Here is a 115,343-nt window from a genome sequence, read left to right as displayed (position 1 = left end):
CCTTAACGATTATGCGTGGTCCGTACATGTTTCCCCTCACTCCAGCCTTCTCGTATATAGTCGAAATCGGACGCCGCCTAAGCGACGCCCGAAAAATGTCTTGTTTAGAAGTCTAGCCTTCTACACGATAAACGCTTTTCACTTCGCGAATAACGTCCAGCGATTGGAACGCCTTCAGCACTTGGTTCATGGCCGCTTTATTCGCGTCATGCGTGATGACGATAATTTCAGCTTCCGGATTGTGCGGGTTCGGCTGCTGCAAGACAGATTGCAGGCTAACCTCGTGCTCCGCAAACACTTGCGTAATCCGAGCCAGAACGCCTGCGCGGTCCGCAACGTTCAGCAGCAAGAAGTACTTCGACGAAATTTGCTCGTCCGTCTTCAGCTTCTTCTCTTTGTATGAAATAACGCCTTGCTTGCCGTTCACGCCTAGCTTCAGGTTTTTGACGACGGCGACCAAGTCCGCTACGATGGACGTTGCCGTCGGAAGCTCGCCTGCGCCTGCGCCATAGAACATCGTCTCGCCAACCGCTTCGCCATGCACATAAACCGCGTTAAATACGCCGTTTACCGATGCGATTGGATGGCTCAGCTTCACCATCGTCGGCTGTACGCTGACGCTGATGAGGTCATCCTGGCGCTCTGCAATGCCGAGCAGCTTCACTTCATAGCCCAAACGTTTGGCATAAGCGATGTCTTCCTGGCTAACGGAAGAGATGCCCTGTACCGAAACGTCTTCAAGGGCCACGTTCGCGCGGAAGCCCAGCGTCGACAAAATCGTCATTTTGCGTGCAGCATCAAGTCCCTCAACATCCGAAGTCGGATCAGCTTCTGCATAGCCCAGCTCCTGCGCTTCCTTCAGCACTGCATCGTAGGATGCGCCCTCTTGGCTCATCTTCGTCAGAATGAAGTTCGTCGTGCCGTTCACGATGCCCATAATTTTGGTAATGCGATCGGACGAGAAGCCTTCAATCAGCGTACGGATGATTGGAATGCCCCCTGCAACGCTTGCTTCGTACAATACGTCACATTTGTTCTCTGTTGCCGTCGCGATGATTTCAGGGCCATGCAGCGCCATCAAATCTTTATTCGCCGTCACGACATGCTTGCCGCGCGCAAGCGCTTCAAGAATGTACGCTTTCGTATCGCCAATTCCGCCCATTACTTCGACGACAACGTCGATCTCCGGATCACGAATGACATCCCACGGATCTTCTGTCAGCTTCGAAGGATCAATGCTGATCGCACGCTGCTTCGATTTATTTTGAACGAGAATTTTCTCGATGACGATTGCCGAGCCAACCTGGCTTTGCAGATCTTCTTGATGCCCTTCTACAATCCGAACCACGCCGGTTCCGACCGTTCCTAGACCAAGCAATCCTACTTTAACTGGTTTCATCCGATAACCCCCATCAATCGTATTATTACCCCTGTCCGATGACCGAGGCTTTGCGAACGCCCTCCAAGCTGTGTATCCGTTCCATGAGCGCTGACAAATCTTCCGTCATATATGACGTATCCACGGAAATGACCACATTGGCCAGTCCCTGCAGCGGAATGCTCTGATTAATCGTCAGCACGTTGCCCTCCAAGCCTGCAACCAATCCGAGCACTCGGGATAAAATGCCCGAGCGATGATCCAGGTCCATCGATACCGTCACGATTCGCTCACGGTCCAGCTCGCTAAGCGGGTAGACGCCGTCCTTATATTTGTAAAATGCGCTTCTGCTTAATCCAACGCGCTCTACCGCTTCATGCACGGTAGCCGACTCGCCCCGCTTCAGCATGTCCTTCACCTGAATCGTCTTAACGATCGCTTCTGGCAAAATGTCTTCGCGAACGACATAATAACGTGCCGTCATTTTATCGTCCTCCTGAAAGAGACAATTGTTCACCTATAGTGGACATTGTACGTGAATTTACGTACTTTGACAATAGGCAAACTTAGGCTTGCCCCCGCTTTTGCCTAAAAGCTTATAAAAAAAGACGGCCTGCGCCGTCTTGATTAATACTGATAGTCGCTGCCCTCGAAGAATTCGAACGTGTAGTGGCCGATTCGGCACGTATCGCCGTCCTTCGCCCCGATTTTCCGCAACGCGGCATCGACGCCCAGGTTACGCAAAATGCGGGCAAATCGCATAATCGCATCGTACGAATTCAAATTCGTACGCCGCATTAGCCGTTCAATGCCCTCGCTCTCGACGACGAATATTTCATCCTCGCGGAATACGCGGAACGTAATCTCTTCATTCTTCTCGAACTTGTACACCTTGCGTTCGGCAAGATCGCTTACCTCTTCAAGCGCCGGCTGGTCAGGCACCGTTTCCAGTACGTCAGCTGCCTTATAAAGCAGATCCTGAACCCCTTGACGCGTCAACGAGGACATCGGAATAATGTCGTAATGGCGATCCCCCGCCACCTCAGCAAGCTGCTCCTTGAACAGCTCCAGCTGCTCGTCAGCGCCAGGCATGTCCATCTTGTTGGCTGCAATAATTTGCGGCCTCTCGGCAAGCTTCTCGTTGTACTGCTTCAGCTCGGCATTGATTTTGACCCAATCGTCGAATGGATCACGGCCTTCTGTTGCCGCCATGTCGATAACGTGGATAATAACGCGTGTCCGTTCGACATGCCGCAAAAACTCGTGGCCAAGCCCAACGCCTTCGCTCGCGCCTTCGATCAGGCCCGGCAAATCCGCCATAACGAAGTTGCGGTCATCGCCAACATCAACAACGCCCAGATTAGGCGTAATTGTCGTAAAGTGATACGCCCCAATCTTCGGCTTCGCTCCGGATACGACAGACAGCAGCGTCGACTTGCCGACGCTCGGGAACCCAACGAGCCCTACGTCTGCCATAACCTTCAGCTCGAGCACGACCCAACGCTCTTCGCCCTCTTCGCCGTTCTCCGATATGTCAGGCGCAGGATTGTTCGCCGTTGCAAAACGCATATTGCCGCGTCCGCCGCGCCCGCCGCGCGCAATGATCACTTCTTGCCCGTGGCGCGTCATATCGGCAATGATCGCCTGCGAATCGTCGTCCACGATAACCGTGCCTGGTGGGATGCGTACGATCATATCGTCCGCGCCTGCACCATGCATGCCTTTTACCTTGCCTCGCTCGCCCGGCTTCGCCTTGAAATGCTTCTGGTAGCGGAAATCGACCAGCGTACGCAAGCCTTCATCCACGCGGAAAATGACGTTGCCGCCGCGGCCGCCGTCGCCGCCGGCAGGTCCGCCGTCCGGCACATAGAGCTCCCTGCGATAGGACACGATGCCGTTGCCGCCGTCTCCGCCTTTTACAAATATTTTCGCTTTATCTACAAACATGCTGATTTAGCCTCCGTTCAACCTCGCAGTTCAGCCTTTAGCGGCAGCTCTGCAAGCGACTGCTCCGAACTGATCGGCTGCAGCGGCGAGTTTCTCAGCCGCTGTTTTATTTTGTGCAATGCATCGTCAATGTCATTCCATTCCCCATCATAGAAAAAGACGGCATGCAATGACTTGTCGTCCCGAGCCAGCTGAAGCGTGAGCTTGGCCGGTTCTCCCGTTCGTTGCTTCATACCGAATCGATACATATTCATGAGATCGATTAACGTTTCAGCCACGCCATTCTTATCGATCGGTAATTCTTCCAAATCCAGCTCGCCATCAATCACAACATGCAGCTGCAGCGAATGGGTCATCGTACGGAAGGACTGCAAGTACGTTACGAGCGAAGGAACACCAAGCTTTGCAATACGGCTCTCTGCGATCATTCGCTCCCGAATACCCTCAACATACTGAACAGCTTTGTCTTGCTTATTCATTCGAATATAGCCGTACAACACTTGGAGGTCATTCATCCAGTCATGCCGATGATGATTAAGCGTCCGGATTGCCGAAGTCTGGAGCGCATGCCCGAGCCGGGCTTGCCTGTCTCGCTGCTCCTTGCGTTCCGAATACATCCACAGCACAATCGTGATCGCCGACCAAACGACAAAAACGACAATTGGCCACCATGCTGTTCGCCAAATGAACAAACAGGCTGCTGGCAGCAGCAACGATACCGATACGTAAAGTTTAGCCGAACCTACCCGTTTCATTCGCGAATATCCCACTTTCTATGTAGTGCGGTACATGCCGATTCATACAGATGAGTGTTCTTCCTATTAAAAAACCCGGCCTATAACATCAGGCCGGGCACTGGATGAAGCGTTATTATTCAACTGCTGCAGCTACTGCTGCTTCAGTAACTGGATAAACGCTAACTTTTTTACGGTCGCGTCCCCAACGCTCGAACTTCACGACGCCTTCTACCAATGCGAACAACGTGTCATCTTTACCGATTCCAACGTTAGTGCCTGGGTGAATTTTCGTTCCGCGTTGACGGAAAAGAATGCTTCCTGCCGTTACCGTTTGACCGTCTGCACGTTTAGCGCCAAGACGTTTCGAGTGGCTATCGCGTCCGTTCTTCGTCGAGCCTACGCCCTTCTTGGAAGCGAACAACTGAAGATCTAATTTCAACATGGTGGTTTCCCTCCTTTATTCGACGAGTTGTTCTTGAATAGCAACGTACTTGCCGTACGATTGCTGAATCGTATCGATCATGACCGCCATGCCCTCAAGCAGCAGCTGCACCCGTTCGTCGACGGACGGATCAGCCTGCGTCGGAATATCCGACTGCACCCAACCGTCTCGCATCGACGCCGGAAGCGCTACGCCTGCAACTGCTTCAATCGCATTCACTGTTCCCACGGTAACTGCAGAAACGCCCGCACAGACGATATCTCGTCCACGTTTCGCATAATCCGCATGTCCGGAGACTGCGAACGATACGATTCGCCGATTAGCGGCGCTCCGCACGAATGTGACCGTAATCATCACGTGAACCGATTACGCTTTGATGGATTCAATCGTCACTTTCGTGTACGGTTGACGGTGGCCTTGTTTACGACGGTAGTTTTTCTTCGCTTTGTATTTGTAAACGATGATTTTTTTACCGCGGCCTTGCTTCTCAACTTTAGCAGAAACCGATGCTCCGGCTACAACCGGCGTTCCTGCGACGAGAGCGTCGCCTTTGGATACGGCAAGAACGCGATCGAAAGTAATGCTTTCTCCTGCGCCAGCCTCGAGTTTCTCGATGAAAAGAACATCGCCCTCTTGGACTTTGTATTGCTTGCCGCCCGTTTCAATAATTGCGTACATGGATGGTGCACCTCCTTATAGTCGAAGACTCGCCTGAATCTAGGTGGCATGCGCCAAGCGCATTGCGCTTCTATACCCGATCGGAGCGGTACCTTGTGCGTCCCACGGGGATACCCGCGAACATGCACCCGAGTATTGTATCACGCCCAATTCATTTGTTCAACCCTTATGCAAACTTTGAATAAAAGGAGCGGATGATTTATGCATGATTTATGGTCGAATCGGGTAAAAGGATGCTGCTGTCGCCCTTGCTTTTTTGCGAGTTATTTCCATTAACCCAAGCCTTGTCCAGCCTACAACGGTACATCTGGAACGGTCGCGGCGCACAAGCTCCTCCAGCTGCTGCGAGATGCGCTGCCGGTTCATTTCCTCTTCCATATCGATGAAATCAATAATAATGATGCCGCCGGTATCCCGAAGCCGCAGCAATCGGGCAATCGCCTCAGCGGCCTCCGAGTTCGTCCGATAAAGCGTGTCCTCCAGCTTGTCCGTCCCGATAAATTTGCCCGTGTTGACATCGATGACGGTCAATGCCTCCGTCTCGTCCCATACAATATAACCGCCGCTGGCAAGCTGAACGATTCTGCTGAACGCCGATTCCGTTTGCCGGTCGACGTCATGGTGGGCGAACAGGCTGGCCTTGCTCGCTGCCGGATACAGCTTGACCTTTCGTTCGCTGCCCGGCGCCATCTCGCGAACCAGCGCCACCGTCTGCTCGAATATCGCTTCTTCATCGACCCAGATCTCGTCCGTATCGGCGGTCAGCATATCCCTGACGATGCGATAAATGAGCCCGGCCTCCTGATGAAGCTCAGCAGGCGCCTTCCGCTGCTTGGCAAGCCCGGCAATCTTCTGCCAGCGTTCACGAAGCGAGGACAAATCGTCGCTTAGCGCAGCGTCCATAACCTCTGCTGCTGCCGTACGTAAAATAACGCCTTCCTCAGCAAGGCGCATTCGCTCGCCAAACAATCGGAGGCGCTCCCGCTTCTTCTCGTCATCGATCTTGCGCGACACGCCTACATAACCCGCGCTTGGCATATAGACAAGCCATCTTCCCGGCAGCGATACATGCATGGTGACTCTTGCGCCTTTGACGCCGCTCGCCTCCCGAATTACTTGGACGGTAAGCTCCTGGCCGATCCTCAGCACATCGCGAATGGAAGGCTTCTCTTTATTTTGGTTCTTTCCTTGGGCAACGCCGAGCACGTCGTCGATGTAGAGGAACGCATTTTTTGCCAATCCGATATCCAGAAAAGCCGCCTGCATGCCAGGCAGCACATTCACCACTTTGCCGCGATAAATATTGCCAAGAACAGCGCCCGGCTGCGTACGCCCCGGCTGCTCAGGGTCCTGCCGCTCCGATGCATAATCGGCCAGCACCCTATTCTCCAGAACCGCAGCCTGAACGCCGCCAACTCGGCATTGGACCAGTAATTGCTTCAATACGCTCACCTGCCCGTCCATGATTATTCAGGACGATTATAGCACGATCCGACAGCGGGTCAAACGATCAATTCCCCTATCGTGCGATTAGGATTGGCAGATGAAAAAAATCCATACAGCAGCTCATATTCCGGCAGCACGCCCAGCAGTTCTCCTCGTCGTGTAGTGACATAGATCAGGTGAATTTTGTCACGCAGCAAGAGCCGCAGCACGGACTGCACCGCTTCCTCAGGACGAACGATGATGGGAGATGCGTTGACGCCTTTGGCAATTCTACGCTGGGCATAACGGTCCCGATTCATGAGAAACCGAATGAAAAGAAACGGAAGGTGACGGCGCTGCGTCCAATTGGTCGCAATTAGAAACATCGCGATCGTAAGCAAATTCAGCTGAATGCGATCTCCCGGCCATAGCGGATAAGCACAAGCCGACAAACCTAGCAGCAGGCTGAGCGCAATGCTTATGCCGATTGTCCAGGACAACGCTTTATGATAGGCCAACATGCTGCCAAGCAAGCACTGCAGGAGCTTCCCGCCATCGAGCGGATGAATCGGCAGCAGGTTAAACAACGCAATCATCGCATTGGCCTGAATCAGCCCCTGCGTCCACTCCGCATCCCATACGCCGGTCTGGCCTAGCCCCCAAGCGACAAGGCCCATCCATACGTTCTGAAGCGGCCCCGCCAACGCAACTATCGCTTCCTCTCGCGATGGCATTCCTCCCGCTTCCTCAACCTCGGCAACGCCGCCGAAGGGCAGCAGCTTAACCTCACGTATCGTCCAGCCAAATGCGCGCGCCGCCACGACATGGCCCAGCTCATGCACAAAAACGAGGACGAACAGCGTCAAAAGCTCGGCAAACCGGCCTGCCGCAATAGATAACAGCATCACGATGACGAACAGCGGATGGACAGACCATATAATGCCAAACGCTTTAATCAAGCGGAATCACGTCCGTCGGATCGACGTAACGCCCTTCTTCTTTCACTGCAAAATAAAGCAGGCTCGACTCGCCCTCGGCAGCCGTGCGCAAATGTCCGATCACATCGCCCGCTTCTACCCAATCGTTCTTGCTTACCGATGAGGCGGCAAGCTTGCCATAATGCGTTTGCCTTCCGCCCGCATGCTGAATGACGACAGTTTGTCCTTCGCCGTTATCCGGCGTAAGCAAGATAACCTGCCCTGTTTCTGCAGCCGCGACCGCCTCACCCGATTCCCCTGCCAATTCTATGCCGCTTAGCGACTCCGCGAACGACCTGACCAGCGTCGATTCCGGCAGAGGAGAGACGACAGCCATCGTCGTCTGGGCGCCGCCGCCAACTGTCTGCGCCTCGTGATTATCGCCGAATAGCGGAATAAACACAGGCGAGCCTGCGAACGTTTTGGCATACCAGTCGGATACGCCTTTAAAATTAATTTCGGACGTTAGCGCAGCCGTGACGAACGTTTGTCCTTCCACAGCCGGGCCTTCATTGAGCCTGAACATTCCCCACACCGCACCGAACAAAATAGCGCTTGCCGCCAGCTGTAAGCCAAGCATCCGCCATAAGCGCGGCCCGCCGCCTGCATGCAATCGGATAGACGGGTCTGTCGGCCGCTGCGGCCCCGATTCCCAGCCAAGCCACGGCGCTCCGTTGGCTTTCCATAGCTTCTCGGGGTCCTGCTCATAAGGCGCCATTGCCTTCGTATCCTTCATGTCCGTTTTTCTCGCAAAAGATGGGGGCGATGGCGGATGAGATTGCCTTGGCTGTGGCGATGGCGGCGACAGAGCCGGCTTTGCCTGCACGGCGGCAGGCGGCGGCACGCTCGTCATTCCGCCTTGCGAATATGGCGGAAGCTCAATATAGGGCTCCTCCCAAGATGGAATTGCTCGTCCCTGCTCGATAATACGGCGAATCCGCTGCTGCTGCCTCTCGCGGATGCGATCATTCATCCTCATCGCCCTCCTTCACTTGTCCTATATGTATGACAACGCTGGGACAACTATGAAACAAAGTGAAGGCGTGCGTCCGCTTGATTACGAATGAATCAAAAAAAACGGTTGCAGCCAAAGATGCATATTGCGCATCAATCGCTATAACCGTTTTTTTGCAACCAAATGAGCTTAAGTATTTACTTTACTCGTTTACTTGATTGACCGTCTCGCCAGCCAAATATTGTGTCAAGTTCTGGACCGCAATTCCCATCAGTCGTTCTCTCGCCTCGAGGGTTGCCCAGCCGATATGCGGCGTAATGATGCAATTGCGCGCCGTCAGCAGCGGATTATCCGGCTTCGGCGGCTCTACTGCGAGCACATCCAATGCCGCTCCCGCAATCGTGCCAGCATTGAGCGCTTCCGCAAGATCCGCCTCCACCACATGGCCCCCGCGCGCCGTATTAATGAAAAACGCCGAAGGCTTCATTCGTGCAATTGCTGCCTTGTTCACAAGCCCCTCCGTGAGCGGCGTAAGCGGGCAATGCAGCGTAATGAAATCCGAGCGCTCCAGCAGCTCTTCCAGCGAAACGAATGGTATCTGCTCCAGTCCCGGCACCTGCTTCGCCGTACGGGAATGGACCAGCACCTGCATGCCGAAGGCTAGCGCTGCTCGCGCCACCTGCTGGCCGATTTGGCCGAAGCCCACGATCCCGATCGTTTTGCCTGCGAGCTCGATCAACGGATAGCTGGCGAACATAAAGTCGGCGCTAGCGCTCCATCGCCCTCCCTGCGCTTCATCGCTATGACGCTGCACGTGATGGCAATGCTCAAGCAAATAAGCAAAAACAAGCTGAACGACCGAAGCCGTACTATAATCGGGAACATTCGTCACGACAATGCCGCGCTCGGAAGCCGCTGCCGTATCGACTACGTTATAACCCGTGGCCAGTACGCCAATGTACCGCAAATTGGGCAATTCAGAAATTGCAGCCGCATCCAAGGACGTTTTGTTCGTAAACAGCACATCCGCGCCTTGCGCGCGCTCCAGCAGCTGATCGCGCCTCGTGCGGTCGTATACAGTCAAACTGCCAAGCTGCTCCAACGGCGCCCAGCTCAAATCGCCGGGGTTCAGCGTATAGCCATCCAACACCACTATGTTCATGCCTGATCTCCTTCAATTGCACACTTATGCAAGGTTTAATAAATCATACAGCGACAGGGCGACGATCCGCACAGCAGCTGAAACATCCGATAGCCGGACATGCTCATCCGCTCGATGTCCATTTGCTTCTGCCAACGTACGCGGACCCGCTCCGAACATGACCGTCGGAATGCCCGCTTCGTAAAAATGCCTCGCGTCCGCGTACAAGGGCACGCCTTCGACCGGCAAACGGCTTCCCAGCATTCGGCTGGCATTGCTCTGGATCGCGCCGATAAGCGGCGAGCTCTCCGAGACAGGACCGAACGGCAATGCCAGCAAAATGCGGCGAACCTCTATCGCAACGCCTGGATATCGCTCGGCGGCTTGCTCAAGCCGCGCTATCAGCTCCCGCTCAACCTGCTCTGGCCGCTCCTCCGGTATGATTCGACGATCCAGCCGAATCGCACAACGATCCGGCACCACATTCGTGTTGATGCCGCCGTTAATCAATCCGATATTCAGCGTCGGCGAATGGATGCCGATCACGCTCGACTGTATCGTTCGCAGCTCTGCGCGATGCGCGTACAGCACATTCAGCAGTCCATTCATCGCTTCGATGGCATCTGCTCCCGTATCCGGGATGGCGGCGTGCGCCGACTTGCCTTTAACGGTTACCTCCAGATGCAAGCACCCGTTATGCGCATTCACGATTGAATGGGTAAACCCTGCGCAAATCGCATAATCCGGCCGGATTTGACCTTGCTTCAGCAGCCGCTGCGGGCCGATTTCGCCGCCTGTTTCCTCGTCAAAGGTAAACGCAAGCACGAGCTTCCCCGCACCGGCTGCACGCGTTTCGCGAAGCGCCATCGCAGCGAACGTATACACCGCGATGTCCGACTTGGATACCGCGGCTCCGCGACCATAGAGTTTGCCTTCCACGATATCGCCAGCGTATGGATCAAATCGCCATCCTTCGCCCGGCGGCACAACGTCGCCGTGAGCATTCAAAGCGATGACCGGCCCTCGGCCATCGCCTACGACTAGCTCTGCCATGACATTATCGACAGCCTGCATGCCCGCTAATTGTACGGCCTCAGCAGGCACGGGCAGCCTCACTGGAGCAAAGCCACACTGGGCAAGCAGCTCCGCCGTTTTGGCTGCAATCGGCCTGCAATCGCCAAGCGGGTTATCCGAGGGTACGCGCACGAGCGATTGAATCATCTCATATAACCGTTCATCATGCTGATCGAGCCACGCCAATAGCTTTCCTTTATCCTCGTCCATCGGCTGCGTTCCCCCTCTCTATTCGCTGGGCCTCTGAGAAACCCGTGGGACGGATGAGGATGCCCTCCAGTTGGTTATCGGCAATCCCAGCACCGCCAGCTTCGTAGACCGTCTGGCCGCGCACTAGCGTGCGGAGAACGCGGCAGCCGAATGTTTTGCCGACATAAGGGCTCTGCCGATGCCGATCCAGCAGGTGCTCCCGCTTCAGCGTGTACGGCTGGTTCATATCCACAATCGCCAAATCAGCGTCTAACCCGATTCGAATCTCACCCTTACGATCCGATATTCCGAACCGCCGCGCCGGCGCAGTCGCAAGAACGCGAGCTGCTGTCACGAGGGAAATCCCGCGTTTTAGACAGCCCTCGTCGAGCATCAGCTCCATCGTGCTCTGTGCGCCCGAAATGCCGCCCCATATTTCAAAGTAATTATCGCCCAGCTTCAGCTCGGGCGGACAGGGCGAATGATCGGAGGAAACCAGATCAATCGTACCGTCCGCGATCAACTCCCACATCCGCTCCAGGTTGGACGTATCTCGCAGCGGCGGCGCACACTTGGCGATTGCTCCGAGCTCCACAAAGTCATCTACCGTCAGCGTTAAGTAATGGGCGCAGGTTTCAATCGACGCGTCCACGCCCGATCGTCGCGCTTCCGCAATGTCCATGACTGCCTCCGCACTGCTGATATGAACAAAATGGACCGGACAGCCTGTTAGCTCGGCAGCCAGCAATGCTCGCCGCACAGCGTCGCGCTCCGCCCATACGGGACGCGTCATCGCATAAGAACGGGCATCCACAAGCCCTTCGTTACGCATTTCGTCGGCAAGGGCGGAGACGATTGATTCGCTCTCCGCGTGGAGCGCGAGCAGCCTTCCGGTGGGCGCGATCCGCGCCATCCCTCTGAGCAGAAGAAGATCATCCACCTCGCGGAAATCCCCTTCCTCGGTCGTTCCCGGCGAAGACATAAAAGCTTTGAACCCGATGACGCCAGCCTCCGCTAACGGTTCAATCTGATCCAGAAAACCGGGCATTAATCCGCCCCACAGGCCGTAATCGATACGCGACGCCGATTCAGCTGCACGCTGCTTGCGCTTTAGAGCGGCAAGCGATACGGTCGGCGGCCTCCCATTCAACGGCATATCAAAGCAGGTCGTACAACCGCCTGCCGCAAGCGCTGACGTTCCGGTACGGAAGCCCTCCCAATGGCCAAGGCCTGGCTCATTGAGATGGACATGGACATCAATCGCTCCCGGCAGAACGGTCAAGCCCGCAGCAGGAATGATCTGGGCGTTGCCCGCGTCCAGTTGCTCGCCTAATGCCGCGATTACGCCGCCTGCAATTCCGATATCTAGCCGCTTCACCCCATCTGAAAGGACGACATCTCCGCCTTGCACGATCCATTCGAACTGTGTCATTCTCGCATCATCCTCCACCATTCACAATCGTTCAGCGAACCATAAAGCCGTCCGTGGTTTGCAAAGTTGGGCACAGAATTGCGGAGGTTAGGTATAGTGACATGATACACCTCGAATATACGCCTGTCATGAGGTCATATCGTTAATGTTTTCCCTATTTTTTTGTACACAATGACCAGTCCTATTGCACCAAAAAACTCTCCTTCATCCGAGGATGAAAGGAGAGCTGACAGCTTACGTATCTAATTCATACTTCTCTTGATGCACTTTAATGCTAAATACGAGCCCGATGCATAGCATGTTAAGCAGCAATGACGTACCGCCGTAGCTGACAAACGGAAGCGTGATCCCCGTGATCGGCATCAGCCCGATCATCATTCCGATATTTTCGAAGATCTGGAACACGAACATCGAGACAATCCCGATAATCATGAACGACCCCCGTTTGTCGTAGCACTGGAAGGCAATTAGGATCATCCTGTAGATCAGTAGGAAATACAACAGAAGGAGCACAGCAGACCCTTGGAAACCGAACTCTTCTCCGACGACGACGAAGATGGAGTCCGAGTATGGATACGAGATGAACGCTTTATTTTTCGAATCGCCCTTCAAGTATCCATCGCCCGCAAGTCCGCCTGAACCTATCGCGATCTTCGCCTTGGTTGCTTGATAAACTTCCTTCTCCGATGCGTTGCCCGGATTCATAAACCCGTTAATCCGCTGGTACCAATGCAGCTTCTCGTGCTCGGTCAGATACGTCTTGATTTGAGCATTGTACGTATTGAACAAAATGCCGAACACGAGAATGCAGCCGACAACGACCGATAGCCCTACGAGGACATGCGAATACTTGACGTTTCCGATCCAAAGCATACCCAGCACGATGATCAAATAAATAATCGCATTGCCAAGGTCAGGCTGCATCATGACGAGCATAAATGGAATGAAGGCATACAGGGCAACCGGCAAAACATCGTTCGTGAGCAGCAGCGGCTCTCCCTGTCGCCTACCCATTAGGAAAGCAATGCCGATAATGAGCACGATCTTGACCATCTCCGCCGGCTGAAACTGAAGCCCGCCGAACTCAAACCAGCTGCGCGCGCCGTTAATTTCTTTGGCTAAGAAGAAAACGAGCACGAGCGATAGGAGACCGATCGCATACCAGATATACCAGCCCTTCAAGAGCAACCGATAATCGATCAAGGAGACGAGCAGAACGACACCAAAGCCAATGCAATAGAAAATGACAGTCTTCGTATCATAGGAGGCGTATCGCGGATCGTATGATGTCGCGCTGTGAACGATCATCGTACTAATGCACATAAACAGCAGCAGCAATACGAGGATACCCCAGTCTAGCTTCTTGAATTTATTAATCACATTCAATTCATCCTATTCCAAGGAACTTGCGGAATCGTTTGAGCATCCCCGTCTTATCTTCTAAGGGCATAAGCGGAACCATATCGCCTAAAATTCGGCGCGCAATATTGCGATAAGCGATCGCGGCACGCGACGAAGGGTCCATGACCGTCGGCTCTCCGGCGTTGGCAGACTTGATGACTTTCTCGTCATCCGGCACGATACCGAGCAAATCGATTGCAAGCACCTGACACACTTCGTCGATATCGAGCATATCGCCTGTCTTCAACATGCTTGGCCGAATTCGATTGATCACGAGCTTCGATGCAACCTGCGATTGTTCAAGCAAACCGATCACGCGATCCGCATCGCGAACAGCCGCGTTTTCCGGCGTTGTAACGACAATTGCCCGATCCGCCCCAGCAATTGCATTACGGAAACCTTGTTCAATTCCTGCTGGACAATCGATAATAACAAAATCAAAATCCTTCTTTAATTCAAGAATCATGTCGCGCACTTGCTCTGGCGAAACATCATGCTTATCCTTCGTTTGAGCGGCGGGCAGCATATACAACTCTTCGAACCGCTTGTCCTTCACGAGCGCTTGCTGCAAGCGGCAGCGTCCCTCTGCAACATCGACAAGGTCATATACGATACGGTTCTCAAGACCCATCACGACATCCAGATTGCGCAATCCGATATCCGTATCGACCATGCATACTTTTTTGCCGAGTAGCGCAAGTGCCGTGCCCAAATTCGCAGACGTCGTCGTCTTGCCGACGCCTCCTTTTCCTGAAGTTACGACTATCGCATCTCCCATGAACTACACTCCCTTATACACGATCGGATCTTTACGCATCCGGAACAATTGGGTCGTCTTGTCGACTTGCATGATGCCTTCTTGCAAAAATGCATATTCCATAGCAGCATCTCCAGTCATCCATTCCTCTGGAGGCCGGCTAATCACTTCAGCAATGCGCAGCTGTGTCGGACGAAGCAAGGAGGAAGCGATAATCGCATCGGCATTCCCTTCAGCCCCAGCATGTGCCATACCAGCCAGTGTTCCCATGACGTAAATATCCCCTGTACATATAATGGACCCGCCAGGATGCAAATCACCAAGCAGAAGCAAGCTTCCGTCATGCGTGACCACCTGTCCGGATCGAATAATGCCTGACATCACTTTCATTTCTTGCTTATTGCTGTTTGCTGCAGATACCTGCTCTGCCTCGCTTTGAATGGATTGCACGAGCAGGTTGCCCCTTTGGCGCAGCACCGATTTAATCCGATCCTTCTCATCCTCTGTCGTTTCACGGCTGCCTAATTTGACATGAACGTGAATAAGCGGTCCTGACAGCAGCTGCTGATGCGTTTTTTCCAACTTATAGTGAAGCTCATCGAGCAAAGCCGAAAATTCGCAGCGATCATCGAGAAGGAACACGAGACCTTCTTTAACGCCCTTAATCGTAATATGCTGTTTCTCGGTCAACGAACGTCCCTCCTCCAATCTACTCTTTCTTTTCGACATGCCTCGAATCCTGCCGAACGCGCTTATTCTTCTTCATTTTCCGGTTTCATGGCATAGCCCGAACGGTCAACCCAACGCCGAACCGGCACGTAAACAACTAAAGCAAAGCCCAATTGAAGAAACGTACTAAGCAAAATATGATCGATCATCGCGTACTCATAGGTTTCGCGAGTAAACCGGAAGACGAGATAAACACCGTAAATAACCGTCTCATAGACGAGACAGCAAACAGTCACAACGAGCAATGCGCTCATCATGGTAACCCGCTTTTTCTCCAGCAGCAGCCCGGTTAGATAACCAAGCAGCCCCATCGAGAACGAATGAATGCCGAGCAGATGGCCATAGTAGACGATATCTTGCAGCAACCCGAAAACAAGCCCGAGCACAAGCGCTTTATGCCGTCCGCCGTACAACGCCGTATACAGCACAATGACGAATGTAAAATGCGGGATGAGCCTGCCTGTCAGCTGTTCTGGCATGAACCACGGAACAAGCGTGCCCTCGATCAGGAAAAGAACGAACATCAAGACGACCAGTCGCCCGGTCGTCATGGCGTTTCATCCCCTGTCTCCGACATCTTCACGACGAAGAGCTCCGTTGGACGGTCAAAATCGGCTAATGGCCGCACGGACGCCACTTTGGTCAGTCCAAAATCGCCTGCTTGCGGCGGCGTTTCCACTGTCCCGACAACCAGACCACTAGGGAACACGTTACCTAAGCCAGAAGTGATGACCGTATCGCCCACCATCATCGGATCCTTCTCGGGAATGCGGCTCATCATGAGCCTTCCCGATTCCTTATCGTAAGTACTAATAATACCGAATGATTCATTTTCACGACCAAGCACCGTGACGGAAATCGATTTGGAGTTTGGCGATTTCTCATCCAGAGAAGAAATCGGCTGAACGCTGGAGGAGAATGCCGACACCTTATCGACAATGCCTACCAGCCCATCTTCCGAAACTACCGCCATATCTTTCTTGATCCCGTTCTCTGACCCGAGATTAATGCGAATGGTCGGATTATAAGGATCAGGGCTTACAGCGACGACTTGCGCAATCAAATATTCATAATCATTCAACTTTTTTTGTCGCTCTGTAAAATGGAGTTTTTCCTGCAGCCGTACATTTTCTTTCTCAATGACGTTGTACTTGATCTTGTCTCGCGCGTAAGCCGCTGCCGTCGTCCGGAGCTGCTCATTCTCTTCATGCAGGGATCGGATGCTGCCAATATCCTCAAACAAGCCCGCTATATAGCCAGCGGGCTTGTAAAACCATTGCTGTACGTAGGCGACGGAATCATTGACGAACTTTTCGGGTGCCGACAGCTTCCTGTCGTTAAGCGAAAATCCGAGCACTGCGATGAACAAGATCAATCCGATCATGAGGACGAACAGTCGTTTGTTTCTCATCAGATTAAACAGTTCAATCACCGCCCATTGGTAAACTAATACGTAAGAGAAACCGCCTGTAACCTAACGCTTAGAGCGGGAAGACGACGATTTGTTCTTAAATAAATGAATGTTGTCAAGCGCGCGTCCCGTGCCAATCGCTACGCAATCGAGCGGATTCTCGGCAACGATAACAGGCATCCCTGTCTCGCGTGCCAGCAGCTTGTCCAGGCTGTGCAGCAGTGCGCCGCCGCCGGTCAAAACAATGCCACGGTCCATAATATCAGCAGACAGCTCCGGCGGGCACTTCTCCAACGTGATCTTTACCGCGTCGATGATGGAGTTAACCGTATCTGTGAGCGCCTCTCTCATTTCCTCCGAGGAAATGGACAATGTCTTCGGCAGGCCGGACACAAGATCGCGCCCGCGAATTTCGATCGATTCCGTGCGGTCGAACGGCATAGCTGAACCGATCTCCATTTTTAGCTGCTCAGCAGTCCGCTCGCCGATCATCAGATTGTATACGCGCTTGATGTACTGGATAATCGCCTCATCCATCTCATCGCCAGCGACGCGAATGGAACGGCTTGTCACGATGCCGCCAAGCGAAATGACAGCTACCTCAGTCGTACCGCCGCCGATGTCGACAACCATGCTGCCTGTCGGCTCCCATACGGGAAGATCAGCACCGATCGCTGCTGCGAACGGCTCTTCGATCGTATAAGCTTCGCGCGCGCCCGCTTGCTTGGTCGCATCCTCAACCGCGCGTTTTTCCACGGCCGTAATGCCCGATGGCACACATACCATAACGTTCGGATGACGCGGGAAAAGCGCACGCTGCTTTTGCGCTTGGCGGATAAAATATTTGATCATTGTAGCGGTTGTTTCAAAGTCAGCAATAACGCCGTCCTTCATCGGGCGAATCGCCCGAATGTTGCCGGGTGTTCGGCCGATCATTTTCTTTGCATGCTCGCCTACCGCTTCAATCGTCTTCGTATCAGTACGTAAGGCAACCACAGATGGCTCCCTAACGACAATTCCTTTTCCACGCACATAGACCAGGGTATTCGCCGTTCCCAAGTCGATCCCTAAATCTTTCGATCCTCCAAACATGTTTGTAAAGCTCCCTTCTCTTCATAACCACAATCCTAATTATTATATTACAACAAGCCTTGCTCCTTCAAACTAACAAACTTTCCATCTCCAATGATCAGATGATCCAAAACCTCGATTCCGATCAACTCTCCCGCTTCCGCTAAACGCCGGGTTAACGAGATATCTTCCGGACTGGGCGTTGGGTCACCACTGGGATGGTTATGGGCGCAAATAATGGAAGCGCTGCTGCGCTTAATCGCCTCGCGAAACACCTCTCGCGGGTGGACCAATGAAGCATTCAATGTTCCAACCGATAGCATGTCCTTCGCTACGACTTGATTTTTCGTATTTAGAAACAAGCACATGAAATGCTCTCTAGACTGATAACGCAGCTCATCCATCACGAGTTCCGCTGCATCTTGCGGCCGCTTGATGACAGGCCGGTCTCCGAAACGGGAAGCAGCAATTCTTCGCCCGAGCTCAATTCCCGCTTTCAGCTGAAGCGCCTTAGCCGGTCCTACGCCATGCAGCTCCATCAACTGCTCCAGGCTGAAATCGACCAGATTACGAAGTCCGCCGCATTCCTGAAGCAAGCGCGAGGCCAGCTCAACGACAGATTCCCGGCTCGTACCCGTTCGCAATAAAATCGCCAACAATTCCGAATGACTCAGCGCCTCAGCCCCATGTGCCATCATGCGTTCTCTAGGTCGTTCTTCACGGGGGACATCGCGCATCAATTGCGCTCTCAACTCCATGCCCCAACCTGCCTTCTCATCAATATACGTTTATGCCGTAATCGGCCAGCATGTCTGACAGCAAAGACAACGGCAATCCAACGACGTTAAAATAACAGCCCTCAATCCGTTCCACATTCGTGGCGCCAAGCCCTTGAATCGCATAGCTTCCCGCCTTGTCCATCGGCTCGCCCGTCTCTACATACCTTGTAATCCGCTCTGTCGACAACGGCTTCATCCATACCTGCGTCCGCTGGTGCTTCACGGAACGCTGTCCAGTTGCCGAATCGACGAGCGCTACGCCTGTGAACACTTCATGGGCGCGGCCTTGCAGCCGACTTAAAGCAGCAATAGCGTCTTGCTTGTCAACAGGCTTGCCAAGCACTTCTCCGTCCAATACAACAATGGTATCGGCACCGATGACTAGCGATGAGCCGCTCCCGCCACGATCAGCGAGCGCCTCATGCTGAAGTGTCGCTACGACCGCTTCCGCTTTACGCAATGCCAGATTTTCGACAACCTGCGAAGCCGACCATTCAGCAGGCACGGACTCGTCTGCATCACTGGACAAAATACGAACCGGCAAAAAAAGGTCGAGGGATGCGACCAGTTCCTGCCGGCGCGGAGACGATGAGGCCAGCACGAGCTGGCTTATATGATTGGTTTCGGAACGAATTCCGTTATGAGCCACTGAAAAAGGCACTTCCTCTCTTGACTTGCATGCAGCATCGCTGCCGCTTGAGGTTCTAAAGCTTGCGATACAACCAGATTGCCGCAACTACCCCAAGTATGCTAAGCAAGCTAAGCTCCAGCCGGATCGTCAGATCATAGCTGAACACATATAAATCCGCATCAGGCGACCATGTGATGGTCGATGTATTCGTTAAAAACGAAAGGCCTGACACCTTTTTTAACCATTTTGCTACGAGTGCTCCCGAAAGCAAGCCGAGCACGATAAATAGAAGGAGGGTCCAGCCATTCTTCTTCATCCTTCAACGCCTCTCGCCATGAATTGACACCTATGGACATTATAAGCGGTATCCAAACGGTTTACAATCCAGGGTTCGATTCCAACCATCCTTTTTCAACGAATATCGCGGTCATCAATGCGGACTGCGCATTCCACAGATGAGCCTCAGCCGGCTTCTTGTTATATTCCGCCAAGGAAACCGCAGCTGTATTAATCGCCTGCTCCAAACGAACGGCTAATTTTTTCTGCTCATCCGTTAATTTGGAACGGATGGCGGATGAGGTTGCAAGCCACTGCTCATGCTGCTTCGACCATGCCGCTGATTGCGCTCCGCTTATAGGTTGCGGCGTCGCCAGCTCTAATTGGTCCAGCGTTAACCGGTCCAATGTGGAAACGAGCGCATTCGTCTGCTCCCAATATTGCTGAAGCTGGGACGATTCGCCTGCAAAAGCCATTTTGTCGACAGCTGGCAATTCTATCGATTTTACATACACCTCGATACCGCCGAGCGATTGACTTAGCGCAAGCGCGCCATCCCGTTCTCGCGAGACGCCTACATAAACGCGATAATCTTGCTCCGTATCCCATCGATAAGCAGCCAGTCCTTTGTCCTTAAGCTCCTTCACTGCCGCATCCGCACCTTCTGCCGAGCTGAACACCCCATATTGGAGCGTCGAGTAGGTCACTGCAGGCAAATTAAGCTTGACCGAAGCGGATGAACCAGACGAGCCAGTCGGTTCCGCGGCGCCTGTACCCGGTGAATTCGGGAGCGAAATGACCGATTGCTCGCCATTGCTCGTTCGATCCGAATTTTCAGCGGAAGTCTTCAAGGTCGCAGGCGATTGCCCTTTAGCATCATCTGCCCAAGGACCTTGTCCTGCGAATAGGGAAAGCGCCAAGTACCCGAACAGCGCCCCCGTCGCTATGGCGCCTGTCACCGAAGCAAACACTTTAAGCCAAGAAGGGCCTCGCGGGTGCGTCCTTGTATAATCTACCCCGAGGGACCTCTTGTCGAAACGTTGTCCTGTTAATTCGACAAAAGACTCGTCCGTAAGCAAGTCAGATAAATCAGGCTTAACGATAGCATCTTTTTTTGGAGAATCCTCCACGCGTTCATCCGGATAGCCAGTCGGCTCAATCGACATCGTTTCGCGAGCAGCTTCAACGTCTGCGTCCTCTACCTGTATACGATTCGGAATCGAAATTAGTTTTCGTTCGGTATGATCCAGATTTCGCTTGTTTCGTTGAATCGGTTCGGGAAAATGCCACGTGCGCTCCGAAGCGGCCTCCTTCGCAGGCTCCTGCCGTTGTCCGTTCGATTCCCCATGCTCGAACGTCTCACTAATCGCGCCGTTCTCCGATCTAATAAGCAGCTCCAAAGCTTGAATATCCGATTGGAATAAAGGATCGCGAGAGCTCGACTCCATATGCTCAGGCAGCGATGAAGAAACGCCCTCTGCTGCATCCAGCCTGTCCGACACTACGCGCATTTGCGGTTTTATCCGTTTCTCATCCGCCGCTAAACGGCCCGACTGTGCTTCATTCGCATCAAAGCGGAATGTCATTCGTGACTCTCGTTTCATCGTCCTTCGCTCCTTCGAAAGCATTCGTTCTTCCCGTTCTGTACTACTAATCTATGAGCAGGCTGCGAGATTTATGACGACAAGTCCATTTTCGCGCCCAATGAAAAAACAAGCAGCAGATTTCCGTTAAGAATTCTGCCGCTTGTTTGGATCAACTCGTTATTCGGTTTAGTAAAGGTCTAATACATCGCTAATCTTCCATTGCCCTGCATCGTCCTTCGATAGATAAAGAATCGATTCATAGGAGTACTCTTCCTCTTCATCTTCAATCTCGTAAGTGATGAGGACGGCAGCCTTGCCGTTTTTCTCATCTACAGAAAGGAAGAATGGATTCTCGACCTTAAAGACGGAAGTATAATCAGCGAACAATTGTTCCCAGTATCCAAGCTGCTCCTCTTTGCTTGCCGAATCCGCCGTGAACAAGCCGCCAATTGCTTCCACATCTGCAGCGTTCAGCGAAGCCACATATTGTTGAACGAAGCTATTCACGCCTGAAGCGAATTCTGGCGTCGTTGCAGCTGGCGTTTCAGGAAGATCTAGAACAGAGTCATCTAACCTCTCGCTCTTGATTTTCCAGGCGCCAGCGCTGTCTTTTACTAGCACGAATGTCTCAGAAACAACCTCGCCCGGTATGTACAACTCGCTCGAATACTGCACTTTAAATTCCGTTTCAATCGTAACCTGCGAAGCAGAGAACGCCGTTACAACGTTGCTCGTTACCTTAATTTGCATGTCATACTGTTCAAACGCTGCAAACATGCCTTCCTTGAAATCCGCATTCCAATACTTTGGCAGCCATGCTGCCTGAATCCCTTTGGCATCCTCTTTGGCATGCAACTGAATATACTGATTCACCGCATCAAGCGCTTTCGCTTTACTCAGCTTTGTGACAGCTGCTGGGGAAGTGACGACCAGCTTGCTGCTTCCGTCCCACTTGGCAATGCCGCCCAAGCTCTGAACAACGAACTCAGCAGGAACGATGATGTAGCCTTTGAGGCTGTACGGAGCGACCGTCAATGCTTTTTTCACGCCGTTGACGACCGCCGACTTGCTGTCAACAGTCAGCTTCACCACGGAAGCGCCGCTCTTAATCGTTGCGGTTTTGGTTTTCGTGTCAAACGCATAGGTTGCGCCGATTTTGGCAACTAACGGCTTAGCCTCTACCATCGTAACGTTTGTTTTACGTACAGGCGCTTGCGTAAATTTGACAGCCGTCCCGTCAACCGTGACGCTGACAGCGACAGCTCCGAATACGGTGGCTGGCACCAGCATCACTGCCATACAGATAAGCAATAAAATCGATAATTTCTGTTTCAATTCAACCATCCTTATGTATTTTTTATTTTCCCCTCCAGTATACGGCAGTGTTTTTTTAAAATAAAGAAAAAAATAGGCAAACTCGCTATGCGCGAGCTTGCCTATTTGCCATTTTACTTCGAATGTATTGTTATAAACTTTCCGCTAATGCCGCAGCTACCTTCCAAATATCGCCGGCGCCCATCGTAATAATCAGGTCGCCCGGCTTCTTCGACGCGATCAGCCGTTCCAGCACTTCTTCCTTCGTTGGGACATAAGCGGTATTCGCATTGCTGTTCTGGACGATCATCTCGACCAGTTTACGGGAGTGCACGCCTTCAATTTGCTGTTCGCCTGCTGGCGAATAGATATCCGTAATAATAACCTCATCTGCTTCGCCGAACGCACAGCTGAATTGCTCCAGCAGGAAATACGTACGCGTATATCGCTGTGGCTGGAATACAGCAACAATCCGCTTGCCCGTCGCTTTGGCCGCGCTGATCGTCGCTTGAATTTCCGTTGGATGATGCGCGTAATCATCGATGACAAGAATATCATTCTTCTCGCCAAGAACATGGAAACGCCGCTTGGCCCCGCGGAACAAACGAATCGCTTCAGCGACGGACTCGAACGAGAGGCCTGCCTCGAGGCAAGTAATAATCGTAGCCATCGCGTTGTATACATTATGCCGACCGGGAACGGACAGTTCAACGTTGCCCAGCGTTTCGCCGTCACGATGCAAGATGAAGCTTACCTTGCGGTCGCCTAATTGAAGATCTGATGCGCGATAATTAGCCTCCTGATCAATGCCGTACGTCACGATTTGATCGTTTCGCAAAGCGCCGCCGCGGAGCGAAGGCAGCATTTCCTGCAGATTCGTATCGTCAATGCATACGATCGCTTTGCCGTCAGGCTTCACTTGATGCAGAAACTGGACGTACGCTTCTTTCAGCTTGTTGAAGTCGCCTTCGTAATTTTCAAGATGATCTGGTTCAATATTCGTCACAATTGCAATTGTAGGATGGTATTGCAGGAATGAGCCGTCGCTCTCATCCGCTTCTGCAACGACGTATTCTCCTTTGCCGGCTTTTGCGTTCGTGCCCACATTGACGATTTCGCCGCCAATAATGTACGTCGGATCGATTTTGCACGTTTCCATCACGAGCGCAATCATCGACGAAGTCGTCGTTTTGCCATGGGCGCCTGCAACTGCAACGCCCTTGCCAGCATTCATGAGTCGGGAAAGCATCTGTGCGCGATGCAGCACCGGAATGTTCAGCTCTTCCGCAGCCTTCCGTTCTACGTTGTCTTTCGAGAGCGCGGTTGAGTACACAACGAGATCGGCGCCCTTAACATGCTCCGCTTCATGGCCGATGAAGATGCCTGCCCCTTTTTGCGCAAGCTTCTCCGTCAGTTCTGCGCGGACCACATCGGACCCCGTCACCTTATAACCCATTTCCAGCATGACACGCGCAATTGCGCTCATCCCATAACCGCCGATGCCGATAAAATGCACATGTTCTGCCGTATTCAAAGACGGTTCACCAACCTTTTTCAGAATCCTTGATATGAAGCAGCTGGGCGCGCACGTCAGAAATGAGATACAAAGTTCCCGTCACGACGCCAAGATCGCCATCTGCTGTCAGTGTCTCAAGCTTATCGAGCGCCGCACGCCAATCCGGTTCGACAATGACTTCCACCGTCAAGCCTTCTTCTGACGCAACCTCTCGTACGATAGACGCAAACGAAGCCGCGTCCATTTTTTTTCGAAAATCGGGCTCGGTCACGATCAGCGTATTCGCTATTGGCAGTATATGCCGCAAAGCGTCTCTGTGATTCTTATTCTCGAGCATTCCCATCATGACATGCGCCTGATTATAGGAGTAGGTCGTACGCAGCGCGGCAGCCAAAGACTTCGCCCCTTCGGGATTATGTGCGCCGTCCACGAGTATACGCGGCTTTTGCGACACCATTTCCAACCGTCCCGGCCATGCGGTCGTACGAAGTCCCTTCACGAGATCCTCATCGTCAAGCAGCAGCGCAGCGTACTGGCGAAGCACTTCAAGTCCCATAATCGTCAATGCGGCATTGTCCACCTGATGGCCGCCATTCAACGTAATTTCAAGCGATTCGATGGAACGGAACGGCCCTGTGAAATCGAATGTTTGGCGATTTTCTTCTACAATACGCCGCTCATAGTTAAACTGTTCGCCGAGCAAATACAACGTGCTTTTCGACTGCTTCGCTTTTTCCTTCAGCACAGCGATCACTTCCGGCTGGGTAGCCGTGCTCACGACAGGAACGCCCGGCTTGATAATGCCAGCCTTCTCGCGAGCCACATCCTCGATGGTATCGCCCAGCACATCCATATGGTCGTGTCCGACGTTCGTGATCAGCGAGAGCACGGGCGACACAATGTTCGTCACATCCATCCGTCCGCCCAGTCCCGTCTCCCATACAACGTAATCAGGGAAAGTAACTTTAGCAAAATAAAGAATGGCAATCGCTGTCGACACCTCAAACATCGTCGGAGAACCCAGTTCTGTTGCTGCGATATCCTCGACATGCGGCTTCAACATATTCGCTAGATTCGTAAGCGTTTCCTCTGGAATATCCTCGCCGTTGTATTGGAACCGGTTCGTAAATTTCGTAATGTACGGGGATGTGAACGTCCCTACATCATAACCGCATGCAAGCAGAATCGATGTCAAATACGCACAGGTCGAGCCTTTGCCGTTCGTGCCTGCCACATGGATAAATTTCAATCTGCGCTCCGGATTGCCGAGCCGTTCCATGAGCAGCTGCATCCGCTCTAAGCCTGGGCGAATTCCGAAAGGAATCAAGCCGTTAATCCAATCTGCTGCTTCTGTATAGGAGTGAAGCGGAACGGCGTCTGCCGCCGTCCCTGTTTGTTTATCGTTCATCTGTATCCGCTACCTTCCTTCCGGCCGTTATCCGCGAAGCTCGGCGATGCGGGCCAGCACTTTGTCGCGTTTGTCGGCGTAATCCGCCATTTTCGCTTTTTCTTCCTCGATCACTTTAGCCGGAGCTTTGGCGACGAAGCCTTCATTGCCAAGCTTTTTCTCGATCCGCTCCACTTCGCCGTTCAGCGTCTTCAGCTCTTTCTCCAGGCGAGTTATTTCCTGGGCAATGTCGATGAGGCCCGCGAGCGGGAAGTACAGATCGGCGCCGGTCACAATCGCGGTCATCGCCTTCTCTGGCGTTTCGACAGCGAGCGCAATATCCAGCTTGGAGGTGCCGCAGAAGCGTTCCACGAATTCGCGGTTGCGCTCTACAATCGCCAGCTCGGCTTGGCCTGCCGGTTTGATGATCAGCTCGATCTTCTTGCTCATCGGCACGTTTACTTCCGCACGAATGTTACGAACGGAACGAATGAGATCCATCAGCAACTCCATCTCTTTAACCGCTTCTGGCGCTTCCAACGCAGCTTCATATACTGGCCAAGCTGCAAGCGTAATCGTTTCGCCCTCATGCGGCAAGTGTTGCCATATCTCTTCGCTAATAAACGGCATGAACGGATGGATCAACCGCTGCGTCCGGTCCAGCACATAAGCAAGGACGGATTGCGTAGCTTTCTTCGCCGCTGCGTCGCTGCCATATAAGTTGAGCTTCGCAAACTCGATATACCAGTCGCATAGATCGTCCCAAATGAAGTTGTAAAGCAGGCGGCCCGTTTCGCCGAAATCGTAGCTGTCGATCATCCGCGTCACATCACGCGACGTTTCGTTCAAGCGATGAAGAATCCAACGGTCAGCCGTCCCGAGCGGTACAGTAATGTCAATATCGGCAGCCGATACGCCTTCCAAATTCATCAATGCGAAGCGCGATGCATTCCAAATCTTATTGGCAAAGTTGCGCGCTTGCTCAACCTTCTCCCAACGGAACCGGAGATCCTGGCCAGGCGTGTTGTTCGTCGACAGCATGAAGCGCATCGCATCTGCACCATATTTCTCGATAACATCGAGCGGGTCGATGCCGTTGCCAAGCGACTTGGACATCTTCTGATTGTTCTCGTCACGGACGAGACCATGCATCAGCACGTCCTTGAACGGAATTTGGTCCGTAAATTCAAGGGCAGTGAAGATCATCCGCGCAACCCAGAAGTAGATGATGTCGTAGCCTGTTACGAGCAGATCCGTCGGATAGAAGCGTTTGAAATCCTCGTGATCTTCATCTGGCCAGCCCAGCGTCGAGAAAGGCCATAGCGCGGAGCTGAACCACGTATCAAGCACATCCTCATCCTGCTTCCAAGGCGAGCCTTCCGCATCAGCGCCCTCCGGCGCTTCCGTTCCGACATAAATCTCGCCAGTCTCAGCGTGATGCCATGCTGGGATGCGATGTCCCCACCACAGCTGGCGGGAAATACACCAATCGCGCACATTCTCGATCCATTGCAGATACGTCCGCTCAAACCGATCCGGCACGAAGTTAACGCCTTTGCCTTCGCGCTGGGCTTCAATCGCGCGATCGGCCAGCGGTTTCATCGCAACGAACCATTGCGTGGACAAGTACGGCTCTACTACCGCGCCGCTGCGCTCCGAGTGGCCGACCTGATGGACATGCTCCTCGATGCGGATGCAAACGCCGAGCTCCTGCAGATCCTTCACAATGCGCTTACGGCATTCCGCACGGTCAAGCCCCTCATAAGGTCCGGCCTGATCGTTCATCGTACCGCTTTCGTCCATGACCGTAATTTGCGGCAGGTCATGGCGAAGGCCCAGCTCGAAGTCATTCGGATCATGCGCTGGCGTAATTTTTACGGCACCGGATCCAAAATCCTTCTCGACATATTCGTCTCCGACGATCGGAATTTCGCGGCCGATAATCGGAAGAATGAGCGTGCTGCCGATCAAATGCTTGTACCGGTCATCCTCTGGATGTACGGCAACTGCCGTATCGCCCAGCATCGTTTCCGGACGCGTCGTTGCGACCGTCAGATGTCCGCTGCCGTCTGCGAGCGGGTATTGCAGGTGATACAGATTGCCATTGACTTCCTTGTACTCGACCTCAATGTCGGACAGAGCAGTGCGAGCGGCCGGATCCCAGTTAATAATTTTTTTGCCGCGGTAGATCAAGCCCTTCTCGTACAGCTTCACGAATACTTGGCGCACTGCACGGGACAAGCCTTCATCCAGCGTAAACCGTTCGCGGGAATAATCGAGCCCGAAGCCCATTTTCGCCCATTGCTCGCGGATCGTGTTATTGTAGGTTTCTTTCCATTCCCAAACCTTCTCCAGAAACTTCTCGCGGCCGAGGTCATAACGCGAAAGCCCTTGCTCGCGAAGCTTCTGCTCCACCTTCGTTTGCGTAGCAATGCCGGCATGGTCGCTGCCTGGCAGCCAGAGCGCGTCAAAGCCTTGCATCCGCTTAGTCCGCGTCATGATATCCTGCAGCGTAAAATCGAGCGCATGGCCGATATGCAGCATGCCGGTTACGTTCGGAGGCGGGATAACAATCGTATATTTGGGCGCGTCGGGACGTTTGCCCGCTTCAAAATAGCCGCCCTTCATCCAATACTCGTACCATTTGTGCTCCGCACTCTTCGGATCATAAGTTGTCGGCATCGCGGTCGTTGGTTGGTTATCTGACATCCTATACTACCTCCATCGGGTTAAAAAAAATAAAAAACCTTCCGTCGCAAAGGACGAAAGGTTCTAGCTTCCGTGGTACCACCTTCATTCCATGCGGATCTACGCGCAACGCGCGCCACATGGCACTTGAACAGATAACGGCTGTGACCGGCCGAGCCTAGCGGATGCTTCATGCTTCGTAAGCAAAATCCGTTCAGCCCGAGCAACTCCGGGGCGACACGCGGCGTCGAATGTCCTGCGGTTCCTCTCAGCGTAACGGCTCCGCTCTCTGAAGGCACGACTGCAGCGCTTCCCTTTCCATGTTGTTGCCAATATTGACTTGCCATCAATCCAATCGTCCGGATCAAAAATGATCACTTGCGGAATGATCGCGTATATGGTAATCATACTGCTCTTGACGTCGCAAGTCAACGCATAGGGGTTATTCACCGGCATCTGGCGGATTCTCGATTCGCACATCTTTTACATATTTGCGGCTCATTAGATGGCGTTTCTTCCGATCCGACTTCGAATCGAATACGATCGCCATATCGTAATCGCTCCCAGGGTACAGCTTGCTTCGATCGATATAAGGCGCCAGCCGCTTGCGATTGAACGTCAGCTTCTTCTGTTCGACCTGCACGATCACGTTCCCGCGCTCGTCAGCCTCCTGATATACGATCCCTGTCCGCTTCAGCGGGTAAATCCAGACGCAGTCCCCGCTCTGGAATGCCTTTGGCTTGGTCGGCGCTTCCTCATCGTTTCGCTTCTGTCCCGGCCTGGCCTGCTTTTTAGCCTGGTTACCCGGAATGGCTTTTCTCGCCACCCCGCTGTCGGCATCAACCATCGTTATCCGTTCATTGCTTTGAGGAGCATTCGAGACCATAGCCTCCGCTCTGGCTACGATCGCTTCCGGCAAACCAAATCGTCTAGCTACAGCGAAGGCTCTGCTCTCGCCAGCCTCTCCAATGACAAGCCGATGGAGCGGCCGCAGCGTCTGCGGATCAAAGGTCATGCTTGCGTTCATGCAGCCGGCTGTCTGTGATGCGTATCGTTTAATCTCGTTAAAATGGGTCGTCGCTGCCACCAGCGCTTCTTGCGATAGCAAATGCTCCAATACCGCGATCGACAACGCGATGCCTTCGCCGGGATCTGTACCTGCAGCCAATTCGTCAAGCAGCAGCAAAGTCCGGCTGTCCGCTGCCTTGACCATCGCGGCGACGTTCGTCATATGAGCGGAAAATGTGCTCAGTGATTGCTCGATATTTTGCCCATCGCCAAGGTCCGCCATCAAGCAATGGAACAAGCCCAGCTCGCTGGTTGCTTCCGCAGGAATAAGGAAGCCAGCCTGATGCAGAAGGACGAGCAGTCCGGCCGTTTTGAGCGCAACCGTCTTGCCGCCAGTATTCGGACCGGTAATGATGAGCTGCTTCCATTCATACCCCATCTCTACATCGAGCGGTACGCATTGCTCATTGGGCAGCAGGGGATGCCTCGCACCTTGAAGCTTAATGACAGGCTCCGCGCTCCATTTGGGCCTTTGCCCGTTGTAAGTGCGCGATAGCTTGCCTCTGGCCGTAATAAAATCAAATGTCCCCATCCCATCCACATTCCAGGTCAGCTCTGTCGTACGCGCCTCCGCCATAGCCGACAGTTGCGCTCTAATCATATAGCATTCCTGCTCCTCATCCGCTTTCCAGCTATCCCATTCTTGCTGGAGCCCCGCTACGTCAACAGGCTCTACAAATAGCGTTTGGCCGCTGGCGGATTCGTCCCACACGGTGCCCGGCACCTGCTTGCGCAGCTCGCGCTTCACGGCAATGACATAATGGCCGCGACGCTTGCTAACGATCGATTCTTGCAGCGCCGACTTGTATTTTCCCATCGCCTGCTCAATCTTTTTCTCAATCTTGGCTTCCAGCGCATACAACTGGCGACGAATACGCCCCAACTCCGCGCTGGACTCATCCGTCAGTTGATTGCCTCTCAAGCATCGAGCCAGCTCCTTGCGCAGTTCCGGGCAATCGTCCATGGAATCCGCATATGAAGCAATGCGCGGGGCTACCTCGCGTTTGCTCTCCATATATCGTTTCATTTGGGCTACCGAGGCTAACCAAACGCCAAGCTGATGCAGCTCTTGTTCCGCGTATACTTTCCCTTTTCCGAGCAGGGAGACGATAAGGTCAATCCCTTCCATCGCTGATAATGGAACGCTTGCGCCAAGCGCAAGCAGCCTTGCCGCCTCTTCCGTCTCTTCCAGCCAAGCCTGCACGCGGCTGGCATCTCTGCTCGGCCCATGCCGCTCCACCAGCCTCCGCCCTGCGGGCGACACTGTGAAATCTGCTGCCATTTCTAACAACTGGTCCAACTCAAGCATTCTTTTAGTCGCTTCGTTGATCATGTCCATACAGCTCCTTTTCAGCCTATTGAGGGTACAAAAAAAGGACGAAACGCGAGTAGGCGTTCCGTCCCCAAACAGCCGCAGCATTCCAGCATTCAATCCAATCACGCGATAAACGCAAAAAAGCCGTGCTGCTAGAGCACGGCGATTGGACCGAACGGAAATGTCACGTTCAGGCGGAAATCTCTCATGTTCTTAACTAATTGGTACGGAGCCCTCACGAGTACCATATCGCATCCAACACAAAGCAAACCATTGTAAAGACAAGGTTTTTTGCGCTAGCTTACGATATAAGATTGGGTCTTCCGCAAATATCCAATTGATTAGTTAAGAACACCAGTAATCATTAAAATTTCCCCTGACATGATAGATAGTAAAATCACATTTATCTTAACCGCCCTCGACCGTGAAAGTCAAGCGACAAGCACCATTAACTTCTCGCGATAAAAGCATTGTATTTCCTTAAAAACCTAGTATAATACTCGGTATATAAACAAAAACGATAGGTGATGCGAGATGAACATGATCGTCAACCAGCAAATCGAAGCATGGATTAACGACCACCTCGATCTGTACAATTATGCGATTCAAAAGGGAGATACGGCATGGCAGCAATCCATTCTACTCCAATTGTCACGTAAGGACGAATATGTACAGGCGCTTCAAGAAAAGCAATTGAAACGAGAGCTGTGGGGACAATTTGATCTAATTAATCAAAAGCTGCTCGGATTGTTCGATGAAATGCGCTCCCACTCGCAAAACCAGACGTATATGAAAAGCATCCAGCTGCAAATGTGGGAATTAAAACGCCAGCGGCTTGAAATTGTTAAACAAATCAAATCCGTCAATCCGTAATCGCTATGCCCAAAAAGGCGCTGCTATCGCTCACTTCCACGAGCGACTAACAGCGCCTTTCCCGCTTCTAATCAAGAAAGCAAGGTCAAGGAATATACAGCACTTGCCCTTCCGTTACGGCTTGATCCTGCAGGCGATTGTGGAGCGAAAGCTCCCGCGAGTTTTTCCCGTAACGCTCCGCGATATCCTCCAGCGTTTCCTCCCGCTGTACGATACACATCCTCACTTTACGGAAGCCTTGCTCATCAGCTAGCTTGCCTAAGAACAACGTTTTCCACTCGATCTCATCTCCGGTCGTAACGCGTGAAGGCTCCTTTGCGGCGGCATTCGCCAAATCTGATGCCTCTCGCGCCTCCTGCTCGCGGCGGGAGGATTGCAGAATAGACCGGAAACCTACGGACTCTCTCTCCGGAGGCGCTTCCTCGGCCCGTTTGCGGCCAAATGCAACCTTCAGCTCTTTGCGTTCAGCCTCTGCCTCCTGCTGCTGCTGCCTTGCATCAGCGATGCCTGCCGACGGATAAGGAGTCTCTTCCACTGCTTGCGCTTGGGAAGACAGCGCCGGCTCCTGCTCCACTGGCGCCCACTGCGGCTGTGAAAAGTTCGTTCGCTCGGTCTCCGCTTCAATAGGCGCTTCCGTTACGAACGAGGCTTCATGCTGCGCAGAAGGCAGGGCAATATCACCAAACTGCTGCTCCTCTCTCGCGTTTCCGTAGAAGCTTTGATCGATGCGTGCCTCTTCCGCCTCAACCGCAGCCGGGATCGTCCAGCTATCCGGCCGTTCGTCCAATGGTGCCGCTTCCGCTGCTGGCTCCTCCGACTGCTCGATCGGCTGCTGCGTCGCGAATGCTGACCAGTTTATGACCGACGGCGCTTGCTCTCGCTCAGCAATCGCTTCGCTTTCGACGCTATAAGCAGGGCTTGCCGAATACGGGATCGCCTCTGCTTCCGGTCGCCCTTGGGGCTGGTAATAAGACTGCGCCCAAGACGGCGGATATTGCGGAGGCGGCTGGAACAATACTTCGCTCTGCTCCGCTAACGGCGGCTGCGGCGTCTCAGCCTGTCCGTAGTCATCCCGCTGCACTTGTTGCTCGATTGGCACCTCAGGGCTATCGTATCTCGGATACCAAGGCTCCACTAAAGGAGGCGCTGCCTCACGGCGATGCACGACCGTAATTGGCTCCTCATCCCGCCATCCCTGCTGCGTTTCCTCCTGCTGCTCCACTTGAATGCCATGCAGGGATAAAATCCCCGTAATATTCAAGGTTCGCGATGACAGCAGATCAACATCGAAGTGATCGATTTCGACTGAAATGTCTGCAATGCTTTGCACACGATTCATCGGCAGCGTAATTTCGACCGGAATCCAATGCTCCAATGACTGCGGCTGCTGCAAATCATGCTGGGAACGATAAACACCCGTCAGCAGCAGCTGGCCTTTTAATAATGCTTGCTCGCCTTGTTGAATGACTTGGATGCGGGGAACAAGCTCAATCTCCTCTAATTCCTCAATCGCGGCAACTTCATCCGGCAAATGGACACGTTCATACACATCAAAGCGCAAACCGTTCGTTTGATCCGGCACGCTCCAGTCCTCCCTTCCACCTTGCAGCTTGGGCTATCTTCTCATCCAATACCTATCATATGGCAGCCGCGCATAGAGCATGACTATGAAATTCACAGCATATGCCATAAAACAAGAAGACCGCCCCGTTAAGGAGCGGCCTTCCATCTATAGCCAAGGCGAGATGGGTTGCGATAACGTCTGCTTCAATTGCGCGTACCAATCCGGAAGCGGCGAAAACACCTTAACCGGCGCTCCGCTGAGCGGATGGTGGAATACGAGCATTTCGCCATGCAGCGCTTGATGTTTCAGAAGAGCGGTATCCCCGCCATAGAGCGAATCGCCGATCAACGGATGGCCAAGATGACTCATATGGACACGAATTTGATGCGTTCGTCCCGTCTCGAGCCGTATCCTGACCAACGTCGCCTTCGAATATCGTTCCATCGTTTCATAACGAGTGACTGCATGGTCTCCGTTTGCTATGACCCGCCGACGCGCGGGCTGATGACGATCGCGACCGATGGGAGCGTCGATGACGCCTCTCGGCTTGCTTATTTTCCCTTGCACGAATGCGAGATAGACGCGTTCAATCGTCTTCTGACGCATCGCCTCATCGAGCCTAAGCTGCGCTAAATCGTTCTTGCTATACAGCACCGGTCCCGACGTTTCTTGATCCAGCCGATGGATATGCCGAACGGGAAGCGGATCCCCCTTCTTCAGCATATGCCGAGCTGCGGCCTCATCCAGCGTGCCCCGCTCGCCCGGCCTAGACGGGTGCACAGGGACGCCTGCCGGCTTGTGCATCACAAGGATGCTATCATCCTCATACAGCACACGGCATGCTGCAATGGCCTTGCCTGCTTCCCCCTCTGATGCGAGGCGATAAAGCGGGTCCTTGTCCAAATCAGCAGGAGGGAACGCATCCAGTGCAATTCGCTCCCCATCCTGCTGGATGCCGCCAACGGAAAACAGCAGGTTCACCCATTTGAGCGGAAACCATTCCTGCTGCTGCAGCCACAGCTTAAGCTGATGCGGGCTGCTGCCTGCTTTCGGCCAGTCTTCCAACAGCGCTCCGCTGCATCCGCTTTTCATCAGAAAGAGCCTTCTGCCCTCCCGAACGGCACCCTTGTTCCAATCAAACAGCGCGCTCGCCATTCTCTACAAACGACGAAGCGCTTCAGCATGCGCTTCAATCGTGAAATCGATGTCCGCTTCGGTATGCACGCCGGAGACGAACATGCCTTCGAATTGCGAAGGCGCTACGCTGACGCCGAGATCCAGCATGGCTCCAAAATATTTCTTAAACTTCTCTAGATCAGATGTTTTGGCCGTATCGAAGTTAATAACATGCGTTTCGGTGAAGAATGGGCATACCATCGAGCCTACACGGTTAATCGTACTCGCTACGCCATGCTTCACGGCATTGCGCTCGAAACCGAGCTGGAGCCTTACCGACAGCTGCTCAAGCCGCTCATACACTTCCGGCGTCATCAGCTTCAGCGTTGTATAGCCTGCAGCCATAGCTAGCGGGTTGCCCGACAGCGTGCCTGCTTGATAGATTGGGCCGGCTGGCGCCATCTGCTCCATCAAATCACGGCGGCCAGCGTACGCGCCAACTGGGAGGCCTCCGCCGATCACTTTGCCTAAGCAGGTCAGATCCGGCGTTACGCCGTACAAGCCTTGCGCACAGTGATAATGAACGCGGAAGCCCGTCATTACCTCATCGAAAATAAGCAGGCTGCCATACTGCGTCGTCACGTCGCGCAGCCCTTGCAGGAAGCCCGGCAGCGGCGGCACGACGCCCATATTGCCCGCAATCGGCTCTACGATCACGCAGGCGATTTGCTCGCCGAACTTCTCGAAAGCCAATTTGACCGATTCGATATCGTTGTACGGCACCGTAATCGTATGGGTCGCCACGCTCTCCGGTACGCCAGGGCTGTCCGGCAACCCTAGCGTAGCCACACCCGAGCCTGCTTTAATAAGCAAGCTATCCGCATGACCATGATAAGAGCCCTCGAATTTCAAAATCTTGCTCCGCTTCGTATAGCCTCTCGCCAAGCGCAGGGCGCTCATCGTTGCTTCTGTACCCGAGTTCACCATGCGCACGATATCGGCTGAAGGCACGCGCTCGCATACCAGCTGTGCCATCAGCGTCTCAAGCTCAGTCGGAGCGCCGAAGCTCGTTCCGTTCTCGGCTGTACGTTTAATCGCTTCTACAACTTCCGGATGGGCATGCCCCATAATGAGCGGTCCCCATGAGGCGACGTAGTCGAGATAGCTGTTGCCGTCGATATCATACACGCGCGAACCGCTTCCGCGCTCCATATAGACAGGAGTCAATCCGACCGATTTGAATGCTCGAACCGGACTATTAACGCCACCGGGAATATATTGTTTCGCCACCTCGAACGCCGCTTTCGAGCGCTCATCCTTCCTATGGCGATTGGGATCGATTGTTTGGCTCATCGTTATCGTCTCCTTCTATCCGAATGCCGTTATGCCGGCTTAGCCTTGCAGCCAGCGCGCCGCATCTTTGGCGTGATACGTCATAATCAAGTCGGCACCGGCACGCTTCATGCCGGTCAACGTCTCAAGGACAATCGCCCGCTCATCTAACCAGCCATTGGCTGCCGCCGCTTTCACCATCGAATACTCCGCGCTCACGTTGTACGCAACAAGCGGCAGATCGAATTGATCCTTCAACGTGCGTACGATATCCAAGTAGGCAAGCGCCGGCTTCACCATCAAGAAATCTGCGCCCTCCAGCACATCCGACTCCGCTTCGCGAAGCGCTTCCCTAGCGTTGGCGGGGTCCATTTGATACGTTTTGCGGTCGCCGAACTGCGGCGCCGAATGAGCCGCATCCCGGAACGGGCCATAAAAGGCAGAAGCATACTTGACGGAATAGGACATAATCGGCACGTTCGTATAGCCTGCTGCATCCAGTCCGTCGCGAATAGCAGATACAAAGCCGTCCATCATATTGGATGGCGCTATAATATCAGCACCAGCCTCCGCTTGTGAGACTGCCGTTTTCACGAGCAGCTCCAGCGATTGATCATTATCGACCTCGGCATTGCCCGTCTGCTCATGCACATGGACGACGCCGCAATGGCCATGATCGGTAAATTGGCACAAGCAAGTGTCCGCAATAACGACAAGCTCGGGCGCCCACTGCTTGATCGCACGCGTAGCTTCCTGAACGATGCCATTGTGATCATAAGCCGAAGATCCGATCGCATCTTTGCTAGCCGGTACGCCAAACAGCAGGATGGACGGAATGCCCAGGCTGACAACCTCGCGAATCTCTTCCTCAAGTCGATCCATCGAGAAATGGTAAACGCCCGGCATGGACGGAATTTCTTCCTTCACATTCGTGCCGTAGGTTACAAATATCGGATAAATGAAATCATTCACTGTCAAAATCGTTTCGCGCACCATGCTGCGCAGCGCTGCCGATCCGCGAAGACGGCGATGTCTAACTGTCGGAAAGCTCATTTGCCGTACCTCCTCCTGCTTCTATCTATTGTTAAACGCGACTTGCGCGATCGGCGAGCCGTTGTGCGGCAATCGCAGCGACCAACGCTTCAATCGTCGCTTCTTCCGGTTCAATCGTTACATGCAGACCCGCTTCAGCAGCTGTTGCTGTCGTCAACGGCCCAATGCTTGCAATTTGCGATTTGGCCAACAGCTTCTCCGGCTCTTCGACCCCGTTGCGGCGAAGCAGCTCTATTAAATTCGTTACCGTCGACGAGCTCGTAAACGTCACGACATGCACAGCGCCTTCCTGCAGCAGCTCCAGCGCCATCTCATCTTGATGCTCGGCGAGAACTGTTTCGTATACGTCCAACTCAACGGTTTCAACGCCGCGAGCATTCAGCTCGCGAGGCAGCACTTCACGCGCTAGATCGCCCCGAGCGATCAAAGCGCGCTGGCCAGCCTTAAGCGATGCGTCCAGCTTCTCGACAAGCCCTTCCTGCCGGAATTGCGCCGGCAGCTCCTCGACCGCCAATCCGCGCTCTTGCAGCGCTTCCGCTGTCTTGGGACCAACCGCAGCGATACGTGCTTTTGCAAATTTCCGAATATCTACGCCATAACGCTTCAGCCAGCGATAAAATGCCTCTACGCCGTTCACGCTCGTAAACATGAGCCAGTCGAACGTATCCGCTTCGCGCAGCGCCTGCTCAATCGCCTGAACCGTATTGGCATCCGAAGGCTCGCGGGTTTCAATAACCGGATATTCGCACGGCTCGCCGCCAAGCTCTTCGATCAAACGGACCAGGTCGCTCGCTTGCGTACGAGCGCGCGTCACGAGAATGCGCGTGCCGAACAACGGCTTTTTCTCGTACCAGCGCAGCGAATCGCGTTGATTGACAACCTCGCCGACGACGATAACCGCCGGTGGCTTGAAGTTAGCCTCTTCTACCTTAGCTGCGATATTTTCCAGCGTGCCTATAAGCGTTTCCTGCTCGACACGCGTTCCCCAACGCACAAGCGCTACAGGTGTCGAAGGCGATTTGCCATGCGTAATGAGCTGTTCGCTAATATAGCCAATTTTGGCTACGCCCATTAGAAAAATAAGCGTGCCTGTTGCATTTGTCACTTTATCCCAGTGAATGGAACGGTCCAGCTTCTCAGGGCTCTCGTGCCCCGTAATAATCGATAAGGATGAGGCCAAGTCACGATGCGTAACTGGAATGCCTGCGTATGCAGGAACTGCGATAGCCGAAGTAATGCCTGGCACGATCTCAAATTCGATCCCGTTCGCCTCCAGCAGCTCAGCTTCCTCGCCTACACGGCCGAATATCGTCGGGTCTCCGCCCTTAAGGCGAGTAACCGTCTTTCCTTCCAATGCAAGATCGACGAGCAACTGATTAATTTCTTCCTGCTTCATCGTATGGCGGTCTGGCAGCTTGCCTACATAGACGCGTTCCGCGCCTGGCTTTACATGCGCCAGCAAACGCGGGCTTGCCAATCGGTCATACACGACAACCTCTGCACGCTGCAAGCACTCTACGCCCCGCATCGTAATCAGCTTCGGATCGCCTGGACCGGCTCCGACCAGATATACTTTCCCCTTCATACTCGTCATCCTCTCACCTGAGACAATATTTGATCCGCGCCGTTCGCCCGAAGCGCAGCGGCAACGCTAAGCCCGAGCGCCTCCGGATCTGTGCCCTTACCGATTTCTTTGAGCAAAATTTCGCCATCCGGCGAGCCGACAATACCGACCAACTCGATCAGTGCGCCCTCTAAGTTTGAAGCACCTTCTGGTATGGCTACTGTAGCGTGCGCGCCGATCGGAATCTGGCAGCCGCCATTCAACGCGCCCAAAAAGCTGCGCTCCGCTCGGACAGCGAGCTCACTAATAGGATCATTCAAGAGCGATAGCAAATAACGCACATCCGAATCTGCCTCGCGGCATTCAATGCCAAGTGCGCCTTGACCAACAGCTGGAACGCAGATATCTACGGGCAGCGGCGAGCTAATGCGATTTTCCCAGCCCATTCGCGTCATGCCAGCCGCAGCAAGAACAATCGCATCGAATTGCTCTGTCTCCAACTTCTTCAGCCTGGAATCGATATTGCCGCGGATGGACACGATTTCGATGTCCGGCCTGCGATTTTTGAGCTGGCTGGCGCGACGCAAGCTGCTCGTACCTACTTTTGCACCGTTCGGCAAGGCATCGAAGCCTCCGCCATCTGCTGTGATTAGAACATCACGAGGATCGACCCGTTTCGGCACGGAACCGTTCATAAGGCCCTCTGGCAGCTCATACGGCATGTCCTTCATGCTGTGTACGGCCAGATCGATTTCACCATCCAGCAGCGCTTGTTCAATTTCTTTTACAAACAGCCCTTTACCGCCTACCTTAGAAAGCGTAACATCGAGAATCCGATCACCTTTGGTTACAATCTTAACGGTTTCAAACGTATAAGGCAGCCCATGGCGCTCGCTAAGTTCCTTCAACTGCTCGATCACTTGCCCAGTCTGCGTTAATGCAAGCGCACTCTGCCTCGTTCCTACCCGGATGACTCGCATACCTTCTGTTGCTTGATTCATCATTCCAACTGCCCCCTCTATAAAAGCTGCATCCGCAGCGATTCCATCCATCGTTCCAATTCCGCCGCAGCTAGATCTGGCTCCTCCCGAAGCGCCCACGCAGTCTGCTTCCAGCCTTCAGCATCTTCCGCTGCGAGCCGCAGCAATCGGCGCCGAACTGCGGGTGAAATCTCTCCTCCGCTTCCATCCCTTGCGCCAGCATGCAGCACCCTTGCGCGCAACAGCCGCAATACGGACAATCGCTCCGCGTATTCATCCCCGTATGCAAGAGCAAGCTCCTGCTTAATGCGAGAAGCGAGTGCCGGGCTTGCGCCGCTTGTCGTTAAAGCCATTACGAGATCGCCTTGGCGATGTACAGCCGGCGTTACGAATGAGCCTTGGGCACCGTCATCGGCCAAGTTCGCCCAAATCCCTAGCTTTCTCGCCTCGTCCGCAATGTTAGCATTCATTTGTGACTGGTTTGTTGCCGCAAATACTAGATTCGCACCGTTTATATCCTCAGGAATATAACCGCGCTGTACAACTTGAATCCGACCGTTACGTTCCAGCTCTTTCAGTTCATCATGAAGCGTAGGACTGATTAGAATGACATCGTCAGCTCCCGCTTCGAGCAACCCCTTCACTTTTCGGCAAGCAACCTCACCGCCCCCGACGACCAGGCAGCGTTTGCCAGACAAATCCACCATAATCGGATAATAGCGGATCTCGCTCATCATTTCCCCCCCTGCCCATCCTCTCAAATCTCTTCCTTAGTGAAAATGAGAAATCGGATTCAACAGCACGTTCAATATGAGCGTCCCAAACGATAGTAAATTCAGCCGGGCGGCAGAAAATCCAATCTGACCCTTCACTTTGCGCCGAACCAAATAAACGATATATAACACGAGCGCTGCAAGTGAAATGATCACTTTCCAATCAAACAAATACGCCCACTCATGCTCCACAGCAATGGATACGATCGCAACGGAAAGCGACATCGCGAGCAGCGGCGCACCCGCCGACACAAGGCGGAACGAATACAGGTCAATTAATTGCAGACTCGGCAGCCGCCTGACCGGGCTAGTCCAACGCTTCTTCTTAAGCTTGCGATGCAAGAACATATACATGCCTGCAAAAATGGCCGAAATCGTCAATGCCGCGAACGCGCAGGTCATCAAGCTGATGTGAACGATAAGCAAATCGCGAGCCGCCTCGAAAGGCTCTGCCGGAAGCGATGGCCCCGGGTTAACAAGAAGCAAAGCAGTAAGTACGGCAAATCCAATTAAGTTAACGATAAATACGATATACTCAATACGGAAAAACCGGCTGATGACGAGCGAAACCGTTACTAACAGCCACGAGAAGACAAACCAATATTCAAACCCTGATATGTAAGACATGTCCAAATGCGATGCTAACCGATATACCAGATACCCAGTCTGCAGCGCCCAGACAAACACGAGAAGCCCTGCGCCGATCCGTTTGGCACTCCGATTCGCATCCACAAAATCAGAGAAATAAAACAGAAGGCTCAGGGCGTACACATACAGCATGGCATCGTAAAACCAATTTGACGTAACCATAAGCGCCTCCATCCTTCACAGTCACGTAAAACAGCAAAAACCGCCGCGTGCATGCGGCGGCTCCTTACGGCGTTGCAGCCGCAACGCCAGCCGGTACATGAGCCGAGGTCGACTCTGCTGCCGTCGTTGGCGCAGATATTGTCGACTTCGCGACAGCTGATCCTTGCGCTTGTTCAAGCTGTGGCTCGAGTGCGAACAACTTAACAAACAAATCCATCGCTTCTCCAGCATGCTTCTCTCCGGCTGTTTCTTTAATGCCCAGAATAGGGTCGCTCATCATTTGATTCATCATGCTTTTTGTTAATTTGCGGATGACTTTTAATTCACGCTCACCAAGATCAGGCAGCTTATTCATCAAACTATCCATCGTTTCCGAGTGAATAACCTCCGCCTTGCTCTGCAGCGCCTTAATTAGCGGAACGACACCTAATGTCTTATACCAGCTTCTGAACGATTCCTGCTCCTCCACGATCATCGCCTCGATCTTCGCGGATTCCTTGCGTCTTTGCTCCAGATTGCTTTCGACGATGCCTTCCAAATCATCAATGTCGTACAAAAAGACGTTATCAACCGCAGCGATGGTCGGATCCAAATCGCGCGGCACTGCAATATCAATCATGAACAATGGACGCGACTTGCGGCGCTGCATCGCAATAGCCACTTGCTCCCGCTTCAGAACGAAGCCGTCGGCTCCCGTCGAGCTAATGACAATGTCGGCTTCATGCAGCCGATGGACCGCCTCCGTCATCGTACAAGGCAACCCGCCAAGCTTGTCCGCCAGCTCAATGGCACGATCAATCGAACGATTCGCTACTATGACGCGATCCGCGCCATTAGCCGCCAAATGCTTGCCGGTCAGCTCGCTCATTTTGCCAGCGCCAATGATCATGACCGTCTTCTTGCCGAAGTGGCCGAAAATCCGTTTGCCCAGCTCCACAGCCGCATAGCTTACCGATACGGCAGACTCGCCGATCGAGGTTTCCGAATGCGCGCGCTTCGCTAGCGTGACCGCTTGTTTAAACACCATATTAAATAAAGTGCCTGTCGCCTTCTCTTTTTGCGCGAGAAGGAAGGCCTCTTTCACTTGACCTAGAATTTGCGTTTCGCCAATGACCATGGAATCCAATCCGCTCGTTACGCGGAACAGATGCTCAATCGCCTGATCATCCTCATACATATAGAGATGGTTCGTAAAATGCTGCCGCGGCAGCTTGAACCACTGCTCCATGAAGCTTCGAATATAGTGGCCGCACAGATGATGCCGATCCACGACAGCATACAGCTCCGTCCGGTTGCAGGTTGCGACGATGACGCCTTCGAGTATGCTCTTCGTCTGTTTTAATTGCCGTAATGCCGCAGGTAAATCCCGTTCAGCAAACGTGAATCGTTCCCTCACCTCGACGGGCGCTGTCCGATAATTCAAGCCTACTACGATGATATGCATACGTCCCTGCCTCCTTCTTCTTGGAATGTATCCGACATGGTCTCGATAAATTATAGCATAGTTCAACAACCCGTACGCTTTCATTTATGAAAAAAGTATGAAACCATTCCTGCCCCTAGTGTGGACAGGGATTCTTCCCATTATTCCTATGTGCACAGCAATCTGTATAAAGTGAAAAGAAATGGCCATGGATTGCTCCATGGCCATTTCCTCTATGCGACGCTATAACGCGTTCTTCGTTCCCTTGCAGCAGGTTTTCGTTTAATTAAACGAGTTCTGCTTGCTTCATTACCGGTTCAACAACTTGCAGTTCACCCATGCCGCGTACAAGCTTCTTCGCATGCGAAGTCGTTGGCTTCAATACGGCAAGCATGTAATCAATTGCCAGCTGCGGATCCACAGTTTCACCGCAGGTGTAACAGTCGAGTGCCGCAAAACCTTTCTCTGGATACGTATGGATCGAGAGATGGCTTTCCGACAGGAGCACGAGTACAGTCGCGCCTTGAGGATCGAATTGTTTGGCTTGAACCGAGAGCACTGTTGCTCCGCACGCTTCTGCGGCCTCCACCATTTGTGACTGCAGAGCTTCTGCATTGTTTAGCAAGTCAAAATCTACACCCCAAGCATCGACAGCAACGTGTCTTCCGAAAGTTGAGTATTCCATCTTTCGGTTCCCCCTTCCTAGGAATAAAATGTTTGAAAAAATTTCATCCGCTAGGACCTACGTCATTCACTTCCCGAGGGAATAATCTCTCGCAACATTACTATGTCCTGAGTGAATCCTGGTTCCTATTATTTGTTCAACGAAAATAAAAATAACATCTATCGACTTGAAATGCAACTGTTTTTTTTGGGCGGTTTTACGAAGCACGTCGAGAAAAGCAACCAACTTTAATTCCGTATACAACGTATGTTCACCTCGCCGCTAATGTGCACGACTTAGACAGGAGTTGGGCTAGTTGTTTGTTCCGCCACGACATCATCCCCATAATAAAAAGAACCGCACTTATGTGCGGTTCCTGGACCATGCCTGCAATCTTCTTCAGCTTAAGCCTCCAACACGAATAACTGGTGGGTCGACTGGCGAAGACGCTCATCGATCTCTCGAATCTGGCACGGGTCCGTCGTCTGATTGCGAAGATCGAGCAGTTCATTAATGGCGCCCTGCACCATTTCAATCTCATGCTCGACAATCCTACTGCGGAATTGGCATTCCAGCTGCCCGAGCGTATCCTTATGCTCGAACACAACGCGCTCCCCGTTCTGATTACTTTCTACAATCCGACGGACTTGCCCCTTATCATAATGATAGATCATCGTATAATTGCTGTAGATTCGATTGACGATCGCATCACCGCGGAAAGCTGATACCGCTTTACGCATAGCATTCGTTAATCCAGGATGGACAAGGCGGCATGAAAGTTCACAAACGTAGTCATCATGATGACGCTCAAATACAAGGCGGATTTCTTCCCTCCCTGCTACGTCTTCGAGAACGACCTCTTGGCTTCCATTCTCAAGCACCTTCACGCCGTAGCGAATTTGCTGGTCCTCGAAAAAACGGACAAAACGAGACATTTCCTCACTCGACAACTGCAGTTTGGCTTTTACATACTGTGTGGCTAACCGCTCAGCCATAAAAATCTCCTCAATTCTTTAAGCTTGCACTTGTTTAACTCTCTGCCTATTCTTATTATACGTCATCCCGAATGTTTATTCCTGCCGAGCGTTCGCGATATTCGCGCATATTTCTGAAAAATCCGTTAGTTTCCCCGAACAGTCTGCTGTAAAACCCTTTATCCTTTGATTTTGATTGAAAGTCACGCGACTTTCTCGCTTAATCACTGGTTTCCGTAAGAATGTAATCCCACAGCTGCTCGCGTCCAAGCCCCAGCTCGGATGAAAACATAATGACCTTATCCGTCGGGTCTGCTTGAAGCGTTTCCTTTACGAGCTTGATTTGCTTATCCCATTTGCTTTTTGGAATCTTGTCAGCCTTGGTCACGACAATACAAATCGGAATCTCATAATGCTTTAGCCAATCGTACATCAAGCAATCATCCTTGGAAGGAGCGTGACGAATATCCACAATCAGAAGCACGAGCTTAAGCTCTTCTCTTACTTTGAGGAAGGTCTCGATCATTCTTCCCCATGCTTCTCGTTCCGTTTTCGACACCTTCGCATAGCCATAACCCGGAAAATCGACAAAATAGATTTGCTCATTAATTTTATAATAGTTCAATTGCTGCGTTTTACCTGGCTGCGAGCTTGTCCGCGCCAAGTTTTTGCGTAAAATCATACGGTTGATCAATGAAGATTTGCCGACATTAGAACGCCCTGCCAGAGCAATCTCTGGCAAGGCATCTTCCGGATATTGATCCGGTCTTACGGCGCTGATAATAAACTCTGCTGATGTAATTTTCATGTAACGTGCGTCCCTGCTTTCTGTTCAGGTACCGACAGCGGCAATAATGCATGCTGCAGCACTTCATCCATATGCGCGACCGGAATAAAGGTCATTTCTGCACGGATGCTTTCTGGCACATCGACCAAATCATGCTCGTTCCCTTTCGGGAGAAGCACCTTCTTAATGCCCGCACGGTGGGCAGCCAGCGACTTCTCTTTCAATCCGCCGATTGGCAGCACGCGGCCGCGGAGCGTAATCTCGCCCGTCATCGCGACATCGCGAGAAACCGGACGATTCGTCAACGCGCTGATCAGCGCTGTAGCCATCGTAATGCCTGCTGATGGTCCATCCTTCGGTATAGCTCCCTCTGGAATGTGGATATGAATGTCATTCTTCTCATGGAACTCGGGATCGATGTTCAGCTCCGCTGCTTTGGACCTCATATAGCTGAATGCAGCTTGCGCCGACTCTTTCATCACATCGCCAAGCTTACCTGTCAGCGTCAGCTTGCCGCTGCCTTGCATGACGGTCACCTCGATGACGAGCGTATCGCCGCCGACCTCAGTCCAAGCTAACCCCGTCACTGCCCCGATCTGGTCGTCCTGCTCTGCTTGCCCATAACGGAATTTGATCGGTCCGAGCCATTCTTTGATTTTGTCTGAATCGACGATGATGACCGAGCCATCGTGATCCTTGGACACGATTTGCTTCGCTGCCTTGCGGCAAAGCGCTGCGAGCTGCTGCTCCAGATTCCGAACGCCAGCCTCGCGCGTATACTCGCGAATGACCTGTTGCAGCGCCCCGTCATCTACAACCAACTGGTTTTCCTCCAGCCCGTGCTCCTTCTTCTGCTTCGGCAGCAAATAACGCTCGGCTATCTGCAGCTTCTCAAGCTCTGTGTAGCCCGGGATCGATAGGATTTCCATCCGATCAAGCAGCGGGCGTGGTACATTGTGCAGGCCGTTGGCAGTCGTTACGAACATGACGTTCGACAGATCGAACGGCACTTCAATGAAGTGATCGCTGAAGGTCGAATTCTGCTCGGGATCCAATACCTCTAGCAATGCAGCGGCAGGGTCTCCCCGGAAGTCCATTGCCATTTTGTCAATCTCATCTAACAAAAATACGGGATTCAGCGTACCCGCCGTCTTCATCCCCTGCATGATGCGACCTGGCATTGCACCGACATATGTACGCCGATGTCCGCGAATTTCAGCCTCGTCCCGAACGCCGCCAAGCGAGATGCGCACGAACTTGCGCCCCAGCGATTTGGCGATTGAACGCGCAATCGACGTCTTTCCGACGCCTGGAGGCCCTACAAGGCATAGAATCGGCCCTTTGAGCTTCTGTACCAACTTCTGTACTGCCAGGTATTCAAGCACACGCTCCTTCGGCTTATCCAGACCGTAGTGATCCTCGTTAAGAATCTCCTCGGCACGTTCCAAATCGAGATCGATGCCTTCCTCGTCCCCTTTGTTCCAAGGCAAAGACAATAACCAATCGATATAATTGCGGATGACGCCGCCCTCAGCAGAGGTCGACGGCATTTTCTCGAGACGGTCGATTTCCTTCTCAACCTTCTCCTTCACCTTCTCCGGAAGCCCCGCTTCCTCCAACTGGCTTCGCAGCTCTTCAACCTCGCCAGCCCGGCCTTCCTTATCGCCAAGCTCCTTCTGGATCGCCTTCATTTGCTCGCGCAAATAATATTCCTTCTGGGTTTTCTCCATCTGCTTCTTCACGCGCTGATTGATTTTCCGTTCCAGCTCCAGCACTTCGCGCTCATTATGAAGAATGTCCAGCAGCTTCTCCAGCCGCTGACGGACGTCCACCGTTTCTAGAATATCCTGCTTATCGCGAATTTTGAGCGACAGATGGCTCGTAATGACGTCTGCAAGACGTCCAGGCTCGTCAATGTCAGAAACGGCGGCAAGCGTTTCTGGCGTGACCTTTTTAGACAAATTAATGTAATTCTCAAATTGACTCAGAACGGTCCGCATAAGCGCATCGGTCTCGGAATCCTCAGATTCCTGCTCCGGCAATTCCTTGATCATAACCTCATAAAACTCTTCATTCGGCAAATAATCAAGCACCTCAGCGCGAACGACACCTTCGACGAGTACGCGAATCGTGCCGTTAGGCAGCTTAAGCATCTGCCTAACGCGCGCAATGGTCCCGATGCGATAGATATCCTCCTGAGTCGGCTCCTCGATGTTCACTTCAGACTGCGAGCACAACAAAATCATATGATCATCGACCATCGCGCGCTCTAGCGCCCGTACCGATTTTTCCCGTCCCACGTCGAGGTGGAGAACCATGCTGGGATATACGAGCAGCCCCCTGAGCGGAAGCAGGGGCAATCTACGACCTTTCGATTTTCCAGGCCCCATACCAGCACCTCCATTAATGATGTCTATACCATTTTATCACTCCGCGGAATCCGCCTGCAAATACGGCACCGAAGGAGAGATATACAGCTCTGTCGCCGGGACTGAATCCAACTGATGGAACTTCTCCTCCGCCTGAGGGAAAAGGAGCGCAAACACCTCATCTACACGGTCAACTGGGATAATTTGCACGCCCTCTAATCCTTCGAATATTGCTTGCCAATTTTCCCGAGGAATAATCACTCGCTCAGCGCCAGCTTGGAAAGCTGCCTCCACTTTGGCCAGCACGCCGCCGACAGGCTTCACATTGCCATGTATGCCGACCTCGCCCGTCATCGCGAGTTTATTATCGACCGGCTCCCCTTTGATCGCTGAGGCAATGGCCGTCGCCATCGCAATGCCTGCTGAAGGGCCATCAATCGGCGTTCCGCCAGGGAAGTTAATGTGCAGGTCATAATCATGCGGACGAAGGCCATAGCGGCGCAGCACGGTCAATACATTCTCGACAGACCCCTTCGCCATGCTCTTGCGACGCAGCGTGCGCGAACCGCCGCCAAGCTCTTCCTCGTCAACTACGCCTGTAATCGTAAACGTGCCTTTGCCCGTGCGAACAGGAATCGCGCTCACTTCAATTTCGAGCAGCGTCCCCATATTAGGACCGTATACCGCTAGGCCATTAACGAAACCAATCTGCGGCTCCGCTGGCACTTTCCGATCCGGGCGCGGCGGAATTTGGCTGCTGTTGACGACCCATTCAATGTCCGCCGCAGTCAGCGTATCCCTTTTCTCCGATAGCGCAAGTCCCGCTGCGAGCTGGATAACGTTGACGGCTTCCCGTCCATTCGTCGCATACCGCTTCACAACCTCAATAGCATCGGCAGATGGCTCGAAGCCGATTTTCTTCACGGCGTTCGAAGCGATTTGTGAAATCTCTTCAGCGAGCAGCGGACGGAAATAAACCTCCATGCAACGCGAACGGAGCGCAGCCGGCAGCTCCTGCGGCGAACGAGTTGTCGCGCCGACGAGGCGAAAATCAGCTGGCAAGCCATTCTGAAATACGTCATGCACATACATCGGAATGTTCGCGTCCTCAGAGTTGTAATAGGCGCTTTCCAAAAATACTTTGCGGTCCTCAAGCACTTTTAATAGCTTATTCAACTGAATCGGATGCAATTCCCCAATCTCATCGATGAACAGAATGCCGCCGTGCGCTTTGGTCACTGCCCCTGGCTTCGGCTGTGGAATGCCTGCGACGCCCATTGCGCCTGCACCTTGATAAATCGGGTCATGGACAGAGCCGATCAACGGATCTGCAATTCCCCTCTCATCGAATCGAGCAGTCGTCGCGTCAATCTCCGTAAATTTCGCCTCTGGCAAAAATGGGGAAGCTGGGTTTTTCTTCGCTTCCTCAAGCACGACGCGCGCTGCAGCCGTCTTGCCGACTCCAGGCGGGCCATAGATAATAACATGCTGCGGATTTGCGCTGCATAGCGCCGCTTTGAGCGCCTTGAGGCCGTCGATTTGGCCGACGATGTCCTGCATCGCTTGCGGCCTTGTTTTCTCGGCAAGCGGCTTCGTAAGCGAAATGGAGCGTAGCTTGCGAAGCTTATCCAGCTCCTTCCGCGATTCGCGGTCAACGGCTGTTCGATTTGTCTTCTGATTACGAAGCAAATTCCAAAAATATAAGCCGATAACGACAGCAAAAAACACTTGGATCAGCATTAACACGAAACTTAGAGACATTTCAAATCCCCTCCTTAATGTTGGCGCATGGCCAATACAAAAAACACCCGCAGGTCTAATACTTGTCAGTATTCCCTGCGGGTGTTTGAATATACAAAAAGGAGAGTCGAAACGCATCTAACGTTTACTTGATATGCGAATGCTGTTTTCGACCAGGAATTTCGCCTGTCGCCTCGTAGACACGCACGATCTCATCGATTTCTTTTTTCAACTCATCTAGCATCTCGGCTTCAGGCACTTTACGAATCATTTCCCCGTAACGGAACAGCATGCCTTCCCCACGTGCGCCAGCGATGCCGATATCCGCCTCGCGCGCTTCGCCAGGACCGTTAACTGCACAGCCGAGCACCGAAACTTTGATTGGCACTTTGATTTTGGAAATGTAGTCCTCAACCTCGTTGGCGATCGAGAATAGATCGATATCCAAACGGCCGCAGGTCGGGCAGGACACGAGCGTTGCCGCATTCGTAATCAAACCAAAGGTTTTCAGCAGCTCGCGCGCTACCTTCACCTCTTCAACCGGATCCGCGCTTAAGCTGATACGAACCGTATTGCCGATTCCCATCGCCAATAGCGCCCCAATGCCTGCGGAGCTCTTGATCGTTCCGGTATGCAGCGTTCCTGCCTCCGTGATGCCCAAGTGGAGCGGATATTTAATCTTCTCTGCTGCCATCGAGTAAGCGGCGATCGCCATCGGTACGTCTGAAGCTTTCAAGGACACGATAATATCGTGGAAATCAAGCTCCTCCAAAATGCCGATATGGAACAGCGCGCTTTCTACCATTGCTTCTGGCGTAGGGTAACCATATTTCTCAAGCAGATGGTTCTCAAGGGAACCAGCGTTAACGCCGATCCGAATCGGAATGCCCTTCTCCTTACAAGCCTTAACAACCGCTTCGACTTTCTCGCGGCGTCCGATATTGCCTGGATTAATACGAACCTTGTCCACGCCATTCTCAATCGCCGCAAGGGCCAGACGATAGTCAAAATGAATGTCGGCAACAAGCGGAATATGAATGCGCTTCTTGATTTCTTTAATTGCATCAGCAGCTTCCTTGTTGTTAACCGTTACCCGTACAATCTGGCAGCCAGCTTCTTCCAGCCGCAAAATCTCAGCAACGGTCGCTTCCACGTCCGCTGTCTTTGTCGTACACATGCTTTGAATGATCACTTCGTCGCTTCCACCAATTGTCAGCGGGCCGACCTTGACTGGTACGGTGTCCTTACGCAAATACATGAGGTATCTCTCCCATGAACGTCAAAGTCCACCCGGCGGACAGACGGCCAAATAAGGCCGCCCGCCGGGGTGGAAGCATCAACGGTAATGTATAATCGCCTAATAATTAGGCGCTCTCTTCTTTTTTCTTGCCTTTCTTCGGCGTCAACTCTGGCATAATCTTCTCGTTGACAACCTGCTCGGTAATCAGGCAGCTGCTCACATCGTCGCGCGATGGAACCTCATACATGACTTCGAGCATAATTCCCTCGATAATCGCACGCAAGCCACGAGCACCTGTATTGCGTTTGATCGCTTCGCGGGCAATCGCCTCCAACGCGCCTGCCTCGAACTCGAGCTTAACGTTATCCATCTCAAGCAGCTTTTGATACTGCTTCACCAAAGCATTCTTTGGCTCGGAGAGGATACGTACAAGCGTCTCTTCGTCAAGCGGCTCAAGCGACGAGATGACTGGCAAACGACCGACGAACTCCGGAATCAATCCGAATTTCAGCAAGTCCTCTGGCAGCACCATCGACAAGTATTCGCCCGGCTTCAATTCCTTCTGGCTGTCGCCGGCTGTGTTAAAGCCGATCACTTTCTTGCCGATCCGGCGTTTAATGAGCTGCTCCAGACCGTCGAACGCGCCGCCGCAAATAAACAGGATGTTCGTCGTATCGATCTGAATAAATTCTTGATGCGGATGCTTGCGGCCACCTTGCGGCGGTACCGAAGCAACCGTGCCCTCCAAAATTTTCAGAAGGGCTTGCTGTACGCCTTCGCCGGAAACATCGCGCGTGATCGATGGATTTTCTGATTTGCGGGCTACTTTATCGATCTCGTCGATATAAATAATGCCGCGTTCAGCCTTCTCCACATCGTAATCCGCCGCTTGAATCAGCTTCAGCAAAATGTTCTCAACGTCCTCGCCTACATAGCCAGCTTCCGTAAGGGAAGTCGCGTCTGCAATTGCGAATGGCACGTTAAGAATCTTCGCCATCGTCTGCGCCAACAGCGTCTTACCGGAGCCTGTTGGACCTACCAGAAGGATGTTACTCTTCTGCAGTTCAACGTCCTCGAGCTTGTTTTGCGAGTTAATCCGCTTGTAGTGGTTATAAACCGCTACTGCGAGCGATTTCTTCGCGCTTTCTTGGCCGATGACATAAGAATCAAGGATGCCCCGGATGTCTTTTGGTTTCGGAATGTCTTTGAGGTCCAGCTCTTCCTCATGGCCGAGCTCTTCCTCGACAATTTCCGTGCACAGTTCGATGCATTCGTCGCATATATAAACGCCGGGACCGGCTACTAGCTTACGAACCTGCTCTTGCGATTTGCCGCAGAACGAGCATTTCAACTGGCCCTTCTCGTCGTTGAATTTAAACATGGGATCACCCTTTCTATAGTGACGTAACCACCTTGTCAATCAGCCCGTAAGCAACGGCTTCTTCTGCCGAGAGGAAGTTGTCGCGATCCGTGTCGCGCTCAATTTTCTCGTACGGCTGACCCGTGCGTTCCACATAAATTTGATTCAGCTTCTGCTTCGTTTTGATGATCCAGTCAGCGTGAATCTTAATGTCGGAAGCTTGGCCTCGAACGCCGCCGAGCGGCTGGTGAATCATCACTTCGCTATTCGGAAGCGAGAAACGCTTGCCTTTGGCGCCAGCCGTCAACAGAAGCGAGCCCATGCTCGCTGCCATACCGACGCAAATGGTCGATACGTCAGGCTTAATAAACTGCATCGTATCAAATATACCCATACCAGCGGTAACTGAACCGCCAGGGGAGTTGATGTATAAGTGGATATCCTTCTCAGGATCGTCGGCCGCCAGGAACAGCAGCTGCGCGATTATGGAGTTAGCGACATCGTCATCAATGGCGCTCCCGAGGAAAATAATCCGGTCCTTCAAAAGCCGGGAGTAAATATCGTAAGAACGCTCTCCACGATTCGTCTGTTCGACTACGATCGGTACTAAATTCATGCGACCAACCTTCTTTCTTTAGGCGGAATGGATACTTCCTTATTTTATCACGTCGATGCGTTGCTGTCATTTTTCCAAATGAGGTCGCTTCTAACAGTATACGACGCGGTCTTGCCATTAAGTACGGGGATTCCTCCCCCAAGCTGGAACCGAGTGTTACATATGTATGTGTTTAGTGGAAAAATAAGGCACGTTTCAAAGAACGTGCCTTACCCCTCTATACGCTTGAAAAGCTGGCCGATAGGCCTTGCTTATGCGTTAACTGCTTCTTTGCTGTTTTCGAGAAGGAATTTGATCGTTTTGCGGAGCGAAACGTCTTCCTTCAAGTTTTCGAGATTGCCATTGCGGGAGAAAATGTCTCGAAGCTCGTCCGCAGGGCGGTTGTACGCTTTGGACAGCGTTTCGAGTTCAGCGTTCACATCTTCTTCGCTTACTTCGATGCCTTCGGCTTTAGCGATTGCTTCAAGCACGAGGTTGTTGCGAACGCGCTTCTCAGCGTCGCCACGCATTTGCTCGCGAAGAGCAGCCTCGTTTTGGCCGGAGAATTGGAAGTACAGTTCAAGGTTCATGCCTTGCATGCGCAGACGGTTCTCGAAGTCCTTCAGCATGTAATCCGTTTCCGTATTAACCATTGCTTGTGGAATTTCGATTTCCGCCGCTTCTGCAGCTTTCTCTACAACAGCTGTTTCACGCGTAGCTTCGTTTTCTTTCGCTTTGCGCTCTTTCAGGTTGTTTTCGAGATCCTGCTTGTACTCAGCAAGCGTTTCAAATTCGCTAACGTCTTTAGCAAACTCATCGTCAAGCGCTGGCAGGCTTTTGCGTTTGATCTCATGCAGTTTCACTTTGAACACTGCTGCTTTGCCAGCCAGATCAGCAACGTGGTAGCTCTCAGGGAACGATACTTCTACGTCCTTGAAGTCGCCAGTTCCCATGCCGATTACTTGATCTTCGAAGCCTGGGATGAACGAGCCGGAGCCGATTTCGAGCGAGTAACGCTCGCTTTTGCCGCCCTCGAATGCTACGCCGTCAACGGAACCGTCGAAGTCGATAACAGCCGTGTCGCCGCTCTCTACTGTGCCTTCGTCGATAACGTTCAGCTCAGCGTGGCGCTGTTGCAGACGGTTCAGTTCCTCGTTCAGTTCTTCCTCCGTTACAACCGCTTCTGCGGAAGGAACTTCGAGGCCTTTGTAATCGCCAAGCTTCACTTCTGGCTTAACCGTTACTTTTGCCGTGAACTTGAACGTTTGGCCTTTCGCGAATTGCTCAACGTCGATCTCTGGACGGTCAACCGGCAGGATGCCAGCTTCAGTCACAGCTGCCGCGTAAACGTCCGGCAGGATGATGTCGATCGCGTCTTGGTAGAGCGATTCTACGCCAAATTTGCTTTCAAAGATGCCGCGCGGCACTTTGCCTTTACGGAATCCTGGCACGTTTACTTTCTGTACAACTTTCTTGAACGCTTTATCGAGCGCTTCAGTCACTTGCTCCGCTCCAACCTCAACGTTGAGCGATACCAAGTTCGTGTCTATTTTTTCCCAAGTTGCTTTCATGGTTTGCCTTCCCCTCCAACATTACGCATTCAATGCGAAAATCTCACGTTTAATAAACCATTCTATTATAATCAACATCCCCGTAATTATCAAGACTCGGGACTGTCGTCGAACCGACCGAATCCAGCGACCTGACGCAGGGAGCGGCAGGCTTGCTCATACCGGAACCGAAGCGGCTCTGAAATGCCATATGTATCGCGAATCGCATCATCTTCCGCCGACCCGTAAACCGTAATCAGCAGCGTCAGGTGCAGCGCGGCTGCCCAGCAATCGATCGTCTCCTCTTCATCCTCAAGCATTCGATTGTAGGCCGAAGTTCCGTATAAGAATTGCAAGCATTCCTTCCAGAGCTCTCTTGCAAAATGCGGCAGCGTCGGATCTTCTGATTCCGACATCGATTCTACCCGCTCCACCGTCTGAACAACCGGAGCCGGAAAATCCTCCAGCGCAAGCGGCGTCAGTTCGATATCGAGCTCGGTTACCTCATCCAGCCGCTCCATCGTCAGCTTCCCCGTCACCTCGCGGCGCCTTAAGCATTGCAGCGCTTTGAACTGCACGACGGGATGGACAGGCGCGGTCGTCAGCCACTCGATCATCGTCGGGTCTACATCAGGATGATCCAAATGCACGGCTCGCTCAAGCGCAAGCATCTGCTGGTCGATGGAAGGATGATTTTGAATAATGTAAAGCACCTGCTTCACATAAGCCTCATCCTGCTCCGTCGGCTTCAGCGCCGCTCGCCGCAGCTCGGCTTCCTCGTCCTGATCAGCCAGGCCTGAATAATCAAGCGGCGATCCCTCGTCAGGAAACGCCATCTCCAGCCAGGACAGCAGGTTGCCCCATTCCTCATAATGCCGCGCATCTTCTCCTCGGCATTGCAGCAGAAACCGAATCAACTGCTTAGCGTCGCTATATTGCTCGGCTTCCAACATCCGCGTTAGTTGGATCTGATAGTGGTCAAGCATCTTTGGGAAAAGATACACATTATCTCGATTGTCTTCCCGGGGTTCGTTCTTCTCCGTAATGGTAGCACCGCCTTGCGCTTGGGAAACATTCGTTTCGCCAATCTTTGGTTGGTTCATTATACCATGCTACGCGATGAAACACACGAATGGAAGCGCCCCCCTTTTCTCGCAAGCATCCTGTAGCAGTTTTGTCCGAGTTTACCCCGATTTAAACGATAGCTGCCGATAAAAAATTTCGGATTGCACAAACAGGCAATCGTATGCTACAATAATTTCCGTTGTGTCCCGGTAGCTCAGCCGGATAGAGCAACGGCCTTCTAAGCCGTCGGTCGGGGGTTCGAATCCCTTCCGGGACGCCACTTTATTCGACAATGATCGATACATACGATACAAAATCCCCAAAACCCAGCAGCAGCAATGGTTTTGGGGATTTTTTCTGACTTACAATAAAAGGAGCCGTTATCCATGAACATCTCGCCTAAACTGATCATCGGCCTCGCGATCGGCACGGTTATCGTCGTAATTGCATTAATGGGACTAGTGCTATCCCAGCTTAGCTAATTTCACGCTTGCCGTTGACCGCCAACGTAAGCAAGCTGGTACAGCGTATCGGCTAGCACGCGGGTCGCGACTGCCAAGTCCTGCGCATCCGTATATTCATCCGGGGAATGACTGATGCCTGCGCGGCTTGGAACGAACAGCATCGCCGAAGGGCAAACAGCGCTGAGCAGCTGCGCATCATGCCCCGCTCCGCTATGGATTTCGTGGTAGCTGACTTGCAGACTTTTGCACGTTTGCTCCAGCCTATGGACCAGCTCTTCGTTCATCGGCACCGGGTCCGCATGCATCCACTGTCGATGCGACAGCTGCAGCGAGCGTTCGGCGGCAATGCTGTAAAACCGTTCAACAATGCGACGCGCAAAGGCTTCTAAAGAAAGCGCATCCGGATGGCGCAGATCGACAGTAAACAGCACATTGCCGGCAATCACATTCGACACGTTCGGCGCTACGACCATCTTCCCCACAGTCGCAACGTATGGATCGCCTGCGGACCTAGCCTCTCGCTCCAAAGCAAGCGTCATCTCTGCCGTTCCTGCAACCGCGTCCTTCCGCCACGCCATCCGGGTCGTCCCTGCATGGTTCGTTTCCCCGCACACCTCGAATGTCAATCTGACTTGACCGACAATGCCTTGTACGATTCCGATCGGCAATTCTAGCCGCTCTAATACCATGCCTTGCTCGATATGAAGCTCAATAAACGAAACCAAATCATAGCGCCGGCATGGACGATGCGTTCCCGGGCCGAATCCGGCATCCGCCATCGCTTGCCCTAACGAGACGCCTTCGGCATCCGCCACATCAGGTATGCGGCTCATGCTCCAGCGGCCCGTCATATTGCCTGATCCCCAGAAAGTAATAGGAAACCGGCTCCCTTCCTCCTCGCATAACGAAACAATTTCCAATGTTCGCTTAGGCCTTCCGAACTGCGCATATAGCCGTCTAAGGCAGGCTAAACCAGCCAAAATGCCTGCCGCCCCGTCATATTTCCCCCCTGATCGCACCGTATCGATATGCGAGCCCGTTAACACAACTTCCTCCGGATGCTCCGTCCCTTCCAAACGCCCGTACAGATTGCCTGCATCATCATAATACGTATCCAATCCAGCTTCCCGCATCCGCTCTGCCAACGCCTGCTGCGCCTTTAACCACGCTGGCGTGTAAAGCAGCCGCGTCACTCCGCCATCGCTGTCTGCGCCATAATGCGACAACCATTCCACCTGATTCGCGAGCAGCTGCTTCAATTGCGCAATGGACTCCATCGTTCGCCACGCCCCCTGTCAGCTTCCGCGATACGTGCTATAGCCGCCAGGCGCAGCCAGCAGCGGCACATGGTAATGCTGCATGCAGTCCGATACGAAGAAGCGGATCGGTACAATCGTGAATAGCGAGGGGGATGAACCCGCAACTGGCGACGAAGCAAAATAGTCGCCGACGGCGAATTGCAGCTCGTAGATTCCGACATCCAGCTCCTCGCCCGCCAGAAGAGGGCCGCTGGTCCGGCCGTCTTCATTGAGCTCGGCGACAGCTATTAGCTGGCGCCGCTCAGTCGATTCGATTTTCCACAGCTCCACCTTCAGTCCAGCAGCCGGCTTACCGCGAAGCAGATCCAAGGCGTGCGTCGTGATTTTGCCCATGCTCATCCGCATCGCTCCTCGTCAAGGTATACCTTTGAAAGCCGTAGGGAGGTCTCGGTTCCGTATACACAGCACCTGAGCTAGCCGCTGCCTGCTCAACGATCGTTTCCCATGTCCGATTGTTGGATTCGAACGAAATCGCCGCAAGCTGCGGGAACCGCTCCAGCACGCGCAGCCCGATTTGATGAAGCAAATATTGAATCGAAGGCGAATACACCTCGTGGAACACAGACTGAACGATGTCCCCGACCTGCGGAGCTGGCACATACCGAGTGGGATCATCGGAGACAGCGTCCTCAGCATCAGCGTAAGCCCACGCCACGTTCAAATAGATATATAGCGGCCGATCGCTCGTCTCGGGCAGCGTCGTATATTCATCGCGTATAAAGCCGGCGAATGCGCTCCCCTTCACCTTGATTAACTGGACGCCGCGCAAGCCTCCCTCCAAGGCTACTATTTCATTGCCAGCTTGCCCGCGGACAACAGCAATTCTCGCGGTTGCCTGTTCATTACGCGCATGACGGAACACGGTATCGCTTCGCTTCACGCCTTCCGAACTACCGACGGAAACAGCATCAAAATGCAGCCGTTCCGCTCCCAGCTCAACTCGATCGATATGACCGTATTGATCCATAAATCGAGTCGCCATTACCGATAGAAAGGATTCAATCGTGCTGCCTTCAAAATCAGCGGCATGGCGCAAGATAAAATTTTTCATAGAGTCAGTCGCCACAACCAGCCCGTTGTCGCCCTCGGTGAATGACGAGCGGAACGCTTCGCCGCCCAGCGCCACGTCGACATTCCACGCGAAAATAATGTTATCCTCGCCCGTGTAGGACGACTCCGGAATCGGCTTTACTCCCGTAAGCGGCGTTGCATACATGCGATAGACGAACACGTCGCCTTTGCCGTACATTAATGCTCGTTCCGTAAAATGCGGAGTCATCGAAACACCTCCGTCCAAAAAAATGGGCAACGCTATTTTGGAATCGTCCCGCTCACGCCTTTAACGAACCACATCATGCTGTGAATGTCTGCGTCAGATAGCGTTTTGCCCTCAGCTACCTTCTCCGCTCCGCTTTGATCGTAAACTGGACCCGTGAATACATGATACGAATCGTCTTTGATCGCTTGCTTTTTTGTTTCGATCGTATCGCGTGCCGATTGCGGAACGCTTTTGCCGAATGGCGCAATATCCGCCGTTCCATCAGCAACCGAGCCCCAATAGTCGGAGGATTTCCACGTGCCGTCAACGATTTGCTGCACTTGATCGACGTAGTAAGGCGCCCAGTTCCATACCGGATTCGTCAAATAAAAATCAGGCGCGTACTTATTCATGTCGGAATCGTTGCCCAACCCATACACGCTGCGTTCGGCAGCCGCTTGAATGCCAGCAGGGGAATCCTGATAGTTGGCAAGCACATCAACGCCCTGATCGAGAAGGCTGACCGCCGCTTGGCGCTCGACAGCTGGATCGAACCATGTATTCGTCCATACGACCTGCACGGTTGCAGCCGGATTCACGCTTTGCGCGCCTAAGGCGAACGCATTGATCGTGTAGATGACTTCGGGAATCGGAAACGCCGCCGCGTAGCCGATCTTATTGTTCTTCGTCATGAGGCCGGCAGCCATGCCTGACAAATAGCCGGTCTGATAACCGCGCCCCGCGTAGGTGGATAAATTTTCTGCTGTTTTATAGCCTGTCGCATGCGCAAACTTGACGTCGGGATGCTTTTTCGCCACATTAACCATCGCATCCATATAACCGAAGCTCGTGCCGAATATGATGTCGTTTTTTTGCGCCAGCTCCTCGAAAACGCGCTCCGCGTCCGGCCCTTCCGGCACGTTCTCGACGATTGTGGACGTAATGCCGAACTTCTCATCGACCGCTTTGCGGCCCAGATCATGCTGGTACGTCCAGCCGCCATCACCCGGAACGCCAATATACACGAAAGCGACTCTGGGCTTGGCACTAGCCTTGTCATCCGGCTTAACCGCCTGCTCGTCGCCCGCCTTCTGATACCCTTCATCCTTCGGCGCACTCGCCTCCTTCGAGCAAGCAGCCGTTATGACGAGCAGCGCGAGCGCCAGCAGCAGTGTCCATTTCTTCATCGCTGATCTCTCCTCCCGTATCGAAAGCGAATCGCCTGCGTCGGCATCAGCCGGCACGCAAAGCTTGTATTCGCCGTCTTGGTTTCAAGGTGTCGGATCTGGATGCGGTTGCTGATAAAACGCCGATACTCGCAATGCCCCGCGGATGATGCCTTCATAGCCGGTGCAACGGCATAAATTCCCGCTTAACGCCTCTTCGATTTGCGCTCTCGTTGGCTGAGGCACCTCGTCGCAAAGCGCTTTGAGACTGACGACCATGCCGGGCGTGCAGTAGCCGCATTGCAATCCGCCCTCTGCGACCAGCGCTTGCTGAATCGGATGCAGCCCCTCCCCTGACGGCCCCGCAATGGATTCAATCGTCTCGATTGACCTGCCTTCGCATTGGTAAGCCATCAGCAAGCATGCATTCATCGGCTTGCCGTCCACGAGCACCATGCAAGCGCCGCATCTTCCGACATCACAGCCCGGCTTCGTCCCCGTCAACCCCATGTCCTCCCGCAGCAAATCGAGCAGCCGCCGCACCGGCGGCACTTGGCGAGACACAACTTCTCCATTCAGCATGCAGCCTAACCGATACGAGGTTTCAATCATGAAGCCGTCCCTCCAAAAAGGTATGATAAGGCCGAATCAGCTGCTCAGGCCGTACCGGGAGCCGATTCACCCAAGTGCCGCATGCCGCCCGAATGGCTGATGCGATAGCAGGAGCAAGGCCCACTGTGCCGATCTCGCCAACGCCCCGCGGCCCGAACGGATCGCCAGCCGGCAGATGCTCGATCGCTTCCACGTTTACCGCTGCGGGAATATCCCGGATGGTGGGAATCATGTACGTATCCAGCTGACCTCTCGCATAACGGCCTTCTTCCATGACGACATCCTCCGTTAAAGCAAAGCCCAGAGCCATAACCGAACCGCCTTCAATCTGCCCCAAAAAGCCCATCGGATTGACGACTGGCCCCGCCGCAACGTAATGATCGGTCTGAAGCACTTGCACGCGGCCCGTCAGCAAATCCACCTCGACTTCCGCCGCAACGGACGCATACGTATACAGAAAATGCGCGCCAAAGACCGGATCAACCGTCGGCGTGACCGGAAAATCAAACGCCGCCTGCTCTATGATGCGCGCAGGAGAAGACTCTGCCAGCTGCTTATAAGTCAAAGCCAGCTGCGGCAGCTCTGCAGACAAGGGCGAGGCCCGCCGCCACACGCCGCCTTCGCTCGTAAACAGCTCCTCTCGCTCGCAGCCTAGCAGCTGCGCCGCCCGTTCAACAATCGCTGACGCAAAAGGCGGCACGAGCTTCTGCATCGCCTGCCACGCCATCGCCGTCGCTCGCGAAGCAGTCGCAGATCCCGTATGGGGCACAGCATCGGTGTCGCCAATTACGATGCGGACGTCAGCAGCCGAGCACTGAAGCCGGTCGCATACTAGCATTTGCAGCACCGACAATACGCCTTGCCCAAACTCTTCGAAGCCGAAGGCCGCTTCAATCTTCCCGTCAGCGGACAACGCCAGCCGCCCGCCCGCAGGATCGGGTATGCCGTAGCCGAGGCCGCCGCCATGCATGACGATAGCGGCACCTACCCCGCGCACCAGCCATGGCTTCGCGCCTTGCGTCACCCGCCCTCGACGGGCCATCATCGTCGATCGCATCGCCGAAGCCCATACATCGCTGGCTCCGTCGGTTGGCACAATGATTTGATCCAGCGGCCCTGGATCATCCGCTTCGCGCAGGTTGCGACGGCGCAGCTCCCAAGCATCCATGCCAAGCCGTTCTGCCAACCGGTCCATTTGGCCCTCCAGCGCAAAGATGACCTGATTCCCGCCGAATCCGCGAAACTCCCCGGCGATGCCGTTGTTCGTAAACACGCTTTTCCCTTCCGTCTTCACATTCGCAATACGATATGGACCTGTTGCATGCTCGGTCGCAAATTGGAGCACCTCTCGCCCGAGCGTTGCGTATGCTCCCGTATCCGCTATGATCTCCGTATGATGCGCGATGAGCATCCCTTGCGCATCGGCGCCTGTCCGCATGCGTATGCGCATCGGATGCCGCTTGATGCTCGCGCGCATCGACTCTCTCCGGCTGTTGTGCAGCCGAACCGGACGACCGGTTCGCAGCGCCAGCAGCGCGCCGTAAGGCTGAACGTTCAGCTCATCCTTGCCGCCGAACGAGCCGCCGATCGGGCTTGATACGACGCGGATCGAGGATTCAGGCATTGCTAGTATGCGCGCCAGCTGCATCCGATCCTTATACCCATGCTGCGTCGCTGAATAGACGGTGAGCCGCCCGCTCTCCTCAGGAATGAACAAGCCGCCTTCGGTTTCCATATACAGATGAAGCTGGCGCGGCGTCGTATACACTTCCTCGACAATCGCTGCGCACTGTGCAAATGCTTCATTAATATCACCGTGGCATACGCGCGTTTCATGCAGCAAATTTCCCATCTCGTGCAGCTGCGGCGCATCCGTCTCAAGCGCATGAAGGGGATCATCGACAACGGGAAGCGGCTCGTAATCAACATGAATCGCCTCTGCTGCCGCCGCTGCCTGCTCCGGCGTCTCCGCCGCAATTGCAGCGATGACATCACCGACATGGCGCACCCGATCCGTGCAAAATACCGGGATATCCTGCGTGACGATGCCATACCCGTTTAACCCCGGAACATCCTCCGCCGTCAGCACCGCATGGACGCCAGGCATCGACACAGCCGCAGCGATATCCACATGAACGAGCTTGGCATGGGGATGCCGGCTGCGCAGCACTTTGCCATGGAGCATCGACTCGATGCTTCGATCTGTCAAGTAGGCAAGCTGCCCCGTCACCTTCGCATGGCCATCAGGGCGATCCATCCACCTCGCTCCAGCCGTATCCCTGCTCAGCTTCACCGAGGGAGCCGCCCTGCCTGGCGAATCATTCAACCGGCTATCCATCGGCTGACACCTCCCCTACTGCAGCAATCGATCGAACCGCCGCATCCAGCTCCGATGCAATCATATTCGCCGCCGCCATTCTTCTGTAGGCTGATCCTGCAAAATCATCTGAAACGGACGGTACGCCTGCACGAACTGCCGCATAAAGCGCCATTCCGTACGCTCCCTGCTCAGCTGCCGTCTCCGCGTCATACAGGCGCACGGCAGGCATCCCTGTTCCCGAAACGACGATTCGAACGTCGTCCAGTCGCCCAGTCGCGTCTATGCCGAACGTTCCGGCTGCCGTTATAACGGATGGCGAAAACGACTCCCGGCGTCCAATTTTGCGAAACCAATACGGTTTGCTCCGCGGTTCAGCTGCAATGTCGACGGCAACGACTACGCTGCTATCCGAATCATTGCCGCTCGCAGCAAGCCATTCGATTAACGGCTGGCGCTCATAACCGCCGCTATGCCGGCCGCCATTCGCCCCGCTTCCTGTGCACAAGACAAGCTGCGCATCCAACGCTGCCAATGCTGGGATCAAGTCGCCGCTTCGCGTCAACACATTACCGCCAACGGTTGCCAATTGTCGGATGGAAGGGGCTGCGATCGATCTTGCCGCTTCTTGCAGCAAAGGAGCGACACCCGTGACCAAAGGGCTTTCCATCAATTGGGCAAGCGAAGTGATCGCGCCGATTCGAAGGAACGAGCTTTGGGGTTCTCCTATAGAAGCCAGCTCAATTTGTTGGACACCCCGCATGTCAGCAATCTGCTCCAAGCTGATCAGGTGCAGCGGCATCATAGCCGCACCTGATTCCCACCGCGTCCTAAGCCAAGTGCCGCCTGCAGCGTAACGGGCCGCTGCCCCGAATTGCCGCTTTAATCGCCAAGCCTCCTCCGCAGTATGCGGACGCCAAACCTTCACGGCCGCATACGCCGGCACATCCCGCTCCAGAGACGCCATCCCCTCACCCCTTCTCTGCTTCGACCGCCGCTCGCAAGGAGATTGAGGCGCCTTCCTGCCGAATATCCTCTAACAGCTCAGCCACGATACTGATCGCGATTCGTTCAGGCCCTTCTGCGAAAGGGACGATTCCTACAGGGGCATGCAAGCGCGAATCGCGAGGCGAGAGCAAACCTTCCGTCAATCGACGAACGCGCTTGGAAGACCCTAGCAAGCCTATGAATCGTACAGGGGACTTCGCAAGGAGCACCAATAGATCGCGATCCTGTGCCATTTGATGCGTCATAACGACAGCCCGGTCTCTGGGGCCGATCGCCAGCGCCGCCCCCATCTCATTCACGCCATCGGACACGAGAAGGGAAGCAGAAGGAAATCGCAATCGGCTGCACAGCGCTTCTCTACGATCCGCAACGATAACCGAAAACCCTGCTCGAGACGCCAATTCTACGACTGGCATCGCATCATCGCCTGCACCGAAAACAAGGAGCCGCGGATTCGCCTCGTAATAGAAGCTGATCACTTGATCCACCCGCTGCATGCCATCTAAAGGTCTTGAAAAACGCTCATGCCAGCAATCCCCATACTGTACCCGGTATTCGCTGACCAGCCCTTCGCCATTCATCCGCCGCGCAAGCTTCACCGCATGCCCTTCATCCAAAGCGCGCTCCACCGCGTCAAGCGCAGCAACTAGCGTCGCATCCATCGGCTCCAGCAGCACCTCCAGCCGACCGCCGCAGCCTACCGCTTCTCCCCAGGACAAATCATCAGCCTCACGCACGTCGTAAACCATGAACGCAGACCTTCCGCTCTCCAGCACCCGATCAGCCAGCCGTGCCAAATCGGCTTCAATGCAGCCCGGACTCAAATGTCCATCCAGCTGTCCATTCGGTCCGATCAACATCGCAGCGCCAGGCTTCCGATAAGCATGGCCTTCAGCTGACCGCAATGTCGCTAGCACGCCGGAACACTCCCGTTGACGACGGCGTTTCAGCAACGAATGAAAGCTATCCATCCGGACCCCTCCGTTCTTGGCGCCTTTCTTTTAAGTAATCTCACTATATGAAAATGTCATTTTGAGGTCAACAAACCTGACACAACATTGGTTATTGAACCAAAACAAAAAGCAGCGATTGTGCTCCATGCACCGAATCGCCGCTCCATATGGCCTTTCCTCATCACTCAGCTTATGTACCTCCTTTTCGCCTCAGCCCATTGCTCAGGGGTATCAATATCGAAAAAGCAAGCCTCATCAACCAAAACAAGCTCGCCCCGCAGCGATGACTGCTGCCTCACGATTCGTCTGGCGCCTTCATCCCCTCTCAACGTTTCGACCTGTTCAAAGAGCCGCTTAGATAATACGATAGGCGGCTTCGGACCTTCTCCATCCGTCGCCGCCACCCAATCCAGCTCGGAGCCATCGCCGTAACGACGGACAAGCGACGCTAATACCTCCTCCGTCACAAATGGCTGGTCGGCCAGCATAACGAGCACAGCGTCCGCGCCCATCGCTCCCGCCGCGGACACCCCCATCCGCAACGATGCAGACAGCCCTTCTGCCGCATTGGCGCACGGAAGGATTCGCAAGCGTTCCTTGTCCAGCCCAGCCGGAGCCAAGGACGGCCGCATCCAAGACAACGGCTGCTCTGGCCGTACGACGACCAACGATACGCTCACAGCAGATTGGAGCAGACGCAAGCACCGAGCGCCAACCGTCTCGCTTGTCCCCGGCCACTCCAGCGCCAGCTTCGACTGCCCCATTCGCGAGCTTGCGCCAGCCGCAAGGAGCAATCCGACGATTGTCGTCATAGGGACATCCTTGTCAGCAAACGGGCGATTGCTTCGTCTGCTTTCCGCAGCACGTCGGCTTCATCCATCATCGTCATGCACCGATTGTCCATGACAAGCCTACCGTCGATCCACACCGAATGCACATCGCCACGACCCGCCGAATAAACGATTCTGGAATAAAGGTCGGCATCATAGGAAGGGAAGGCATGAAACTTATTCAGATCCAGCAATACAAGATCTGCTTTCTTGCCTGCTTCGATCGAACCGATCTCCTTTTCCATGCCCAGCACTTCCGCCCCTCCGATCGTAGCCATCCGCAGCACCGTTCGGGCATCCATTGCCGTAGGGCCATGATGCACCTTGTGAATCATCGCCGTCAGGCGCATTTCTTGAAACATGTCCAACGTGTTGTTGCAAGGCGCGCCATCTGCACCGATCCCCACTTGTACGCCATCGCCAAGCAGCCCCGGAACATCCGCAACCCCTGAAGCCAGCTTCAAATTAGAGCCCGGACAATGCGTCACCTTCGTCCCTGTTCGTTTTATTATCTCGCGTTCTGCATCATCCAGCCAAATCGAATGCGCCAACACAAGTCGCGGCGACGCTAAGCCAATGGCGTCCAGATAAGCAACGTTGCGAAGCCCCGTTTCCCGCTCGACCAGCTCGATTTCGCCCCGATTTTCTGAGGCATGGGTATGGACGAGCACATTATGCTCCGCGGATAAATCGCGTACCGCTATTAGCAGCTCCTCTGTGCAGGAAACGACAAACCGCGGGCAAAAGGCATACTGCAGCCGGCCTCCATCGTATCCATGCCATTTGCGAAGCAGCGCAACGCTTTCCTCAATAGAGCGTGCTGTGTCCTCTTGCAGCGCATCCGGCACGTCGCCGCCCTTGCGATCCATCATCACTTTGCCTGATATCGCACGTATGCCGCTTTCCGCCATCGCACGAAACGCGGAATCCGTATAATGGACCGTCTCCATATCCAGCAGCGTCGTCGTCCCGCTTTGAATCAACTCGCCAATACCGAGCAGCGCAGACACATAAACCGATTGCTCATCATGCGCGGCTTCGAGCGGCCAAATCCGCGTCCGCAGCCAATCGAGCAGCTCCATATCATCGGCCCGCCCTCGGAACAGCGTTTGGCAGAGATGGACATGCGTCTGAATAAAGCCCGGCAGCAGGATGCGGCCATCAGCCTCGTAGACGGTATCGGGAACGAAGCCGTCCTCCGCACCCTCGAAATTGCCGAATGCAACAATCCGATCATTCACGATGCGGACATCGCCTCGCAGCACATCGCCAGCCTCGTTCATCGTCACGATTATCGCATTGCGAATGAGCATATTCCCCATGCGTTTCCTCCCCGGGCGGCGATTGTTAGTCCGCTGTATTTTCTTCCATTAGCATATGCCGGAACAGGAACGCTAATTTCATGCGAAGCAAATCCGATGTTTTCTTAAAATCAACCTCCAGCATCTCGCCGATTTTCTCCAGCCGATAAGCTGCCGTATTCCGGTGAATATATAGGCGTTTCGCCGCTTCGCCAACTTGAGCATCCTGCTGCAAGAACATGTCTAGCGTCCGCATGAGCTCGCGCTCGTGGTCGTTTTCTTCATCCGAAAGCTTTTTCAACACCGTCTTATAAAAGCGGCTCATCCTTTCCCTCGGAATCCCTTCGAATAAATAAGCGAGCTCTTTATCCGAGAAAGGGATGACCACCTCCTCGTCAGCCATGCCATCCGCAAGCCGAATCGCGTCCACGCATTCCGCATACGCTTCACGCAGCTGATTGGAAGCCGGTTTCTTATAGCTGATTGCAACACGCGCAAGCGCTGGCCCACCGCGGCCCCGTACCAACGCTGCACACTCCCTCAGCACAGCAGCCAATTTATCGACGCCTTGGAAGGTTTCAGCAGGCACGACGTACAAGCTCCCTTGCTCAACCGTAAAGTGTACAATCTGTAGCCCTGTCAGCTGCGGATGCGCCATCAGCGCTTGGCTTAATCCGCGATCTGATAGCTTCCCTGCATCCTTATGAACGCCCAGCACACAATAATATTCGCCATTACATAACATAACGCCGCTTTTTCTCGCTCGCTCCATTAAGAGCCGGCTTGGAATGCCGCCTTGCAAATAACGGAGGAACATCGTACCCAAATCATCCGGAGCAGCTGCGCCTGCCGCGCCTGGAAGCGCAAGCACTGCGTAGGACGCGATCAGCTCCGCCGCTTGCAGAAGCAGCTGATCCTCCGCCTTCGACGTCTGTCCGACAGACTGGAACAGCACTGTCCCGCCGCCCTCCTCGTCGCTGTCATGCAGCGGATACCGCAATAAACGAACACCCTCTATCGCCTTCCAACGGCCAACTGGCAGGCGCCTCCAATGCTGGAGCAATGCCGCCTCCCGGCAGGAGGTTGCATTCAACAGCACGCGATCACCCTGCCAGATGATAGCCGCTGGCAAGCCTACAATTTCCATAATGTCAGCAAGAACGCTAGACGGGTCGCTCGCTTTATCCCGCTTAAGCGCGAGACGCATAAGCTTCTTCTGCTTCTCCAGCACGTCTTGCACGGCGAACAGCTGGCGCGCAATGCCTGCGCGAAGCAAGCCATCAATATCCGACTCGTCGTTAAAAGCGTCAGGAAGCGCAATGACAGGCAGGCTTAGCCGATCCGCTTCCTCTGCGATGAAGGCTGCCCATTCTCGCCATTCCGGGCTGTCGCTCACGCTAATGCCTGCTGTCCCGCGTTGATGCAGCGAGCGAACCCACGCTATCGCATCCTCCCGGCTCCCCTGGATCGAAGCGCCTGATGCGATGAGCATATCGCCTTCCTTGACACGTCCGGCCATGTCCGTCGATTGCATGACATGGACCGCATAGATCACTCGATTCAATCCGTCCCGACCTGCGATTAACTTCCCTTCCGACAATGGAAACACAGACAGCGCTTGTTCAACCGTCATTCGCATGCGCATCCCTCCCGAATCGGCAATCAACACGTCAACTTAATTGACATTGTATGCCGAATTCGCAGGGTCAGCAACCTATTTGTTAGATTTTATAACATTAATGTAACAGAGAACAACCCTTGCTCGTGTTCCCTATCTTCGTGCGCTTCGTCGATAAGCAAGAATGGTTCGGTACATCGATCGATTCTTCAGCTTACGGAAAGGCGTGATTTGAGGCTTCGTATTCATCTCCAGCAGCCATGAACGCAATCGATGATCCACGGCTACGTCGAGGCCTAGCTCCACACAGGACGGGTGAGCCCTGGTATACCGACGGGCGATCCGCAGCGACAGACGCTCCACCTGATGGCGCTTGTTTGCCGCCTTGCCTTGGGACATCTTCGACCGGAATACCTGCATGATCGGATGAATCGAAGCGCCTTGGCTGCCATTCGTCACGATGCGCCCAGGCGCTGCCACACGCGCAAGAATCCCCGTTACTTTCCAAGGCCTCGAGGTCGAGCGGCGCTGCGTCATGACGCGCAGATCATATCGCCTTCCTTTATAGCGAAGCAGGTGGATACCGCGCTGGACAAGATAAGCGCCGCTCTTTTTATACGCGCGAATTAACCCGTACAGCGCCGATATCGTTCTCGTATGCCTTGTCAGCAATTTGTACCGCCATTCGTATCGCACGCGGCCTCTTGTTTTCAGCTTCCTTACGCGCATCACGCCAATGCCAAGCGCACCAACGTTTGGCTTTACATAAACCGTGCTATACAGCCTTAGCATATTGCGAAGCCTTGCCTCCGTCAGCATGACCGTCTTCGGAATCGCCCGGCGTACAACCGGATCCCGGAGCAGCACTTTCGTTTTTCTCATCTTATTATGATCGAGCCGCGTTCTTACACTTCGCATAGCCAATGTATTCGCCTCCGCATAAGGTTTTCATCATCATATGTCACAAAGATGAACCCTTCGTGGACGCAGACCCATTCCGAGCGGTTAAAGCCAACATACGATAACACACCGGGGAGGGGTGAGCTTGAATCGTAAAGGAATGAACCGAATTGCCGCCTATTACGCACGTAAATACGACTGGTATGCGGCGCTTCTGCAACACTCGGACGACATGCTTGGTAACGAAACGCCTTATCTGACAGCCGACATTCTGGAGCAGCATTATTACAACAGCAAAGCGCCCGAAGGCTGTTATGTATACCGGACATCCGGCACAAGCGGCGGCCGCCGCAAAATGATCGCCTATTCCGAAGCGGATGAGCGCCGGTATTTGGCCGTCAAAACGCGGCTGTTCGCCCAATTAGCCGGCGACCGGCCGATTAGGCGCGCTTTCGCGGATATGGGAACGGGCCATGCCGCCGCGACGTCGATCGCGATTTTTAAGGAACTGGGCTGGGAAAATGAAGCCATTGCCTACGATGAACCAATCGAGCGGCATATTGAGCGGCTGACGCAATTCCGACCAGACCTGCTGTACACGATGCCTTCGTTATTGGAACGCATTGCATGCGCGCTCGACGATCCCGCTTCGCTTGGCATCCAATGCATCATCACTGTAGGCGAGGCCGCATCGCCGCAATGGCGAAGCGCGATGGCCAGCACCTTCGGCATCGATGCGCGTGACGTCATGGATACGTACGGGTCGATCGAGATCGGCACGATCGCATGGTTCGATGACAACGCCGGCTGCTATCGTCTTGCAGAGGGGATTCATGCAGAAGCCGTTGCGCCTGCGGCGATAGGGCTTGCTGATACGCTCGCCTCGGACGAGGCGGCGCTCGTACTCACGTCCACGCAGCGCGCCGAATTTCCAGCAATCCGCTTCGTAACCGGCGATGTCGTTCGCGGCTTTCAACCGGCCAGCGAGCATGCGGGCGCCACATTCGAAGCCATCGTCCGGAGGATTGGACCTGAACTGAAGCATGGCGAAAAAATAAGCATCCATGACATTGAAGCAGCCGTCTTTGCCCATGCCAAACGCGTTCAGGTCCGCGCCGCATCCAGCGCCAACCGGCTGATCCTCTATTTGTACGGACCGGATGCGACACCCGATCGTGCAGCGCGCATTGAAGCTGAAATTGGACAACGTGTTCCAGAGATTGGAGCCATGATTCATGGCGGCATGCTGCCTCGAATCGAAATCGTGCTGGCAAGCAGCGAAAGCGAAATGCCGCAAGGGAGCGTGAAACAAAAAAAATGGCATCAGCCAACCGATGGGAACTAAAGCTGGACGAGGGCGTGCTTGGATTAATCGGCCGAACGCCGCTCGTTCGACTGAAGCAGCTGTACCCGGAAACGTCCGTTAACGTTTATGCCAAGCTCGAAATGTTTAACCCCGGCGGCAGCGCCAAGGACCGGCCTGCGCTGCGGATGATGAAGGAAGCGATAGCAGCCGGACTCGTTCGTCCTAGCACAACCATTGTAGAGTCCAGCTCTGGCAACATGGCGATAAGTCTCTCCATGATATGCGGAATTCTTGGACTTCGGTTCATTTGCGTCGTCGATCCGCGAACAGCCGAAGCGAACCTTCGGATCATTCGCACTTATGGCGCGGAAATCAATTATGTGACTGAGCCAGATCCTGCGACGGGCGAATTTCTCCCTGCCCGAATTGCAAGGGTAAAGGAGCTTGTCCAGCAAATCGGCGACGCCTTTTGGCCCAACCAATATGCGAACCCGTTCAACGCAGCCGCACATCGAGACACGACGCTGCCTGAAATCGTTCAGGAGCTCGGAAGCATCGACATGCTGCTCGTTGGGGTTAGCAGCTGCGGCAGCTTGCGCGGCTGCTCCGACTATATCAAAAATAAAGGAATGCCTACTGCGGTCATTGGCGTCGATGCTGGCGGGAGCGTCATCTTTGGCGGGCCTGGCAGCCGGAAGCTGCCAGGGCTTGGCGCGGGCATCGTGCCGCCGCTATTCGCGCCTGGGCTGGCGGATGGGCATGAGACCGTGAGCGATCTCGACTGCGCAACCGGCTGCCGCCGTTTGCTGCGAAGAGAATCCATCATGGCTGGGGGATCGGCTGGCGGGGTCGTAGCCGCGCTGGAGCGGCGCTTGCCTCAGCTGCCTGACGGGGCGAACGTGGTCTTGATTTTGGCCGATAGAGGCGAACGGTATCTCGATACCGTGTACAGCGACGACTGGATTCGAAGCGGATTCGGCGAAGCCGCACTCGCGCAATTGGCAGCTGACGTTTAACGATGCGCTATATCAATGAACAGCAGCTACAGTCGATTGGCGCGGATTGGGACCAGCTGGCCAGCACGATAACAGAAGCGCTTCGCTGCATGATCGCGAGCGATTATGTGCAGCCGCTCAAGCCTTATTTGCGATTCAAGCATCCCAGCAATCGGATCATCGCCATGCCTGCCTATATCGGAGGGCCGTTCGATATCGCCGGAATGAAGTGGATTGCGAGCTTTCCGAACAACCCCGCACTAGGGCTCCCGCGCGCGCATAGCGTCGTCGTCTTGAATGACGCGGATACCGGCGTACCTGTCGCCATGATTAATGGGCCTCTGCTGAGCATTGTGCGGACCGCTGCCGTCAGCGCCGTAATGCTGCGCAAATGGCTGACGCTTCCTGCGCAGCGCCATGATCGGCCGCTGAACGTTTGTTTGATCGGATGCGGACCAATCGGCCAATGGCATGCCCGCATGCTTCGCTCGGTGCTTGGCAGCCGTCTGGGACGGTTGACCGCCTTTGACCTCTCGCAAGAGCGCGCGCAAGCAATCGCCAGCCTTGTCGGCGACGCCGGACATGCCGCCGCCGATTGGCGCGAAGCCTATCGCGATGCCGACATCGTCGTCACCTGCACCGTTTCCGGCAGCCGATATATCGATGCCGCGCCGGCAGCGGGCAGCTTGCTGCTGCATGTTTCGCTGCGCGATTATGCCCCGGCGGCGCTGGGGTCTGTCGACACGATCATCGTCGATGATTGGGAAGAGGTTTGTCGCGAAAATACCGACATCGAGCTGATGCATCGCCACGCCGGCTGGTCGCAAGCGAACGCTTTAACGCTAGCGGAAGCCGTGCTCGGCGACCGTTTGAACAGCGCGCCGGCCGACGGCCGCATGCTGTTCAGCCCGATGGGCATGGCGATCTTTGATATCGCCGTTGCGTCGTCCATTACCAAGCACGCGACGCTGCACGGCATCGGCATCGATTTGGAGTAGCGTGTGCGCGGGGGTGGGGCGAATAGGGCAGATTTTTGTGCCCTATTCCCTCGGCGAGCCCCCTTCGGGGCGCATAGGGAACATTTTTGTTCACTATTCGCGCAGCAAGCCGCCCGCGGGGCGTATAGGGAACATTTTTGTTCCCTATTCGCGCAGCAAGCCGCCCGCGGGGCGTATAGGGAACATTTTTGTTCACTATTCGCGCAGCGAGCCCCCTTCGGGGCGCATAGGGCAGATTTTTGTTCACTATTCGCGCAGCAAGCCCCCCTCGGGGCGTATAGGGCAGATTTTTGTTCCCTATTCGCGCAGCAAGCCCCCCGCGGGGCGTATAGGGCAGATTTTTGTTCCCTATTCGCGCAGCAAGCCGCCCTCAGGGCGCATAGGGCAGATTTTCATGCCCTATTCACCCGGCGAGCTCCCTTCGGGGCGCATAGGGAACATTCCTATGCCCTATTCACTCGGCTAGCCGCCCTCAGAGCGCATAGGGCACATTCTTATGCCCTATTCCCTCGGCGAGCCGCCCTCAGGGCGAATAGGGCAGATTCCCATGCCCTATTCCCTACGGTGAATCGAGCTTTCGCGAGCATGGCGGCGACGCCTTAGCCTTCCCTCACGAAGCACGAACAAAAGGCGGTGCAGCAGAAAATTGCTGCACCGCCTTTTTCATTGTGAACGTCCTTAATCGCCCAAGCGATTGGAAGTCAGAAACCGCTTCGTTTCCTCCGTGCCCAACTCACGGAGCAGACGGTAGATTTGAACGATAATTTCGTCCGTTCCACCGTTCAGCTCAGCATCCGAGGTCGTTTCGTACGGATTCCGGACAAAATGAAACGCCTGCGCCTCATCCATGCTCGAATAGTCGTTAAAAAGCGTTTTGAGCCGGTTCACCTCTTCTCTGTTGGCGTTAATGACCAGCTCGTACGCCGCTGCTTCTGGATCGTCCAATACTTGTCCGGCAGCAACCGATACATAATAAAGCTTCCGCTCGCCCGCTTCGCTATCATCTGCCAAATCGATATGCGGCATCGCTATTGCCCCCTCCTTCTTCATTCTACTGATGCGTACCCTCAAATAGGTTCCCCCCATGGACAGACATTTTATCCTATAATTCCGCATATAACTGGTATCATCTCGACAGACGAATGAATACGCAGTACCAATTTGCTGTCATGCTGCAAATAACGGACGAGCGAGCAAAAGTAGACAGCCTCCTAGAGAGAGGGATGAGTTTCATGTGTGGTATTACCGGATGGATCGATTGGAACCGTGATCTGACGCAAGACAGCGAGCACTTGGAACGAATGACGGAAACGCTGGCCCCTCGCGGTCCCGACGCTGCCGGAACGTGGATTTCGGCGCATTGCGCTCTTGGGCATCGCCGTTTATCCGTCATTGACCCCGAGAATGGCGCTCAACCGATGATTCGCCATGCCGGCGGACATACGTACGTCATCGTTTATAACGGCGAGCTGTATAATGCGCCTGAGCTGCGCGTCGAGCTGGAAAGCCGCGGAAGAAGCTTCACGACGAACTGCGATACCGAGGTGCTGCTTGTTTCCTATATGGAATGGGGCAAAGCGTGCATCGAGCGCTTTAATGGCATTTTTGCTTTTGCAATCTGGGATTCGGGCGAGCAGCATCTGTTCCTTGCCCGTGACCGACTGGGCGTCAAACCGCTCTTCTTCAGCGAAGGAACGAGCGCAGGCAAATTCATGTTCGGCTCCGAGCCGAAGTCGATTCTGGCACATACCGAGGTACCTGCACAGGTGGGAGCGGAAGGGCTTGCCGAAATTTTCATCGTAGGCCCCGCGCGGACGCCTGGCCATGGTGTCTACAAGCATTTGCGCGAGCTGCGCCCCGGCCAATGCATGACGGTCACGCGCGATGGCAACGCCATTCATACGTACTGGAAGCTGGAAAGCCGTCCGCACACGGACAGCATCGAAGAAACGACTGCTCGCGTCAGTCAGCTGCTGCAAGACACGGTGGAGCGCCAGCTGATTTCCGATGTGCCGCTGTGTACGCTGCTGTCTGGCGGACTCGACTCGAGCGCACTCACCGCGCTGGCGGTCAAGTATTATCAAGGCACGGGGCAAGGCAATATCCATACATTCTCGGTCGACTATGTCGACAACGATAAGAACTTCAAAGCTCACGCGTTCCAGCCAAATGCAGATGCGCCTTGGATCAAACGAATGAGCGAACATCTAGGCACGATTCATCATTCGATCCAGTTCGATACGCCGGAGCTGGTCGATGCGCTTCGCGCGGCAACACTGGCTCGCGATCTGCCAGGCATGGCGGATGTCGACGCTTCGCTGCTGCTTTTCTGCCGGGAAATCAAGAAGGAAGCAACCGTCGCCTTATCCGGTGAAGCAGCGGATGAAATATTCGGCGGATACCCTTGGTTCCACCGGGAAGAAGCGCTGAATGCCAATACGTTCCCATGGTCGCTAGCAACCGGCATGCGCAGCGACCTGCTGAACCCGGAGGTTGCCGATTGGATCAAGCCGCAGCAATATCTCGCCGATCGCTATGCCGATGCGCTGGCAGAAGTGCCTCATCTCGATGGCGAGGATGCAGCTGCTCGCCGCATGCGCATCATGTCCTATTTGAACATAACCCGCTTCATGCCCACGCTGCTCGACCGGAAGGATCGCATGAGCATGGCCGTCGGACTTGAGGTTCGCGTACCGTATTGCGATCATCGTCTGGTCGACTACGTGTTCAATATTCCGTGGGAAATCAAAACGTCCGGCAGCCGCGAAAAAGGCATTTTGCGAAAAGCGCTCGTCGACGTTCTCCCCGAGGATGTCTTGTGGCGCAAAAAAAGCCCGTATCCCAAAACGCATAATCCGAACTATCTCGAAGCCGTCCGCACGATGCTGCTCGAGGTGCTCGACGACTCCAGCTCGCCGCTGCTTCCGCTTCTTAACGTCAAAAAGGTACGTGAAATCGCCGCCTCCGCCGATGCAAGCTCGAACATTCCTTGGTTCGGCCAGCTGATGAGCGGACCGCAGCTCTTCGCCTACTTGTGGCAAGCGGACCTGTGGCTTCGCCAATATAAAGTGTCCATCGGTTAAGCGAATCGAATAGTATGCGCAAAAAGGCTGTCGTCCCGCTTCGCGAATCCCAATTCGCGAGCGGGCGTGACAGCCTTTTCTCATGCGTCATGCATGCGTTGATGCTTGGTTAGTTGTTCAGCTGCGCTAACAGCTTGCGAAGCGCAGCGCCGCGATGGCTGATCGCCTGCTTCTCTTCCGTCGAAAGCTCCGCCATCGCTCGGCCAAGCTCCGGCAGCCAAAATAGCGGATCGTAGCCGAAGCCGCCTGTCCCGCGCGCACTGGACAAAATGCGGCCGGGCACATCGCCCTCAGCATCCATGAACGAGCCGTCTGCAGGATCGTACAAGGCTAGCGCGCATACAAACCGCGCGCCCCCGAACAGCGTGACGCCATGCGGCGCGACCGCCGGAATATCCGCAGCTGCGCCTGCCAGCTTGGACAATTCCCGCAGCAGCTTCGCATTGTTGTCCGCATCCGTCGCTCCTTCGCCAGCATAACGCGCGGAATAAACGCCGGGCGCGTTGCCGAGCGCGTCGACGCATAGCCCTGAATCGTCAGCGAGGACGGGCAGCCCGAGCGCATCGCCGATGATTTTCGCTTTCTTCCTCGCATTCGCTTGGAAGGTATCGCCATCCTCAACGATGTCCGGAAGTCCGTCGAAATCTTTCAAGCTTTTCACTTCTACGCCAAGCTGCGCAAAAGCGTGAGCAAATTCCTTTACCTTGCCTGCGTTCCCTGTCGCAACGACGACAACATTCCCGCTTCCGATCATCGGCTGCCCTCGCCGATGCGAGCGCCAGCTTGTCCAAGCACCTCGCGCTGCTTGCCGATGAGCTCCGTAATACCCGTTTCCGCCAAACCGAGCAGCGCATCCAGCTCGCTGCGCGAGAACGGCGACTCCTCGCCCGTGCCCTGCACCTCGACGAATTGCCCTGCGCCGGTCATGACCACATTCATGTCCACCTTCGCTTTGGAATCCTCGTCATAATTCAGATCGAGCACGGGGCTGCCATTCACGACGCCAACGCTAACCGATGCCAAATAATCCGTGATCGGATAGCTCTTGAACGACGCTTTCTCCGCCAGCTTATCGACCGCAATCGCCAACGCGATAAACGCGCCTGTAATCGAGGTCGTGCGCGTGCCGCCATCTGCTTGGATGACGTCGCAATCCAGCGTAATCGTGCGCTCGCCGAGCGCTTGCAGATCGACGACCGAGCGCAAAGCGCGGCCGATGAGCCGCTGGATTTCCATTGTACGGCCGCCCAATTTGCCTCTTGCCGCTTCGCGCTGGTTGCGCGATTGCGTCGCGCGCGGAAGCATCGAATACTCCGCCGTTACCCATCCCTTGCCCTGTCCCTTCATAAAAGGCGGCACGCGGTCTTCGACCGTTGCCGTAACGAGCACCTTCGTATCGCCGAATGCGATCAACACGGAGCCCTCTGCATATTTATTAACGCCTGTCTCTATCGTAATCGACCGCAATTGCGCAGCCTCTCGTCCATCGATTCTCATGCTGGTCCTCCTTGAATTAGTGCCCACTGCCCATGGCGCAAATGATAACCTTCCCCATTTTACCAGACGACCGCAATAAAATCGACTTGCCGCCAAAAACAACAAAAAAAGCGGCAAGGCCTGCGTATCCCGCACAGCCTTGCCGCTTTCTGTTCGTATCGCATGCCAGCCGCTTGACGCGGGCAAGCATCCACCTTTTAAGATTTAACTGCATTAACCGATGTTGGACGAGAGACAGGCTGACTGTACGAAACGTTATTCTCATCCGTGAAGTTCGATTTGCCGTTCAATTTAATCAATACCTTGGACGCGCCTGCATTTTCCGTGACGGACAATACGATCGCCTGCATCATGTCCGCCGGCTCTTTTTGCCCTTCCTCATAAGCGTCATCCTGCAGCTCGACCGTTACCATGTCATCCTTCGTCTGAACGCTCTTCACTTGGACGTCCGGCGTCATGAGCCCGATCAGATTGCTTTGATCTTCCGGCCCGAGCACGAGCTGATCGACGGATGCCTTCACCAGATTGTCCGTCCGGTCAATCAAGCGCGTCACAGGAACATAGTAGGAATCGCCTTCCGGCGTCTCTGCTGCAAAATAGAGCGTAACCGGCGACGATTGGCTGTAATCGACGCCTTCCGCGGTTTCAAGATTAATGCCAACCGTGCGGTCCAGCGGACGGTCCAGCGGATAAGCCTGCTCAGGCATCTCAGCCAGCTTGGCCCCTTCCAGTCGCAGCTCTACGCCTTGCACATTCGGCATGCCCGTAATTGTCCACGCGATCGCCTCGACAATTTTGCGCTCGTCCGCTGCGTTATAATTGACGAAGGATTGGTTAAAGTCGACGGTGGCAAGCTTTTTCTCCTTCGACTCCACGTACCCATTAATCTTCGTACCCTTGGGCAGCACGCCATGGAACCCTGCTGGCAGCTGATCTGCATAATCCCCGCCATCGACCATCATCTCAAGCGCCTTCTTGCCCAGCGATTCTTTCTCCCCTAAGGTTGTCCGAAGCGTAACAGGCGCAAGGTAGCCGTTGTCGTCCAAGAGGTAGACCGTTATTTGCGACTCGCCTGTTTGCAAATCAACTGTCGAGCCCGTCTCTATTCCCCCGCCGCCCTGCGGGATCGTGCTGCTTGGACTATTTTGCGTTTCGACTGGCGGCGGATCGATCTCTTTGGACGCATTGTTCGAGAAAACCCCACATCCTGCCGTCATTAACGGCAACGCGACTACCCCTGTCAATGCTGCTCGGCGAATCCAGCGATTTCGTTTCATCTCCGTCCGTTCCTCCCATCATCTAATCGCCGTCTCCGGCGAATTTGGTTCATTTGGTCGCTTTGTAGTACTATGTATACGAGCCCCCCGGTATTTTAGACCAGTTTTGTCCCATGAATTATTGCGAGAACGAGAGACTCGATAAGGAGGCCTTGCGCCATGTCCACACCGAAGCCGTACAGCCTTAACAGTCGTGCGGTCGCAGACGCGACCATGCAGTGGCTTGCCCGCCGCAACGTTTCCGTCCTCCAGATCGCCGAGCTGGCTCATGATTTGCAGAAAGCCTACTACCCCGATCTGACCGTAGAAGAATGCATCGTCCATGTCGAGTCGGTGCTCGCCAAGCGCGAGGTGCAAAATGCGGTGTTGACCGGCATTCAGCTGGATCTGCTTGCCGAAGAGCAGAAGCTGCTGCCGCCGCTGCAGGACATGATCATGAACGACGAGCCGCTTTATGGCTGCGATGAGGTGCTGGCCTTATCGATCGTCAACGTGTACGGCAGCATCGGATTTACGAATTTCGGCTATATCGACAAGCTAAAGCCCGGCATCTTAAAACGGTTAAATGAAAAAAACGGCCGCGATTGCCACACCTTCCTCGATGACATCGTCGGAGCGATTGCAGCGGCTGCTGCAAGCCGTATCGCCCATCGCAAGCATGCCGAGCTGGAACAGCAGCAGTAGGCCTAGTTCAACCTTTGCATCAAATAAGGCAGCTCATTCAACCCGTCTCATGACGGCTTGGAGGCTGCCTCTTCTTTTTGCCTTCGATTCGCGCACGCCGTATATCTCCAATAATTTCCGATCATCCTATAGCGGAGGTGATCGCGTGATTCGACAAACTTCCCAAGCTAACCCGCAGTTCGAGCAGAACGGCACGCCGCAGCCGATCGAACGCTCCTTGTCGGCCGCCCTTCATCAGCTCCAGCAATTATTCGGCCTACACGGCGATATGGCCTACCGTTCCTTGCAGTGCGACGACGGTACAGCGGGCTCGTTCATTTATAATATGACGATGTCGCACGCGGAATCGATTGATCAAATATGCGGGATCGACGGCTGGCTCCATCAAGCCCATTCGCCCGCGCTTCTTATCGCCCGCATTCAAAGCGGCGAATGGGCCAATGGCATGATTCACACGACGAGCGATTGGCAATCCGTCCTCCATGCGATCGTTAGGGGAGATGCTGTGCTGCTCTTGGATGGGCTCGACACCGCTATCGTGTGCGAAACGCGCCAGCTGGAATGGCGAAGCATAACGGAGCCGACCACGCAGGTCGTCGTCCGCGGCCCCAAGGACAGCTTCACTGAATCGTTTGCAACGAATATATCGCTGATCCGAAGACGCGTTCAAAAGCCCGGACTCATGCTCGAAACCTACCGAATCGGATCCGTCACCGGTACGCAAATCGGGATCATGTTCGTGAACGGAAAAGCCGAGGAGGCGCTGCTCCAAACGGTCCGCACACGCCTGCAATCGCTTCAAACCGACGGCGTGCTTGATTCCGGCTCCTTGGAACGGCTTATGCAAGAAAAGCGTTTCACGCCGTTCCCGACGATCTATAACACCGAGCGGCCGGACAGCGTCGTCTCGCTTCTCCTAAGCGGGCGAGTCGCGATCATCGTCGACGGCACGCCTTTCGTGCTGGTCGTTCCGGTTACGTTCTATCAATTCTTTCGGGCTGCCGAGGATGCCTATGAGCGAGCCGATATCGGTATATTGCTTACCGTCCTGCGTTATGTTGCATATATCGTTTCACTGCTCGGGCCATCGCTTTACATTGCCGCTATTACGTTCCATCAGGAAATGATCCCGACTCCGCTGCTGATCAGCCTTGTCGCGCAGCGCGAAGGCGTACCCTTCCCGGCATTCGCGGAAGCCATGCTGATGGAGGTCAGCTTCGAGCTCATGAGGGAAGCAGGCGTTCGGATGCCGCGCGCCGTCGGCCAAGCCGTCTCCATCGTCGGCGCGCTGATCCTCGGCCAATCCGCCGTACAGGCGGGAATCGTCTCAGCCGCGATGGTCATTGTAGTCGCCTCGACCGGCATTGCCAGCTTTACGTCGCCCGCGTTTAATATTGCGATCTCCGCCCGGATTTTGCGATTTTCGCTTATGGTGCTCGCCGGAACGTTCGGCTTGTTCGGCATTCTGATCGGGCTGATCTTCCTCGTCGCCCATCTGTGCAGCCTTCGTTCATTCGGAACGCCCTATATGGCGCTTCATCAGAAGAAGGGAATGCCGCAAGCATGAGACGCGCCCGCTCGCGGCTGATTCTCGTTCTGCTCGCGCTGCTTCTGCTGCTCCCGACCACCGGCTGCTGGAACAGCAGGGAGCCTAAAAATCTGGCCATCGTCATGGCGTTAGGCATTGATAAAGGAACAGCCGAGGAGCCGTATCGCGTGTCGTTCCAGGTCGCCAATTCCGGCGTAGTCGCTTCCAATACCAACAACAACTCTGCCGCAGTGCCAATTACGATGTTTGCGAGCAATGGCGTATCCATCTTCGAAGCGATCCGCAAAACAGCGGAGAAGGTGCCCCGGCAGCTATTTTTCGCCCATATCCGGCTCATCATGATCGGTGAAACGATGGCGCGGTCCGGCATTTCCGAGCTCTTCGATTTTTTCGAGCGTTCGCGGGAAACGCGCATGACATCGCTCGTTCTCATCAGTCGCGGAAGCACGGCGGAGTCGGTGCTTCAGACGCTAACGCCGCTTGAGAAGCTGCCTGCCAACGCCTTCGTGGGCAAAATCAAATTTTCCTCAAAGCTGTGGGGCGAAAATTTGACGACCGCCGCAAACGATGTCGTCCGCATGCTCGTATCCAACAATCGGACGCTGCTCATCAGCGGCGTGAAACGTTACGGCCCGGCGTTAGAGGCGGAACAAAAGGCCAATGTCGAGAAAACGAACTCCTACTCGCTGATTGCGATGAATAAAATCGGCGTATTTCGCGACGGCAAGCTCGTGGAATGGCTGGATGGCCCTCGTGCCCGCGGCACATTATGGGCGTTGAACAAAATCCACAGCACCGTCATGAACGTTCCAGCCACAACGAGCGGAAGCGAAGAGAAGGCTGTCACCATAGAGGTGATGGGGGCCCGCTCGAAGGTCATCCCGCTCTTAGCAGACGGCAAGCCGTCCTTCCGAGTCGAGATTACGGCGGAAGGCTCGGTATCCGAGCTTCGCGCGCCGGTCGACCTGTCGCAGCCCAAAGCAATAGTGCGTTTGGAGCAGAGCTGGTCCCAAGCCATTCGGGAAGAGGTGCTGCAGGCGGTCACGCATGCGCAAGAGAGCGGACTGGATTATATCCAGCTTAACGAATCGTTCAAGCGCAAATTTCCGAAAGCATGGCGGCGTGTGCAGTCCAACTGGACGCAGCTGTTCGCAGACAGCCCCGTACAAGTGACGGTGCACACCTATATTCGCCATCAGGGAATGCGCAATCAATCGTATTTGCAGAAGATGAATCAGAATGCGAAGCAGCAGCAAAATGAGCAATAATAACGGGGGAGCATTGTGGAACAAGTCCGAATTGGCCGGCTGCATTTTTATATGCTGATCGGCATGTATTTATTAGGCGGCACCATTGCGCTCGGCACTGGCGTTGGGGCGGGGAAGGATGTATGGCTGGCGATTTTGCTCGGGCTTGTGCCCGGGCTTCTTCTATATGCCATTTATGCCAAGCTCTATAGCTTGCATCCGAATAAGCCGTTGACCAGCTACCTGCCAGATGTGCTTGGCGGTCCGATCGGCAAGACGATCGCTTTTTTGTACAGCGTGCATTTCATCTATCAGGCGACGCGCAACGTTCGCGGCTGCGGCAATCTGCTCGTCATTTCCGTCTATGACCAGACGCCGCTATTCGCCATGCTGACACTGATGGGGCTGGCCTTGATCTATCTCCTATACTGCGGGATTGAAAGCATAAGCCGATCGTGTACGATCTTCTTGACCGGCATTGTCGGACTTGGCTTTATGGCCTCGATTTTCTTGTTCGCTTCTGGCGTCGTCGATGTGAACCGACTGCTTCCTGTCATGGAAAATGGCTGGAGGCCTGTTATGAACTCCGTTCCCAGCACGTATTTTCTCCCCTACGGGGAGATGCTTGTCATTACGATGCTGTTCCCTTATGTCGCGCCAAAAGGCCGTAAATCCGTCCTCACAGGCATGTGGACAATGATTACGACCGGATTCGTGCTTGCGTATACAATGGCCTTGAATGTTGCCGTGCTGGGGAGCGACTTGTTCATGCGATCGGTGTTTCCGCTCATGACGACAACCTCGCAAATCAACATCGGCGATTTTATCCAGAAGGTCGACGCCATCGCCATCTCGACCTTAATGCTGAGCTATTTCTTCAAAGGCGCGATCTATGCTTACGTTGCAGCGATGGCAATCGCCGACTTATGGCGAGTGTCGATCAAACAGCTTGCTCTGCCGATCGGCTTTATTGTGCTATTCAGCTGCATGATGCTCGCCGGCAGCTACGCGGAAAACTACGTCGAAGGATTTGTTCTCAACCCCTACGTCATCTTCCCGTTCGATTTCATCATCCCTGCAATCGTGCTCATCGTCTCCCTTATTCGACGCCGCCCGGGAGGCGCTTCTTCCACTTAATGCCGAAGCCATTGCACAAATAATAAAGAAGCGCGAGGCACCAGCCCGCGCCTGCCGCTTTCTCGAGCGGCTGCATCGTCATCATCTGGCTCGTCAGCTTATGAAACGACTGGCTGACCGTCAGATTCATGAACAGATCCATCATCAGCATGTAACCGATGGTAAATACGCTATAGATGGCTGTGATGAGAATCAATTTGCCCTTCATCGGATCACCCCTGATCCGGAGCCGCAGCCAAGGCGTCAGCTCCTTCGTCTGATGGCATTAATATGCAGCGCTGCCGCCCTGCCTATCCGCTTTGACAAAAAACAGCTGCCCATCCCGCTCCACTTGGGCGATACGGCCTCGTTTGACGAGATGCACCAGATGCGCTAACGTTTCGGCCATCGCAAAACGGAGGTTATGCTTGTTCTCGCGATGCCGCGTGCCAAATAAAAGCTCGCACAGCTCAAAGCCGGTTGCCAATTGCCGCTGCGGCTCTTCCAGCAGCTCGACGATCGCATCCAAACGCTGCGCATGATGCCGCTTAAGCTCCAAACAGCGCTCCGAAAAAGAAGTGAACGGGTTGCGATGCCCGGGGAATGCTCTCGAAACGTTCAACACGCTAAGCTCCTCCAGGCTTTGCATGAAGGCGTCCAACGGATCATCCAGCTCATCAGGCACGAGACTGACGTTCGGCGTAATATCCGGCATCACTTGATCCCCGCATAGAATCGATTGACTGATCGGGTCATAGAAGAGAAGCTGGCCAAGGGCATGCCCTGGCGCGTCAATCGACTGCCATGCAATGCCGCCGAAGGCGATCGGCTCGCCCGGCTTCATGTAAGTAACGGTTGGCTGCGGCGATACGCTAGCAAGGAAGCTATCCAGGTTATCCGCAATGCCTTCCACCAGCCCAGCAGGCATCCCGTGCGCGCTAAATTGCGCGGTCAGCTTGTCCCCAAGCTCCCGATGCTCCCCCCACATCCGAATGGCGTAGCGATGGGACGCTTCCGTCATCCATACCTGTGCTCCGGACCGTTCTTGGAACAAGCCTGCAAGCCCATAATGGTCGGGATGCTGATGCGTGACGATGATGCGCACAATGTCTGTGAAGGCAATGCCAGCATGGCGGAACACAGCCTCCCATGCTGTTACAGCCTCCGGCGTATGCAAGCCCGGGTCAACGACGGTATAACCGCCAGTCGGCTCCGGCAGAACATAGCTGTTCACGTAACGGAGCGAGAATGGCAGCGGCACCTTCACCTGCAGCCAATTCTCGTTCCACGTTTTCACCTGCAGCGGTTTAATGTTGTCCATTATTCCGCCACCGTCCCGCACATAATGAGCCGCATGGACTGCGCTGCATCATAGGGGCTCCCGTCATACTGGCCAGCTGTCCGCTCCAGTCGAAGCCCGGACTCGGCAAGCGCTTGTTCGAACCATTCGAGATGAAAGAGCATCACCCGCTCCTCGTACCGGCGTTCCTCCGGCGTGCCCGCTTGAATCGTTATCGTTTTGCATACGGCGCCTGACTCAATCCGCCGCTCCTCGCGAATCGTCCAGCCGGTCTCGTCATCTAAGCGTTCAGACAGAGGGACGAGCGTGCGGGCCACATAATTCGCATTCAGGAAATCGATCACGAAACGACCGCCCGGGCGCAGCACTCGCCGCAGCTCGCGCAATACTTGCTTATTCTCGTCTTCCTCCTCGAAATAGCCGAAGGACGTAAATAAATTAACGGTCGCGTCAAAGGCGCCGTCCTCGAACGGCAGCTTGCGCATATCCCCTTGGAACCAGCGTACGCGCTGCTGTTCATCATGCCGTCTCGCTTCTTCCAGCAGCGGAGCCGACAAGTCCATCCCGCTTACTGTGTAGCCCAGCTCCTCCAGCGCTAGCGCATGCCGTCCCATCCCGCAGCCGACATCGAGCAGCTCCGTGCCGGTCGGCAGCTCCATCCAGTCGCACAGCTGTTTAATCTCGCGATTCGCCTGCTCCCAATTCCGATGCTTATAGACAACCATATAGTCGGTTCCGAAGCTCCGCTCAAACCATTCTCCCATGTTCACAGCTCCCATTATGCCGGCTGTTTGCCGATCTTTTCTTCGTTATATTGTACTGCAACTATAGCTGCTGCGGCAAAAAACGTTTCGCCGATTTCCGTTAATCGCTTGAATAGGACATATTTTCCGCTCGAAGGTGCACACTAAGGGGCATGACCGGAAATTGGAAGGAGGCGGAGCGGATATGCTGCAGCGAGTCACTGCGATTTTTGCTGAGGCCAAGGACTTGAATACGCATCGCATTCAGAATAAACATTTCGTGCTGGAGGTTGCTTACATCGGCTCTCTTGTGGACGAAAGTAAGGTGAGCGACTTCATTCTCGTTCCTTTCACGCAAGAGCATCAATCGTTCAAAGAGATTCTCGCAACGAATCCGTCGTTCAAGCTTGTAGAAGATCCAGCGCGGTGGGCTGATACCTTGCTTCGAGGATTCGTGCTGCTCCAAATCGAATCTTATGTATACGCACTAGATGCTGCGCGCGTTATTCGGAATCAGACCCCCGTCGCCGAGGTTGAAAGCACGGTGCAGGGACCGCAAACCGCGCTTAATGAAGATTTGATCGACTCCATCAACTTGATACGTACCCGCTACCCTTCTCCTGAGCTCAAAATCGAGGAAGGAACCGTTGGTTCGTTGTCGCAAACGCGCTTGCTGCTGCTCTACGACCAACAACGTGTGGACCCGACGGTACTAGCCAATGTGCGCAAGAAGCTGATGGGCGTTTCGACCGAAATTGTGAATGCGGTAGGCGAGCTGGAGAAGCTGCTTACTCATCCTAGCCGTTCGTTGTTCCCGACCATGCTCATTACGGAGCGCCCCGACCGTATATCCCGCGCGCTCGGCCAAGGCAAAATGGTGCTGCTCATGCACGGCAACATGTTCGGTATTGTGTTGCCCGCGACCTTTTTTGATTTCATGCACGCGATGGAGGATCGATACGAATCGTTCTGGATGACGCGCACCTTGATTTTGCTCCGTTATTTAGCGATCATTTTGACGATTACGCTTCCGGCGCTTTACATCTCGATCATTTCCTACAATCCGGAGCTTTTTCGTGTTCAACTCGCCTTCTCCATTGCCGGCAGTCGATCGGCGGTTCCATACCCATCATTCATCGAGGTATTTCTCATGCTCTTCCTTATTGAAGCGCTAATTGAAGCGAGCGCAAGGCTGCCGCGCTATATCGGATCAACCGCGACGACCGTCGGCGGTCTCATCCTCGGACAAGCTGCGCAGCAAGCGGGGCTGGTGAGCAGCATTATGATTATCGTGACGTCCGTCGTGGCGATTTCAAACTTTGTCGTCCCGATTTCTTCGATGTCGTACGCGATCCGGTTTTTGAAATATCCGTTAATCGTCATCTCCATCTTCTTCGGCGTTACCGGCGTTGCGTTCGGGCTATTCATCTACATCGTCTACCTGTCGCAGCTTCGCAGCTTCGGCAAGCCGTACTTCCGGTTCATCGGAGGCATTAAGCATGCCAAGGGCGACATCGGGCAGGTGAATGCGAGATGAACCGATACGTCATTTACAACTTTGTTCTCGTCAGCTTTCTGAATCTCATGCTGTTCGTGCCAAACATCCTGTTCCAATATCGTTATAAAGGGGCCGTCTCCTCCTTAATTGTCGCCGCCCTTATCGGAACGACTGCCGCTTTGCTGTTCATTCACGCGATGTCGAAGTTTCCGAGCAAAGGGGTTCCCGAGATTTTATTCGAACGGCATCCCCGATGGGCTGTCATCCCTGTGCTGATCGTGTTTGCCTTTATGTGGTTCACGGCTTCAAGCATCGCGCTGGCCGGCTATGCCCTGCTTATTAATCGGTTCTTCAATCCGGATGCGAATACGCTTGTCATCTTAACGATAATGGCGGTAATCTGCCTCTACGCCGCCACCCGATCGACCTTGAGCATGATGTTTAATATGGAAATTGTGCTGATCGTTAACACGCCGCTCATCCTGCTGCTGCTTATTAAAGCGGCGCGAAGCAATCAGCTTTTATGGGATGAAATTCGAACGGCGAGCAACTACTTTCACATTATGCCAAAGCTTGCGCCTATCGCAGCGGCAACGTTTATCTTTACCGGTTATGTGAATCTGTCGGTCTATAACCGCGCGTTTCCGCCCAATTTTCATTTTCGCCTCAAATGGCTGATTCCAACGATCGGCATCGCCGTGCTCGCGGTTTCGTATTTTGTTCCGATCGGGCTGCATGGCACGGATGGCGTAGGCTCTTACCTGTATGTATGGACTGCGACCTCCGATTCGCTCGTCATGGAGTATGGCTTCATCGAACGCGTCCTGTTCGTGTTTCTCATCCTGTATCTGAACCTGACGCTGGTGTATACCGCCTCCGGCTGGCATCAAGCGATGGAAATTGTCAAAAGCTGCTTGCCTCGCTACAAGCTGGCCATCGACGAGCATCCGATCCCGATACGAAACTATGTCATCTGTTCCATTTTCGCCTTGACCACGATCCTGTCGCTCTACCTGCTAAACGAAAAGGATTATTCGAAGCTCACCGAATACTGGCTCATCCTGCGCATGATAGCCGAATACGGGCTCGTCATTTGGATATTCCTGCTAAGTCTTACAAGGAGAAAACCCACATGATTCGAATACGCCTTATGATGCTGGCCGCCTTAATCGGCCTTACGATTACAATGCTTTCAGGCTGCGGCTTTAAGGACATCGATAAACGGTTTTTCGTCGTCTCCACCGGGATCGACCGTACGGACAACCCAGATAAGCCATATCGGGTCACGCTGCGGCTTGCCATTCCGTCTCCCAAGACGGAGCCAGGCGCATCCAAATCGCAAATGGAAACGATTGAAACGGCTACGATTGCAGAGGGCGTTCGGCTGCTCAAGGCTCACGTGGATAAGGAATTGGATTTTGGCCATTGCAAAGTGTTCGTCTTCGGCGAATCGCTCGTGCGCTCGGACTATGCCGAAGCGCTGACCTGGATGCTGCGGCGACGTGATATCCAAAGCGTTGCGGATGTCGCCATCGGCCGTCCGACTGCACATGACGTACTCTACGCAGAGCCTCCGTCAGAGCGTTATCCCGGCAATACGTTGTTCCTCTCGTTCGGCACGCAAGGGACGGACTCGCCTTTTACGGTGCAGCAATTTATTTTCGATTTTGAACGGAGGTTCATGGAGAGAGGCCTGGATCCGTTGCTCCCGGTCATTAAGAGGGATCAGATGACCTATATGATCAGCAAAGTTGCTTTTCTAGATAAAAAGCAGATGAAGCTGATGCTCACAAGCGAGGAAACGCAGCAATTTAACCAGCTCAACTTCAAATTTATAAAGTCGTCGCTAAGAGCCGATTACAAGGGCGAAAAAATCGTAGCGGTCGTGTCCAGCATCAGCCGCCACTATCGGATTGTCGAAAGCAATGGGCAAGCAACCATCAAAATGAAGGTTCGAATCAAATGCGTGCTGGAGCAAGCGCCTCGTGATCTGTACAACACCCCATGGGGGCCGATCGAGAAGGCGTTTGGCGAGCAATATTCAGCCGCAGCCGAGGCGTTGTTCACGAAAATTCGCGACGCGAACGTTGATCCATACGGCTTCGGCCTGCGCTATCGCGCCACGCATATCGGCTCGGATGCGACATGGAACCGTTGGCTGAAGCTGTATCCCGATGCCAAGTTTGAGGTAAGCACGAGCGTGCATATAGACGGAACGGGGCTAATCAAGTAGACGCTGTCTTCTGCTTGATTGCCCCGTTTATCGTTCGCTTAACGCTCCATATGGTCTTCCGGCTGCGCCGCTTTCACGCTAAGCCCGCCGTCGACCATGAGCAGATGACCATTGATTTGCATTGCTTCTTCCGATGCCAGAAATACGACCGCGTCGCCTATCTGGCGAGCCGTGCCGATCCGCTTCATCGGATTCGCCTGCTCTTCACGCTCCCGCATGCCCGGAGCACCTAGAAAATCAGTGCACATATCAGTATCGACGGTGCTCGGCCCAACCGCGTTGACGTTAATATTGAATTGGCCCAGCTCAATCGCCATGCCCTTCGTTAACATATAAGCGCCCGCTTTGGACGATTGATAATGGGGGATGACCGGGCTTGTGACAACAAGGCTCGCCGTTGACAGCACGTTCACGATTTTGCCGCGTCGCCTTTCGATCATCCCGCGTGCAGCACGCTGCGAGCAGAGGAAGATCGATTTCAAATTCGTGTTCATCGTACGATCCCATGTTTCCTCCGTCACGCTCATGAACGGCTCGAATGGCGCTACGCCTGCATTGTTGACAAGAATGTCGACAGCACCAAGCTCCTGCTCGACCTTCTCGAACATGGCTTCCACATCCGCCTTCATTCCGACATCGCCCCTTACAACAATCGCACGTCGACCGACCGCAATGACCTGCTGCTTGACTGCATTCGCCAGCGCCTCTGATCGTTCAGACGTATAATTGATCGCGACGTCAGCGCCTTCCTCCGCCAAGCGGAGAACGATTGCTTCTCCAATGCCGCGGCTTCCGCCGGTGACGAGCGCGATTTTATTGCGTAATCGATTCATACGGCAATTGTCCCTCCTTACCGGCTCTTCAGAGACTCGGCCCGATTCGATTGATGCTAAATTCCTGATGGCCAATGATTTCGGCTGCCGTCAGCTTGCCAGCGGCGACCTCATAAATTTCTTGCCCGATCCATGCTCCCGCTTCGGCTAGATCGATCTCCCCCGTTAATAAGCCGCACACATTCACATCCACGTTATCCGACATTTTCTCGTACATCCGCTGGTTCGCTGTAATTTTAATGACCGGCACAACAGCAGCGCCCGTCGGCGTACCGCGTCCCGTTGTGAAGCAAACGATATGCGCGCCGCCGGCCGCCATGCCGGACACGCATTCAATATCATTGCCTGGCGAATCCATGAAGTACAGCCCTGCTCCTGGCAGCTGCTCCGCGTATTCGATAACGCCTTGGATCGGCGCAGTTCCGCATTTACTTATACAGCCCAGCGATTTCTCTTCGATCGTCGACAAGCCGCCCGCGATGTTGCCCGGACTTGGGTTGCCTCCGCGCATATCCGCGCCGACCTTCTCCACCTCGCGCTCGAATCGGTTTACAATCGCATACAGCTTATCCGAAACCTCTGCATTCACGCAGCGATCCGCCAGAATGTGCTCAGCGCCGATAATCTCCGTCGTCTCTCCGATCACAATTCCTCCGCCATTGGCGATAATGAGGTCGGAAGCTACGCCTAGCGCAGGATTCGATGCCAGCCCGCTCGTTGCATCCGAGCCTCCGCATTTCACTCCGACGCGGAGTGCACTGTACGGCACCTCGACCAGCGGCTGCGCATCCAGCTCCACACGCAAACGCTTCGCAATATCGGCACCGTGCTGAATCGCTTTAACGGAGCCTCCTACGCTTTGGATATCGAAAAACTCAACTGCCTTGCCCGTGCGACGGATCGCAGCGGCCAACTGCTCGGGATCCACAACCTCGCAGCCAAGGCTGACGATAAGAACAGCGCCCACATTCGGATTCATCCCTGTTCCCGCCAGAACCTCGAAGGTCCGATCCTTATCCGCCCCGATTTGGCTGCAGCCGTGCTGATGCGGAATGGCAACCGTATTCGGCACAAGCTGAGCGATCCGATTCACGACTTGGTTCGAGCAAATGACGGTCGGAATAATAAGCAAATGATTGCGTATGCCAAAATCGCCATTGGCTCTTGCATACCCTTGGAAGGTCTTCATGATTGCGCTGCTCCTTTCGTCGAACTCATACCCGAATTCGCCTGATCCCCGCGTCCGCGGATGCCTTCTATGTTGTGGACATGTACATGACGGCCCGCTGGGATACTGACCGTCGCGCGGCCAATGACCTCGCCGTATTTACGCACATGCGTGCCTTCTGTAATAGCAACGACAGCTACTTTGTGGCCAAATGAGATCGCTTCCAATAAGAGCAGCTCCACCGTTTCGCCGCCGAGCTTATACGATATCGCCGACCCAGCAACTAGATCACGGAGCGCCGTTGCAACATGATCGCGATCATCCATCACGATGGCAACGGACCCGCTGTCAATCGCCTTGCCCATAGGAACCTCTCCCTTTGCGTTTGATTGAGTTAGATTGCTTTGCATGGACTTGAGTTGATTGAGTTATCGATAACTCTAACGTAACAAACGACAGGGTTGCTGTCAATCCTGAAATTGAGTACGATGAAAACACCCTAGAATAAGCATGGAGGGCAAGGAAGGCTGGTCTGAATGGTTACGATCTACGATATTGCAAAACAAGCGGATGTGTCAGCGATGACCGTATCGCGCGTTATTAACAATACAGGAAGAATAAGCGAAAAAACGAGGGAAAAGGTTCGGAAGGTCATGGAGGAGCTGAACTACGTGCCCAACGCGATGGCGCGCGGACTCGTTTTGCAGAAGACAGGCATTCTATCCCTGCTCGTAACGGACATTACGAACCCGTTCTATACGACCGTTGCGCGCGGCGCGGAGGATGCAGCCCGCTCGCTTGGATTTAAGCTGCTGCTGGGCAACAGCGACGAGGATGCGAACAAGGAAAAAGAGTATATCGACATGATCCTGTCGACGCGAGTGGACGGCATTCTAATCACGCCAGCCGGAGACAGCTCCAAGGAGCGTCTTGAAACGATCGTAAGACACGGCACGCCATTCGTCACGATCGACCGCGACGTGCCTGGCATTGATTGCGACAATGTTGTTGGCGATAGCATCGGCGGCTCGCGTAAGCTTATCGATTATTTAGCCGGACTTGGCCACCGCGTCATTGCCCTTGTAGGCGGATCGTTCGACGTATCCACTGCCCGATATCGTTACGAGGGTTATCGAGAAGCGCTTGCCGCGAACGACCTCCCCTATGACGAAAGGCTAGTCTTGCAGGCCAACTATCGGATGCAGGACATGGAGGCAGCCGCCGAGCAGCTGTTATCGGCATCCTCTGCCCCAACCGCCATTCTCGCCGGCAACAACATGCTCGCGCTCGGGCTGCTGCAATCGTTCCGGCGCCGCGGCATCGATGTCCCCGGCCAAATGTCCATCGTTACCTTTGACGATTTTGGACATCGGGATTTAATCGATCCGCTGTTTACGACGGCGGTGCAGCCTGCTTATCAATTCGGAGCTCGCGGCATTCAACTGCTCGTAGATCGCATTGAAGGAAAATCGTCCAGCTCAACGCCGCAGCAGTGCATGCTGCCCAATTCGCTCGTGATCGGCAGCTCGACAGGAGTCCCTCGGTCCAACGGTACGCTTTAAAGGAGCGAACCCGATTGGAGGAGAGCAACGATCTCCTGCGCGGACGGAATCGATGATTGCGCGCCATGCCTCGTTACCGTAATCGCTGATGCAGCTGTTGCGAAGCGAAGCGCCGTCTCTGGCGTCGCATCATCGCTCATGCCCGGCGCGCCACCGAACCGGATAGCCGCATATGCGCCGATAAACGTATCGCCCGCTGCCGTCGTATCGACCGGCGTCACCTTGCGGGCGGGCATCCGGCAAACGAAGCCTTCCCGATCCTCATAATAGGAGCCTTCCGCGCCAAGCGTAATGATAACGGCTTGTACGCCAAGATCGATCAGATGGGCTGCTGCATCATGGAGCCCGTGCTCCGCAAATGGGTCGATGCTTGTTATCGCAAGCGTTTCGGTTTCATTCAACACGATCGTATGAATTAAAGAAAACGCGCTTTCCGGAATGTCTCGTGCAGGCGCCGGATTATAGACAACCGCTATTTCGCGTTCGCACGCGCTTCGCATGATCGCTTCATTGGCTGCCCAAGGAATTTCATTCTGGAGCAACACGGCTCCCGCTCCATCCGCTTTCTTCAGGAAAGCGGCTAACGTTTCCGTCCCGACTTGGCCATTAGCGCCTGGGCACAAAATAATTTGGTTCTCTCCGCCCCCATTCACCGTAATTAATGCAAGCCCCGACGTTCCCGCGAGCACTGCCACGCCATCGGCGTTTACGCCATGCTGCTCCAGCGAAACGATCAACTCCTGCCCGAAGCCATCCTTCCCGACTGCGCCTACCATAGACGTAACTGCTCCTGCCCTTGCTGCAGCAACCGCCTGATTCGCGCCTTTTCCGCCTGGAATATAGCTCGCTTCATCGCCTTGAATCGTCTCGCCTGGACGCGGAAACTGCTGCACTCGACTGACGATGTCCATATTCAAGCTGCCTGCTACGATTATCGTTCGCTCTGTCATCAGAAACTCCCTCCGATCGGTACGAGCCGATCCGTTTCTCTCAGCGTCTGGACATCCTTCGCTCCGATACCGAACATCGCAGCACGCAGCTCGAATTCGATCTGCTCGAATTGCTGCTCGACGGAAGCATTGCCTTCAAGCGTTGCCGCATTCGGCAGCAGCGTTCTTCCGAAGCCAACGAGATCAGCGCCAAGCGCAATCGCTTTGGCCGCTTCTACCCCATTGCGCAACCCGCCGCTTGCAACCAGAACCGCGGAAGGCTGTTCGCGCCTTACATCTGTAATGCATGCTGCCGTTGGGATGCCCCAATCTGCGAAGACTTCGGCAGCAGCGCGCCGCATCGGATCGGTTGAACGAAACTTCTCGACTTGGCTCCATGACGTCCCGCCTGCACCCGCTACATCGATAAAGGCAACGCCTGCATCGAGCAGCCTGCTTGCCGTTCGGCCATCGATGCCCCAGCCGACCTCCTTCACGCCAACGGGAACCTCAAGCTGCTCGCATACTTCCCCGATCCGGCGCAGCAAGCTGCTGAAGTCCGTATCTCCTTCTGGCTGAAACAGCTCCTGCATGCCGTTCAAATGAAGCACAAGCGCATCGGCTTCAGCGAGCTCGACAGCCCGCCTGCATTGCGCCGCGCCATAACCAAGCCCGAGCTGAACCGCGCCCAAATTCGCGATCACCGGCACGCTCGGCGCCACCTCGCGAATGCGGAACGAAGCCGCAAGAGACTCCTCTTCAATCGCAGCCCGCATGGAGCCGAGGCCGATCGCCCAGCCTCTTGCCTCAGCCGCTTCCGCCAGCCGCAGGTTAATGGAGGAAGCCTCGTCCGTGCCTCCCGTCATCGAGCTGACAAGCAGCGGCGCACGCAATTTTTTGCCCAAAAAAAACGTTTCCAAACTTATCGAATCGAAGCTAAGCTCCGGCAATGCATTATGCAGAAAACGATACCGCTCGAAGCCCGATTGCACGCCGACAGCTCCGACCTCCTCTTCCAAGCAGATGCGGATATGCTCGCCCTTGCGTTTGGCCGTTGCTTCCGCATCCTCTCCCACGATCCGCGGTGAATGTGTCACCATTCATTCCCCCTCTATAAAGCCTTCTGTCAATCATAACGCAGCCTATGCCAGCGGGCAACTTCACCCATTGGCCAGACCTTTGCGTTTCAATTAACGCCCTTAATTCTTGATTGTTAAAATCATCAAAATGATCATTTCGATCATTTTTATTGTCATTATCGTTCATTTATCATACAATACAATCAAATGATAATTTGGAGGGTGTCCAACATGAACATTCGTGTACTCGACTCGCAGGAGCAGCTCGATGATATTGCAGCCGAATATTTGATCGGTGCGGTGGAACGGCGTCCGGACGCCGTGCTCGGATTAGCGACAGGCTCGACACCGATCGGCATTTATGAAAAAATGGTAGAGAAGCATCGCAGCCGCCATATCTCGTTCCGTGAAGCTACGACGTTCAATCTCGACGAATACGTCGGCCTCGCCCCTGATCATGAGCAGAGCTATGCTTCCTACATGAACAAGCACTTATTCCAGCATATCGATCTACCGGCAACGCATGCCCATCTCCCGAACGGCATGGCCGCTTCGCTAGAAGAGGAATGCAAGCACTATGAGCGCATGCTCGCAGAGCAGCCCGTCGACATCCAGCTGCTTGGCCTTGGCCATAACGGCCATATCGGCTTTAACGAGCCGGGCGATACGCTGTCAGGCGATACGCATGCCGTCGTGCTGCAAGAAAGAACGCGCGATGCAAACGCACGCTTCTTCGACTCGAAAGACGACGTGCCGACTCATGCGATCACGATGGGCGTCGGCTCCATTTTGAAAGCCAAAACAATCATATTAGCGGTACGTGGCGCAGATAAAGCCGACATCGTACGCGAAGCGTTGTTCGGGCCGATTTCAACGGAATGTCCCGCATCGCTGCTGCAAACGCATGGCGACGTTATCGTGCTGCTCGACCGCGAAGCGGGAAGGAAGTTATCGCTTTGATGAGCGCCAATGACTCGCAGCAAACGTATACCCTTACCAATGTCCGCATCGTTAGCGGCGAACACATTATCGATGGCCGCATCGTGGTGGAGAACGGCCGCATTACGGCAATTATCGCCAATGGCGAACCGAACCAAGCTGCCCCGGCAGGCGCTGTCATTGACGGACAGGGCGGCTGGCTGCTTCCCGGCTTTATTGATGTTCACGTTCATGGCGGCTACGGCGCAGACTTCATGGATGCCAGCAGCGAGGCCTATGACACGATTACGAAATTCCATGCCGCACACGGCACGACCGGCCTGCTCGCAACGACGGTTACCGCACCGCCTGAAGCGATTGAAGCTGTACTCGAAGCAGCAGCTCGCTATCAGAAGAACGGAATGCCCTATGCTGAACTGTTGGGCGTGCATCTGGAAGGTCCCTTCTTGAGTCACAAATGGATCGGCGCGCAAAATCCAGCTCACATATCCCCGCCGCGCGCCGATTGGCTGGCTGATTGGGAGCAACGCTGGCCGGGCCTTATTCGCCAAATGACGCTCGCGCCGGAGAAGGAAGGCGCGCTTCCGCTGATCCAGTGGCTGCGCCAGAACAACATTAACGCCGCTTGCGGGCATTCGGACGCTTCGTACGAGCAAGCGGTTCAAGCCGTCAAGGCCGGCTTGAACCAAGCCGCGCATACGTATAACGCGATGACCGGCCTCCATCACCGAGCGCCGGGCACGCTTGGAGCGGTCCTCACCGAGGATGCCGTATATGCCGAAATCATTCCGGACGGCATTCATGTCCATCCGGCCGCGATACGTGTACTAGCTGCGGCCAAGCCAGCCGGCAAACTCGTCATCATCACCGATGCGATGTCAGCAGCCGGTCTCGGCGACGGCCTGTACGATCTCGGCGGACTAGCCGTCGTCGTAACCGATGGCATCGCTCGCTTGCAGGAGGGCAACAATTTGGCAGGCAGCACGCTCACGATGAACGGCGCGATCAAGCTAATGGTCGAGCAGGTTGGCATGAGCGTACAGCAAGCCAGCCGGCAAGCGAGCGGCAATCCTGCACAGCTGCTCGGAATAGCCGAAACAACTGGCTCCATCGCAGTCGGCAAGCGCGCCGATCTCGTCCTTTTGAACGATCAATGGGATGTTCAGCAGACTTGGGTTGCCGGACGAACCGTTTGGAAGGCGCCCGTTTAATACGACACAGAAAAGCCATTCATTCGAAGATACCTTCGATGAATGGCTTTGTTCGTTGTTTGCGCTCAATGTCTAGCTATCGCAAAGCTGCACTTCAATGCCAAGCCGCTCAGCCTCTGAAGCAACAGCTGGCGTAAGCGGAGCGTCGGTGATGAACGAATGGATATAAGATAAAGGCGATATGGAAAATAACGACGTCCTTCCGACTTTCGTATGATCAAACACCGCAATCGTCTGTTGCGACCGTGCAATCAGCGCCTTTGCAATCTGAGCCTCCTGCTCGGAATACGTCGTAATGCCGCCCGTCTCGCTAACGCCATCTACGCCGATAAACATTTTGCCGATATTCAGATGGGCAACCATCGCTTCCCCAAGCGGGCCGCACAGCTCGAAGCTATTGTGGCGCATGATGCCGCCAGTCACAACAACCTGCACCTCGCTGCCCGCAAGCTCCATCGCGATGTTCACCGCATTCGTAACGACCGTAATGCCTCGCCGGTTTTTAATCGAACGTGCAATGAGATAATTCGTCGTCCCGCCGGACAGCCCGATCACATCGCCCTCATTAATTAGCTCAGCAGCCTTCGCAGCGATTCGCTCCTTCTCCAGGTAGGACAAACCTTCCTTCTCGGCGAAGCTGACATCCCTCGCAGCGTTCATGCCATCGTACATCGCCCCGCCAATCGTCCGAATAATCGGCTCCAACCTTTCCAGAAGCTCCAGATCCCGCCTTGCTGTAACCTCCGAGCAACCGAAGCGCTCGACGATTTCAGCAATCGTAATGCGTCCTGTCCGCTTCAGCTCGTTCAAAATACCGTCGCGACGCCGTTGTCCCTTGGATAGCTGCGATTCTGCCATATTAACGCTCCACCCACGCTTTCCCGTCCAGACGCTGAGCAGCAGCAGCCCATGTAGGCAGCGCTTCCCAATCTCCGCGCATCTGTACCGCCAGCGATCCCGTCACGCTAGCAAGCCGCACGGCCTCAACCGGCGTCATCCCTTTAACGATGCCGGATAAGAAGCCTGCACAGAAGCCATCCCCCGCGCCTACCGTATCGACAACGTTGTCAGCCGGATAAAACGGAACGGTATCCGTCTTTCCCTTATCGAGAATGACGGTCTGATCATCCTTTGACTTCACGATAGAAACCGCATTCAGCTCGTTCAAGCGCGCCTTCACGAGTTCCCAATCGCTTGTCTCATACAATAGCTGAAGCTCGTCCCAGCCAGGCAAGAAATAATCGGCTTTTGCCGCAATCGGCAGCAGCGCCTCGCGCGCTTCCTCAATCGACCAAAGCTTAAGGCGCAGATTCGGATCAAAGCTAACCGGAACATCCGCCTCGCGCGCAATTTCAACCGCACGCAAAACCGTACGCCGACAGCTCTCGCTAAGCGCCATCGTAATTCCCGTTACATGCAGCAGCTTGCTTCCGCGAATATAGTCCTCATTCAGATCGTCAGGCGCCATCTGGCTAGCTGCAGAGTTTTTGCGATAATAATGAACAGCAAGCCGACCTGCCACCGATTCCCGAAACATTAACCCCGTGGAGGCTTCCGTGCTCAGCTTCGCTTGCGAGACATCGACGCCTTCCCCGCGCATCGTCTTCACGATCATCCGGCCAAATGGATCGTCGCCAAGCGCGCCGAACCAGCCGACGGATACGCCAAGCCGCGCTGCTCCGATCGCCACATTGCTCTCAGCGCCGCCGAAGCCCTGCTCCAGCGACACTGCACGCTCCAGAGCGCGATGCTCTGGAGGCATGAACAATGCCATGGATTCGCCGAATGTAATCAAATCTGGTGCTTCTGACTTCATGCTGGACTCCCCCATAACTGGCTGGCATCCATCACTGCCAGCTTTCTATCTTACTTATAGATTGGATTTACCATGAAATACAAAATGACCACATAAATGATAAGAATGATGAAGCTCAGCGTACGCGCTTTGCCAATATGAGCAGCTGCGCTCTGTCCGTCGCGAATCGACGTGCCGATCAGCTTCAGCGGTTTGCTGGCGATGCCGCCAAGCGCTGCAATGGCCAAGAAGCCTACCGTAGCAATGATCATCCAAGCGACCGAGTAGTCGCTTTGGGACATCAGGTATCCGCCCGTCAAGAGCTGTACGATCAAAAAGTATTGCGCAATCCGGTTCGCGCTCGAAAGTCCTGCTGCAAGCCCTTCTTGTCCAGCGCCAGTCAGCTTGGTCACTTTACCAACCAGAGCAGGCAAGATCAGGTAAAAGCCCATTCCGGCTGCACCGATCACGTGAAGCAATAACATAATCTTAAACATGTCTACATCCTCCTTGAAAACGTTACCTTCTCTATCCATCTCAGTATACTAAATGATCGACGAATCGCAAAGCGCAATGCCTATACTTCACCAATTCGTCAACCCTGCTCTATTGATCGGCCAAGCTTTTTTTCGCTAGACAAGCCTTGATCATCAAATAAGTGACCGAATCCGGAAGCGCTTCTTTGATCGGCTTCAGCTTATCGCCGCCGACCTGCTCAATAGCTTCAAGAATGCTCGTTTCATATTCAGCCGGCAAAATACGTTCCCAATCGAGCGGATGCCCTTCCAACGCGCCGCGGATCAAATGTCCTTCAACCGTCACCTCGCTAAGCTCGCGCTCCGCTGCAATCTGCTTAATGTCAGCGCCCTCGTTAAAAGCTTCCAGCGATAAGAGATGGCTGCCGGAGTCGATCCGATTCGACGAAGAAGACGATGAGGATGACGCGGTTGAAGCTGATTTGACAGCAGCTGGCTGGCCCGATATTGGTTTAACTGGCATTGAATGCTGCAGCACCGCTGGCGATGCCGCAGCGAGCTCCTGATCGGAGCCGCTTATCGGCTCTCCGCTAATAAACGGTTGAATGACGGCCAGCACCTCTGCGCCATATTTGTTCGCTTTCGCTGCGCCAATCCCTTTGACCGTCAGCAGCTCCTCCGTCGTCTGTGGAGCGGCATCCGCCAGTTCTCGCAGCGTTGCATCAAAGAAGAGCATAAACGGCGGCACCTTCTCCCGAGCGGCTGCCGCTTTACGCCAATCCCGCAACGCTTCGAACAATGGCGAGCCCGCTGCAGATGAGGCTGCTTTGCGCACCGTCGTCCGCATCCGTTGGTGAACCCGCTCTCTGCCCTCCAGCACGGGAAGCGCCCCCGCCGCTAGCGCGACAGTTGGATACTGCCCTTCGCTCATGCCCAGATAGCCCTCCGCCACCAGCCAGTACAGCCAATCCGAAATTTCCTTCTCCGGCCAGCGCGAGAACAAGCCATACGTAGAATTGCGATCCAGCCCCCACTCCAATACGCGCTTATCCTTGGAGCCTTTGAGCACTTTGGCGGCCGTCGTTACGCCGAACTTGCCTTTCAATCGAGCGACGCATGACAACGCCTTTAGCGCATCCTCCGTTCGATCCACCTGCTCGCTTCGATCCAGGCAGCTGCTGCATTTGCCGCATGGCTCCACGTCTGCTTCGCCGAAATATTCGACGATATACTGCTGTAAGCAGCGCTGTGTCCGCGAATAATTCATCATATTGTGCAGCTTGGACATCTGAATCGATTTGCGATCGGTGTCTCCGGTCCCCTGTTCGATCAAAAACCGCTGCACCACCACATCCTGCGGCCCAAACAACAGGATGCATTCGCTCTCCTCGCCGTCTCGGCCTGCACGTCCCGCTTCTTGGTAGTACGACTCCACGTCGCCTGGCATCTGCCAATGCAGGACGAATCGAACGTTTGGCTTGTCGATCCCCATGCCGAACGCATTGGTTGCGACCATCACCCGCACGTCATCAAATCTGAACTTCTCCTGCGCTTCCGCTCGTTCGGCATCGGCTAACCCGCCATGATATTTGCCGGCAGGCACGCCCTGCTTGGCCAGCAGCGCATGCACCTGCTCCGTCTCCTTGCGGGTTGCTGTATAGACGATACCGGACTGATCTGTCCGCTCCGACATGAACTTACGCAGGAAAGCTGGCTTGTCAGCGCCGGTTACAACGGATAACGACAAATTGTCGCGGGCAAAGCCGGTCACATGCACCTTCGGATGGCGCAGCCCAAGCATATCCGAAATATCCCGCGATACTTCCTGCGTTGCCGTAGCGGTAAATGCCGCTACCAGCGGCCGATTTTGCATACGGTTAATCCAGCCCGCCAGCTGCCGATAGCTTGGCCTAAAATCATGCCCCCACTGCGATACGCAGTGCGCCTCATCGATCGCGATAAGCGGAATATGCATCTGCTCGGACAGCGAAGCGAACATCGGCGCATCCAATCGCTCCGGCGCGACATATAACAATTTATATTCGCCTTGAAACGCTTGCCGCATCACATCCCTATAATCAACCGCGCTTAGTGAGCTGTTTAGAAAAGCGGCCTTCACGCCAACGCGGTTCAACGCATCGACCTGATCCTTCATCAGCGAGATGAGCGGCGATACGACCAGCGTCGTTCCATCCATCAGAAGCGCAGGGATTTGATAACAGATCGATTTGCCCCCGCCTGTCGGTAAAATCGCCAGCGTATCCGTTCCTTCCATAATGCCGCCAATGATCGCTTCTTGCCCTTTACGGAAAGAATCATATCCGTACACTTGCTTCAATAATCGCCTTGCCTGTTCCAGCAATGTATCGCCCCCCGCTCTAAAACAAAAGAAGACCCTGGCAGTTCACAGCCTGTCAGGGTCTTCCCGATGCTAAATGAATGTAGCTTTATGTGTGTTTGATCGAATTAACCCTGTACGATTTTGATGACGCTGCGTACCGAATCGGCCGACTTATCAAGCGCTGCCTTCTCTTCAGCCGTCAGGTCAAGCTCGAGCACTTTCTCGATACCATTGCTGCCGATGATCGTCGGAACGCCCATAAACAAGCCATCATAGCCATATTCGCCTTGCAGCAAAGCGATAACCGGGAGAATTCGTTTTTTATCCTTCAGTACCGCTTCCGTCATCTGCACAAGCGAAGCAGCAGGCGCGTAATACGCGCTGCCGTTGCCGAGCAAATTAACGATCTCTCCGCCGCCGACGCGCGCGCGTTGAACGATCGCATCGATACGATCAGCCGGAATCAGCTTATCGACTGGAATGCCGCCAACGTTCGAGTAACGAACGAGCGGAACCATGTCGTCGCCGTGGCCGCCGAGTACGAAGCCGCGAACGTCCTCTACCGACACATTCAGCTCTTGCGCAATGAATGTACAGTAGCGCGCCGTATCGAGAACGCCGGATTGGCCGATAACGCGATTTTTGGGGAAGCCAAGCGTATGGTACGCTGCGTAAGTCATCGCATCCACCGGATTCGACAATATAATCACGATGCTGTTCGGACTCGTAACTTTGATGTTCTCGCATACGGACTTCACGATACCAGCGTTCGTGCTCACAAGGTCGTCCCTGCTCATGCCAGGCTTGCGAGCGATGCCGGCCGTTATAATAACAACATCCGAATCCTTCGTATCCTCATAGTTCGACGTCCCCGTGATTTTCGAGTCGATACCCAAGACAGGCGTCGATTCCAGCATATCCAGCGCTTTTCCTTTGGTAGGATTCTCGAGCTGCGGGATGTCGACCAATACCACGTCGCCCAGTTCTTTCTGCGCAAGCATCAAAGCTGTCGTAGCGCCAGTAAAACCAGCGCCGACTACCGTAATCTTATTACGTCTAATCGCCATAGCAAGTCAGCCTCCAGTGTGTATTGTAAATGCTTTATCATGTTAGTCCTGCTCAAGTCCAATGCATAAATGCATCAAGCATAAATGCAAATTCCAACGCCCTACCAATCACGCCAGCACGCAACAACACAAACCGCTCGAACCACCCAACTCCCAAAGCCCCTAAACCCGCACGCCCAAAAGCGTGTCAGATCCCCTTCCCAACGGGAAGGGGATCTGACGAAAGCGGCTCCCCGCACCACCCTATCCCAAGCGCATCATCCTCTCGATACCTTCAGGTGTCCAGAGGGCGAAGCCCTTTGGGGTCCCCCTTCCAAGGAAGGGGGATTTAGGGGGATGGGGTAAAACCGGGCTCGTAAGGGAATCCCCTTACTACAACCTACATATTCGCAATGATTTGATCAGCGAACTCCGAGCACTTCACTTCTTTCGCGCCTTCCATCAGGCGTGCGAAGTCGTACGTTACCGTTTTGTTGTTGATCGACGTTTCCATGCCTTTGTAGATCAGGTCAGCCGCTTCTTGCCAGCCGAGGTGCTCAAGAAGCATGACGCCGGACAGGATAACCGAACCTGGGTTTACAACGTCTTTGTCTGCATATTTAGGAGCCGTGCCGTGCGTAGCTTCGAAGATTGCATGGCCCGTCAGGTAGTTGATGTTAGCGCCTGGAGCGATGCCGATGCCGCCTACTTGCGCTGCAAGTGCGTCGGACAGGTAGTCGCCGTTCAGGTTCAGCGTAGCGATAACGTCAAAGTCCGTAGGACGCGTCAGAACTTGTTGCAAAGCGATGTCTGCGATTGCGTCTTTTACGATGATTTTGCCTGCATCTTCAGCAGCTTTTTGCGCAGCGTTAGCAGCGTCCGTACCTTGTGCTTCTTTGATACGGTCGTATTCGCTCCACGTGAACGTTTTCTCAGCGAACTCTTGCTCTGCGACTTCATAGCCCCAGTTTTTGAACGCGCCTTCCGTGAATTTCATGATGTTGCCTTTGTGTACGAGCGTTACCGATTTGCGGCCATGCTCAATTGCATACTCGATCGCTGCGCGAACAAGACGTTTCGTGCCTTCTTCCGATACTGGCTTGATGCCGATACCCGACGTTTCTGGGAAACGGATTTTGTTAACGCCCATTTCATTTTGCAAGAACGCGAGTACTTTCTTAACAGCTTCCGTACCTGCTTGGTACTCGATGCCTGCGTAGATGTCTTCCGTGTTCTCGCGGAAAATAACCATGTCTACGAGCTCAGGGCGTTTAACCGGGGATGGCACGCCATCGAAGTAACGCACCGGACGGAGGCAAGTGTACAGGTCAAGCTCTTGGCGAAGCGCAACGTTCAGGGAACGAATGCCGCCGCCGATTGGCGTCGTCAATGGACCTTTGATCGCGACGATATATTCGCGGATTGCCGTCAGCGTGTCAGCTGGCAGCCATTCACCGTAAGTATTGAATGCTTTCTCGCCTGCAAACACTTCGTACCAAGCGAGTTTTTTATCGCCTTTATAAGCTTTCTCTACAGCAGCGTCAAGCACGCGTACCGATGCGCGCCAGATGTCGCGGCCCGTGCCGTCGCCCTCGATGAAAGGAATGATTGGGTTGTTAGGAACTTGCAATTTACCGTCTTGAATCGTAATTTGTTCGCCTTCTGTAGGAAGCGCGAATTTCTCGAATTGTGCCATGAATGGTTCCTCCTAAAAGTTAAATGAATTTATTACATAACAAAGCCCGACGGGAAGCCAGCGCACCATCGCTACTACGATGATACCGACTACCCGCCATGCAGGTCAACCTATGCGATTAACGCTCAGCAATCGGAATGTATTTCGCGTTCGCTGGACCCGTGTATTCTGCACGAGGACGAATGAGTCGATTATTCTCGTATTGCTCAAGGATATGAGCTGTCCAGCCGGACAGGCGGCTGATTGCGAAGATCGGCGTAAACAGGTCGCGCGCGATGCCAAGCGTCGTATATACCGATGCCGAGTAGAAGTCAACGTTTGGCTTCAGTCCTTTTTGGCCTGTCACCAGCTCTTCGATCTTCACCGACATTTCATAAAGCTCAAGGTTGTTTTGCTGTTTGCCCAGCTCGCGGGACATCTTCATCAGATGCTTCGCGCGCGGGTCGCCATCTTTGTAAACGCGGTGGCCAAAGCCCATGATTTTCACTTTGTTAGCCAGCTTGTCGTTAATGTAAGACTCTACGTTAGCGAGCGAGCCGATCTCTTCGAGCATAACCATAACGGCTTCGTTAGCGCCGCCGTGCAGCGGGCCTTTCAACGCGCCGATGGCAGACGTTACGCCGGAGTAGATGTCCGACAGCGTTGCAACGGTAACGCGAGCAGCGAACGTCGAAGCGTTCAGCTCATGGTCAGCGTGGAGGACGAGCGCTTGATCAAGCGCTTTAACCGCAACTTCGCTTGGCTCTTCGCCGCTCAGCATGTACAGGAAATTGTAAGCAACAGAAACGCCCGATTTCGGTTGAATCGGGTCTTTGCCTTGGCGGATGCGAGCGAATGCTGCGATAACCGTTGGCAATTGCGCCTGAAGCTTGATTGCTTTCCGAACGTTTACTTCCGGCGACATGTCATTCGCTTCTGCATCATAGAGCGCAAGGCTCGATACCGCGGTGCGAAGAGCTGCCATGGAGTTGCTGTTTTTAGGATAAAGCTTCAATTGCTCAATCACTTCCGCTGGCACCGGAGCGAATTCGCCTAACTGACGAATAAGTCCGTCCAGTTCGGATTGGTTAGGCAGCTTGCCGTACCAGAGAAGATAAGCGACTTCCTCAAATGTAGCATTTTCAGCGAGCTCGTCGATGTTAATGCCACGATACGTAAGAACTCCGTCGATAATGGAGCTGATGGAAGACGTTGTTGCAACGATACCTTCCAATCCTTTGGTTGCTGTCATATTTTTCTCTCCTTTAGCTTCGGAATTATAAATTAAAATGGGATCGCATCAGAATTCAACATTTCAATCATAACGAATTTTGAACCCGAAGTGAACAAATCCAGCCAAAACTACGAATAGAATTCCTTTATCGACATCATTAAATAATTTTAACTGCAATGAAATTACGTTATGTAACGAACGCCTACAGACGTTTAGAAACACAATACCCACAACATTGTATACTGCCCTTTCCGCCAAAAAATAAACGATTATTATTCAAGCCCCGCAAGTGGTAAAATGTCCTTACAGACCGTGTCCATCTCTGCAAGCCGCTCGGCTGTTTACTCGTCTTTCGGAGGACTATACATATGACTGAACAACGCATTGGCATTATTGATATCGGCTCCAATTCCATTCGCTTAGCTGTCTACGAACGGACGGCCAATGGCGCCCATCGCGTCATCGACGGCGGCAAGCGACCTGCCCGATTAAGCGGCGAGATTGATGAGCAAGGCCGCATTCGGTCCGAAAAAATTGATGAATTAATCGGAATTTTGAACCATTACCGCTTGATTTGTGCCCATCACCGCACAGGACGCATACGTGCAGTCGCAACGGCTGCTATTCGCAATGCCACGAACCGAGATGAGGTCGTCGAACGCCTGCTGAACGAAACCGGCCTTGCCGTTGAGGTGCTCTCCGGCGAAGAAGAGGCCCGCTTCGGGTATCTGGGGATGATTAATACGATCGATATCCGGGAAGGCTTCCTGATCGATATCGGAGGCGGCAGCACCGAGATTTCGCTATTCCGTGACCGAACACTCGTTCAGAGCGTATCGTTCCCGTTTGGCTGCGTGAATATGACCCGCGCTTTCCAGGACGATTCCGGCATGCTAGCTGACGATGACCTGTCCGTGCTTGAGCATGCCATCAGCAAAGCATTGGACCAGGAGCCTTGGCTAAGCTGGACGCCCGGGCTTCCGCTTATCGGCGTAGGCGGAACTGTACGCGCTCTAGGCAAGCTTGACCAAGCTGCCACTCGCTATGCCTTTCCTTTAACGCATAATTATGCGATCAGCTCCAGCAATGCGGACGCCATCTTCGACCAGCTGCGCACAATGCCGCTAGACAAACGACGCAAGGTTCCCGGCTTATCCAAAGACCGCGCTGATGTTATCGTCATCGGAATGGCTATTCTGCGCGTCATTTATCGCAAGCTTCGTTCGACGCATTATCTCATTTGCGGCGCAGGGCTGCGAGACGGGTTGTTTTTTGATACCCGCTTCACCAATCAATCAAGGTTGGATGATGTGCTTGGCTATAGCGTTCGCAACCTGAGCCTCCTACATCCCGAAGCGCCTCAGCCGCATCTTATGCAAGTCAATCGATTGTCTATGCAGCTCTATGAGTCGCTCAAGAAACAAGCTTCATTGCCGGCTCGTACCGAAGTATGGCTAGACGCCGCATCTTCCCTATTCCGGATCGGGGCTTCCATCGATTATTTGCAATATGCGAAGCATACGTTCTACTTAATCGTCAATTCGAATCTAAACGGGCTAACGCATCGAGAAATCGTACTGATTGCCGCAATCGCATCCTTCAAAAGCAAAAGCCGTTTCCGCCAGCAGGTTGCAGAGTATCGGGAGCTTCTCGATGAAGCCGATATCGAAATCGTCGCGCAGCTCGGCATGCTGCTGCAGCTGGCTGTCGCGCTTGACCGGAGCGAAACCCAGTCCATCGGCCGGCTAGCGATAAGCGTTTCCCAAGGAACATTGAAGCTGGATGCGCTCACATGCAGCGGCCCGCTCGATGTTGAGCGGGCCGAGGTAGACGAGCTATCCAAAGATTTTCGAAAAATATGGCAGCTGACGCCTATTCTTCATTCGCCATACATCGTGTAAAACAAACGTGCAGCTATTCGTATGTCTTCCACATCGCGATTTGCTTCGCTTCAAACTGGCTGCGCATCGGCAGCAAGTCGTTCGTTACTCGGCCGTATGCGCCGGTCGACAGCAGCTCATGCGCTTTCACATTATCCTGCAAATTCAAGTACAGCATGTTTTTGATCATGCTGCGCAGCCGATCGTCGAATACGGGACACATCAGCTCGATTCGACGATTAAGGTTGCGCGTCATCCAGTCCGCACTTGATAAATACACCTCTTCTTCACCGCCATTGGAAAATACCATCAGCCTCGAATGCTCCAAGAATCGATCGACGATGCTGATCACGCGGATGTTCTCGCTTCGTCCCGGCACGCCCGGCCGCAAGCAGCAGACGCCGCGAACGATCAATTCGATCTTCACGCCTGCTTGGGAAGCTTCATACAGCTTATCGATCATCTCTTGGTTGGACAGCGAATTCATCTTCGCGATAATATGAGACGGCCTTCCTGCGAGCGCATGCTCCTTCTCGCGATCAATAAGCGCATATAGCTTCTCCTTGAGCGATGTCGGCGCTACGCCGAACGCACGCCATTCATAAGGCGCCGAGTAGCCGGTCATCTCATTGAACAACGCGGAGGCATCTTCGCCAATGACCGGATGGGATGTAAACAGCCCTACATCGGTATAAAGCTTTGCCGTGTTGTCGTTGTAGTTGCCTGTTCCGACATGCACATATCGCCGCAAGCCATCCTGCTCGCGCCGAACGACCAACAATATTTTGGCATGCGTTTTGAGCCCGATCAAGCCGTACACGACATGGCAGCCCGCTTTCTCCAGCTGTCTTGCCCAAGCGATATTTCTTTCCTCATCGAACCGTGCCTTCAGCTCCACTACTACTGTAACCTGCTTGCCCGATTCGGCCGCCTTCGCTAGCGCCTGCACCAGCTCGGACTGCCCGCTTACGCGGTACAGCGTCATTTTGATCGCCAAAACTTCAGGATCATATGCCGCTTGGACGAGAAAATCAGTTACGGCCTCAAACGACTCATAAGGATGATAAACGAGCACGTCGCGTTCGCGCACCACTTGGAACATATCGTCATCATCGTCGAACTCGCGCGGATAGACCGGATCAATCCGCTCGAACCGCAAATTATCATAGTTAGGCAGCGAAGAGCAAAAACGCATCAAAAAGCTTAAGTCCAGCGGGCCATCGATTTCGATGACATTATCGCCAACTTCTAGCTCATCCTTGAGCATATCAAGTGCATAAGGATGCATGCCTTTATCGACTTCCAGGCGTACCGTCATCCCCCACCGGCGACGGCGGATTTCCTTCTCGATCTCCTCGAGCAAATCTTCCGCGCCCTCTTCGTTCAGAGCAAGGTCCGCATTGCGCGTAATGCGGAACGGATGCACAGCGAACGTCGTATATCCTTTGAACAGCGTACCGATATGCTTCTCTATGAGGTCTTCCAGCAAAATAAATTCCGATCGCTTACTGCCGCTTCGCACCGGCAATGCGACGTGCCTAGGCAGGATCGACGGTACCTGGACGATCGCAAAATAAGGCTCCTCGTCTACCGACTCGTTCTCCTTGCGCAGCAGAACGGACAAATACAGCTCCTTCGTATGTACAAGCGGAAACGGACGACTCTGGTCAACTGCCATCGGGGTAAGCACCGGGAACACGATATCGTGAAAATATCGTTCCATCGCCGCTGTTTGCGTCAGGTTCAATTCTTCCATGGAGCGGAATACGATCCCCTCCTTCGCAATGCCGCGGAGCACCTCTCGGTAAGTCCGGTATTGCTCGCTTACCATCTGCGTCGTACGCTTGATGAGCCGTTTCCACAGTCCGGCTGGCGTATAGCCCGTAAAATCAATTTTCGTATAGCCCGCTTTCATCTGGCTCTGGAGCCCAGCGACGCGCACGCTCATAAACTCATCCAAATTGCTGGATACGATCGCTAGAAACTTTGCACGCTCCAATAAAGGCGTTGTCGGATCCTGCGCTTCGCTCAGGACACGCCGATTGAATTCGATCCAGCTAAGATCGCGATTGACATAGTGGGACATATGTTTAGTCATCTTACGTTCCCCCGTTCTTGTCCTCATTATGGCTGTCGAGTGTTCGTCTTATGTTAACGATTTGTAAATACCATGTAAAACCGCCATCGATCATATAACAATAGTGTAAATCAGTAACAGCCGCTTTGGTAAATGCTTCTCATTCATGATAAACTTTTTGTACATTCTATGCTGATGGAGGTGCGACTATTGAACCGAGTTATTGCGATGCGGGCATGGAGGGGCATCTTTGTAGCTGTCATGCTCGTGCTGTTTGTTCTTGCAGTTATGTATGTAACCCCGCTCGTGTATCCATTTCTTATTGGATGGATTCTAGCGTATGCCCTTAATCCGCTCATCCGGTTTCTGCAAAGCAAAGCGCGTTTGCCGAGATGGCTTGCCGTCACGCTCTCCCTGCTCCTATTCGTTACGGCAGCCGTTACGATTGTATCTGCGCTCATCACGCGTATCGTCGCGGAAATCATTCATCTGTCCCAATCGATCAATGGCACGATCAATTGGTGGCGGGACGAATTCAACAAGTTCATCGCAACGCCCGAAATGCAGGATCTCATTAATAAAATAAGCGCCTTCTATAACGAAAATCCAAAGTATCAGCAGCCCATTAACAATAAAATCGCGGATACCGCGAATTTGCTGGCGCAGACGAGTTCTGATCTAGTTACCTACTTCTTCAATGGCCTGTCCAATCTGCTTATTTCATTGCCAAATGTGCTCACCATCATGGTTGTCGTCCTGCTTTCTTCGTTCTTTATCGGGAAGGACTGGCACAAGCACTCTGCTACGCTAGGCGGCTGGCTGCCCGAAGGCATACGCAAATCGATGGCTACCGTATGGACTGATTTGCAAAAAGCGCTGTTCGGCTATCTGCGCTCCCAGTTCATTATGATTTCCATAACGGCTGTCGTCGTCATTATCGGCTTGCTGCTGCTAGGCGTTCAATATGCGATCACCATCGGGCTGTTGATCGGCTTGGTTGATCTGCTGCCGTACCTCGGCGTAGGCGCCGTCATGGTCCCATGGATCGCTTATACCTTCCTGTACGGCGATTTGTCGCTTGGGATTGGACTCTCCATTTTATACGGCGTCATCCTCGTTGCGCGGCAAATGATCGAGCCTAAGGTACTGGCAAGCAGCGTCGGTCTAGATCCGCTCCCGACATTAATCGCGATGTTCGTCGGCCTCAAATTGTTCGGGGTTCTTGGCCTCATCATTGGTCCTGTATCGCTCGTTATTCTATTCGCCTTCCACAGAGCTAACGTATTCCGCGATCTGTATCAATTCATCATGCGAGGCACTAAGTAGATGTTTCTATCTTACTCTTGCAACAGCAGCAAAAGCCGGGCTAACGCCTGGCTTTTGCTGTTTTCATATGCAAGTGCCCGGCCCTACTACCAGCGTCCGATCGTAAACGTTGTGCCGCCGCCTCTGCCACCGCCGCCGCCTCGCATTTTACGCTCGATGAATTGCAGCATCACACGGCGATATAACGGACGAGTCAAAGGGAACAGCAGCGTCAGGCCAACAATATCAGAAATAAACCCCGGGATCATAAGCAGAAGTCCTCCCGCCAGAATGCATAGGCCATCCAAAATGGCTGGACCCGGCGGCTGGCCTTGCTGCATGAGCCGCTGCACTTCCAACCAGGCTTTGCGCCCCTCTGCTTTAGCAACATAAAATCCGCCGAATCCCACAAGCAGCAGCAGCAATAACACTGTACCGCCGCCTATCCACGAGCCTACCGTTACAATTGTCCACAGTTCTAAAGCCGGAATAATAATAAGCAATGCCAACAGCCATTTGCGCAAGGCTGTCACCTCCATCGTTAAAGTGATTCCAAGCTGTATCTAATCGGATTGGGCAACAACCTGAGCCAATTTATCGTATAATTCCGGGAAAGCCCGTTCGAGCCGCGTTGGCTTAAAATCTGAATTAACCCACATATGCCGTGTCCCGCCAGCTGCTAACAATTCGAATGATTCCAACGCATCTGCGCTCTCCAGCCTGCTACCCGCAGTTAAACCAAGCTCCGAACCGCGTCTAATCTGAGATTCGAATGAGATGCGAATCGATGTAAAGTCAACGATGCGCGTACATACAAGGACGATATCATCGTACCGTGCCGGCTTCACGTACTTGCAATCAATATCAATAACTGGTAGAAGCAAGCCTGCCGCTTCAATTTCCTTATAAGCAAATCCGGCATACCGGATAAGCTCCGTCCGTCCGATCTCGAACCACGTTAAATAATTGCCATGGAAAACAACGCGCATCTGATCGGTTTCCTCGTAACGGACCCGCAATGGAAACACATGCCAGCGTTCCTGCTCAGTAGTCATCTTCATCACCTGCCATCATGCCTAATCTCAAGCCGACATTGCTAAGATCGACCCAAATGGTAGAAAGAGCGACGGGCACAATGTCCGTCGCTCTTCTTGCTGATCTATTGCCTAACGTACCTTACAGTACTTTGGATTGTCCGGTGTAAATAACGCCCGTCTCCGCATAAAGCGTTACTTCCATGCCGTCCTTGAGCAGCTCTGTTGCTTGCTCAATGCCAAGAATAGCAGGAATGCCTACATTCAGGCCGACTACCGCCGCATGGCTCGTAATACCGCCCTGTTCGGTCACGATAGCCGCTGCTTTCTGAATCGCTGGCATATAATCTTTATCCGTTGCAATCGTGACGAGAATCGAACCTTCCGTCGTCTTCGCGTTCGCTTCTGCAGCCGAACGAGCTACGACAACTTTGCCCTTAGCGGACAGCGTTCCGATCCCTTGACCTTTAGCGATAAGCTCGCCAATGTGGTGAATCTTGATCAGGTTCGTCGTTCCGGAGCGGCCAACAGGCACGCCAGCCGTAATGACAACCGTATCGCCCAAGCCAACCGTACCCGTGCTCAGCGCGCCGCTTACTGCCGTTTCGAACATTTCGTCCGTCGTGCTTGCTTCGCTGCCGTAAGCTGGAATAACGCCCCATACAAGCGCCAGGCGGCGCATGACTGATTCATTCGGCGTAACCGCGATAATCGGGGATTTCGGACGATATTTGGATACCATGCGAGCCGTAAAGCCGCTTTCCGTCGATGTAATGATCGCTCCAGCTTGCAGATCAAGCGCAGAGTTTGCAACCGCTTGGCTGATCGCTTCCGTAACCGAAGTCTGTTGCGCATTCGCTTGCTTGATGAACAGCTCGCGATATTCAAGCGCCGACTCGGCACGCTCAGCGATACGGGACATCGTTTGAACCGATTCTACCGGGTATTTGCCGGCAGCCGTCTCGCCAGAGAGCATAATCGCGCTCGTGCCGTCGAAGATCGCGTTCGCAACGTCGCTTGCTTCAGCGCGCGTCGGACGCGGGTTGCGCTGCATGGAATCGAGCATTTGGGTTGCCGTAATAACCGGCTTGCCTACGCGATTACATTTTTCGATCATTTGCTTTTGAACGAGCGGCACTTCTTCAGCAGGAATTTCAACGCCGAGGTCGCCGCGCGCAACCATCAAGCCGTCGGACACTTCAAGAATTTCGTCAAGATTGTCGACGCCCTGTTGGTTCTCGATTTTGGAAATGATATGGATATGGCTGCCGTTATGCTTCTCAAGCAGCTCACGAATTTCAAGCACGTCGCTGGCTTTGCGTACGAACGAAGCTGCGATAAAGTCGATGCCTTGCTCGATGCCGAATACGATATCAGCAGCATCCTTCTCCGTAATGCCTGGCAGCGAAATGTTCACGCCTGGAACGTTTACGCCCTTCTTGCTCTTGATCTGGCCGCTGTTGACGATCCGGCAATGAATTTCAGTGCCTTCAATACCTTCAACCGTAAGGCCGATCAGACCATCGTCAATCAGAACCGTCGATCCTACCGTGAGATCCTGCGGCAAATTTTTGTACGTAACTGGAATACGCGTAATGTCGCCTAGAATCTCTTCCGTCGTAAGCGTGATCGCTTCGCCAGCTTCGAGCTCGATCGGCTCTTCCTTCAGCTTGCCCAGACGGATTTCTGGACCTTTGGTATCGAGCAAAATTGCAACCGTTTTGCCGAGCTCCTGGCGCGCTTGCTTCAGGTTTTTGATGCGGTTGCCATGCTCCTCGAAGTCACCATGCGAGAAGTTGAGGCGTGCAACGTTCATGCCTGCCTCAATAAGCTTCTTCGTGTTTTCGAGCGATTCGCTAGATGGTCCAATCGTACATACGATTTTTGTTTTACGCATGATTACATTCATTCCTCCGTTATAGGAAACATTCCTGTCTAATCTTCAGCCTAACCTAACCTACAGGATTGGCTGAAGCTTTGTACAGTGTAATTTTTGCAAATTATAATCATACTTTAGCAGATTCTGCCAAGTTTTTCACGTTCGACAATTCAGCATCCGCAACCAAGCCATTCTGCTCCACCGTTTCCGATGATGCGTTCGGCTCATGCGCCTCAGATGCTTGCCGTTCTTGGAAGTAGCCAATCTTGCGGAATTTATTGTAGCGATCCTCAATCAGCTGCTCCGGCGTCATCGCCGACAGCTCCTTCAGATGACGCCATAATGCATCCTTAATCGACTCTGCCTGTGCCTCCAGGTCGCGATGGGCGCCGCCTTGCGGCTCGGGAATGATCTCTTCGATGATCTCGAATTGCTTCAGATCCTTCGCCGTAATTTTCATCGCTTCAGCCGCTTGATCCGCCTTGGAAGCATCCTTCCATAGAATAGATGCAGCGCCATTCGGCGAAATGGCCGAGTAGATGGCATTCTCCAGCATCAGCACGCGATTGCCTACGCCAAGCGCAAGCGCACCGCCGCTGCCGCCCTCGCCGATAACGACACAGATGATCGGAACGCCAAAAGTGGCCATCTCCCGCAAGTTTCGGGCGATTGCCTCCGACTGTCCACGTTCTTCCGCCGTATTACCCGGGTAGGCGCCTTTGGTATCGATAAACGTGATGATTGGACGTTTGAACTTGTCCGCCTGCTGCATGAACCGAAGTGCCTTACGGAAGCCTTCTGGATGTGGACTGCCGAAGAAGCGAGCGATATTATCGCGTGTATCCTTGCCGCGTTGATGGCCCACGACCGTTACCGGCACGCCATTCAACCGGGCAATGCCGCCTACAATCGCCAAATCATCCGCAAACAAACGATCGCCGTGCAACTCTACGAAGTCAGCGAAAATCGACTGAATGTAATCAAGCGAGGTCGGGCGCTGATGATGCCGGGCCAAGTGCATCTTCTGTGCTGGCGACAGCTCGCTGTACAATTCGTCTTCAAGCTGCTTGCAGCGGAGTTCAAGCCTCGTAATCTCTTCGGAGAAATCGATTCCCTTTTCTTGACCGAATCGCTTCAGTTCGTCGACCTTCTTGCGCAGATCGACAAGCGGTTTCTCAAATGGAAGCTCATTCGCCATCGGACCATTCCTCCCTTACGGTATGAAGTTCCAGCAGCTTCGTCAGCATCGATTTCAAGTCTTTCCGATGAACGACTTTATCCAGCTGTCCATGCTGCAGGTTGAATTCCGCCGTCTGGAAGTTATCAGGCAGCTTCTGGCGAATCGTCTGTTCAATAACGATCCGTCCGGCAAAGCCGATCAGTGCGCCAGGCTCGGCCAAATTAATGTCGCCAAGGCTTGCGAAGCTCGCCGATACGCCCCCGGTCGTCGGATCTGTAAATACAGAGATGAAGAGGCCGCCGTTGCCTTGGAACTTGGCAAGCGCTGCGCTTGTCTTCGCCATCTGCATAAGGCTAAGTATACTTTCTTGCATGCGGGCGCCGCCGGATGTCGAGAAGATGATGAGCGGGAGGTTCTTCTGATCCGCTTGCTCAATCGCTCTCGTAATTTTCTCTCCGACTACCGATCCCATACTGCCTGTGAAGAATTCAAAGCTCATCACGGCTATAATTACAGGGACGCCACCAATGGTGCCCTCTCCCGTCACGACAGCATCGTTTAAGCCTGATTTATCCTTCTGCCCCTTCAGCTTCGCCTCATAACCCGGGAAGCCGAGCGGATCGACTGACTCCATCAGCGCGTCGAATTCAAGCAAACGTCCGTCATCAAGCGTCATTCCAATACGCTCCATGGCGGACAATCGGAAGTGATGCCCGCATGACGGACATACTTTGAGGTTCTTCTCCAGCTCTTTACTGAAGGCAATGTTGCCGCATTTTGGGCATTTGTTCATCAAGCCTTCTGGAATGTCCTTCTTCGGCCGCTCTTGAACAGGAGCCGGCACGGAAGGAACCGTCGCATATTTCTTCTTATGAAATAAGTCCTTAAACACGTTTGACACCTCTCACGGCGCAGTTATTAGGTCCCACTATCACGGATGAAGGATCGAGTTCAGCACTTCCTGAACTTCCTCCAGCTCCCCGGACGGGACTAGAATTTCGTATTGCTGTTTCGAAAGGTTAATAGGACGCAGCTGCACGAGAAATCCCTCTTCGGTCAATCGGGTTCTAATATTCTCTGCAATCTTCGTCGTAGGCGCGATATAGATAACCGTCCACATGAAAGGTACCCCCTAAAAACATCGGTATCCAGGCCCTATATTGAATTAATGATAGCATAACTACTCTTCGGGCCGCAACAAAGCCGTGTCCACCGTGTCTTCGGGGGCAGCTCTCTAGTCCGTTTCCGGCAAATCGTAGCGCGCAGCCTTCGGGTCCTGATGCGCGATTCGCGCGGACGCAGCGGCCGCTAAGCCTGCAACGAGATCATCCAGAAACACGTGTATGCGTTCGCCTTTCAAATTCAGCTGCCGAATAATGCCCGGCTTCACTTTATCAAGGTAACCGAAGCTCGTCAACCCAATCATGCCGTAAACGTTCGTAATGCCAAGGGCAAGCGTCTCGTCTACGCCATAAAGCGACTCGTCGTTTTCCATGATCGCTTGAAGCGGCTCCGGCAGCAGCCGGCGCTCCGCAAGCTCGTCAAGGGCAATGCCCGTATAGAGCACGTACTGCACCTCTCGTTTGACCAAAACAGCGCGTACGCTCTCCTCGCATTGCTCCATGGTCAAATCCGGATTATACGGCCGCTGCAGCGTATAGACGATTTCTGCGACATCCGCGACAGATACGCCACGCTTTTGCAGCCAAGCTTCAATCCCGCTCGCCAATAGTCATCCCTCCGTAGCCGGGCAGCAGCGCAACGCTGCCGTCAGGTCGCATCATAGGCAAGTCCCTTGGCAGGAACCGTCCAATGTCTCCTAATGTATGCAGGCATCCGGGCAATTGTGCATAAAAAATAGGACGGGCGACAGGCGACAACGGCGGACTCGCGGCGGAAACTGGACAAAAAGGACTAAAAAAAGATCGCGGTCATTATTTGACCGCGATCGCGCCTTTCCCAAGCAGCGCCTCGATGGCGCCGAACAGCTCAGGCGATGGTTTGACGTTATATTGCTCGCTGAGCGCAAGCATTTTCTGGTCGCGCTCATAGAACAGCACGGTCGAGAGCGGCCCGGGATGAGCGACAAGCAGCTGCTTGAGCCGCTCGAGCGCGGCCGGATTTTCTCGCCCGGCCGCGATCTTCACATACACCCGCTGCGCGCGCTTAGGCGCAGCGGGTGCTTCGCCTGCGGGCTTCGCCCCCGCAGGCGCTGGCGCCGCTTCGCGGCGCGGCGCGGGCGCGGCTGCAGCGCCGCCGCGCGAGGCCGCCTTCGGCGGCTGGGCGGGCCCG

The 115,343-nt window shown here is 54.0% G+C and carries 105 protein-coding genes and 1 tRNA gene (1 of these 106 running past the window's edge); 18 read left to right on the top strand and 88 right to left on the bottom strand.

Annotated elements, in window-relative coordinates; all coding sequences use genetic code 11:
• The 29 genes from thrB to PAECUDRAFT_RS19275 form a co-directional block, all read right to left on the bottom strand.
• Positions 1-28, bottom strand: the start of a protein-coding gene (gene thrB, locus PAECUDRAFT_RS19415) for a homoserine kinase (protein ID WP_006039843.1). Its footprint begins 944 nt before the window's first position; 28 of the gene's 972 nt are visible here — the first part of the coding sequence; its start codon is at positions 26-28; its stop codon lies beyond the left edge, outside the window.
• Positions 29-112: 84 nt separating this feature from the next.
• Positions 113-1,399, bottom strand: coding sequence for a homoserine dehydrogenase (locus PAECUDRAFT_RS19410; RefSeq protein WP_006039842.1), 1,287 nt, complete (start codon positions 1,397-1,399; stop codon positions 113-115).
• Positions 1,400-1,424: 25 nt separating this feature from the next.
• Positions 1,425-1,862, bottom strand: coding sequence for an ACT domain-containing protein (locus PAECUDRAFT_RS19405; RefSeq protein WP_006039841.1), 438 nt, complete (start codon positions 1,860-1,862; stop codon positions 1,425-1,427).
• Between the two features lie 143 nt (positions 1,863-2,005).
• Complete coding sequence (obgE, locus tag PAECUDRAFT_RS19400; protein WP_006039840.1) at positions 2,006-3,325, bottom strand: GTPase ObgE; 1,320 nt, start codon at positions 3,323-3,325, stop codon at positions 2,006-2,008.
• Positions 3,326-3,342: 17 nt separating this feature from the next.
• Positions 3,343-4,080 carry a Spo0B domain-containing protein gene (locus tag PAECUDRAFT_RS19395; protein WP_006039839.1) on the bottom strand — a complete coding sequence of 246 codons (738 nt, stop codon included), beginning with the start codon at positions 4,078-4,080 and terminating at the stop codon, positions 3,343-3,345.
• Positions 4,081-4,195: 115 nt separating this feature from the next.
• Positions 4,196-4,504 carry a 50S ribosomal protein L27 gene (rpmA, locus tag PAECUDRAFT_RS19390; protein WP_006039838.1) on the bottom strand — a complete coding sequence of 103 codons (309 nt, stop codon included), beginning with the start codon at positions 4,502-4,504 and terminating at the stop codon, positions 4,196-4,198.
• Positions 4,505-4,519: 15 nt separating this feature from the next.
• Complete coding sequence (locus PAECUDRAFT_RS19385) at positions 4,520-4,858, bottom strand: ribosomal-processing cysteine protease Prp (protein ID WP_006039837.1); 339 nt, start codon at positions 4,856-4,858, stop codon at positions 4,520-4,522.
• 12 nt (positions 4,859-4,870) lie between these two features.
• Positions 4,871-5,182, bottom strand: coding sequence for a 50S ribosomal protein L21 (gene rplU, locus PAECUDRAFT_RS19380; protein WP_006039836.1), 312 nt, complete (start codon positions 5,180-5,182; stop codon positions 4,871-4,873).
• Positions 5,183-5,392: 210 nt separating this feature from the next.
• Positions 5,393-6,634, bottom strand: a complete 1,242-nt coding sequence (locus PAECUDRAFT_RS19375) for an Rne/Rng family ribonuclease (RefSeq protein WP_006039835.1) — start codon at positions 6,632-6,634, stop codon at positions 5,393-5,395.
• 50 nt (positions 6,635-6,684) lie between these two features.
• Positions 6,685-7,566, bottom strand: coding sequence for a site-2 protease family protein (locus PAECUDRAFT_RS19370; protein ID WP_006039834.1), 882 nt, complete (start codon positions 7,564-7,566; stop codon positions 6,685-6,687).
• Positions 7,559-8,557 carry a M23 family metallopeptidase gene (locus tag PAECUDRAFT_RS24920; protein WP_006039833.1) on the bottom strand — a complete coding sequence of 333 codons (999 nt, stop codon included), beginning with the start codon at positions 8,555-8,557 and terminating at the stop codon, positions 7,559-7,561. The genes PAECUDRAFT_RS19370 and PAECUDRAFT_RS24920 overlap by 8 nt, the downstream gene beginning before the upstream one ends.
• A gap of 184 nt (positions 8,558-8,741) precedes the next feature.
• Positions 8,742-9,701, bottom strand: coding sequence for a D-2-hydroxyacid dehydrogenase (locus tag PAECUDRAFT_RS19360; RefSeq protein WP_006039832.1), 960 nt, complete (start codon positions 9,699-9,701; stop codon positions 8,742-8,744).
• A gap of 24 nt (positions 9,702-9,725) precedes the next feature.
• A complete protein-coding gene (locus PAECUDRAFT_RS19355) occupies positions 9,726-10,964 on the bottom strand; it encodes an ArgE/DapE family deacylase (protein ID WP_006039831.1) in 1,239 nt (412 codons plus the stop codon).
• Positions 10,951-12,375 (bottom strand): allantoinase AllB, encoded by a 1,425-nt coding sequence (gene allB, locus PAECUDRAFT_RS19350; protein ID WP_006039830.1) that lies wholly within the window; start codon positions 12,373-12,375, stop codon positions 10,951-10,953. Before allB ends, PAECUDRAFT_RS19355 begins: the two co-directional genes overlap by 14 nt.
• 234 nt (positions 12,376-12,609) lie before the next feature.
• Positions 12,610-13,755 (bottom strand): FtsW/RodA/SpoVE family cell cycle protein, encoded by a 1,146-nt coding sequence (locus tag PAECUDRAFT_RS19345; protein WP_006039829.1) that lies wholly within the window; start codon positions 13,753-13,755, stop codon positions 12,610-12,612.
• A gap of 7 nt (positions 13,756-13,762) precedes the next feature.
• Positions 13,763-14,554, bottom strand: a complete 792-nt coding sequence (minD, locus tag PAECUDRAFT_RS19340) for a septum site-determining protein MinD (RefSeq protein ID WP_006039828.1) — start codon at positions 14,552-14,554, stop codon at positions 13,763-13,765.
• Positions 14,555-14,557: 3 nt separating this feature from the next.
• A complete protein-coding gene (locus tag PAECUDRAFT_RS19335; protein WP_006039827.1) occupies positions 14,558-15,223 on the bottom strand; it encodes a septum site-determining protein MinC in 666 nt (221 codons plus the stop codon).
• Between the two features lie 62 nt (positions 15,224-15,285).
• Positions 15,286-15,813 (bottom strand): rod shape-determining protein MreD, encoded by a 528-nt coding sequence (gene mreD / locus PAECUDRAFT_RS19330; protein WP_006039826.1) that lies wholly within the window; start codon positions 15,811-15,813, stop codon positions 15,286-15,288.
• The gene (mreC, locus tag PAECUDRAFT_RS19325; protein ID WP_040713466.1) at positions 15,810-16,673 is read right to left on the bottom strand and encodes a rod shape-determining protein MreC; all 864 of its coding nucleotides are present in this window, start codon (positions 16,671-16,673) and stop codon (positions 15,810-15,812) included. Before mreC ends, mreD begins: the two co-directional genes overlap by 4 nt.
• Before the next feature lie 63 nt (positions 16,674-16,736).
• Complete coding sequence (locus PAECUDRAFT_RS19320) at positions 16,737-17,765, bottom strand: rod shape-determining protein (protein ID WP_006039824.1); 1,029 nt, start codon at positions 17,763-17,765, stop codon at positions 16,737-16,739.
• A 47-nt stretch (positions 17,766-17,812) separates the two neighbouring features.
• Entirely contained in the window at positions 17,813-18,502 is a 690-nt protein-coding gene (gene radC / locus PAECUDRAFT_RS19315) for a RadC family protein (protein WP_006039823.1), read from the bottom strand.
• 19 nt (positions 18,503-18,521) lie between these two features.
• Complete coding sequence (locus PAECUDRAFT_RS19310; protein WP_233516789.1) at positions 18,522-19,172, bottom strand: Maf family protein; 651 nt, start codon at positions 19,170-19,172, stop codon at positions 18,522-18,524.
• Positions 19,173-19,227: 55 nt separating this feature from the next.
• On the bottom strand, positions 19,228-19,470 hold the full coding sequence (locus PAECUDRAFT_RS19305) for a DUF4321 domain-containing protein (protein ID WP_006039821.1): 243 nt from the start codon (positions 19,468-19,470) through the stop codon (positions 19,228-19,230).
• Between the two features lie 61 nt (positions 19,471-19,531).
• Positions 19,532-21,034 (bottom strand): SPOR domain-containing protein, encoded by a 1,503-nt coding sequence (locus PAECUDRAFT_RS19300; RefSeq protein ID WP_006039820.1) that lies wholly within the window; start codon positions 21,032-21,034, stop codon positions 19,532-19,534.
• A 168-nt stretch (positions 21,035-21,202) separates the two neighbouring features.
• Positions 21,203-22,351, bottom strand: coding sequence for a stalk domain-containing protein (locus tag PAECUDRAFT_RS19295; RefSeq protein ID WP_006039819.1), 1,149 nt, complete (start codon positions 22,349-22,351; stop codon positions 21,203-21,205).
• A 130-nt stretch (positions 22,352-22,481) separates the two neighbouring features.
• Entirely contained in the window at positions 22,482-23,864 is a 1,383-nt protein-coding gene (gene murC, locus PAECUDRAFT_RS19290) for a UDP-N-acetylmuramate--L-alanine ligase (protein ID WP_040713373.1), read from the bottom strand.
• Positions 23,865-23,871: 7 nt separating this feature from the next.
• Entirely contained in the window at positions 23,872-25,254 is a 1,383-nt protein-coding gene (locus PAECUDRAFT_RS19285; protein ID WP_006039817.1) for a bifunctional folylpolyglutamate synthase/dihydrofolate synthase, read from the bottom strand.
• A gap of 27 nt (positions 25,255-25,281) precedes the next feature.
• Entirely contained in the window at positions 25,282-27,942 is a 2,661-nt protein-coding gene (locus PAECUDRAFT_RS19280) for a valine--tRNA ligase (protein ID WP_006039816.1), read from the bottom strand.
• Positions 27,943-28,363: 421 nt separating this feature from the next.
• On the bottom strand, positions 28,364-30,322 hold the full coding sequence (locus tag PAECUDRAFT_RS19275; protein ID WP_006039815.1) for an endonuclease MutS2: 1,959 nt from the start codon (positions 30,320-30,322) through the stop codon (positions 28,364-28,366).
• Between the two features lie 516 nt (positions 30,323-30,838).
• On the opposite strand from PAECUDRAFT_RS19275, the gene PAECUDRAFT_RS19270 reads away from it, so the two are divergent.
• Positions 30,839-31,177, top strand: coding sequence for a hypothetical protein (locus tag PAECUDRAFT_RS19270; protein WP_006039814.1), 339 nt, complete (start codon positions 30,839-30,841; stop codon positions 31,175-31,177).
• A gap of 85 nt (positions 31,178-31,262) precedes the next feature.
• Here the strand turns inward: PAECUDRAFT_RS19270 and PAECUDRAFT_RS24915 are convergent, their stop codons facing one another.
• The 19 genes from PAECUDRAFT_RS24915 to PAECUDRAFT_RS19175 all read right to left on the bottom strand — a co-directional run bounded on the left by PAECUDRAFT_RS24915 (position 31,263) and on the right by PAECUDRAFT_RS19175 (position 54,174).
• Positions 31,263-32,759 (bottom strand): LysM peptidoglycan-binding domain-containing protein, encoded by a 1,497-nt coding sequence (locus tag PAECUDRAFT_RS24915; protein ID WP_006039813.1) that lies wholly within the window; start codon positions 32,757-32,759, stop codon positions 31,263-31,265.
• A gap of 147 nt (positions 32,760-32,906) precedes the next feature.
• A complete protein-coding gene (locus tag PAECUDRAFT_RS19260; RefSeq protein WP_006039812.1) occupies positions 32,907-33,833 on the bottom strand; it encodes an RluA family pseudouridine synthase in 927 nt (308 codons plus the stop codon).
• A gap of 66 nt (positions 33,834-33,899) precedes the next feature.
• On the bottom strand, positions 33,900-35,210 hold the full coding sequence (gene hemL / locus PAECUDRAFT_RS19255) for a glutamate-1-semialdehyde 2,1-aminomutase (RefSeq protein ID WP_006039811.1): 1,311 nt from the start codon (positions 35,208-35,210) through the stop codon (positions 33,900-33,902).
• Positions 35,211-35,249: 39 nt separating this feature from the next.
• The gene (hemB, locus tag PAECUDRAFT_RS19250; protein WP_006039810.1) at positions 35,250-36,242 is read right to left on the bottom strand and encodes a porphobilinogen synthase; all 993 of its coding nucleotides are present in this window, start codon (positions 36,240-36,242) and stop codon (positions 35,250-35,252) included.
• A 31-nt stretch (positions 36,243-36,273) separates the two neighbouring features.
• Complete coding sequence (cobA, locus tag PAECUDRAFT_RS19245; RefSeq protein ID WP_006039809.1) at positions 36,274-37,827, bottom strand: uroporphyrinogen-III C-methyltransferase; 1,554 nt, start codon at positions 37,825-37,827, stop codon at positions 36,274-36,276.
• Between the two features lie 5 nt (positions 37,828-37,832).
• Positions 37,833-38,786, bottom strand: coding sequence for a hydroxymethylbilane synthase (gene hemC, locus PAECUDRAFT_RS19240; RefSeq protein ID WP_040713451.1), 954 nt, complete (start codon positions 38,784-38,786; stop codon positions 37,833-37,835).
• A gap of 38 nt (positions 38,787-38,824) precedes the next feature.
• Positions 38,825-39,523: a precorrin-2 dehydrogenase/sirohydrochlorin ferrochelatase family protein gene (locus PAECUDRAFT_RS19235; protein ID WP_083814207.1), complete on the bottom strand. Its 699-nt coding sequence runs from the start codon at positions 39,521-39,523 to the stop codon at positions 38,825-38,827.
• Between the two features lie 33 nt (positions 39,524-39,556).
• Positions 39,557-40,369 (bottom strand): cytochrome C assembly family protein, encoded by an 813-nt coding sequence (locus PAECUDRAFT_RS19230; RefSeq protein WP_006039806.1) that lies wholly within the window; start codon positions 40,367-40,369, stop codon positions 39,557-39,559.
• Positions 40,370-40,433: 64 nt separating this feature from the next.
• Positions 40,434-41,813: a glutamyl-tRNA reductase gene (gene hemA, locus PAECUDRAFT_RS19225; RefSeq protein WP_006039805.1), complete on the bottom strand. Its 1,380-nt coding sequence runs from the start codon at positions 41,811-41,813 to the stop codon at positions 40,434-40,436.
• A gap of 265 nt (positions 41,814-42,078) precedes the next feature.
• A complete protein-coding gene (speD, locus tag PAECUDRAFT_RS19220; RefSeq protein WP_006039804.1) occupies positions 42,079-42,477 on the bottom strand; it encodes an adenosylmethionine decarboxylase in 399 nt (132 codons plus the stop codon).
• A 383-nt stretch (positions 42,478-42,860) separates the two neighbouring features.
• On the bottom strand, positions 42,861-43,451 hold the full coding sequence (locus tag PAECUDRAFT_RS19215) for a hypothetical protein (RefSeq protein ID WP_006039803.1): 591 nt from the start codon (positions 43,449-43,451) through the stop codon (positions 42,861-42,863).
• 199 nt (positions 43,452-43,650) lie between these two features.
• Positions 43,651-44,238, bottom strand: a complete 588-nt coding sequence (yihA, locus tag PAECUDRAFT_RS19210) for a ribosome biogenesis GTP-binding protein YihA/YsxC (RefSeq protein WP_006039802.1) — start codon at positions 44,236-44,238, stop codon at positions 43,651-43,653.
• Positions 44,235-46,607, bottom strand: coding sequence for an endopeptidase La (gene lon / locus PAECUDRAFT_RS19205; RefSeq protein ID WP_006039801.1), 2,373 nt, complete (start codon positions 46,605-46,607; stop codon positions 44,235-44,237). The genes yihA and lon overlap by 4 nt, the downstream gene beginning before the upstream one ends.
• A gap of 36 nt (positions 46,608-46,643) precedes the next feature.
• Positions 46,644-48,347 (bottom strand): ATP-dependent protease LonB, encoded by a 1,704-nt coding sequence (gene lonB, locus PAECUDRAFT_RS19200; RefSeq protein ID WP_006039800.1) that lies wholly within the window; start codon positions 48,345-48,347, stop codon positions 46,644-46,646.
• A 124-nt stretch (positions 48,348-48,471) separates the two neighbouring features.
• Positions 48,472-49,584, bottom strand: a complete 1,113-nt coding sequence (gene ispG / locus PAECUDRAFT_RS19195) for a flavodoxin-dependent (E)-4-hydroxy-3-methylbut-2-enyl-diphosphate synthase (RefSeq protein ID WP_006039799.1) — start codon at positions 49,582-49,584, stop codon at positions 48,472-48,474.
• Between the two features lie 106 nt (positions 49,585-49,690).
• The gene (clpX, locus tag PAECUDRAFT_RS19190) at positions 49,691-50,947 is read right to left on the bottom strand and encodes an ATP-dependent protease ATP-binding subunit ClpX (protein WP_006039798.1); all 1,257 of its coding nucleotides are present in this window, start codon (positions 50,945-50,947) and stop codon (positions 49,691-49,693) included.
• 13 nt (positions 50,948-50,960) lie between these two features.
• Positions 50,961-51,542, bottom strand: coding sequence for an ATP-dependent Clp endopeptidase proteolytic subunit ClpP (gene clpP, locus PAECUDRAFT_RS19185; RefSeq protein ID WP_006039797.1), 582 nt, complete (start codon positions 51,540-51,542; stop codon positions 50,961-50,963).
• A gap of 251 nt (positions 51,543-51,793) precedes the next feature.
• Positions 51,794-53,092, bottom strand: coding sequence for a trigger factor (tig, locus tag PAECUDRAFT_RS19180; protein ID WP_006039796.1), 1,299 nt, complete (start codon positions 53,090-53,092; stop codon positions 51,794-51,796).
• Positions 53,093-53,181: 89 nt separating this feature from the next.
• A complete protein-coding gene (locus PAECUDRAFT_RS19175) occupies positions 53,182-54,174 on the bottom strand; it encodes a hypothetical protein (RefSeq protein ID WP_006039795.1) in 993 nt (330 codons plus the stop codon).
• 165 nt (positions 54,175-54,339) lie between these two features.
• Here PAECUDRAFT_RS19175 and PAECUDRAFT_RS19170 point away from each other — a divergent pair.
• A tRNA-Arg gene (locus tag PAECUDRAFT_RS19170) sits at positions 54,340-54,416 on the top strand.
• A gap of 204 nt (positions 54,417-54,620) precedes the next feature.
• Here PAECUDRAFT_RS19170 and allC read toward each other — a convergent pair.
• The 12 genes from allC to PAECUDRAFT_RS19110 form a co-directional block, all read right to left on the bottom strand.
• Entirely contained in the window at positions 54,621-55,877 is a 1,257-nt protein-coding gene (allC, locus tag PAECUDRAFT_RS19165; RefSeq protein ID WP_006039793.1) for an allantoate deiminase, read from the bottom strand.
• A gap of 18 nt (positions 55,878-55,895) precedes the next feature.
• Complete coding sequence (uraH, locus tag PAECUDRAFT_RS19160) at positions 55,896-56,258, bottom strand: hydroxyisourate hydrolase (protein ID WP_006039792.1); 363 nt, start codon at positions 56,256-56,258, stop codon at positions 55,896-55,898.
• A complete protein-coding gene (gene pucL / locus PAECUDRAFT_RS19155) occupies positions 56,209-57,198 on the bottom strand; it encodes a factor-independent urate hydroxylase (protein WP_006039791.1) in 990 nt (329 codons plus the stop codon). Before pucL ends, uraH begins: the two co-directional genes overlap by 50 nt.
• A 32-nt stretch (positions 57,199-57,230) precedes the next feature.
• Positions 57,231-58,364, bottom strand: coding sequence for a BMP family ABC transporter substrate-binding protein (locus PAECUDRAFT_RS19150; RefSeq protein WP_006039790.1), 1,134 nt, complete (start codon positions 58,362-58,364; stop codon positions 57,231-57,233).
• Positions 58,365-58,448: 84 nt separating this feature from the next.
• Entirely contained in the window at positions 58,449-58,955 is a 507-nt protein-coding gene (locus tag PAECUDRAFT_RS19145; protein WP_006039789.1) for a (2Fe-2S)-binding protein, read from the bottom strand.
• Positions 58,948-61,293, bottom strand: a complete 2,346-nt coding sequence (gene pucD, locus PAECUDRAFT_RS19140; protein WP_006039788.1) for a xanthine dehydrogenase subunit D — start codon at positions 61,291-61,293, stop codon at positions 58,948-58,950. Before pucD ends, PAECUDRAFT_RS19145 begins: the two co-directional genes overlap by 8 nt.
• Positions 61,286-62,239: an FAD binding domain-containing protein gene (locus tag PAECUDRAFT_RS19135; protein ID WP_006039787.1), complete on the bottom strand. Its 954-nt coding sequence runs from the start codon at positions 62,237-62,239 to the stop codon at positions 61,286-61,288. Before PAECUDRAFT_RS19135 ends, pucD begins: the two co-directional genes overlap by 8 nt.
• 4 nt (positions 62,240-62,243) lie before the next feature.
• On the bottom strand, positions 62,244-63,251 hold the full coding sequence (locus PAECUDRAFT_RS19130; protein ID WP_006039786.1) for an XdhC family protein: 1,008 nt from the start codon (positions 63,249-63,251) through the stop codon (positions 62,244-62,246).
• Positions 63,252-63,418: 167 nt separating this feature from the next.
• Positions 63,419-64,045 (bottom strand): nucleotidyltransferase family protein, encoded by a 627-nt coding sequence (locus PAECUDRAFT_RS19125; protein WP_006039785.1) that lies wholly within the window; start codon positions 64,043-64,045, stop codon positions 63,419-63,421.
• On the bottom strand, positions 64,042-65,385 hold the full coding sequence (locus tag PAECUDRAFT_RS19120) for a 5'-deoxyadenosine deaminase (protein ID WP_006039784.1): 1,344 nt from the start codon (positions 65,383-65,385) through the stop codon (positions 64,042-64,044). The genes PAECUDRAFT_RS19125 and PAECUDRAFT_RS19120 overlap by 4 nt, the downstream gene beginning before the upstream one ends.
• A gap of 25 nt (positions 65,386-65,410) precedes the next feature.
• Positions 65,411-67,003 carry a PucR family transcriptional regulator gene (locus tag PAECUDRAFT_RS19115; protein WP_006039783.1) on the bottom strand — a complete coding sequence of 531 codons (1,593 nt, stop codon included), beginning with the start codon at positions 67,001-67,003 and terminating at the stop codon, positions 65,411-65,413.
• 132 nt (positions 67,004-67,135) lie between these two features.
• Positions 67,136-67,900, bottom strand: coding sequence for a YheC/YheD family protein (locus PAECUDRAFT_RS19110; protein ID WP_050794397.1), 765 nt, complete (start codon positions 67,898-67,900; stop codon positions 67,136-67,138).
• Positions 67,901-68,027: 127 nt separating this feature from the next.
• On the opposite strand from PAECUDRAFT_RS19110, the gene PAECUDRAFT_RS19105 reads away from it, so the two are divergent.
• Genes PAECUDRAFT_RS19105 through PAECUDRAFT_RS19095 form a run of 3 tightly spaced genes read left to right on the top strand, consistent with a single transcriptional unit; the run spans position 68,028 to position 71,181 of the window.
• Positions 68,028-69,227 carry a phenylacetate--CoA ligase family protein gene (locus tag PAECUDRAFT_RS19105; RefSeq protein WP_006039781.1) on the top strand — a complete coding sequence of 400 codons (1,200 nt, stop codon included), beginning with the start codon at positions 68,028-68,030 and terminating at the stop codon, positions 69,225-69,227.
• Positions 69,200-70,204, top strand: coding sequence for a 2,3-diaminopropionate biosynthesis protein SbnA (gene sbnA, locus PAECUDRAFT_RS19100; RefSeq protein WP_006039780.1), 1,005 nt, complete (start codon positions 69,200-69,202; stop codon positions 70,202-70,204). The genes PAECUDRAFT_RS19105 and sbnA overlap by 28 nt, the downstream gene beginning before the upstream one ends.
• A 2-nt stretch (positions 70,205-70,206) precedes the next feature.
• Entirely contained in the window at positions 70,207-71,181 is a 975-nt protein-coding gene (locus PAECUDRAFT_RS19095; protein WP_006039779.1) for an ornithine cyclodeaminase/mu-crystallin, read from the top strand.
• Positions 71,182-71,859: 678 nt separating this feature from the next.
• On the opposite strand, the gene PAECUDRAFT_RS19085 is transcribed toward PAECUDRAFT_RS19095, so the two are convergent.
• Positions 71,860-72,207, bottom strand: coding sequence for a hypothetical protein (locus tag PAECUDRAFT_RS19085; protein WP_006039777.1), 348 nt, complete (start codon positions 72,205-72,207; stop codon positions 71,860-71,862).
• A 206-nt stretch (positions 72,208-72,413) separates the two neighbouring features.
• On the opposite strand from PAECUDRAFT_RS19085, the gene asnB reads away from it, so the two are divergent.
• On the top strand, positions 72,414-74,264 hold the full coding sequence (gene asnB, locus PAECUDRAFT_RS19080) for an asparagine synthase (glutamine-hydrolyzing) (protein ID WP_006039776.1): 1,851 nt from the start codon (positions 72,414-72,416) through the stop codon (positions 74,262-74,264).
• A gap of 109 nt (positions 74,265-74,373) precedes the next feature.
• Here the strand turns inward: asnB and PAECUDRAFT_RS19075 are convergent, their stop codons facing one another.
• The 3 genes from PAECUDRAFT_RS19075 to PAECUDRAFT_RS19065 form a co-directional block, all read right to left on the bottom strand.
• The gene (locus PAECUDRAFT_RS19075; protein ID WP_006039775.1) at positions 74,374-75,018 is read right to left on the bottom strand and encodes a non-canonical purine NTP pyrophosphatase; all 645 of its coding nucleotides are present in this window, start codon (positions 75,016-75,018) and stop codon (positions 74,374-74,376) included.
• Positions 75,015-75,761: a ribonuclease PH gene (gene rph / locus PAECUDRAFT_RS19070; RefSeq protein ID WP_006039774.1), complete on the bottom strand. Its 747-nt coding sequence runs from the start codon at positions 75,759-75,761 to the stop codon at positions 75,015-75,017. The genes PAECUDRAFT_RS19075 and rph overlap by 4 nt, the downstream gene beginning before the upstream one ends.
• A 197-nt stretch (positions 75,762-75,958) precedes the next feature.
• A complete protein-coding gene (locus PAECUDRAFT_RS19065) occupies positions 75,959-77,038 on the bottom strand; it encodes a GerMN domain-containing protein (protein ID WP_006039773.1) in 1,080 nt (359 codons plus the stop codon).
• A 159-nt stretch (positions 77,039-77,197) separates the two neighbouring features.
• On the opposite strand from PAECUDRAFT_RS19065, the gene PAECUDRAFT_RS19060 reads away from it, so the two are divergent.
• From PAECUDRAFT_RS19060 to PAECUDRAFT_RS19045, 4 genes are all read left to right on the top strand, one after another.
• Positions 77,198-77,722 (top strand): phosphatidylglycerophosphatase A family protein, encoded by a 525-nt coding sequence (locus PAECUDRAFT_RS19060; protein WP_006039772.1) that lies wholly within the window; start codon positions 77,198-77,200, stop codon positions 77,720-77,722.
• A 145-nt stretch (positions 77,723-77,867) separates the two neighbouring features.
• Positions 77,868-79,289 (top strand): spore germination protein, encoded by a 1,422-nt coding sequence (locus PAECUDRAFT_RS19055; protein ID WP_006039771.1) that lies wholly within the window; start codon positions 77,868-77,870, stop codon positions 79,287-79,289.
• Positions 79,286-80,539: a Ger(x)C family spore germination protein gene (locus PAECUDRAFT_RS19050; protein WP_006039770.1), complete on the top strand. Its 1,254-nt coding sequence runs from the start codon at positions 79,286-79,288 to the stop codon at positions 80,537-80,539. The genes PAECUDRAFT_RS19055 and PAECUDRAFT_RS19050 overlap by 4 nt, the downstream gene beginning before the upstream one ends.
• A gap of 15 nt (positions 80,540-80,554) precedes the next feature.
• The gene (locus tag PAECUDRAFT_RS19045) at positions 80,555-81,655 is read left to right on the top strand and encodes a GerAB/ArcD/ProY family transporter (protein ID WP_006039769.1); all 1,101 of its coding nucleotides are present in this window, start codon (positions 80,555-80,557) and stop codon (positions 81,653-81,655) included.
• Here the strand turns inward: PAECUDRAFT_RS19045 and PAECUDRAFT_RS19040 are convergent.
• The 3 genes from PAECUDRAFT_RS19040 to PAECUDRAFT_RS19030 are packed head-to-tail and all read right to left on the bottom strand — an operon-like array spanning position 81,618 to position 83,698.
• Positions 81,618-81,863 (bottom strand): hypothetical protein, encoded by a 246-nt coding sequence (locus PAECUDRAFT_RS19040; RefSeq protein ID WP_006039768.1) that lies wholly within the window; start codon positions 81,861-81,863, stop codon positions 81,618-81,620. The two genes, PAECUDRAFT_RS19045 and PAECUDRAFT_RS19040, sit on opposite strands and share 38 nt — an antisense overlap.
• 57 nt (positions 81,864-81,920) lie before the next feature.
• The gene (locus PAECUDRAFT_RS19035; protein ID WP_006039767.1) at positions 81,921-82,955 is read right to left on the bottom strand and encodes an MBL fold metallo-hydrolase; all 1,035 of its coding nucleotides are present in this window, start codon (positions 82,953-82,955) and stop codon (positions 81,921-81,923) included.
• A complete protein-coding gene (locus tag PAECUDRAFT_RS19030; RefSeq protein WP_006039766.1) occupies positions 82,955-83,698 on the bottom strand; it encodes a class I SAM-dependent methyltransferase in 744 nt (247 codons plus the stop codon). Before PAECUDRAFT_RS19030 ends, PAECUDRAFT_RS19035 begins: the two co-directional genes overlap by 1 nt.
• A gap of 184 nt (positions 83,699-83,882) precedes the next feature.
• Here PAECUDRAFT_RS19030 and PAECUDRAFT_RS19025 point away from each other — a divergent pair, with 184 nt between their 5' ends.
• The 3 genes from PAECUDRAFT_RS19025 to PAECUDRAFT_RS19015 are packed head-to-tail and all read left to right on the top strand — an operon-like array spanning position 83,883 to position 87,408.
• Positions 83,883-85,214 carry a spore germination protein gene (locus PAECUDRAFT_RS19025; protein ID WP_006039765.1) on the top strand — a complete coding sequence of 444 codons (1,332 nt, stop codon included), beginning with the start codon at positions 83,883-83,885 and terminating at the stop codon, positions 85,212-85,214.
• Positions 85,211-86,311 (top strand): hypothetical protein, encoded by a 1,101-nt coding sequence (locus PAECUDRAFT_RS25960; RefSeq protein WP_006039764.1) that lies wholly within the window; start codon positions 85,211-85,213, stop codon positions 86,309-86,311. The genes PAECUDRAFT_RS19025 and PAECUDRAFT_RS25960 overlap by 4 nt, the downstream gene beginning before the upstream one ends.
• Positions 86,308-87,408: a Ger(x)C family spore germination protein gene (locus tag PAECUDRAFT_RS19015; protein ID WP_006039763.1), complete on the top strand. Its 1,101-nt coding sequence runs from the start codon at positions 86,308-86,310 to the stop codon at positions 87,406-87,408. The genes PAECUDRAFT_RS25960 and PAECUDRAFT_RS19015 overlap by 4 nt, the downstream gene beginning before the upstream one ends.
• Before the next feature lie 38 nt (positions 87,409-87,446).
• Here PAECUDRAFT_RS19015 and PAECUDRAFT_RS19010 read toward each other — a convergent pair whose 3' ends face one another.
• The 3 genes from PAECUDRAFT_RS19010 to PAECUDRAFT_RS19000 are packed head-to-tail and all read right to left on the bottom strand — an operon-like array spanning position 87,447 to position 89,774.
• Positions 87,447-88,241, bottom strand: a complete 795-nt coding sequence (locus PAECUDRAFT_RS19010; protein WP_006039762.1) for an SDR family NAD(P)-dependent oxidoreductase — start codon at positions 88,239-88,241, stop codon at positions 87,447-87,449.
• 28 nt (positions 88,242-88,269) lie between these two features.
• Positions 88,270-89,430: a UxaA family hydrolase gene (locus PAECUDRAFT_RS19005; RefSeq protein ID WP_006039761.1), complete on the bottom strand. Its 1,161-nt coding sequence runs from the start codon at positions 89,428-89,430 to the stop codon at positions 88,270-88,272.
• A complete protein-coding gene (locus PAECUDRAFT_RS19000) occupies positions 89,427-89,774 on the bottom strand; it encodes a UxaA family hydrolase (protein ID WP_006039760.1) in 348 nt (115 codons plus the stop codon). Before PAECUDRAFT_RS19000 ends, PAECUDRAFT_RS19005 begins: the two co-directional genes overlap by 4 nt.
• A 171-nt stretch (positions 89,775-89,945) precedes the next feature.
• Between PAECUDRAFT_RS19000 and PAECUDRAFT_RS18995 the strand changes: the two genes are divergently transcribed.
• On the top strand, positions 89,946-90,971 hold the full coding sequence (locus PAECUDRAFT_RS18995) for a LacI family DNA-binding transcriptional regulator (RefSeq protein WP_006039759.1): 1,026 nt from the start codon (positions 89,946-89,948) through the stop codon (positions 90,969-90,971).
• Here the strand turns inward: PAECUDRAFT_RS18995 and rbsK are convergent.
• Together rbsK and fni are read right to left on the bottom strand one after the other, a co-directional pair.
• Complete coding sequence (gene rbsK, locus PAECUDRAFT_RS18990) at positions 90,968-91,921, bottom strand: ribokinase (protein ID WP_006039758.1); 954 nt, start codon at positions 91,919-91,921, stop codon at positions 90,968-90,970. The genes PAECUDRAFT_RS18995 and rbsK overlap by 4 nt on opposite strands.
• Positions 91,921-93,000: a type 2 isopentenyl-diphosphate Delta-isomerase gene (gene fni / locus PAECUDRAFT_RS18985; protein ID WP_006039757.1), complete on the bottom strand. Its 1,080-nt coding sequence runs from the start codon at positions 92,998-93,000 to the stop codon at positions 91,921-91,923. Before fni ends, rbsK begins: the two co-directional genes overlap by 1 nt.
• A 210-nt stretch (positions 93,001-93,210) precedes the next feature.
• Between fni and nagB the strand changes: the two genes are divergently transcribed.
• Positions 93,211-93,939, top strand: a complete 729-nt coding sequence (gene nagB, locus PAECUDRAFT_RS18980; protein WP_006039756.1) for a glucosamine-6-phosphate deaminase — start codon at positions 93,211-93,213, stop codon at positions 93,937-93,939.
• Entirely contained in the window at positions 93,939-95,129 is a 1,191-nt protein-coding gene (gene nagA / locus PAECUDRAFT_RS18975) for an N-acetylglucosamine-6-phosphate deacetylase (protein WP_006039755.1), read from the top strand. Before nagB ends, nagA begins: the two co-directional genes overlap by 1 nt.
• Before the next feature lie 72 nt (positions 95,130-95,201).
• Here nagA and PAECUDRAFT_RS18970 read toward each other — a convergent pair whose 3' ends face one another.
• The 7 genes from PAECUDRAFT_RS18970 to citZ all read right to left on the bottom strand — a co-directional run bounded on the left by PAECUDRAFT_RS18970 (position 95,202) and on the right by citZ (position 103,714).
• Positions 95,202-95,987, bottom strand: a complete 786-nt coding sequence (locus PAECUDRAFT_RS18970) for a DeoR/GlpR family DNA-binding transcription regulator (protein WP_006039754.1) — start codon at positions 95,985-95,987, stop codon at positions 95,202-95,204.
• A gap of 1 nt (position 95,988) precedes the next feature.
• The gene (locus tag PAECUDRAFT_RS18965) at positions 95,989-96,945 is read right to left on the bottom strand and encodes a sugar kinase (protein ID WP_006039753.1); all 957 of its coding nucleotides are present in this window, start codon (positions 96,943-96,945) and stop codon (positions 95,989-95,991) included.
• Between the two features lie 50 nt (positions 96,946-96,995).
• Positions 96,996-97,421 (bottom strand): hypothetical protein, encoded by a 426-nt coding sequence (locus PAECUDRAFT_RS18960; RefSeq protein WP_006039752.1) that lies wholly within the window; start codon positions 97,419-97,421, stop codon positions 96,996-96,998.
• A 109-nt stretch (positions 97,422-97,530) separates the two neighbouring features.
• Positions 97,531-99,762 (bottom strand): DNA helicase RecQ, encoded by a 2,232-nt coding sequence (gene recQ, locus PAECUDRAFT_RS18955; protein WP_006039751.1) that lies wholly within the window; start codon positions 99,760-99,762, stop codon positions 97,531-97,533.
• Positions 99,763-99,866: 104 nt separating this feature from the next.
• Positions 99,867-100,808 carry a malate dehydrogenase gene (mdh, locus tag PAECUDRAFT_RS18950; protein WP_006039750.1) on the bottom strand — a complete coding sequence of 314 codons (942 nt, stop codon included), beginning with the start codon at positions 100,806-100,808 and terminating at the stop codon, positions 99,867-99,869.
• 379 nt (positions 100,809-101,187) lie between these two features.
• Positions 101,188-102,483, bottom strand: a complete 1,296-nt coding sequence (gene icd, locus PAECUDRAFT_RS18945) for an NADP-dependent isocitrate dehydrogenase (RefSeq protein WP_006039749.1) — start codon at positions 102,481-102,483, stop codon at positions 101,188-101,190.
• A 118-nt stretch (positions 102,484-102,601) separates the two neighbouring features.
• Complete coding sequence (gene citZ / locus PAECUDRAFT_RS18940; RefSeq protein ID WP_006039748.1) at positions 102,602-103,714, bottom strand: citrate synthase; 1,113 nt, start codon at positions 103,712-103,714, stop codon at positions 102,602-102,604.
• Positions 103,715-104,064: 350 nt separating this feature from the next.
• Between citZ and PAECUDRAFT_RS18935 the strand changes: the two genes are divergently transcribed.
• Positions 104,065-105,597, top strand: a complete 1,533-nt coding sequence (locus PAECUDRAFT_RS18935) for a Ppx/GppA family phosphatase (protein ID WP_006039747.1) — start codon at positions 104,065-104,067, stop codon at positions 105,595-105,597.
• Between the two features lie 13 nt (positions 105,598-105,610).
• Here the strand turns inward: PAECUDRAFT_RS18935 and ppk1 are convergent, their stop codons facing one another.
• Positions 105,611-107,701 carry a polyphosphate kinase 1 gene (ppk1, locus tag PAECUDRAFT_RS18930; RefSeq protein ID WP_083814204.1) on the bottom strand — a complete coding sequence of 697 codons (2,091 nt, stop codon included), beginning with the start codon at positions 107,699-107,701 and terminating at the stop codon, positions 105,611-105,613.
• Between the two features lie 162 nt (positions 107,702-107,863).
• On the opposite strand from ppk1, the gene ytvI reads away from it, so the two are divergent.
• Positions 107,864-108,979 carry a sporulation integral membrane protein YtvI gene (gene ytvI, locus PAECUDRAFT_RS18925; RefSeq protein ID WP_006039745.1) on the top strand — a complete coding sequence of 372 codons (1,116 nt, stop codon included), beginning with the start codon at positions 107,864-107,866 and terminating at the stop codon, positions 108,977-108,979.
• 86 nt (positions 108,980-109,065) lie between these two features.
• On the opposite strand, the gene PAECUDRAFT_RS18920 is transcribed toward ytvI, so the two are convergent.
• The 8 genes from PAECUDRAFT_RS18920 to PAECUDRAFT_RS26455 form a co-directional block, all read right to left on the bottom strand.
• Positions 109,066-109,491, bottom strand: coding sequence for an FxsA family protein (locus tag PAECUDRAFT_RS18920; protein ID WP_324603691.1), 426 nt, complete (start codon positions 109,489-109,491; stop codon positions 109,066-109,068).
• A gap of 30 nt (positions 109,492-109,521) precedes the next feature.
• Positions 109,522-110,013, bottom strand: a complete 492-nt coding sequence (locus PAECUDRAFT_RS18915) for an acyl-CoA thioesterase (RefSeq protein ID WP_006039743.1) — start codon at positions 110,011-110,013, stop codon at positions 109,522-109,524.
• Positions 110,014-110,134: 121 nt separating this feature from the next.
• On the bottom strand, positions 110,135-111,889 hold the full coding sequence (gene pyk / locus PAECUDRAFT_RS18910) for a pyruvate kinase (RefSeq protein WP_006039742.1): 1,755 nt from the start codon (positions 111,887-111,889) through the stop codon (positions 110,135-110,137).
• Between the two features lie 109 nt (positions 111,890-111,998).
• Positions 111,999-113,069, bottom strand: coding sequence for an acetyl-CoA carboxylase carboxyltransferase subunit alpha (locus PAECUDRAFT_RS18905; RefSeq protein WP_006039741.1), 1,071 nt, complete (start codon positions 113,067-113,069; stop codon positions 111,999-112,001).
• The gene (accD, locus tag PAECUDRAFT_RS18900) at positions 113,059-113,943 is read right to left on the bottom strand and encodes an acetyl-CoA carboxylase, carboxyltransferase subunit beta (RefSeq protein ID WP_006039740.1); all 885 of its coding nucleotides are present in this window, start codon (positions 113,941-113,943) and stop codon (positions 113,059-113,061) included. The genes PAECUDRAFT_RS18905 and accD overlap by 11 nt, the downstream gene beginning before the upstream one ends.
• A gap of 39 nt (positions 113,944-113,982) precedes the next feature.
• Positions 113,983-114,171 carry a hypothetical protein gene (locus tag PAECUDRAFT_RS18895; RefSeq protein WP_006039739.1) on the bottom strand — a complete coding sequence of 63 codons (189 nt, stop codon included), beginning with the start codon at positions 114,169-114,171 and terminating at the stop codon, positions 113,983-113,985.
• Between the two features lie 114 nt (positions 114,172-114,285).
• Positions 114,286-114,780, bottom strand: coding sequence for a phosphatidylglycerophosphatase A family protein (locus tag PAECUDRAFT_RS18890; RefSeq protein WP_006039738.1), 495 nt, complete (start codon positions 114,778-114,780; stop codon positions 114,286-114,288).
• Positions 114,781-114,985: 205 nt separating this feature from the next.
• Positions 114,986-115,343, bottom strand: a 358-nt coding sequence (locus PAECUDRAFT_RS26455; protein ID WP_006039737.1) for a hypothetical protein, incomplete at its 5' end; no start/stop codon positions are given.

This window comes from Paenibacillus curdlanolyticus YK9 (genome assembly GCF_000179615.1).
In the GTDB taxonomy this organism is placed as follows: domain Bacteria; phylum Bacillota; class Bacilli; order Paenibacillales; family Paenibacillaceae; genus Paenibacillus_T; species Paenibacillus_T curdlanolyticus.
This window is presented reverse-complemented; position numbering and strand designations above follow the sequence as displayed.

Excerpts from the sequence above, each read along its gene's own strand:
- PAECUDRAFT_RS19050 (WP_006039770.1), top strand. The coding sequence starts at position 79,286 with ATGAGACGCGCCCGCTCGCGGCTGATTCTCGTTCTGCTCGCGCTGCTT.
- PAECUDRAFT_RS19095 (WP_006039779.1), top strand. The coding sequence starts at position 70,207 with ATGCGCTATATCAATGAACAGCAGCTACAGTCGATTGGCGCGGATTGG.
- PAECUDRAFT_RS19300 (WP_006039820.1), bottom strand. The coding sequence starts at position 21,034 with ATGAAACGAGAGTCACGAATGACATTCCGCTTTGATGCGAATGAAGCA.
- PAECUDRAFT_RS19075 (WP_006039775.1), bottom strand. The coding sequence starts at position 75,018 with ATGATCGGAAGCGGGAATGTTGTCGTCGTTGCGACAGGGAACGCAGGC.
- PAECUDRAFT_RS19060 (WP_006039772.1), top strand. The coding sequence starts at position 77,198 with ATGTCCACACCGAAGCCGTACAGCCTTAACAGTCGTGCGGTCGCAGAC.
- PAECUDRAFT_RS19355 (WP_006039831.1), bottom strand. The coding sequence starts at position 10,964 with ATGGACGAGGATAAAGGAAAGCTATTGGCGTGGCTCGATCAGCATGAT.
- pyk (WP_006039742.1), bottom strand. The coding sequence starts at position 111,889 with ATGCGTAAAACAAAAATCGTATGTACGATTGGACCATCTAGCGAATCG.
- PAECUDRAFT_RS19115 (WP_006039783.1), bottom strand. The coding sequence starts at position 67,003 with ATGCGAATGACGGTTGAACAAGCGCTGTCTGTGTTTCCATTGTCGGAA.
- PAECUDRAFT_RS18895 (WP_006039739.1), bottom strand. The coding sequence starts at position 114,171 with ATGTGGACGGTTATCTATATCGCGCCTACGACGAAGATTGCAGAGAAT.
- PAECUDRAFT_RS19405 (WP_006039841.1), bottom strand. The coding sequence starts at position 1,862 with ATGACGGCACGTTATTATGTCGTTCGCGAAGACATTTTGCCAGAAGCG.
- rph (WP_006039774.1), bottom strand. The coding sequence starts at position 75,761 with ATGAGAATCGATGGACGAGAGGCTGCGCAATTGCGGTCGATTACGATA.
- tig (WP_006039796.1), bottom strand. The coding sequence starts at position 53,092 with ATGAAAGCAACTTGGGAAAAAATAGACACGAACTTGGTATCGCTCAAC.
- PAECUDRAFT_RS19085 (WP_006039777.1), bottom strand. The coding sequence starts at position 72,207 with ATGCCGCATATCGATTTGGCAGATGATAGCGAAGCGGGCGAGCGGAAG.
- PAECUDRAFT_RS19285 (WP_006039817.1), bottom strand. The coding sequence starts at position 25,254 with ATGAACGATAAACAAACAGGGACGGCGGCAGACGCCGTTCCGCTTCAC.
- fni (WP_006039757.1), bottom strand. The coding sequence starts at position 93,000 with ATGGTGACACATTCACCGCGGATCGTGGGAGAGGATGCGGAAGCAACG.
- nagA (WP_006039755.1), top strand. The coding sequence starts at position 93,939 with ATGAGCGCCAATGACTCGCAGCAAACGTATACCCTTACCAATGTCCGC.
- ppk1 (WP_083814204.1), bottom strand. The coding sequence starts at position 107,701 with ATGAGGACAAGAACGGGGGAACGTAAGATGACTAAACATATGTCCCAC.
- rbsK (WP_006039758.1), bottom strand. The coding sequence starts at position 91,921 with ATGACAGAGCGAACGATAATCGTAGCAGGCAGCTTGAATATGGACATC.
- PAECUDRAFT_RS19410 (WP_006039842.1), bottom strand. The coding sequence starts at position 1,399 with ATGAAACCAGTTAAAGTAGGATTGCTTGGTCTAGGAACGGTCGGAACC.
- PAECUDRAFT_RS19175 (WP_006039795.1), bottom strand. The coding sequence starts at position 54,174 with ATGAACCAACCAAAGATTGGCGAAACGAATGTTTCCCAAGCGCAAGGC.
- PAECUDRAFT_RS19320 (WP_006039824.1), bottom strand. The coding sequence starts at position 17,765 with ATGTTTGGAGGATCGAAAGATTTAGGGATCGACTTGGGAACGGCGAAT.
- uraH (WP_006039792.1), bottom strand. The coding sequence starts at position 56,258 with ATGAGCATGGGCAAAATCACGACGCACGCCTTGGATCTGCTTCGCGGT.
- yihA (WP_006039802.1), bottom strand. The coding sequence starts at position 44,238 with ATGAAAATTACATCAGCAGAGTTTATTATCAGCGCCGTAAGACCGGAT.
- PAECUDRAFT_RS19150 (WP_006039790.1), bottom strand. The coding sequence starts at position 58,364 with ATGAAGAAATGGACACTGCTGCTGGCGCTCGCGCTGCTCGTCATAACG.
- PAECUDRAFT_RS19025 (WP_006039765.1), top strand. The coding sequence starts at position 83,883 with ATGCTGCAGCGAGTCACTGCGATTTTTGCTGAGGCCAAGGACTTGAAT.
- mdh (WP_006039750.1), bottom strand. The coding sequence starts at position 100,808 with ATGGCGATTAGACGTAATAAGATTACGGTAGTCGGCGCTGGTTTTACT.
- PAECUDRAFT_RS19260 (WP_006039812.1), bottom strand. The coding sequence starts at position 33,833 with ATGAAAAGCGGATGCAGCGGAGCGCTGTTGGAAGACTGGCCGAAAGCA.
- PAECUDRAFT_RS19360 (WP_006039832.1), bottom strand. The coding sequence starts at position 9,701 with ATGAACATAGTGGTGTTGGATGGCTATACGCTGAACCCCGGCGATTTG.
- obgE (WP_006039840.1), bottom strand. The coding sequence starts at position 3,325 with ATGTTTGTAGATAAAGCGAAAATATTTGTAAAAGGCGGAGACGGCGGC.
- PAECUDRAFT_RS19230 (WP_006039806.1), bottom strand. The coding sequence starts at position 40,369 with ATGGTTACGTCAAATTGGTTTTACGATGCCATGCTGTATGTGTACGCC.
- PAECUDRAFT_RS18935 (WP_006039747.1), top strand. The coding sequence starts at position 104,065 with ATGACTGAACAACGCATTGGCATTATTGATATCGGCTCCAATTCCATT.
- PAECUDRAFT_RS18965 (WP_006039753.1), bottom strand. The coding sequence starts at position 96,945 with ATGAAGTCAGAAGCACCAGATTTGATTACATTCGGCGAATCCATGGCA.
- allC (WP_006039793.1), bottom strand. The coding sequence starts at position 55,877 with ATGGAGTCCATTGCGCAATTGAAGCAGCTGCTCGCGAATCAGGTGGAA.
- PAECUDRAFT_RS19120 (WP_006039784.1), bottom strand. The coding sequence starts at position 65,385 with ATGGGGAATATGCTCATTCGCAATGCGATAATCGTGACGATGAACGAG.
- lonB (WP_006039800.1), bottom strand. The coding sequence starts at position 48,347 with ATGTCTCTAAGTTTCGTGTTAATGCTGATCCAAGTGTTTTTTGCTGTC.
- cobA (WP_006039809.1), bottom strand. The coding sequence starts at position 37,827 with ATGAAGGGGAAAGTATATCTGGTCGGAGCCGGTCCAGGCGATCCGAAG.
- PAECUDRAFT_RS18995 (WP_006039759.1), top strand. The coding sequence starts at position 89,946 with ATGGTTACGATCTACGATATTGCAAAACAAGCGGATGTGTCAGCGATG.
- hemB (WP_006039810.1), bottom strand. The coding sequence starts at position 36,242 with ATGAGCTTTCCGACAGTTAGACATCGCCGTCTTCGCGGATCGGCAGCG.
- PAECUDRAFT_RS19385 (WP_006039837.1), bottom strand. The coding sequence starts at position 4,858 with ATGATTACGGTCACATTCGTGCGGAGCGCCGCTAATCGGCGAATCGTA.
- nagB (WP_006039756.1), top strand. The coding sequence starts at position 93,211 with ATGAACATTCGTGTACTCGACTCGCAGGAGCAGCTCGATGATATTGCA.
- mreD (WP_006039826.1), bottom strand. The coding sequence starts at position 15,813 with ATGACGACCGGGCGACTGGTCGTCTTGATGTTCGTTCTTTTCCTGATC.
- pucD (WP_006039788.1), bottom strand. The coding sequence starts at position 61,293 with ATGGATAGCCGGTTGAATGATTCGCCAGGCAGGGCGGCTCCCTCGGTG.
- mreC (WP_040713466.1), bottom strand. The coding sequence starts at position 16,673 with ATGAGAAACAAACGACTGTTCGTCCTCATGATCGGATTGATCTTGTTC.
- PAECUDRAFT_RS19395 (WP_006039839.1), bottom strand. The coding sequence starts at position 4,080 with ATGAAACGGGTAGGTTCGGCTAAACTTTACGTATCGGTATCGTTGCTG.
- radC (WP_006039823.1), bottom strand. The coding sequence starts at position 18,502 with ATGGAGTTGAGAGCGCAATTGATGCGCGATGTCCCCCGTGAAGAACGA.
- sbnA (WP_006039780.1), top strand. The coding sequence starts at position 69,200 with ATGGCATCAGCCAACCGATGGGAACTAAAGCTGGACGAGGGCGTGCTT.
- asnB (WP_006039776.1), top strand. The coding sequence starts at position 72,414 with ATGTGTGGTATTACCGGATGGATCGATTGGAACCGTGATCTGACGCAA.
- PAECUDRAFT_RS19030 (WP_006039766.1), bottom strand. The coding sequence starts at position 83,698 with ATGGGAGAATGGTTTGAGCGGAGCTTCGGAACCGACTATATGGTTGTC.
- allB (WP_006039830.1), bottom strand. The coding sequence starts at position 12,375 with ATGACACAGTTCGAATGGATCGTGCAAGGCGGAGATGTCGTCCTTTCA.
- PAECUDRAFT_RS19110 (WP_050794397.1), bottom strand. The coding sequence starts at position 67,900 with ATGCGAAGTGTAAGAACGCGGCTCGATCATAATAAGATGAGAAAAACG.
- citZ (WP_006039748.1), bottom strand. The coding sequence starts at position 103,714 with ATGACAGCAACCAAAGGATTGGAAGGTATCGTTGCAACAACGTCTTCC.
- PAECUDRAFT_RS25960 (WP_006039764.1), top strand. The coding sequence starts at position 85,211 with ATGAACCGATACGTCATTTACAACTTTGTTCTCGTCAGCTTTCTGAAT.
- PAECUDRAFT_RS18970 (WP_006039754.1), bottom strand. The coding sequence starts at position 95,987 with ATGGCAGAATCGCAGCTATCCAAGGGACAACGGCGTCGCGACGGTATT.
- PAECUDRAFT_RS19015 (WP_006039763.1), top strand. The coding sequence starts at position 86,308 with ATGATTCGAATACGCCTTATGATGCTGGCCGCCTTAATCGGCCTTACG.
- PAECUDRAFT_RS19135 (WP_006039787.1), bottom strand. The coding sequence starts at position 62,239 with ATGGCGTCTCTGGAGCGGGATGTGCCGGCGTATGCGGCCGTGAAGGTT.
- PAECUDRAFT_RS19145 (WP_006039789.1), bottom strand. The coding sequence starts at position 58,955 with ATGATTGAAACCTCGTATCGGTTAGGCTGCATGCTGAATGGAGAAGTT.
- PAECUDRAFT_RS19270 (WP_006039814.1), top strand. The coding sequence starts at position 30,839 with ATGAACATGATCGTCAACCAGCAAATCGAAGCATGGATTAACGACCAC.
- PAECUDRAFT_RS19130 (WP_006039786.1), bottom strand. The coding sequence starts at position 63,251 with ATGGATAGCTTTCATTCGTTGCTGAAACGCCGTCGTCAACGGGAGTGT.
- rplU (WP_006039836.1), bottom strand. The coding sequence starts at position 5,182 with ATGTACGCAATTATTGAAACGGGCGGCAAGCAATACAAAGTCCAAGAG.
- hemC (WP_040713451.1), bottom strand. The coding sequence starts at position 38,786 with ATGCGAGTCATCCGGGTAGGAACGAGGCAGAGTGCGCTTGCATTAACG.
- PAECUDRAFT_RS18960 (WP_006039752.1), bottom strand. The coding sequence starts at position 97,421 with ATGTTTAAGATTATGTTATTGCTTCACGTGATCGGTGCAGCCGGAATG.
- PAECUDRAFT_RS19125 (WP_006039785.1), bottom strand. The coding sequence starts at position 64,045 with ATGACGACAATCGTCGGATTGCTCCTTGCGGCTGGCGCAAGCTCGCGA.
- PAECUDRAFT_RS19040 (WP_006039768.1), bottom strand. The coding sequence starts at position 81,863 with ATGAAGGGCAAATTGATTCTCATCACAGCCATCTATAGCGTATTTACC.
- PAECUDRAFT_RS19010 (WP_006039762.1), bottom strand. The coding sequence starts at position 88,241 with ATGAATCGATTACGCAATAAAATCGCGCTCGTCACCGGCGGAAGCCGC.
- PAECUDRAFT_RS19065 (WP_006039773.1), bottom strand. The coding sequence starts at position 77,038 with ATGAAACGAAATCGCTGGATTCGCCGAGCAGCATTGACAGGGGTAGTC.
- icd (WP_006039749.1), bottom strand. The coding sequence starts at position 102,483 with ATGGCACAATTCGAGAAATTCGCGCTTCCTACAGAAGGCGAACAAATT.
- hemL (WP_006039811.1), bottom strand. The coding sequence starts at position 35,210 with ATGAGCCAAACAATCGATCCCAATCGCCATAGGAAGGATGAGCGCTCG.
- PAECUDRAFT_RS19235 (WP_083814207.1), bottom strand. The coding sequence starts at position 39,523 with ATGATGAGCGAGATCCGCTATTATCCGATTATGGTGGATTTGTCTGGC.
- pucL (WP_006039791.1), bottom strand. The coding sequence starts at position 57,198 with ATGACTCCGCATTTTACGGAACGAGCATTAATGTACGGCAAAGGCGAC.
- PAECUDRAFT_RS19275 (WP_006039815.1), bottom strand. The coding sequence starts at position 30,322 with ATGATCAACGAAGCGACTAAAAGAATGCTTGAGTTGGACCAGTTGTTA.
- PAECUDRAFT_RS19305 (WP_006039821.1), bottom strand. The coding sequence starts at position 19,470 with ATGAAGAAGAATGGCTGGACCCTCCTTCTATTTATCGTGCTCGGCTTG.
- rpmA (WP_006039838.1), bottom strand. The coding sequence starts at position 4,504 with ATGTTGAAATTAGATCTTCAGTTGTTCGCTTCCAAGAAGGGCGTAGGC.
- PAECUDRAFT_RS19035 (WP_006039767.1), bottom strand. The coding sequence starts at position 82,955 with ATGGACAACATTAAACCGCTGCAGGTGAAAACGTGGAACGAGAATTGG.
- minD (WP_006039828.1), bottom strand. The coding sequence starts at position 14,554 with ATGGGAGATGCGATAGTCGTAACTTCAGGAAAAGGAGGCGTCGGCAAG.
- PAECUDRAFT_RS19215 (WP_006039803.1), bottom strand. The coding sequence starts at position 43,451 with ATGGCTGAGCGGTTAGCCACACAGTATGTAAAAGCCAAACTGCAGTTG.
- hemA (WP_006039805.1), bottom strand. The coding sequence starts at position 41,813 with ATGCATATCATCGTAGTAGGCTTGAATTATCGGACAGCGCCCGTCGAG.
- ispG (WP_006039799.1), bottom strand. The coding sequence starts at position 49,584 with ATGTATTTGCGTAAGGACACCGTACCAGTCAAGGTCGGCCCGCTGACA.
- PAECUDRAFT_RS19000 (WP_006039760.1), bottom strand. The coding sequence starts at position 89,774 with ATGGGCAAGGCGATTGACAGCGGGTCCGTTGCCATCGTGATGGATGAT.
- PAECUDRAFT_RS19280 (WP_006039816.1), bottom strand. The coding sequence starts at position 27,942 with ATGTCAGATAACCAACCAACGACCGCGATGCCGACAACTTATGATCCG.
- PAECUDRAFT_RS24920 (WP_006039833.1), bottom strand. The coding sequence starts at position 8,557 with ATGAATGATCGCATCCGCGAGAGGCAGCAGCAGCGGATTCGCCGTATT.
- PAECUDRAFT_RS18905 (WP_006039741.1), bottom strand. The coding sequence starts at position 113,069 with ATGGCGAATGAGCTTCCATTTGAGAAACCGCTTGTCGATCTGCGCAAG.
- clpX (WP_006039798.1), bottom strand. The coding sequence starts at position 50,947 with ATGTTTAAATTCAACGACGAGAAGGGCCAGTTGAAATGCTCGTTCTGC.
- speD (WP_006039804.1), bottom strand. The coding sequence starts at position 42,477 with ATGGAATACTCAACTTTCGGAAGACACGTTGCTGTCGATGCTTGGGGT.
- clpP (WP_006039797.1), bottom strand. The coding sequence starts at position 51,542 with ATGAATTTAGTACCGATCGTAGTCGAACAGACGAATCGTGGAGAGCGT.
- PAECUDRAFT_RS19005 (WP_006039761.1), bottom strand. The coding sequence starts at position 89,430 with ATGAAGACCTTCCAAGGGTATGCAAGAGCCAATGGCGATTTTGGCATA.
- PAECUDRAFT_RS18915 (WP_006039743.1), bottom strand. The coding sequence starts at position 110,013 with ATGACTACTGAGCAGGAACGCTGGCATGTGTTTCCATTGCGGGTCCGT.
- lon (WP_006039801.1), bottom strand. The coding sequence starts at position 46,607 with ATGGGGCCTGGAAAATCGAAAGGTCGTAGATTGCCCCTGCTTCCGCTC.